The organism is Paenibacillus sp. CF095 (assembly GCF_900101225.1).
Classification (GTDB): domain Bacteria; phylum Bacillota; class Bacilli; order Paenibacillales; family Paenibacillaceae; genus Paenibacillus.
On record NZ_FMZN01000004.1, the window covers coordinates 1 to 115343 of the forward strand.

General features: G+C 47.1%; 97 protein-coding genes, 2 tRNA genes and 2 other annotated features. Of the genes, 14 read left to right on the plus strand and 85 right to left on the minus strand.

Annotated elements, in window-relative coordinates:
* Positions 1-601: 601 nt before the first annotated feature.
* The 46 genes from BLS69_RS24525 to BLS69_RS24750 all read right to left on the minus strand — a co-directional run bounded on the left by BLS69_RS24525 (position 602) and on the right by BLS69_RS24750 (position 52237).
* Positions 602-2230: a LysM peptidoglycan-binding domain-containing protein gene (locus tag BLS69_RS24525; RefSeq protein ID WP_091037533.1), complete on the minus strand. Its 1629-nt coding sequence runs from the start codon at positions 2228-2230 to the stop codon at positions 602-604.
* Between the two features lie 196 nt (positions 2231-2426).
* The gene (gene ilvE, locus BLS69_RS24530) at positions 2427-3311 is read right to left on the minus strand and encodes a branched-chain-amino-acid transaminase (protein WP_017692630.1); all 885 of its coding nucleotides are present in this window, start codon (positions 3309-3311) and stop codon (positions 2427-2429) included.
* 151 nt (positions 3312-3462) lie between these two features.
* Complete coding sequence (pheA, locus tag BLS69_RS24535; RefSeq protein ID WP_091037536.1) at positions 3463-4335, minus strand: prephenate dehydratase; 873 nt, start codon at positions 4333-4335, stop codon at positions 3463-3465.
* Complete coding sequence (gene thrB, locus BLS69_RS24540; RefSeq protein ID WP_091037538.1) at positions 4332-5300, minus strand: homoserine kinase; 969 nt, start codon at positions 5298-5300, stop codon at positions 4332-4334. The genes pheA and thrB overlap by 4 nt, the downstream gene beginning before the upstream one ends.
* Positions 5297-6367, minus strand: a complete 1071-nt coding sequence (thrC, locus tag BLS69_RS24545) for a threonine synthase (RefSeq protein WP_036605915.1) — start codon at positions 6365-6367, stop codon at positions 5297-5299. Before thrC ends, thrB begins: the two co-directional genes overlap by 4 nt.
* A 115-nt stretch (positions 6368-6482) precedes the next feature.
* Entirely contained in the window at positions 6483-7769 is a 1287-nt protein-coding gene (locus BLS69_RS24550; protein WP_017692626.1) for a homoserine dehydrogenase, read from the minus strand.
* A gap of 58 nt (positions 7770-7827) precedes the next feature.
* Positions 7828-8265, minus strand: a complete 438-nt coding sequence (locus BLS69_RS24555) for an ACT domain-containing protein (protein ID WP_017692625.1) — start codon at positions 8263-8265, stop codon at positions 7828-7830.
* Positions 8266-8493: 228 nt separating this feature from the next.
* Positions 8494-9804 carry a GTPase ObgE gene (gene obgE / locus BLS69_RS24560; protein WP_076216952.1) on the minus strand — a complete coding sequence of 437 codons (1311 nt, stop codon included), beginning with the start codon at positions 9802-9804 and terminating at the stop codon, positions 8494-8496.
* A 17-nt stretch (positions 9805-9821) separates the two neighbouring features.
* Complete coding sequence (locus BLS69_RS24565; RefSeq protein ID WP_235193928.1) at positions 9822-10619, minus strand: Spo0B domain-containing protein; 798 nt, start codon at positions 10617-10619, stop codon at positions 9822-9824.
* Positions 10620-10709: 90 nt separating this feature from the next.
* The gene (gene rpmA / locus BLS69_RS24570) at positions 10710-11021 is read right to left on the minus strand and encodes a 50S ribosomal protein L27 (RefSeq protein ID WP_017692622.1); all 312 of its coding nucleotides are present in this window, start codon (positions 11019-11021) and stop codon (positions 10710-10712) included.
* A 23-nt stretch (positions 11022-11044) separates the two neighbouring features.
* A complete protein-coding gene (locus BLS69_RS24575) occupies positions 11045-11374 on the minus strand; it encodes a ribosomal-processing cysteine protease Prp (RefSeq protein WP_091037540.1) in 330 nt (109 codons plus the stop codon).
* Between the two features lie 14 nt (positions 11375-11388).
* A complete protein-coding gene (gene rplU, locus BLS69_RS24580) occupies positions 11389-11700 on the minus strand; it encodes a 50S ribosomal protein L21 (protein WP_091037543.1) in 312 nt (103 codons plus the stop codon).
* Between the two features lie 14 nt (positions 11701-11714).
* Positions 11715-11799, minus strand: a sequence feature (ribosomal protein L21 leader region).
* A gap of 56 nt (positions 11800-11855) precedes the next feature.
* Positions 11856-13106: an Rne/Rng family ribonuclease gene (locus BLS69_RS24585; protein WP_091037546.1), complete on the minus strand. Its 1251-nt coding sequence runs from the start codon at positions 13104-13106 to the stop codon at positions 11856-11858.
* A 106-nt stretch (positions 13107-13212) separates the two neighbouring features.
* On the minus strand, positions 13213-14073 hold the full coding sequence (locus tag BLS69_RS24590) for a M50 family metallopeptidase (protein ID WP_091037547.1): 861 nt from the start codon (positions 14071-14073) through the stop codon (positions 13213-13215).
* On the minus strand, positions 14066-14914 hold the full coding sequence (locus tag BLS69_RS24595) for a M23 family metallopeptidase (RefSeq protein WP_091037550.1): 849 nt from the start codon (positions 14912-14914) through the stop codon (positions 14066-14068). Before BLS69_RS24595 ends, BLS69_RS24590 begins: the two co-directional genes overlap by 8 nt.
* Positions 14915-15062: 148 nt before the next feature.
* Positions 15063-15857 carry a septum site-determining protein MinD gene (minD, locus tag BLS69_RS24600; RefSeq protein ID WP_053783092.1) on the minus strand — a complete coding sequence of 265 codons (795 nt, stop codon included), beginning with the start codon at positions 15855-15857 and terminating at the stop codon, positions 15063-15065.
* Positions 15858-15860: 3 nt separating this feature from the next.
* Positions 15861-16523 (minus strand): septum site-determining protein MinC, encoded by a 663-nt coding sequence (gene minC, locus BLS69_RS24605; protein ID WP_017692615.1) that lies wholly within the window; start codon positions 16521-16523, stop codon positions 15861-15863.
* 74 nt (positions 16524-16597) lie between these two features.
* Positions 16598-17131 carry a rod shape-determining protein MreD gene (gene mreD / locus BLS69_RS24610; RefSeq protein ID WP_091037552.1) on the minus strand — a complete coding sequence of 178 codons (534 nt, stop codon included), beginning with the start codon at positions 17129-17131 and terminating at the stop codon, positions 16598-16600.
* The gene (gene mreC / locus BLS69_RS24615; RefSeq protein ID WP_091037555.1) at positions 17131-18003 is read right to left on the minus strand and encodes a rod shape-determining protein MreC; all 873 of its coding nucleotides are present in this window, start codon (positions 18001-18003) and stop codon (positions 17131-17133) included. The genes mreD and mreC overlap by 1 nt, the downstream gene beginning before the upstream one ends.
* A 185-nt stretch (positions 18004-18188) precedes the next feature.
* Positions 18189-19223 (minus strand): rod shape-determining protein, encoded by a 1035-nt coding sequence (locus tag BLS69_RS24620; protein ID WP_024633969.1) that lies wholly within the window; start codon positions 19221-19223, stop codon positions 18189-18191.
* Positions 19224-19406: 183 nt separating this feature from the next.
* Positions 19407-20096, minus strand: a complete 690-nt coding sequence (radC, locus tag BLS69_RS24625) for a RadC family protein (RefSeq protein ID WP_091037557.1) — start codon at positions 20094-20096, stop codon at positions 19407-19409.
* Positions 20097-20133: 37 nt separating this feature from the next.
* Positions 20134-20745, minus strand: a complete 612-nt coding sequence (locus tag BLS69_RS24630; protein ID WP_091037560.1) for a Maf family protein — start codon at positions 20743-20745, stop codon at positions 20134-20136.
* 95 nt (positions 20746-20840) lie between these two features.
* Positions 20841-21083: a DUF4321 domain-containing protein gene (locus BLS69_RS24635; protein ID WP_047841183.1), complete on the minus strand. Its 243-nt coding sequence runs from the start codon at positions 21081-21083 to the stop codon at positions 20841-20843.
* A gap of 145 nt (positions 21084-21228) precedes the next feature.
* Complete coding sequence (locus BLS69_RS24640) at positions 21229-22458, minus strand: SPOR domain-containing protein (RefSeq protein WP_176873006.1); 1230 nt, start codon at positions 22456-22458, stop codon at positions 21229-21231.
* 118 nt (positions 22459-22576) lie between these two features.
* Positions 22577-23896 (minus strand): UDP-N-acetylmuramate--L-alanine ligase, encoded by a 1320-nt coding sequence (murC, locus tag BLS69_RS24645; protein WP_062837803.1) that lies wholly within the window; start codon positions 23894-23896, stop codon positions 22577-22579.
* Positions 23897-23952: 56 nt separating this feature from the next.
* Positions 23953-25329 carry a bifunctional folylpolyglutamate synthase/dihydrofolate synthase gene (locus BLS69_RS24650; RefSeq protein WP_091037984.1) on the minus strand — a complete coding sequence of 459 codons (1377 nt, stop codon included), beginning with the start codon at positions 25327-25329 and terminating at the stop codon, positions 23953-23955.
* A 78-nt stretch (positions 25330-25407) separates the two neighbouring features.
* The gene (locus tag BLS69_RS24655; RefSeq protein ID WP_091037565.1) at positions 25408-28074 is read right to left on the minus strand and encodes a valine--tRNA ligase; all 2667 of its coding nucleotides are present in this window, start codon (positions 28072-28074) and stop codon (positions 25408-25410) included.
* Between the two features lie 61 nt (positions 28075-28135).
* Positions 28136-28417, minus strand: a binding site (T-box leader).
* A gap of 155 nt (positions 28418-28572) precedes the next feature.
* Entirely contained in the window at positions 28573-30159 is a 1587-nt protein-coding gene (locus BLS69_RS24660; protein ID WP_091037568.1) for a LysM peptidoglycan-binding domain-containing protein, read from the minus strand.
* 367 nt (positions 30160-30526) lie between these two features.
* Complete coding sequence (locus BLS69_RS24665) at positions 30527-31432, minus strand: RluA family pseudouridine synthase (protein ID WP_091037569.1); 906 nt, start codon at positions 31430-31432, stop codon at positions 30527-30529.
* Entirely contained in the window at positions 31429-32733 is a 1305-nt protein-coding gene (gene hemL, locus BLS69_RS24670) for a glutamate-1-semialdehyde 2,1-aminomutase (protein WP_076216944.1), read from the minus strand. The genes BLS69_RS24665 and hemL overlap by 4 nt, the downstream gene beginning before the upstream one ends.
* A 26-nt stretch (positions 32734-32759) precedes the next feature.
* Positions 32760-33761 (minus strand): porphobilinogen synthase, encoded by a 1002-nt coding sequence (hemB, locus tag BLS69_RS24675; RefSeq protein WP_091037572.1) that lies wholly within the window; start codon positions 33759-33761, stop codon positions 32760-32762.
* A gap of 102 nt (positions 33762-33863) precedes the next feature.
* Positions 33864-35426 (minus strand): uroporphyrinogen-III C-methyltransferase, encoded by a 1563-nt coding sequence (gene cobA, locus BLS69_RS24680; RefSeq protein WP_091037575.1) that lies wholly within the window; start codon positions 35424-35426, stop codon positions 33864-33866.
* A 4-nt stretch (positions 35427-35430) separates the two neighbouring features.
* On the minus strand, positions 35431-36387 hold the full coding sequence (gene hemC / locus BLS69_RS24685; RefSeq protein WP_091037577.1) for a hydroxymethylbilane synthase: 957 nt from the start codon (positions 36385-36387) through the stop codon (positions 35431-35433).
* Positions 36388-36389: 2 nt separating this feature from the next.
* The gene (locus BLS69_RS24690) at positions 36390-37040 is read right to left on the minus strand and encodes a precorrin-2 dehydrogenase/sirohydrochlorin ferrochelatase family protein (RefSeq protein WP_091037580.1); all 651 of its coding nucleotides are present in this window, start codon (positions 37038-37040) and stop codon (positions 36390-36392) included.
* Positions 37041-37045: 5 nt separating this feature from the next.
* Positions 37046-37873, minus strand: a complete 828-nt coding sequence (gene ccsA / locus BLS69_RS24695; protein WP_371129100.1) for a cytochrome c biogenesis protein CcsA — start codon at positions 37871-37873, stop codon at positions 37046-37048.
* A gap of 14 nt (positions 37874-37887) precedes the next feature.
* On the minus strand, positions 37888-39273 hold the full coding sequence (gene hemA / locus BLS69_RS24700) for a glutamyl-tRNA reductase (RefSeq protein WP_091037583.1): 1386 nt from the start codon (positions 39271-39273) through the stop codon (positions 37888-37890).
* A gap of 342 nt (positions 39274-39615) precedes the next feature.
* Complete coding sequence (gene speD, locus BLS69_RS24705) at positions 39616-40017, minus strand: adenosylmethionine decarboxylase (protein ID WP_036673526.1); 402 nt, start codon at positions 40015-40017, stop codon at positions 39616-39618.
* 334 nt (positions 40018-40351) lie between these two features.
* On the minus strand, positions 40352-40939 hold the full coding sequence (locus BLS69_RS24710; protein WP_036605891.1) for a hypothetical protein: 588 nt from the start codon (positions 40937-40939) through the stop codon (positions 40352-40354).
* A 267-nt stretch (positions 40940-41206) separates the two neighbouring features.
* Positions 41207-41863 carry a ribosome biogenesis GTP-binding protein YihA/YsxC gene (gene yihA / locus BLS69_RS24715; RefSeq protein WP_091037586.1) on the minus strand — a complete coding sequence of 219 codons (657 nt, stop codon included), beginning with the start codon at positions 41861-41863 and terminating at the stop codon, positions 41207-41209.
* A gap of 156 nt (positions 41864-42019) precedes the next feature.
* A complete protein-coding gene (gene lon, locus BLS69_RS24720) occupies positions 42020-44359 on the minus strand; it encodes an endopeptidase La (RefSeq protein ID WP_091037589.1) in 2340 nt (779 codons plus the stop codon).
* A gap of 86 nt (positions 44360-44445) precedes the next feature.
* On the minus strand, positions 44446-46200 hold the full coding sequence (gene lonB / locus BLS69_RS24725; RefSeq protein ID WP_091037592.1) for an ATP-dependent protease LonB: 1755 nt from the start codon (positions 46198-46200) through the stop codon (positions 44446-44448).
* Between the two features lie 167 nt (positions 46201-46367).
* The gene (gene ispG / locus BLS69_RS24730; protein WP_076216934.1) at positions 46368-47465 is read right to left on the minus strand and encodes a flavodoxin-dependent (E)-4-hydroxy-3-methylbut-2-enyl-diphosphate synthase; all 1098 of its coding nucleotides are present in this window, start codon (positions 47463-47465) and stop codon (positions 46368-46370) included.
* 121 nt (positions 47466-47586) lie between these two features.
* Positions 47587-48840 (minus strand): ATP-dependent protease ATP-binding subunit ClpX, encoded by a 1254-nt coding sequence (gene clpX, locus BLS69_RS24735; RefSeq protein WP_036605887.1) that lies wholly within the window; start codon positions 48838-48840, stop codon positions 47587-47589.
* Positions 48841-48852: 12 nt separating this feature from the next.
* Complete coding sequence (clpP, locus tag BLS69_RS24740; protein WP_036605886.1) at positions 48853-49443, minus strand: ATP-dependent Clp endopeptidase proteolytic subunit ClpP; 591 nt, start codon at positions 49441-49443, stop codon at positions 48853-48855.
* 379 nt (positions 49444-49822) lie between these two features.
* On the minus strand, positions 49823-51163 hold the full coding sequence (gene tig / locus BLS69_RS24745; protein ID WP_091037594.1) for a trigger factor: 1341 nt from the start codon (positions 51161-51163) through the stop codon (positions 49823-49825).
* A 138-nt stretch (positions 51164-51301) separates the two neighbouring features.
* Positions 51302-52237: a hypothetical protein gene (locus tag BLS69_RS24750; protein ID WP_091037987.1), complete on the minus strand. Its 936-nt coding sequence runs from the start codon at positions 52235-52237 to the stop codon at positions 51302-51304.
* A 233-nt stretch (positions 52238-52470) separates the two neighbouring features.
* On the opposite strand from BLS69_RS24750, the gene BLS69_RS24760 reads away from it, so the two are divergent.
* Positions 52471-52544: transfer RNA gene (locus BLS69_RS24760), tRNA-Arg, on the plus strand.
* Positions 52545-53573: 1029 nt separating this feature from the next.
* Positions 53574-54803 carry a CynX/NimT family MFS transporter gene (locus tag BLS69_RS24770; RefSeq protein ID WP_091037602.1) on the plus strand — a complete coding sequence of 410 codons (1230 nt, stop codon included), beginning with the start codon at positions 53574-53576 and terminating at the stop codon, positions 54801-54803.
* Positions 54804-54919: 116 nt separating this feature from the next.
* On the opposite strand, the gene BLS69_RS24775 is transcribed toward BLS69_RS24770, so the two are convergent.
* From BLS69_RS24775 to BLS69_RS24785, 3 genes are all read right to left on the minus strand, one after another.
* Positions 54920-58894: a S8 family serine peptidase gene (locus tag BLS69_RS24775; protein WP_305367892.1), complete on the minus strand. Its 3975-nt coding sequence runs from the start codon at positions 58892-58894 to the stop codon at positions 54920-54922.
* Positions 58895-59287: 393 nt separating this feature from the next.
* Positions 59288-60058, minus strand: coding sequence for a class I SAM-dependent methyltransferase (locus BLS69_RS24780; protein WP_091037989.1), 771 nt, complete (start codon positions 60056-60058; stop codon positions 59288-59290).
* Between the two features lie 291 nt (positions 60059-60349).
* Positions 60350-60423, minus strand: a tRNA-Arg gene (locus BLS69_RS24785).
* Between the two features lie 477 nt (positions 60424-60900).
* On the opposite strand from BLS69_RS24785, the gene BLS69_RS24790 reads away from it, so the two are divergent.
* Positions 60901-61194 (plus strand): magnetosome magnetite crystal formation protein family, encoded by a 294-nt coding sequence (locus BLS69_RS24790; RefSeq protein WP_017692583.1) that lies wholly within the window; start codon positions 60901-60903, stop codon positions 61192-61194.
* A gap of 165 nt (positions 61195-61359) precedes the next feature.
* On the opposite strand, the gene BLS69_RS24795 is transcribed toward BLS69_RS24790, so the two are convergent.
* Positions 61360-61716 (minus strand): hypothetical protein, encoded by a 357-nt coding sequence (locus BLS69_RS24795; RefSeq protein ID WP_091037607.1) that lies wholly within the window; start codon positions 61714-61716, stop codon positions 61360-61362.
* Positions 61717-61745: 29 nt separating this feature from the next.
* Positions 61746-62045: a hypothetical protein gene (locus tag BLS69_RS24800; protein ID WP_091037609.1), complete on the minus strand. Its 300-nt coding sequence runs from the start codon at positions 62043-62045 to the stop codon at positions 61746-61748.
* Between the two features lie 193 nt (positions 62046-62238).
* On the opposite strand from BLS69_RS24800, the gene asnB reads away from it, so the two are divergent.
* A complete protein-coding gene (gene asnB, locus BLS69_RS24805) occupies positions 62239-64083 on the plus strand; it encodes an asparagine synthase (glutamine-hydrolyzing) (RefSeq protein WP_091037612.1) in 1845 nt (614 codons plus the stop codon).
* Positions 64084-64225: 142 nt separating this feature from the next.
* On the opposite strand, the gene BLS69_RS24810 is transcribed toward asnB, so the two are convergent.
* The 9 genes from BLS69_RS24810 to BLS69_RS24850 form a co-directional block, all read right to left on the minus strand.
* A complete protein-coding gene (locus BLS69_RS24810) occupies positions 64226-65920 on the minus strand; it encodes a methyl-accepting chemotaxis protein (RefSeq protein ID WP_091037615.1) in 1695 nt (564 codons plus the stop codon).
* A 332-nt stretch (positions 65921-66252) separates the two neighbouring features.
* Positions 66253-67116 (minus strand): STM4011 family radical SAM protein, encoded by an 864-nt coding sequence (locus tag BLS69_RS24815; protein WP_091037619.1) that lies wholly within the window; start codon positions 67114-67116, stop codon positions 66253-66255.
* Positions 67113-68501 (minus strand): STM4012 family radical SAM protein, encoded by a 1389-nt coding sequence (locus BLS69_RS24820; RefSeq protein ID WP_091037621.1) that lies wholly within the window; start codon positions 68499-68501, stop codon positions 67113-67115. Before BLS69_RS24820 ends, BLS69_RS24815 begins: the two co-directional genes overlap by 4 nt.
* Before the next feature lie 47 nt (positions 68502-68548).
* Positions 68549-69334 (minus strand): STM4013/SEN3800 family hydrolase, encoded by a 786-nt coding sequence (locus BLS69_RS24825; RefSeq protein WP_091037623.1) that lies wholly within the window; start codon positions 69332-69334, stop codon positions 68549-68551.
* Complete coding sequence (locus tag BLS69_RS24830) at positions 69327-70574, minus strand: STM4014 family protein (protein ID WP_256332420.1); 1248 nt, start codon at positions 70572-70574, stop codon at positions 69327-69329. The genes BLS69_RS24825 and BLS69_RS24830 overlap by 8 nt, the downstream gene beginning before the upstream one ends.
* 21 nt (positions 70575-70595) lie before the next feature.
* A complete protein-coding gene (locus BLS69_RS24835; protein WP_091037625.1) occupies positions 70596-71438 on the minus strand; it encodes an STM4015 family protein in 843 nt (280 codons plus the stop codon).
* A gap of 321 nt (positions 71439-71759) precedes the next feature.
* Complete coding sequence (locus tag BLS69_RS24840) at positions 71760-72383, minus strand: XTP/dITP diphosphatase (RefSeq protein ID WP_091037628.1); 624 nt, start codon at positions 72381-72383, stop codon at positions 71760-71762.
* Position 72384: 1 nt separating this feature from the next.
* Positions 72385-73140, minus strand: coding sequence for a ribonuclease PH (gene rph / locus BLS69_RS24845; RefSeq protein WP_017692572.1), 756 nt, complete (start codon positions 73138-73140; stop codon positions 72385-72387).
* Between the two features lie 118 nt (positions 73141-73258).
* On the minus strand, positions 73259-74314 hold the full coding sequence (locus BLS69_RS24850) for a GerMN domain-containing protein (RefSeq protein WP_091037631.1): 1056 nt from the start codon (positions 74312-74314) through the stop codon (positions 73259-73261).
* Positions 74315-74502: 188 nt separating this feature from the next.
* Here BLS69_RS24850 and BLS69_RS24855 point away from each other — a divergent pair, with 188 nt between their 5' ends.
* Positions 74503-75069: a phosphatidylglycerophosphatase A family protein gene (locus BLS69_RS24855; RefSeq protein ID WP_091037633.1), complete on the plus strand. Its 567-nt coding sequence runs from the start codon at positions 74503-74505 to the stop codon at positions 75067-75069.
* A gap of 161 nt (positions 75070-75230) precedes the next feature.
* Here the strand turns inward: BLS69_RS24855 and BLS69_RS24860 are convergent, their stop codons facing one another.
* From BLS69_RS24860 to BLS69_RS24880, 5 genes are all read right to left on the minus strand, one after another.
* Entirely contained in the window at positions 75231-75884 is a 654-nt protein-coding gene (locus BLS69_RS24860) for a ferric reductase-like transmembrane domain-containing protein (protein WP_176873009.1), read from the minus strand.
* 31 nt (positions 75885-75915) lie between these two features.
* Positions 75916-76959, minus strand: coding sequence for an FAD:protein FMN transferase (locus BLS69_RS24865; RefSeq protein WP_091037639.1), 1044 nt, complete (start codon positions 76957-76959; stop codon positions 75916-75918).
* On the minus strand, positions 76956-77372 hold the full coding sequence (locus BLS69_RS24870) for a hypothetical protein (protein ID WP_091037641.1): 417 nt from the start codon (positions 77370-77372) through the stop codon (positions 76956-76958). Before BLS69_RS24870 ends, BLS69_RS24865 begins: the two co-directional genes overlap by 4 nt.
* 197 nt (positions 77373-77569) lie before the next feature.
* The gene (locus tag BLS69_RS24875) at positions 77570-78553 is read right to left on the minus strand and encodes an MBL fold metallo-hydrolase (RefSeq protein ID WP_091037643.1); all 984 of its coding nucleotides are present in this window, start codon (positions 78551-78553) and stop codon (positions 77570-77572) included.
* A 27-nt stretch (positions 78554-78580) separates the two neighbouring features.
* Positions 78581-79324, minus strand: a complete 744-nt coding sequence (locus BLS69_RS24880; protein WP_091037647.1) for a class I SAM-dependent methyltransferase — start codon at positions 79322-79324, stop codon at positions 78581-78583.
* 232 nt (positions 79325-79556) lie between these two features.
* On the opposite strand from BLS69_RS24880, the gene BLS69_RS24885 reads away from it, so the two are divergent.
* A complete protein-coding gene (locus tag BLS69_RS24885) occupies positions 79557-80432 on the plus strand; it encodes a DUF72 domain-containing protein (protein WP_091037649.1) in 876 nt (291 codons plus the stop codon).
* Between the two features lie 191 nt (positions 80433-80623).
* Here BLS69_RS24885 and BLS69_RS24890 read toward each other — a convergent pair whose 3' ends face one another.
* The 7 genes from BLS69_RS24890 to BLS69_RS24920 form a co-directional block, all read right to left on the minus strand.
* Positions 80624-82801 carry a glycoside hydrolase family 88/105 protein gene (locus tag BLS69_RS24890; RefSeq protein WP_256332421.1) on the minus strand — a complete coding sequence of 726 codons (2178 nt, stop codon included), beginning with the start codon at positions 82799-82801 and terminating at the stop codon, positions 80624-80626.
* Positions 82802-82858: 57 nt separating this feature from the next.
* Positions 82859-83680, minus strand: coding sequence for a polysaccharide deacetylase family protein (locus BLS69_RS24895; protein ID WP_091037653.1), 822 nt, complete (start codon positions 83678-83680; stop codon positions 82859-82861).
* Positions 83681-83697: 17 nt separating this feature from the next.
* Positions 83698-87051, minus strand: a complete 3354-nt coding sequence (locus BLS69_RS24900; protein ID WP_091037656.1) for a glycosyl hydrolase — start codon at positions 87049-87051, stop codon at positions 83698-83700.
* Positions 87052-87290: 239 nt separating this feature from the next.
* Positions 87291-88796, minus strand: a complete 1506-nt coding sequence (locus BLS69_RS24905) for an extracellular solute-binding protein (RefSeq protein ID WP_091037658.1) — start codon at positions 88794-88796, stop codon at positions 87291-87293.
* An 18-nt stretch (positions 88797-88814) separates the two neighbouring features.
* Positions 88815-89702 carry a carbohydrate ABC transporter permease gene (locus tag BLS69_RS24910; protein WP_091037661.1) on the minus strand — a complete coding sequence of 296 codons (888 nt, stop codon included), beginning with the start codon at positions 89700-89702 and terminating at the stop codon, positions 88815-88817.
* 12 nt (positions 89703-89714) lie between these two features.
* The gene (locus BLS69_RS24915; RefSeq protein WP_165980409.1) at positions 89715-90644 is read right to left on the minus strand and encodes an ABC transporter permease; all 930 of its coding nucleotides are present in this window, start codon (positions 90642-90644) and stop codon (positions 89715-89717) included.
* Between the two features lie 331 nt (positions 90645-90975).
* On the minus strand, positions 90976-93381 hold the full coding sequence (locus BLS69_RS24920) for an AraC family transcriptional regulator (protein ID WP_091037670.1): 2406 nt from the start codon (positions 93379-93381) through the stop codon (positions 90976-90978).
* A gap of 215 nt (positions 93382-93596) precedes the next feature.
* Between BLS69_RS24920 and BLS69_RS24925 the strand changes: the two genes are divergently transcribed.
* The 4 genes from BLS69_RS24925 to BLS69_RS24935 all read left to right on the plus strand — a co-directional run bounded on the left by BLS69_RS24925 (position 93597) and on the right by BLS69_RS24935 (position 98343).
* Positions 93597-94952 carry a dipeptidase gene (locus tag BLS69_RS24925; protein ID WP_091037676.1) on the plus strand — a complete coding sequence of 452 codons (1356 nt, stop codon included), beginning with the start codon at positions 93597-93599 and terminating at the stop codon, positions 94950-94952.
* 1014 nt (positions 94953-95966) lie between these two features.
* Complete coding sequence (locus BLS69_RS32770) at positions 95967-96326, plus strand: TetR family transcriptional regulator (protein ID WP_256332422.1); 360 nt, start codon at positions 95967-95969, stop codon at positions 96324-96326.
* A gap of 11 nt (positions 96327-96337) precedes the next feature.
* Entirely contained in the window at positions 96338-96601 is a 264-nt protein-coding gene (locus BLS69_RS32775; RefSeq protein ID WP_256332423.1) for a TetR-like C-terminal domain-containing protein, read from the plus strand.
* Between the two features lie 155 nt (positions 96602-96756).
* Positions 96757-98343 carry an oleate hydratase gene (locus BLS69_RS24935; RefSeq protein WP_091037679.1) on the plus strand — a complete coding sequence of 529 codons (1587 nt, stop codon included), beginning with the start codon at positions 96757-96759 and terminating at the stop codon, positions 98341-98343.
* A 504-nt stretch (positions 98344-98847) separates the two neighbouring features.
* Here BLS69_RS24935 and BLS69_RS24940 read toward each other — a convergent pair.
* The 4 genes from BLS69_RS24940 to BLS69_RS24955 all read right to left on the minus strand — a co-directional run bounded on the left by BLS69_RS24940 (position 98848) and on the right by BLS69_RS24955 (position 102202).
* Positions 98848-99219 (minus strand): hypothetical protein, encoded by a 372-nt coding sequence (locus BLS69_RS24940; protein ID WP_074096289.1) that lies wholly within the window; start codon positions 99217-99219, stop codon positions 98848-98850.
* A 164-nt stretch (positions 99220-99383) separates the two neighbouring features.
* Entirely contained in the window at positions 99384-100604 is a 1221-nt protein-coding gene (gene nagA, locus BLS69_RS24945; protein WP_091037681.1) for an N-acetylglucosamine-6-phosphate deacetylase, read from the minus strand.
* Complete coding sequence (gene nagB / locus BLS69_RS24950; protein ID WP_091037991.1) at positions 100601-101329, minus strand: glucosamine-6-phosphate deaminase; 729 nt, start codon at positions 101327-101329, stop codon at positions 100601-100603. Before nagB ends, nagA begins: the two co-directional genes overlap by 4 nt.
* A gap of 9 nt (positions 101330-101338) precedes the next feature.
* Positions 101339-102202, minus strand: coding sequence for a MurR/RpiR family transcriptional regulator (locus BLS69_RS24955; RefSeq protein ID WP_091037684.1), 864 nt, complete (start codon positions 102200-102202; stop codon positions 101339-101341).
* 209 nt (positions 102203-102411) lie between these two features.
* Between BLS69_RS24955 and BLS69_RS24960 the strand changes: the two genes are divergently transcribed.
* A complete protein-coding gene (locus tag BLS69_RS24960) occupies positions 102412-102759 on the plus strand; it encodes a hypothetical protein (RefSeq protein WP_091037688.1) in 348 nt (115 codons plus the stop codon).
* A gap of 160 nt (positions 102760-102919) precedes the next feature.
* On the opposite strand, the gene BLS69_RS24965 is transcribed toward BLS69_RS24960, so the two are convergent.
* From BLS69_RS24965 to BLS69_RS24995, 7 genes are all read right to left on the minus strand, one after another.
* Positions 102920-103459, minus strand: coding sequence for a DUF4303 domain-containing protein (locus BLS69_RS24965; protein ID WP_091037690.1), 540 nt, complete (start codon positions 103457-103459; stop codon positions 102920-102922).
* 469 nt (positions 103460-103928) lie between these two features.
* The gene (locus BLS69_RS24970; protein WP_017692532.1) at positions 103929-104153 is read right to left on the minus strand and encodes a helix-turn-helix domain-containing protein; all 225 of its coding nucleotides are present in this window, start codon (positions 104151-104153) and stop codon (positions 103929-103931) included.
* 240 nt (positions 104154-104393) lie between these two features.
* Positions 104394-105383: a YhcN/YlaJ family sporulation lipoprotein gene (locus BLS69_RS24975; protein ID WP_091037693.1), complete on the minus strand. Its 990-nt coding sequence runs from the start codon at positions 105381-105383 to the stop codon at positions 104394-104396.
* Between the two features lie 272 nt (positions 105384-105655).
* A complete protein-coding gene (locus BLS69_RS24980; protein ID WP_176873011.1) occupies positions 105656-106672 on the minus strand; it encodes a DUF4340 domain-containing protein in 1017 nt (338 codons plus the stop codon).
* A complete protein-coding gene (locus BLS69_RS24985; RefSeq protein WP_091037698.1) occupies positions 106669-108063 on the minus strand; it encodes a GldG family protein in 1395 nt (464 codons plus the stop codon). The genes BLS69_RS24980 and BLS69_RS24985 overlap by 4 nt, the downstream gene beginning before the upstream one ends.
* Before the next feature lie 4 nt (positions 108064-108067).
* A complete protein-coding gene (locus tag BLS69_RS24990) occupies positions 108068-108784 on the minus strand; it encodes an ABC transporter permease subunit (protein ID WP_017692528.1) in 717 nt (238 codons plus the stop codon).
* A complete protein-coding gene (locus tag BLS69_RS24995) occupies positions 108781-109914 on the minus strand; it encodes an ABC transporter ATP-binding protein (RefSeq protein ID WP_091037700.1) in 1134 nt (377 codons plus the stop codon). Before BLS69_RS24995 ends, BLS69_RS24990 begins: the two co-directional genes overlap by 4 nt.
* Before the next feature lie 474 nt (positions 109915-110388).
* Between BLS69_RS24995 and BLS69_RS25000 the strand changes: the two genes are divergently transcribed.
* Complete coding sequence (locus BLS69_RS25000; protein ID WP_256332424.1) at positions 110389-111462, plus strand: glycosyltransferase family 4 protein; 1074 nt, start codon at positions 110389-110391, stop codon at positions 111460-111462.
* Positions 111463-111527: 65 nt separating this feature from the next.
* On the opposite strand, the gene BLS69_RS25005 is transcribed toward BLS69_RS25000, so the two are convergent.
* Positions 111528-113057 (minus strand): DHA2 family efflux MFS transporter permease subunit, encoded by a 1530-nt coding sequence (locus BLS69_RS25005; protein ID WP_249912926.1) that lies wholly within the window; start codon positions 113055-113057, stop codon positions 111528-111530.
* Between the two features lie 218 nt (positions 113058-113275).
* Positions 113276-113635, minus strand: a complete 360-nt coding sequence (locus BLS69_RS25010; protein ID WP_091037706.1) for a hypothetical protein — start codon at positions 113633-113635, stop codon at positions 113276-113278.
* Between the two features lie 186 nt (positions 113636-113821).
* Here BLS69_RS25010 and BLS69_RS25015 point away from each other — a divergent pair, with 186 nt between their 5' ends.
* Together BLS69_RS25015 and BLS69_RS32310 are read left to right on the plus strand one after the other, a co-directional pair.
* Entirely contained in the window at positions 113822-115060 is a 1239-nt protein-coding gene (locus tag BLS69_RS25015; protein WP_091037709.1) for a glycosyltransferase family 4 protein, read from the plus strand.
* Positions 115057-115227 carry a hypothetical protein gene (locus tag BLS69_RS32310; RefSeq protein ID WP_176873013.1) on the plus strand — a complete coding sequence of 57 codons (171 nt, stop codon included), beginning with the start codon at positions 115057-115059 and terminating at the stop codon, positions 115225-115227. Before BLS69_RS25015 ends, BLS69_RS32310 begins: the two co-directional genes overlap by 4 nt.
* The last annotated feature ends 116 nt before the right edge of the window (positions 115228-115343 follow it).

A 115343-nucleotide genomic window follows, 5' to 3' on the forward strand; every position in this document is an offset into this window, starting at 1 on the left:
TGTATTAGGCATGCCGCCAGCGTTCGTCCTGAGCCAGGATCAAACTCTCCAATAAAGTATTGAAAAGAGCGATAAGCTCATTTTGAATCTGACGAGATTAAAAATCTCATTTGTGCTCCAGTGGATTCAAGCCAAGGCTTGTTCCAAACTTTCGCGTTCATTCTGCAAGCAGAATGTTTACTCACTCGTTGTTCAGTTTTCAAAGATCAAACTTATTTCGTTATTTCTTGTGTTTCCCGTGTCAGCCGTGTGTTTCAGCGGCGACTTAAATAATATATCATACGGCTGAATGTAATGCAACAGTTTTTTTCATTTCTTTTCTTTAGTAGTTTTGCATTAGCTAAAGCTATCATATCCGTACCCTATCTTTTCCTATCATATTAGGTCATGCTCATAGGGTACAAATATTTTAACACATTTATGAAAGGGTTTACAATAACTTCTTAATAAAATGCTTTTTATCATTTCCTAAGCAACTATATCTTCGTTATGTGCAACTCAATGTTCACTCAGGTAAGCGGGAAGCCAGTTCTCTATTACAGAGCTGGCTTCCCGCTGATATAACAGGTACCTCACTTATTCATTAATCGCAATCCCCAGGTTAGTTTTGTATCCATGGATTACGACGCTTTTTATCGGATTTCCGTTGGTTGGAAGTAGCTGCACCCTCTCTGGATGTTTTCCCGGACACGGATACCTTGGATTTATTCTTCAGAGGAGCCTTGCTTGTTCTGCGTTTTGCAGCTGCCGGCTTATTCCCTGCTTGTTTGGACTTCCCTTCCGAATCTGATCCAACCTCTTCAATTGCTACCTGACTTAAGTTAGCGTCTTCACGCCCCCCTTTTTTACCACCCTTGCCTTGCTCTTGAGGAGGATACATTTCACCAAATGCTCCAAGCGGGGACGGCGGAACCATGTTCTGAGTAGGATACGGATTCTGATAAGCATACTCAATAGGCTGGTTTGGCATCGTTGATGTGGACATTTCAGGCGGCATACCGTACGAAGGACCATACATATTCCAAGCCGGATCCTGATAACCATGAGAAGGATAAGTATACTGAGGCATATGTGTATGTGAGCCACATCCGCATGGAGGGTACGGAAGCATTGAGTATGGAGATATGAAAGGCGGCTGATGATTCATATGACTAGGTGCTGCATACGTTGGGAATGGACTATTCACTTCGCCAGCTGGCGCAATCGGAAATGAGTTGTTTTGTATTTCTGCGGACAGATTCGGCATAACGTTATTGTGGTTATAACCCTGCTCCGCGCCAGTCCACGGACTGTTAGGCAGGTCACTGCCACTATATGGACTAACTTCCGGAATCCCTGGAAACGACGCATTGTTACTCGCTCCTGCCGTGTACATGTCTTGCTGAGCACCATACACCTCTTGTACAGGAACCGGGATTTGAACATAAGGGTGCTCGGCTGGAGCATGATGCAACTTATTACCACAACCACAAGGCTTTTTCGTTTCCGGTGCAACCTCAGTTGGAGACTTAGTATTAGGCATTACAGGCAAAGGCATAATTTCAGGCGAAAGATTAGGCATTGTGTATTTCTTGGATTCTGCTACCGGTTTTACATGAACTTCGGGTTTAACCTCTTCTTTTTTGTGCGTTTCCTTTTCAGGTTTCACTTCAGGAAGCTCCGGTAACTGCGGCAGTACCTCCAGTTCAGGCTTCACATTCGGCTTCTCCGTATTGGCTGGTGGTGGAGCAGGAACCGGGACCGGAACAGGAACCTCTGCTACCGGAGCAGGAGGAGTTGGCATAACTGGCGCCGGTGGTTCCGGTTCTTTGACTCCCGTGTATTCCTTACCTTCAGGTGACAACTTTTCTTGAGCAGCAATGTTGCCAGCACCCGAATTAGATGTACTGTTTCCTTGTGCGTGCATAGATGGAATATAAACTGTCTCCCCCACCAGCAGAGCGTTCGGATTTTTCAACTGTGGATTGGCATTGATCATATCTTTTAAAGGAACTCCCCAGGCTTGTGCCAACTTCCATAACGAATCTCCTTGCTGCACCTTGTGACTGTGGAGCACACCCTCCGGCTTCGGTGTTACTGGCTCTGCAGGGATTTTGATCTTCATGCCAATATCCAGCTTGTCGGGATTTGTGATTTGCGGATTAGCCGCGATCAATTTGTCCAGCGCTACATTGTATTTTTGGGACAGCAGATATAATGTGTCGCCTTTTTTCACCATGTGTATTTTCACAGGGAACTAACCTCCTAGACGTCATACTTGGGCAGTACATTCGCCCATACCGTTACTACATCCTATGCAGAAACCGGGCTAATGACATCAACTAAACAAAAAAAATCCTCCTGTCGCTAAAATCCCCATACACCAGGTATGCTGAATTTTATCGGACAAGGAGGATTTCCTGTTCCCTATGCTATGCAATTCTAACTTAAGATTCCCACACTTTATAACCATCTTTGTCAACAATCTGACGGAATGCTTCCAGCAGTCTCAGCGTTACCGGACCTGCTACACCCGTACCAATTGTTCTTCCATCCACTTCATATGCAGCGATAACTTCTGCAGCTGTCCCGGTGAAAAAGACTTCGTCTGCGATATACACATCATGCAGGGTGAATGGCACTTCTTTTAATTCAAGCTCCAGTTCGCCACATAGATCGATAATGGCTTGACGTGTAATCCCTTCAAGTGCTCCGAGATAACAAGGCGGCGTATACACTACACCATTTTTGATGATGAAGATGTTATCACTTGAACCCTCAGTAACGTAACCTTGGGAATTCAACATAATAGCTTCTCCGGCACCTGAATAGTTAGACTGGATTTTAACCAGGATGTTATTCAGATAGTTCAATGATTTAATTTTTGGATTCAAGGCGTCCGGGATATTCCGGCGTTGGGATACAGACACTGCTTTCAATCCAGTAAGATACGCTTCCTCCGGATAGATCGCCAATTGCTCCACAATGATAATTACGGATGCCTTGGGGCAACGAAGCGGGTCCAACCCCAGATTACCAGGGCCACGCGATACAATAAGACGAATATAACCATTACGCATATCATTGCGGCGCACCGTTTCAGCCATCACTTCCAGCATCTCATCAATGGACAGCGGGATGTTCAAACTGATGGATTTGGCCGAATCATACAAACGATCCAAGTGGGCCTTACATCTGAAAATATTTCCGTTATAGATCCGAATACCTTCGAAAATCCCGTCTCCATACAAAAATCCATGATCATATACCGAAACGGTTGCGTTCTCCTTGGTCACATACTGACCATCCAAATAGATCCATTGTTCTGCCACCGATGACTGCACCTCCATAAAATATCCATTCACTGTACTCCGAAACGTTTATTAACCCGTCCATTGTACACCAAAATGACAAGCTCTTACTTGTTCACTCTACCCAGAATTATGACAACCTTCTAACAATCACAACCAGCATAAAGGTCGATTACCTCGAAGGATATGTATAACAAGGATAGCTACCAAGAACGCGCACCTGACAATTCAACGCCTCAATCTCCCCCATGGCTGCGGTGAGCAATACCGAATCCACCGTTTCCACAACGTCAATGTAGAAATAGTAACTGCCCAATTGTTTCTTCGTTGGACGAGATTCAAGGCGGGTCAAATTCAGCTTCCGCCAGGCAAATGCCGACAATACCTGATGCAACGCACCCGGTGCATCTTCTGGCAACGTCACCAGCAAGCTGGTTTTCACATGATCCGGTTCACGTGGAATGTTCACAGGTTCATGGCCGATGAGCACAAAACGGGTATAGTTGTTGTCATGATCTGTAACCCGTTCAGCCATAATGTCCAGACCATGCTTCTGAGCAGCAAGCTTGGTACCGATGGCTACCCAGCCCTTACCCGGATTTTTTTTCACAATTTCTACAGCTTCGGCTGTACTGTTCACACCTTCAAGGTTCGCCCCAGGCGAATGCAGCCGAATAAAATTCTGACACTGCGGAATAGCCACAGGATGAGACATGATCTTGGTAATTTTACTGAAATCATACTCGCCGCTCTCCGTCTTAAATTCCGAGCCATGTCCAATGACATTCTGGATGGATGGGTATACCCACTCCGCTTGCATTGGAATGTCGACTTCATTCACAAGCCAGTCCATATGCAGACTAACGGAACCCTCAATGGTATTTTCAATCGGAATAACACTGTATTGTGTAGTCCCGCTATCCGTTGCTCGAAAAACATCCGAAATCAGCTTGGAGTGATGCAAATCTAACGGTTCACTGTTAAAAAGGAAATCTATCGCTTCATGGGAAACTGAGCCTTCAGGTAACACTGCAATTCGTTTCATACATTAACTTCCCCTTTGATTCTGTCCAGAAAAGGACGTTCGTCTTGATCAGGCAATACGGTTACACCGTCCAAATCCGGATCGAGCCACAGTGCAGTAGCAGATATGCCTTCCCGCTTCATGGTCTCCAGCAAATATTGTTCCAATTCCGCTTTTCGGGTGTCATGACGATCCACCAAAGTCAATACGGTCGGTCCGGCTCCGCTCAGGGCAGCTCCCAACGCTCCATGATCGACAGCATGTTCCAATATCTCAGCCATGCCTGGAACCAATGATGCCCGGTACGGTTGGTGAATTCGATCTGACATCGCCTTCTGAATCATATCCAGTCGCCCACTCGCCAAAGCAGCAACGAGCAGTGAGGATCTGCTAATGTTATGCACCACATCAGACATGCCAAATTGCTCAGGAATCACATTCCTAGCTTTTGAAGTAGACAGCTGGAATTCAGGTACAATAACCAAAGCCTGCAAATCCTGGTGTGGTTCAATACGTATATGATCTACCTGTTGACCATTCCATGCAGCCGTAATAATACCGCCATACAGAGATGCTCCCACATTGTCAGGATGCTTCTCGAGGGATGTGGCCATATCCAGGAGTTTCGCATCGGATAAAGGAGCACCAATTAATGCATTCGCTGCCGCCAGTGCACCAACGATGGCTGATGCACTACTCCCAAGTCCCCGCGTAAGCGGAATATCGGAATACATGGAAATCTCCAATTCAGGTACGGATACCCCAGCTTCATCAAATACCATCTGTGCGACTTCATAGATCAAATTCGATTTATCCGTAGGCAGTCCTGTCAAATGATCGCCGTGAAGATGAAATGTCGTCTGCTCGGCAGGTTTCATTTCCAACCAGGCGTACAAAGACAATGCCATGCCCAGGGTGTCAAACCCCGGACCGAGATTGGCTGTGCTTGCAGGTATTTTTACGGTTACCTTTTCACGCAAACTCATACAGATTGCTGCTCCAACTGTGCAATGGCCGCCATTACTGCTTCTTCCGTATCTTCAACAACAAGTGGCTCAGTCGCTACTGTTTTGATCGCAATATTAGGATCTTTCAGGCCATTACCTGTCAGTACACAAACTACAGTCTCTCCGCCTTTAAAGTACCCTTCACTCTTCAGTTTGTATACACCGGCAAGGGAAGCCGCAGAAGCAGGTTCAGCAAAAATTCCTTCCCGAGAAGCAAGCGTACGATACGCTGTCAGGATTTGTTCATCCGTTACATAGTTGATTTGTCCACCAGATTCCTCAGCTGCAGCTACTGCCGTTTTCCAGCTCGCCGGATTACCGATTCGAATCGCTGTTGCTACTGTTTCAGGTTCAAGGATCGGCTCACCTTTTACAATGGCCATCGCACCTTCTGCTTCGAAACCAACCATACGTGGAAGCGTGTTGGATTTACCTGCCTCTTTATATTCTTTGAAACCTTTCCAATAAGCCGAGATATTCCCCGCATTGCCGACTGGAATTGCCAGAACGTCAGGCGCTTCGCCAAGTTGTTCAATTACTTCAAACGCTGCTGTCTTCTGTCCTTCAATCCGGAACGGATTCACAGAGTTTACAAGCGTGATCGGATGTTTGGCTGTGATCTCACGCACAATCTCCAGTGCACGGTCAAAGTTACCATTGATCGCAATCACCTTAGCTCCATAGATCATGGCTTGGGCCAGTTTACCCAGTGCAATGTTGTTATTCGGGATTAGTACGATACAATTGAGGCCACCACGTGCGGCGTAAGCTGCTGCAGCTGCTGATGTATTACCTGTGGATGCACACATGATCGTACGGCTACCCTCTTCCATAGCTTTGGCAACAGCCATAACCATACCGCGGTCTTTGAAAGATCCCGTAGGGTTCAAACCTTCGTATTTGAAGTAAACATTCAAGCCAAGTTCCTCAGACAGATTCTCTGCATGAATCAACGGTGTATTTCCTTCCTGAAGCGTAAGCAGGGGTGTATTTTCATTAACTGGAAGGTGTTCTCTGTACGTTTGCAAAAGTCCTTGATATCTCATTGTGGGTAAACTCCTTTATGTTTTAATAATCTGAAATGATGACCTGTTGAACCGGATATGATTAACTTGTACGTTATAACTGAAATAATTGAGATGCCGTATGGGATAGTGACATTTATCCTTCGACCCGGTAGACACTCTTAATGCGGCGAATGACGCTGAGTGATTCAAAATGTTTTAACACCTTATCCATGCTTGCCTTACTTGCATTATGTGTAACGATAATGATCTCGGCATCCGGGTTGTGCTCATTCGGCTGTTGAACAACCGACGCCAGACTGACATCATACTCTGCGAAAATTTGTGTGATTTGTGCCAATACACCGGCTTTATCGTCTACGTGTAGTAAAATAAAGTTTTTCGACACGATTTGCTCGTCGCTTTGCAGTCGCTTAATCTTATAAGGCACAATGGCTTTGAGACCGTTCACGCCAAGTTTAAGGTTTTTGGTAACCGCCACAATGTCAGCTACAACCGAAGTTGCCGTTGGGAGTTCTCCCGCACCTGCACCGTAGAACATCGTCTCCCCTACAGCTTCACCGTGTACATATACTGCGTTGAATACACCGTTGACTGAAGCAATCGGGTGATTTTGTCTAACCATTGTCGGCTGAACGCTGATCGTGATCTCATCGCCAATACGGTCCGCAATACCAAGTAACTTCATCTCATAGCCCAGTCTTTTGGCATACATAATGTCTTCACGAGTTACGGAGGATATTCCTTTAACGGTTACATCCTTCAACTCCACATTGGTGCGGAACCCGAGTGTACTCAAGATCGCCATTTTGCGAGCTGCGTCAAGTCCCTCCACATCGGAAGTTGGATCGGATTCGGCGTATCCCAGAGCCTGTGCTTCAGCCAGTACTTCTTCATAGGATGCACCTTCCTGACTCATTTTGGTCAGAATAAAGTTCGTTGTTCCGTTCACAATCCCCATAATGCGGGTAATCCGGTCAGAAGAGAACCCTTCAATAAGCGTACGAATGATCGGAATCCCTCCAGCAACACTTGCCTCATAGAATACGTCACATTGCTTCTCCTGGGCCTTCGCCAAAATCTCTGTACCATGCAGTGCCATGAGATCTTTGTTTGCTGTTACGATATGTTTCCCACGTTCCAACGCTTCAAGAATATACTCCTTCGTCTGATCAATGCCGCCCATGACTTCAACGATGACATCAATATCCGGATGACGAATGACTTCCCAAGGATCTTCCGTAAGCTTGGCACGGTCTACAGCAATAACACGTTCTTTCTCTGTATTTTTCACTGCGATCTTCTCGATGACAATCGGCGATCCAACCTGACTGCTCAGATCCTCCTGATTCCCTTCCACAATGCGAACGACTCCCGTTCCAACAGTTCCCAGACCCAACAATCCGACTTTTACTGGTTTCACTAACGATCTACCCCCTAATGTCTATTCTTGTCTGTCAGTCCTGTATGTTAAAGCCTAATTACCCTTGGCCTACAATACGTGTACGTCTTACGCCAGGCATATCTTGCATTCGATCCAGCATTTCACCAATTTCGCCATGAAGATGTGTCGTTTCCACCGAAATGACAACATTGGCTCTTCCTTGAAGCGGGATACTCTGATTAATCGTGAGTACATTAGCTCCATAACCAGCTACATGTCCAAGCACACGTGACAAGATACCCGACTGATGCTCCAGATCAATGGAGATCGTTACAATTCTCTCGCGCTCAAGCTGGTTGATCAGATGAATTCCATCCTTGTACTTGTAAAAGGCACTCCGGCTTAATCCGACCTGTTCAACCGCCTCATGCACTGTTTTAACATCACCAGAAGCCAGCAGTTCTTTCACCTGCATGGTCTTCACCACAGCCTCTGGTAAAATATCTTCCCGTACTAAGTAATAGCGTTCGTTCACAGAACGTCCTCTCCTCAAAGACTCATGTATTCATATAGTGGACATTATATAGGATCTATGACAAAAGGGCAATACATGACACGCCTATTTTTTGAAATACGTTCCTCACAGTATACAAGTTTATCCCTCTCTCATGTCAGGAAAAAACAAAAAAACGCAGAGTTGCGGGTCAACTTCCCACTTCTCTGCGTTCCTATATCGATCTGTCTCTCCACGGAAGACGGCTACTTAGTAGTAACTGCTGCCTTCCACAAATTCGAATTCAAAGTCTCCAATACGCACGATGGTGCCTTCTACAGCTCCGCGCTTACGCAACTCAGCGTCCACACCCATATAACGAAGTGTACGTGCGAGCTTCAGTATAGCTTCATGTGAGTTCAATTGCATCCGTTTCATCATGCGGTCAATCTTGGCACTTTCGACAACGAACATTTCATTCTCACGCACAATTTTGAAACCATCGTCTTCTTTTTTGTCCAGACTGTATACTTTACGCTCAGATACATCTGCTACCTCTTCAACCACTCGCTCGTCTGGAACCTGATCCAGCAGATCAGCTGCACGATACAGAAGTTCTTGAATCCCTTTCCGGGTCAAGGATGAAATTGGCATCACTTCAATATCAGGTTGAACTTCACGAACTTGCTGTAAAAATTGCTCCAGGTTCGCTTCAGAGTCTGGCATATCCATCTTATTAGCTGCTACAATTTGTGTTCTCTCGGCGAGAAGCGGATTGTACAACTTCAATTCGTCATTGATTTTCTGCCAGTCTTCAAAAGGATCGCGCCCTTCCGAACCCGACATATCTACGACATGAACAATAATACGAGTACGCTCGACATGACGCAAGAACTCATGTCCCAGTCCGACCCCTTCATGCGCACCTTCAATCAGTCCAGGCAAATCGGCCATGACGAAGCTTCGGCCTTCTCCTACACCGACTACACCCAGATTCGGTGTAATGGTTGTGAAATGGTATGCACCGATCTTTGGCTTGGCTGACGAAACGACAGAAAGCAATGTGGACTTTCCGACACTCGGGAAACCAACCAGACCAACATCTGCCATAACTTTCAGTTCGAGTACAATGTAACGCTCTTGTCCTTCTTCACCGTTCTCAGCAAGTTCAGGTGCAGGATTGTTCGGTGTAGCAAATCGGATGTTACCCCGTCCGCCCCGTCCACCACGTGCAATAACAACCTGTTGACCGTGACGTGTCATATCCGCCAGTACTTCTCCACTGTCTTCATCCAAGATGATAGTTCCTGGTGGAATGCGCACAATCATGTTCTCCGCGTTTGCACCATGCTGACTTTTATTACGTCCCTTCTCACCACGTGGGGCCTTGAAGTGACGCTGGTAACGGAAATCCATCAATGTACGCAAACCTTCATCCACGCGGAAAATGATGTCAGCTCCTCTGCCTCCATCGCCCCCGGCAGGTCCTCCGTTTGGTACATACTTCTCACGACGGAACGAAATAATTCCGTCCCCTCCGTCTCCGGCTTTTACATAAATCTTCGCTTTATCCACAAACATTGGTTAACCCCTTCTTCCTATATTCCACACGGCATTCTGAATTGTATAAACGTATCCTCAGACGGAAACTGCTCCGTTCTGACTTTTTTTCCTTTGAGTACGGCAGTAAGCTGCCGCAGTGTTTCCGGATCGGGTGTTTGATCCCCATCCAGTCGGACAACCACATCTCCATGATCCTGTCCGAAGTTCAAGGTCAGTTTGCGAACCTCTCCCCAAGAAGACCGGCCGCCGCCATATTGATAGGCCCTGATTGCATCAGCAATCGCCCCGGTAAGTGACTCGCCATCCTCGGGAGAGACCAGAGCACTAAGCTGCAACTCATCTTCTATTTCCACATGCAAGTCCAGCGCAATTCCACTGGCGCGAAAAGACTGAAGATAAAATACGAGGGAAGGAATACCTAATCTGGAGATTCGGCTTTCTTCTGTAACCCGCTCTTTTATTCTTTCCACACATTGCAAGGATTTATCAAGTTTGCCCAGCCGAAGATATCCATATAACACCTGAAGGTCGTTCATCCAGTCGTGTCGATGATGATTTAATGAAGCAATTGCTGTTTTTTCCATAGATTGTATGATGGCTCTGCGTTCCGCCTCCGCCTGTTTCTTCATCGCATTCACAGAAATGAGCAATACTGCGACGGACCACAATGCGCACACGACGCTTGAGATCATCGCCGGATACAACATAACGAAAACCAAAGGAATCAGAAGTGAACATGCCGCAATCCACGGCACTCTTTTCCAAGATTTCATGGCTTCTCCCCGTTCTACAAAACTCGGTTGGTCTACACCCACCGTAACCAAGTATAACATGTCTTTTCTGCCAGTTCATTATCGAATAACCGTTGAATACAAAAAACCTTCGGCAAAAATGCCGAAGGCTCCTTAGGCGGAATGCCGATATTACGCTTCTACTGCTGCTGCTACAGGAGCAACATTAACAGGATAGATGCTTACTTTTTTGCGATCGCGTCCCCAACGTTCGAATTTTACAACGCCGTCGATTTTCGCGAACAAAGTGTCATCTTTACCGATGCCAACGTTAGTTCCTGGGTGAATTTTCGTTCCGCGTTGGCGAACGAGAATGCTACCACCAGTTACAGTTTGACCATCAGCACGTTTAACACCCAGACGTTGAGCATTACTGTCACGTCCGTTCTTCGTGGAACCTACACCTTTTTTCGATGCGAATAACTGAAGATTTAATTTCAACATGATTGGTTGTCCTCCTTCTTTGCTTATTTGAGTTGCTGTATTTTAATATACTTCCCGTATGACTCTGCAATATTAGAGAGCATAACCACCATGGATTCGAGTAACAATTGTACCTGGGACCAAGTTTCTCCTCTATCTAACAAAGGTAAAGAACCACTTAAAAAGCCATTCTTCATCTTGGCATCCATTTCGACACCGGTCAATGTTTCAATCGAGTTCACCGTACCCACTGTGACAGCGGATACCCCGGCACATACGATGTCTTCTCCCCGCTTGGCAAAATTAGCATGCCCTTCGATGGAAAATCGTTCGATGTTCCCGTCCTCATCACGAAAGATTTGAACGATAATCACTTATCGCACCTTCTTTACGCTTTGATTTTTTCGATAGTTACTTTAGTGTACGGTTGACGGTGACCTTGCTTCACATGGTAGTTCTTTTTAGGTTTGTATTTGTATACGATAACCTTTTGTCCTTTGCCATGTTTCTCCACTTTAGCCGTTACAGTAGCTCCGGAAATCAATGGTGTACCTGCTGTCAAACCTTGATCGTTAGATACAGCCAGGACACGGTCGAACGTTACGCTTTCGCCATCGTTCGCAGTCAATTTCTCGATGAACAGAACATCGCCCTCTTGGACTTTGTACTGTTTGCCGCCTGTTTCAATAATTGCGTACATTTGCCTTGCACCTCCTCATGTCTCAGACTCGCCCGTTCTCAGGTGACAGTGTCCTTGCGGAACTGTTCTTATACCCGGCCAGTGCGGTTACAGCATGTGCAAGACCATTAGGCTAAACACATACTTGAAGATTATATCACGCAATATATCAAAAATCAATGCAAAGGTGAAATATATCTTTTTCCCGTACCATGGCAGGAAGAACACGGCTCCACATAGGGTAACGTACTTTCTTCCCGCACTTTCTTACGGGTAAGTTCCAGCAAGCCCAGCTTGGTCCAACCCATTACAAACGCTTTGGTCCGATCCTTCTTGAGCTCACCCTCCAAAGTTGCTGCGACTTCATGCCGATTCGAGGCTTCCTCCATATCAATGAAGTCGACAATAATCATGCCACCGATATCTCGCAGGCGCATCAGACGGGCAATCTCCACTGCTGCCTGTATGTTAGTCTCTGTCACGGTCTCTTCCAGACTGTCACCGCCAGCTCCCGTATATTTGCCTGTGTTCACATCCACTACAGTCAGAGCTTCAGTATGATCAATGACAATGTATCCGCCTCCGGGCAACCACACTTTCCGGGCAAAATCCTTATTCAACTGTTCCTGCACACCATAGGCAGCAAAGATGGATTCTGTTCCCCGATACACCTGTACTTTGGGTTGATGACCAGGACTAATCTCTTCCAGCAATGCTTTTACCTCACGGGCTTGTCCTTCACTATCAGTGATGACTTCGTCACTCCCTGGCGTATACACATCTCTGATGATTCGCTGTACCATGCTATGATCCCGATGCAAGAGGCTTGGTGAAGGCAAACTGTCCGCTTTTTCGCGAATTAGATACCACTGCGCGCGTAATGTTTCCAAGTCCGACTTAATGGCTTCATGCTGCTCTTCTCCAGATACGGTTCGAATAATAAGTCCTTCTTCATCCCGCCTCAGTTGCTCCCCAAGTGCCTTAAGACGGGAACGATCCCCTTCACGGGCAATTTTCTTGGATACCGCTACATAGTCAGCAACAGGCATGTAGACAAGCCAACGGCCCGGGAGTGAATAATGAGTCGTAACCCGGGCTCCCTTGCCTCCTACCGGTTCTTTCAGAACCTGAACAATGACTTCCTGACCCGGACGAAGCAACTCCGAGATGGAAGGCTTCACCTTGGGCTGTTTCTCCAGATGGGGATGCAACACATCGTCCACATAGAGAAACGCATTCTTTTTCTGACCAATATCCACAAAAGCAGCCTGCATACCCGGTAACACATTCACGACCCGTCCCTTGAAAAAGGAACCCAGCAGTCCACGCTCGCGTGTACGCTCTGCCGTAAATTCCACAGCTTTGCCTTCTTCCAGAAGCGCCATTTGCATGAGGTTATGTTCATTATGTACTATCATTTGTTTCATGGCTTCACCTCTAGAAGACAATTCAATTCATCCACATCCATTTCAATATCTTTTCAATTCTCATTGTACATGTATTAACCCATTTCAGAACAGGTCCACCAGAACTCTACAATTTATCACCATTTTGTTGAAAATAGGAACCGATAATCCGTTGCTCAGGCAAGACGGCCATAATTCGACCCTGTCTGTTCATCACGTATACCATATGGTATCTTTCTCTCTTTAATAGACGCAAAATAGTGTCCAAAGGTTTCGCCGGAAATGAGATTATTGGCTGCGCCAAACTGCCAGTAGCCGCGTGACGAGCGAATGCACCCTCTCGATTCATGAGAAAACGGATAAAGCGATAGGGCACATTTCGGTAATCCGTTACGTTGGAATAGAACAAAAAAAGTCCGATTAACAGAATGTTGAGCGGTAAGCCGTATTCTCCAGTAAACCATCGGCTGATAGCATATAAAATAACCCCTACGCTACACAGAATGCTAATTCTGTAAGTCCACATTAATGTTGTATAGTAGGGTGCCCACAGACTGACAAGTGCCTGAACAATTTTACCTCCGTCCAGAGGAAGTACAGGCAGCAGATTAAATAGGGCAATGAGCAGGTTCCCCTGAATGATATAGTTGAGAAAAACCGGGTCGCCCAGATTGCCATACTGCAACAGCATAACCACACCAACCATCAGCATGTTTTGTAATGGACCTGCCAGAGCAATCATGATTTCCCGGTAGGCCGTTATAGTACCTCCATCTTCGATAACCGCTACTCCTCCAAAAGGGAGCATCTGGATTGACAAGACACGATAGCCCAGAAGGGCAGCAGCCGCAGCATGTCCACATTCATGAATGAATACGATGGCAAACAACGTAATAAGCTCAATAAAATGTCCAGTCAGAAGGGAGGCCATCATGATAATTACAAAAAAAGGATGAAACGTAATGCGGACTCCCCACACCCTAATCAAGGGCAACGACTTCCGCCGGGTCTACGTACTCCTCCCCCTCTTTGACTGCAAAATAGAGCGTGGCCGGTTGTTCACCACCCGTAGCCTTGAGACTCCCCACTGGATTCCCCGCTTCCACCCAATCATTCACGTTCACTTCACTTTCGTTCAACCGACCGTATATTGCCGTGACATTGCCTGTATGTTGGATGACAACTGTGAATCCACTGGCTGCATCCCCGATAACCTCCATGACACGCCCTGCATCCGAACTTGCGACCTGTATAAGTTCTGCACCCGCGGCATCCGGAACGATCTCAATTCCCTTCATGCTTAGCGCAAATGGCTGCACGACTGTGCCTGAGATCGGTTTGCCCAGTAACTGCCTTACTTTCAATCCGTTCACGGCATCCGTCGTATGTCCGAGAACTGGAAGAAACGAAGGCGTTCCTCCAAAATGCCGTTCATACCAGACCGCTGCTGAGGCAAAATCCATATCCCGATGGAGTGCATCGGCAATTACTGTTTTGGGTGATGTCGTCCACGATGTATCCAACTGAAACAGACCCCATACTCCGCCAAATATCAAAGCGCTAATAACCGTCCGTTTGAGAAGTGACTTGAACAGGTTGAATCTCGAATGCCCCCCTGGAACGAAATGACCATTCTCTTTTTTCCACAACCATTCCGGATCTCTTTCCTGTATCCCCTCACTAGGCGTAAATAGTTTTGGGTGTATGTTCTCATTCTTGTCCAACAGTGAACTTAATTTCTGCTCCTGTAAGACCTCCACAGTGGCACCATCCATCAGTCGCCGGATGCGTTCTTCTCGTCTCTGCTTGATTCTGAGTTTCGTGTTCATGGAATGTCCTCCCGCCGAGGCTTGTTTACTACATCCTATGAAGAGGCGCTTGATAATATGAACAAGCCTGCCAGCAGGTAACAAAAAAAGCCGGGCTATGAGCCACGGCTGTCATGTAATTGCTTTATGAATAAGTTCGTTTAACGAGTTAACCCATTCCGAAGAACTTTTTGAAACGAGTGAAAGCTCCCTTTTTCTGCTCCAGCTGCATCAATGGAACCGTATCTCCCAGAATGCGTCGTGCGATATTCCGATACGCAATCGCCGCAAGTGAATCCGGATTCATGACCGTAGGTTCTCCTGAATTGGCAGCTTTGATGACCAGTTCATCATCAGGCACGATGCCAATCAGGTCAATATTAAGTACTTGTAAAATACCATCGATATCTAACATGTCACCCGATTTAACCATATTATTGCGAATTCGATTCACCACCAGCTTTGGTGATTGAATGTGTGAGCTCTCCAGCAGGCCAATGACACGATCCGCATCACGTACTGCAGCATTTTCCGGTGTAGTGACCACGATGGCCTGATCTGCTCCTGCTACCGCATTTTTGAAACCCTGCTCTATACCGGCTGGGCAATCAATAATGACGTATTCAAAATCTTTTTTCAATTCAAGGATAATATCCTTGACCTGCTCTGGCGACACTGAGTTTTTGTCTCTCGTCTGCGCCGCAGGCAACATATATAATTCTTCGAAACGCTTGTCTTTGACCAAAGCCTGATTCAGACGGCAGCGGCCGTCCGCAACGTCGCACAGATCGTAAATAATACGGTTTTCGAGTCCCATCACGACATCCAAATTACGAAGGCCGATATCGGTATCTACCAGACAAACCTTTTTGCCGAGCAGCGCCAGCGCTGTCCCGATGTTTGCCGAGGTGGTTGTTTTACCCACGCCGCCTTTACCCGAAGTGATCACGATCGCCTCTCCCATGAGCTACACTCCTTTAAACACATTAAAATCTCGGCGTAACCGAACGATATTGCTCATTTTGTCTATCTGCATCTGATTGTCCTGTAAGTAAGCAAATTCCATTCCGGTCTCTCGGCTCTCCCATTCATCGGGAGGACGACTGATGATATCCGCAATCCGTAGCTGCGTCGGTGCAAATACCGAAGCGGCAATGATCGCTTCCTCGTCCCCGCCAATTCCGGCATGAGCCATACCTCTGAGTGAACCCAACACATATATATCTCCGGTACACGTCACTGTGCCCCCCGGATTGATATCCCCAAGAAACAGGAGATTTCCTTCATGATGAAGCACCTGACCTGAACGCACCATACCACACATGGTTACAATCGGCGGCGGTCCTTTAACCTCCGGTTGGAGTGCAGGTGAGTCGATGGATCGGATAAGAAGATTCCCTTTTTGCTTCAATATATCGAGAATTGCTTCTTTCTGGTCCTCTGTCACTTCGCGGGCACCCAACTTGATATCCACATGAACAATCGGTCCGGTCAAAATATTTTGATGGCTGTGTTCCAGCTTATAGCGGAGCTCATAGAGCAATTCCTCGAATTCACATTGATCGTCCAACAGGAAAACCAGGCCGTCTCGGATGCCTTTAATCGTTACGTGATTCGATTTTACCGTCATAAGCCTGTCCCTCCCATCTCATTACATTTCGTGCCCGGGGCCCCAAGTTCCTGCTTTGCGCTCCATAAATGTATTTAGGAAGCTTCTTCTGTCTTGCTCCGTCTCTTGCCGATCCGCTCCAGTTGTTTCCGAAGCGGGACATATATGATCAAGGCAAACACAAAATGAATGAACAAATTAGGAATCATGTATTCAATCAACGCCCAGTCAAAGGTCACGTGGTTAAGTTGGAAGAGCTTGTACAGGAAGAATAGCATGGTGTCATTAAGCAGACTTCCCAAAATGACAACCGATACCATAACCGGCAGTGGTGCACGCGGTGCTTGAAAAATGAGTCCCATCATGTATGCCGATAATCCCATCGAGAATCCATAAGGTCCAATCATCTCGCCGTAGAATACGACGTCATGCAATAGTCCAAAAAATATACCGAGCACTAGTGCCGTGTGTCGATGATGATATACAGCAATAAACAAAATTACGATATAGACCAGATTGGCAGAAATACGCATGTGCCAGCCAGAAGGGATGAGCAGCGGCAAAATTGTGCCTTCCGCAATGAACAAAACGAATAGTAACAGGAACAAAACTTGCTTGCGCGTTACCATTATTCTTTTACCTCAGGTGGGATAATGACAATCAGCTCTTTCCAGTCAAGGAAGCTAGCATATGGTTCAATTGTAGCTGTTTTTGTTAAACCATACTCACTTTTCTCGACACTTTTAACTTTACCAATCCGCATGTACTTCGGAAAATTGTTAATAATTCCGGAGGAGATGATCTCATCATCCTCTTGGATATTAGAATCTTCTGAGATTTTGGTCATCTTGAGCATGCCCGTCTTCGGATCATAACTCTCAATCATACCAAATACTTTCTCCTTACCTACTGCCGTTGCTGCAATGGCATTGGATGTCGGATCGTTGGCGTCCATGGAAGTTAACAGATTAACCGTTGATGTATATGAGCTGACATGACTGATCACGCCGACCAGCCCTTCCTGGGAGGTAACGGCCATCCCCGGCTTAATTCCCGCATTTTCACCGATATCAATGTTAATGGTTCTACTATTGGGATCCGAATTGGCACTGATAACCTGAGCAATTCGTGAACCGTAATTATAACGATTTTTCTGTTCTTCGGTGAAATTGAGCGCTTTCTGAAGCTGCTCATTCACTTGCTCCATATCATTGTACTTCAGCCGATCACGGGTATAGTGACCCATTGCGATACGAAGCTCTTCATTCTCTTCATATACCGTACGCATGTTCGCTACATCTTTGAAAAAGCCCGCTACATAGGAAGCGGGCTTGTAAAATACGTATTGTACAAATCCAACTGAATCCTTCAGGAATTTCTCCGGCCAGGATAGAGTGGTTCGCGGACTGAGCGTAAAGCCCATTAACGCGATAAATGTAACAAGGCCCACCAGCAAAACAAAAAGTCTTTTGTTGCCTAGCAGTTTAAACAGTTCGAACACCCTCTAACATCCATATTCTCTTCCGAGCCATGCCCGGCGGGGAGACTGTCAGACCTGTAGTCCCTGCGAGAATATCAGCCGATCCTCCCCTGTTAAGCGGGTAATAGCTCATCCCCGGGGTTAACCGGGTCCTCTATAAAGATACCTTGCCACTTGGTCGCTATGCCAAGTTAGGCAAATACCAATTAACGTTTGGAACGAACTGCCGAACTGCTTCTGCTTTTGAACAAATGAATATTCTCTAGCGCTTTACCTGTTCCGATTGCTACACAATCCAGCGGGTTCTCAGCCACAATGACAGGCATTCCTGTCTCACCAGCCAGAAGCTTGTCCAGGTTGCGAAGCAATGCCCCACCACCTGTAAGAACGATACCCCGATCCATGATATCGGCTGCAAGTTCAGGCGGGCATTTTTCCAGTGTTACTTTTACCGCTTCAACAATTGCATTCACGGTATCAGCCAGCGCTTCACTGATCTCGTCCGAAGTAATCGTAATTGTCTTCGGCAGACCTGTAACGAGGTCACGTCCACGAATTTCCATCGTTTCTACTTGCTCCAATGGCATTGCTGATCCGATGTCCATCTTCAATTGCTCCGATGTACGCTCACCGATCATCAGATTGTATTGACGTTTAATGTACTGGATAACGGATTCGTCCATCTCGTCACCTGCTACACGAACCGAACGGCTCGTCACAATACCACCAAGAGAGATAACAGCCACTTCCGTTGTACCGCCACCAATATCTACAACCATACTACCTGTTGGTTCCCATACAGGAAGATCTGCACCAATTGCAGCTGCAAAAGGCTCTTCAATTGTATAGGCTTCACGTGCTCCAGCCTGTTTGGTTGCATCTTCAACCGCACGTTGTTCTACTGCCGTGATCCCGGATGGTACACATACCATCACGTTTGGATGACGTTGGAACATGGAGCGTTGTTTCTGCGCCTCACGGATGAAATATTTGATCATCGTTGCCGTTGTATCAAAATCGGCAATAACGCCATCTTTCATTGGACGAATGGCACGGATGTTACCTGGTGTACGACCAATCATTTTTTTGGCGGCTTCACCTACTGCCTCAATGCTTTTTGTATCTGTCCGTATAGCGACAACCGAAGGTTCGCGCACCACAATTCCTTTTCCTCGTACATAAACCAACGTATTTGCTGTCCCCAAGTCAATACCCAAATCTTTCGTAAAACCACCAAACATAACATAATCTCCTTTTCTGCCTCATATAGCCGCTCTATTCTGATCCAGAGCGTGATAATTTCATTCCCACGCAACACGTGGAGCTAATATTCGCATTTGTTTTTTTGCATTAGTAAAGTGAACCTATCTTTTACGGACAACGCCGTTAACATTCATAGGAAAACATCAACGCCAACCATTATATTATACTAAGCCCTTCTCCTTCAAACTTACGTACGTTCCATCTCCGATAATAATATGATCAAGCACGTCAATGCCAACAATAGCGCCTGCTTCAATCAGTCTCTTGGTTATTTGGATATCCTCCGGACTGGGCGTAGGATCACCACTCGGATGGTTGTGTGCGCACACAATCGATGCGCTGCTGCATTTGATGGCAGCCCGGAACACTTCACGCGGATGTACAATCGAAGCGTTAAGGCTGCCCATGGAGAGTGTTTCCTGGGCAATAATATGATTTTTGCTATTCAGAAAGAGACACACAAAATGTTCTTTTTGCAAATAACGCAATTGTTCGATCAGGATATCAGCTGCATCACGCGGTGTACGAATTGAAGTCGACTGTGTGAGTCTGCTCTTGGCAATCCGATGCCCCAGCTCAATGCCAGCTTTCAATTGCACAGCCTTGGCATTGCCGATCCCTTTCATCGCAGTCAATTCTTCCAGACTCAGATCCATTAACGAGCGAATTCCACCCGCCTCGGTCAGAATCCGCTGTGCCATATGCACCGCCGATTCCTGTCTTGTGCCTGTTCGAAGTAAAATTGCCAACAATTCAGCATGGCTTAAGGCGCCCGCCCCGTATTCCATCATGCGTTCTCTCGGGCGTTCTTCCTGGGGGATGTCGCGCATCATGTATTGAGGCGACTCCATATGTTCCCTCTTTTCATTTCACAACATTTTGCTTCATTCATGTTCGTGGCAACACATGTACGCCGAACCCGTCCAACATATCACTTAGCAAGGATAGCGGCAAGCCAACCACATTAAAATAACATCCTTCAATGCGGTCGATCAGTGAAGCACCAATGCCCTGAATGGCATATGATCCTGCTTTGTCTGAAGGCTCACCTGTCTGCACATAAGCACGAATGGTCGCATCCGACAGTTCTTTCATCGTTACATCGGTCTGGCGGTAATGAACTAACGACTGTCCATTGCCCGCATCAATACAAGCGACGCCCGTAAACACCCGATGTACACGGCCCTGCAGCCGGGATAACATACGTTCAGCATCCGCTTCGTCTACGGGTTTGCCTAAAATCTCACCATCCAGAACAACAACGGTGTCACTACCTACAATAATGGCTTCCTGCTCGCGGCCTTCAAGCCCGCGATACACGGCAAGCGCCTTGCGCAAAGCAAGCTCCTGTACCGTCTGTTCAGGTGTCCACTCTGGTGGTGTATCTTCATTGGCATGACTTGGTATTACATCAAACGCTAGGTGGAGTGATGCGATCAGTTCTTTGCGCCGAGGCGATGTGGAGGCCAGAATAATAGGGCGCTGTTGAGTGTTATCCAAAATGAACGGCTCCTTATGCCACGGCAACATCCTGTCCGGATCACGATAATAGATGTCACTGGTTTAATTTTTTTTCGTCATAACTCGTCATTCTCCTACAGTCTGCGATACAGCCACACAGCGGCAATCATACCGATCAGACTCAGAAGGCTCATTTGAAATTGAAGTGAAATATCATAACTGATAATATCCAGATCAGCCTGCGGCGACCAACGTATGGTCGTGGCTTTCGTAAGAAAGGCTACTGCCTTAACAGGCTGCAGTGCCTTGGCGATCCACGCTCCGGCCATCCAGCCGAGCAGCAGAAACAGCAATAACATGCCGAAGTTTTTTTTCATCGGTAATCTTCCCTCGCCATTTTTTGACACCCACATTATTATACGGGGTTTTGTACGTCAATACAAACACAAATCCGGCAAGGGGAACTATTTCCAGTTCCTTGCCGGATGGGTATTTCCAAGCGTTGTTATGGGAAAGAGCATGTTACTGCTTTATCGCTTCGAGCCATTTTTTCTGCTGCAGTACATATTCCATCAGATCGGACTGCACGGACCACATGTGCACATCATCCGGGTTTTTGTTGTACTCCGCGATAGCCGTAATTGCACTGTTCATTGATTTCTCCATTCCGCCAATAATAGGTTGTACATCTGCGGTCAGACCAGGTGTAAGACTATTCAATCCCGTCAGCCATGACTCGTGCTTATTTTGAATCGCGGTCATTGTTTCTGTAGAGACTGCTGCCGGAGCAGACTGACCCAGCTGCTGAATGGACAAGGTAGATAATTGTTCAACCAGTGCAGAACTGTTTGTGAAGAAAAGCTGCACATCCTCTTGCTTGCCACCGAATATAGCCGGATTGATCTCAGGGTTCACGATCTCCTTGACGTACAGTTCAACTCCCTGGGCTTTTAGCCTGGAGCTAAGTAGCTTGGCCTCTTCACGATCAGCTGAAATGCCTGCATATACTCGATTGCCATCTTCAGGATCAGAACCCGCGGCTATACCTGCCTGAGCCAGCTCAAGCTTGGCTTGCTCAGCTCGTTCAGGAGAACTGAATACGCCGTATTGAAGTGCATAATACGTGCTGCCAGTCGCCGCTGTCTGAACCTGCTGTTCTGTACCTGCAGCCCCCTCCTGACCCGTCACAGTGGAAACTGCCTGATTGACGGGCAGAAGATCGCCTGGCTTGACGGCTCCTTCTTTATTGAAAAATGAAAGAATAACCATGCCGAAAAGCGCTCCGGTAACAAGTGCCCCAGTGACAGAACCAATCATTTTCCATCCCCTTGGAGGGCGATTGCGTTTATAGGAATAGTTCTCCGAATCTGCAAGCCAGTCGTGGCCTTGATCATCATGTGTATTGGACAGATCACGACGCTCTTCCTCCGGATTATCGGTGTGATTAACATAACCGTAACCGGTACGGTTCCCAAAATAATGGGCCTCATCCAAGTTCAAGTTCGAATCATGGCTCACCCGCTCGTCAGGTTCAGGTACAGTAGAGCTTGTCAGCACCGTCTCTCCCCAGTCTCCGGGGATATCCTCAGGCGTCCATGATGGGGTTGTATCCATCTGCTTAGGCGTTAGCGGTTGATTATGCGGTAATTCTTCACTTAACGTCACCAATGGACTGGACGCGGATATCCTCTTGTTTTCAGGCTTGTCCGACTCATGATCCCCGAAGCGAAACGTCATTCTAGCATTGCTCACCCGTACCCTCTCCTTTGTCCCATTTATATCAGCTATATGCAGAGACTGGAGAAAACATTCCATATAACGCAAAAAAAACGCCTGCTTCGTATCGAAGACAGGCGATTTCTCATTTGATTTATTTCAAACCTTTGGCAAGTGTATCGCCGACTTTCCAAATATCACCTGCACCCATCGTAATCACAAGATCTCCTGGCTGCAAACGATGCTGCAGATCAGCTACAACTTCTTCTTTTGTAGGGAGGTAACGTGCAGAAGCATTACTGTTTTGAACGATCAGTTCAACCAGTCTGGCTGAGGTTACCCCTTCGATCTGTTTTTCGCCTGCAGGAGAATAGATATCCGTAATAAGCACCTCATCCGCTTCCGCGAAAGCACGACTGAACGCATCCAGCAGGAAGAACGTACGCGTATAACGCTGTGGCTGGAATACCGCAATAATACGTTTGCCCGTTGCTTTGGCGGCACTAATGGTAGCTTCAATCTCAGTCGGGTGATGAGCATAATCATCAATGATCAGCATATCGCGCGCCTCGCCCAATACCTGGAATCTGCGTTTGGCTCCGTGGAACTGAATGATAGCTGCCACAATCTTCTCAAATGGAATGCCTGCTTCCAGACAGGTAATCACAGTAGCCATCGCATTATAAACGTTATGCTTACCCGGCACTGATAATTCCACCGTGCCCATAGCAGCACCCTGATGATTCATCGTAAAGGAGATACGGCGATCGCCCAATACAATATCCGTTGCCGTATAATCCGCAGCACGATCAATACCATAAGTTGTAATCCGTGACTTGAGTTCTGGCAAAATCGCTTGAACATTCTCGTCGTCAGAACACACAATCGCTGTTCCTTCCGGACGAATCTGGCTCAGGAACTGCACATAAGCCTTTTTGAGCTCTTCAAAATCACTGTTATAATTCTCCAGATGATCTGCCTCAATATTCGTTACAATACCGAGCCATGGATGGTACTGCAAAAATGAACCATCGCTCTCGTCCGCCTCAGCGACTACCCAGTCGCCCTGGCCTGCCTTGGCGTTGGTGCCGACATTCATGATTTCTCCGCCAATGATATATGTCGGGTCCGTATCACATTTATCCATAACAAGTGCAATCATGGATGAGGTGGTTGTTTTACCGTGAGCTCCAGCCACAGCCACACCTTTACGTTCGTTCAACAAACGTGCAAGCATCTGGGAACGATGCAGAATCGGAATGTTCAGCTCTGCAGCTGCTACCCGTTCCACATTATCAGCAGGCGCTGCCGTAGAGTAGACAACAAGATCTGCTCCAGTGACGTGCTCTGCCGTATGTCCGATATATATTTTCGCTCCCTTGGCTGCCAACTTCTCGGTCAACTCCTGTGAAGCGACATCCGATCCGGTAACGGTGTATCCCATTTCCAACATAACTCTTGCGATGGCACTCATGCCATATCCGCCAATCCCTATAAAATGAACGTGTTCCGATGTATTTAACAAAACTTTCACCAACCTTTTTCAGAATCGGTTTGATGCAAAAGGGCTGCCCGCACATCCGCAATCAGGTACAGTGTGCCGGAGACCACCCCCAGATCTTCCGCTTCCGTCCGTGACTTCAATAGATCAAGTGCCTTTGCCCATTCGGGCTCGACGATGATTTCCAGTTCCTGCTTCGCAATGGCGGGACGTACCCGTTCGACAATCTGCAGCAATTCGGCTGCATCCATTTTGCGTCGGAAATCTGGCTCGGTCAGGATCAGCGTATCCACTAGTGGCAGTATATGCTGCAAATACGCTTCGTGATGCTTATTTGCCAACATACCCATCATCAAAATTAACTTGTTGTGCGGATAGACATCCATAATGCTCTTGGCCAGTGACTCTGCCCCTTCTGGATTATGTGCTCCATCAAGCACAATTCGAGGTTCATCGACGACTTTTTCGAATCTTCCTGCCCAGAAAGCATTCTCCAGTCCAAGTGCAATATCGTTGTCATCCAACATAAATGCCATGTATTGTCTAAGCAATTCAAGAACCATAAGTGCGGCCGCTGCATTGTCACATTGATGTGAGCCCTGCATGCGTATGCGAACGTCCAGATCACGAAACGGGCCTGTAAAATGAAAAGATTGTCCGTTCTCATTGCTGTCCAGTCTATGATAAGAGAATTGATCTCCAGCCAAATACACGCTTGATTGAAGCTGCTGTGCTTTCTCCTGAATCACCTTCACAGCTTCGGGTTGAGTCGCGCAAGTCACAACGGGTACTCCCGGCTTGATAATACCTGCCTTTTCTCCAGCAATCTGCTCAATCGTATCTCCAAGCACATCCGTATGATCCATACCAATGTTGGTGATGACGGACACAACAGGTGCGACAATATTCGTTACGTCCATCCTTCCCCCTAGCCCCGTCTCCCATACCACAACGTCAGGGTAACACTCCTCTGCATAGTACAGAAGCGCGAGAGCCGTGGACACCTCAAACATCGTGGGTGATCCAAGCGGAGTGGAGGCCATTTCCATGACCAGTGGTTGTAATCGATTCGAGAGCTTAAGCAGGATTTCTTCAGGAATATCCTCACCGTTGTATTGAAAACGGTTTGTAAACTTGGTGATATAAGGCGACGTAAAGGTACCCACATCATATCCAGCCTGAAGAAGCACTGACGTCAAAAAAGCGCAAGTCGAACCTTTGCCGTTCGTTCCCGCGACATGAATAAATTTGAGACGTTGGTGTGGATTGCCTAACATGGACATCAGACTCTCGATTCGTTCCAATCCAGGTCGGATGCCAAAAGGAATAAGGCCATTGATCCAGTCCACGGCCTCGTTATACGTAAGTAAAGGAGCTGCTGCATCTGTCCCGTCTAATTCCGTCATCTGATTCACCTTCGGTCCCGAGTTTGAGTGAAAAAAGCGGCCGGATGGCATAATCGCTCTCCATCCGACCCAAATATATTAACCTTTAAGTTCCTTGATTCGTGCAATCACTTTATCCCGTTTATCGGAATAATCTGCTTGCTTGGCGCGCTCTTCCTCAATAACTTTGGCAGGAGCTTTGGCAACAAAGCCTTCGTTCGCCAGCTTTTTCTCTACACGGAGAACTTCGCCCTCAAGGTTCTCCAACTCTTTCTCCAAACGAGCCACTTCCTGCTCGATATCAATGAGACCTGCGAGCGGCAAGTATAGTTCTGCCCCCGTAATGATCGCAGTCATTGCCTTATCCGGTGAGTTTAGATCCAGCCCACTATCGAACTCGGACGTATTACAGAAACGTTTGATGTAGTGACTGTTACGCGCAATGATGCTGGACGTCTCAGCACTATTTGCTTTGACCATCAACTCGATCTTTTTGCTCATCGGCACGTTCACTTCTGCACGAATGTTTCGAACTGCACGAATGGTATCCATGAGCAGGTTCATCTCGGCAACAGCCTCTGGGTTCTCAAGAGCAGGATCATATACCGGCCATGCTGCCAGCGTAATGGTCTCACCTTCATGTGGGAGATGCTGCCAGATCTCTTCGGAGATGTATGGCATAAACGGATGAATCAGGCGCATCGTCTGATCCAGAACATAAGCAAGCACGGATTGTGTTTTCTTCTTGGCAACCGGATCTTCCCCATAGAAGGACAGCTTAGCAAACTCAATGTACCAGTCACACAGGTCATCCCAGATAAAGTTATACAACACACGACCCGTTTCCCCAAATTCATACGCTTCGATTAGACGCGTAATATCGCGGGAAGTTTCGTTCAGACGGTGCAAAATCCAATAATCCGCTGTACCAAGCTCTCCGCTAATGTCACGTTCCTCATAAGTGAATCCTTCCAGATTCATCAATGCAAAGCGCGAAGCATTCCAGATCTTGTTGGCGAAATTCCGAGCCTGTTCCACCCGTTCCCAACGGAAACGGAGATCCTGACCTGGCGTGCTGCTGGTTGAGATCATGTAACGCATTGCATCTGCGCCGTATTTCTCAATCACATCCAGCGGATCTACACCGTTGCCCAGTGATTTGGACATTTTGCGTCCATCTGCATCACGAACAAGACCATGCATCAGCACATCCTTGAACGGAATCTCATCGGTGAATTCCAATGCAGTGAAAATCATACGTGCAACCCAGAAATATATGATGTCATACCCTGTCACAAGTACACTTGTCGGATAATAACGTTTCAGGTCTTCCGTATCTTCCGGCCAGCCTAGTGTGGAGAATGGCCATAAGCCGGAGCTAAACCAAGTATCGAGTACGTCTTCGTCCTGTCTGAGCTTGCGTCCAGCATACTCTGGCAGCGTTGTTGGATCTTCAGCAGATACAATGATTTCACCCGTTTCTTCATCATACCAAGCAGGAATACGATGTCCCCACCACAGTTGACGGGAAATACACCAGTCACGAACGTTTTCGATCCAGTTCAGATAGGTTTTCTCAAAACGATCTGGAACAAAATTAACTCCTTCACCACTCTGTTGTTTCTTAATCGCTCTCTCTGCAAGTGGCTTCATCTCAACGAACCACTGTGTAGACAGATACGGCTCAACAACAGCTCCGGTACGCTCACTGTGTCCAACCTGATGCGTGTGATCCTCGATATTGATCAATACGCCCTGCTCTTTCAAGTCAGCAACAATCTGCTTGCGGCAGTCACTGCGATCCAGTCCCTGATACTTGCCAGCCTCAGCATTCATTGTGCCGCTCTCATCCATTACCGTAATTTGAGGCAGATCATGACGAAGACCTACTTCAAAGTCATTTGGATCATGCGCAGGCGTGATTTTAACTGCACCACTTCCAAACTCTTTATCCACATAATCATCAGCGATAATTGGAATTTCTCGTCCAATGATAGGCAGTACAAGTACTTTACCAATCATATCTGCATAGCGCTCATCCTTCGGATGAACAGCAACCGCTGTATCACCCAGCATCGTTTCAGGACGTGTTGTTGCCACTGTAACGTAGCCACTTCCGTCTTTGAGCGGGTAACGCAGATGGTACAAGTGACCCTGAACCTCTTTATATTCAACTTCAATGTCGGACAGAGCTGTCCGGTTCACCGGGTCCCAGTTAATGATGCGTTTGCCTCGGTAAATAAGGCCTTTTTCATACAGTTGAACAAATACTTTGCGAACCGCTTGGGACAGACCTTCATCCAGCGTAAAACGTTCACGTGAGTAATCAAGCGACAATCCCATTTTGCCCCATTGTTGACGAATGGTAGTGGCATATTGATCTTTCCAGTCCCATACCTTTTCCAAAAACTTCTCGCGTCCCAGATCATAACGAGTCAGACCTTCTTCACGCAGCTTCTGCTCCACTTTGGTTTGGGTAGCAATACCTGCATGGTCGGAACCCGGAAGCCACAGTGCGTCGTAACCTTGCATCCGTTTGGTACGGATCAGAATATCCTGCAGTGTAAAATCGAGCGCATGCCCAATGTGCAGCATCCCGGTTACATTCGGGGGTGGAATTACAATCGTATACGGCTCGGCATCCTTACGTTGACCGGCTTTGAAATATCCGCGCTCCATCCAGGTGGAGTACCATTTGTCCTCTGCCGCCTTAGGATCATAAGTGGTCGGCATTTCTGTTGCAGCTGATTTTTTTTCCTCAGACATGTGTCATTCCTCCGTTACTTCATCATCTTCGCCAAAAAAAACAAAAAAAACCTTTCATCCATCAAAGGACGAAAGGTTAGCTTTCGCGGTACCACCTTTGTTTCACGCCTACAGCAAGATAGACTTCACCCTCTGTACATGACGTGACACTTCAAGCAGATAACGGCTGCTACCGGCCCATCCTACCTCAGAAATAAATGACGATAGATCTCATTCATCTCTTGTATTCAAACAGGCAACTCCCGGGCGACTTCGATCAGTTGGTTCCTGCGGAATCTCACAGCGCTGCAATTCCACTCTCTGAAAGGTCATACTGTCTACTACTCCCGTTCCACGTTGTTCTTCAAAAAACCTACACACATCATACCTTGCTCGTGCGCGATAGTCAACCTGACAACAGCGGATAAAGAGCGCTGGAATGCAGGTTTAGGGCGAATTATGCAAAAACCCGCAATCCTCAAGGGGATCACGGGTTGTAACGAAGGCTTTAACTACGGATTAAGGGATGTACAATATCTGACCTTCTTCCACAACTTGTTCAGATAATCGGTTATACAACTGAAGTTCCCTCGTGCTCAATTGATATCGATCTGCAATGGCATCCAGTGTGTCTTCTCGCTGAACGATGCACAGTTTCACCTTGCGGAATGGGGTCTGGTCGACAATCGTTCCCAGGAACAGGTTCTTCCATTCCACATCATCAGCTGGATATGTTTCTTCCTGTACCACACCCGCAGGAACCTCATCGCCTCGCTCCACTTCAGCATCGCGTGCCGCTCTGCCCGAGGATAACAAGGAAGAGATACCTACGCCCTCTTCTTGCCGTGGTGCGGATTCTTTTTTGCTGCCAAAAGCAACCTTCAGCTCCGGCTTGTCTTCCGTCTCAGCCACAGGTTCAGGAACAAATGCTTCGTTCTGTACGAACTCGTCTACCCCAGTCGCTTCAAAAGACGGTCGGTCTTCCTCAGCGTTGCCTGGTGGTTCAGACGAAGCAAATACACCTTGCCAGTTCTCCGCCTGTGATTCGCTCGGGACATCGGCAACTGCCTGATTCTCCTGCTGAGGTACAGATCTCGCTGATTCGAAGTGCCATACCTCTGGTGCGTCCGGTACATCCGGTGCTGCCAACTCATTAGATGATTGAGCAGTAGGCTCTGTGACTGCTTGATCTGCACTTCTCGAGTTCGCAGGCAATGCATCCACGGAAGGCTCGGACCAACCCGAAGACTCATCTTCCAGAGGCAGCAATGGTTCCGACTCAGGGTAAGAAGCTAACCGATCTGCGGTCTCAGCCATAAATGACGAGATCGGAGAAGGTTCGCTGTATTGCTCATGAGATGCCAATTCATCCCCATTCTCTGTCAGAGAGGCGGGATCTTCGTTTACATCAGGTTGTCTGTTTTCGTTAGCGTACTCCGCACTTTGCTCCTCAGATTGAATTGGCTCGGCCGATGACGAATCCGCATATTCTTGCTGCCATTCTTCGCTATTCCTTAATGTCTCTTCCCTTGTAGACAGGTCAGCGAATTCCGGGGCACCATATGCAAGTTCTGCTGCATTCGCAAGTCTCTCTTCCTCACTCCGCTGGAGCAGGTACTCTTGTGCAAATGTGTTGGGGTCGCTGCCTGTCTGTGCTGCTTCATCGGAACGGTTGGATTGCTGAGCATCAGGTGAATGAACAACTGTAAACTCATCTGCTGACCACACTTGTGGCTCTTCAACAGGAAACCCCTCGATGCCTCGCAGCGACAATACGCCTGTAATGTTCAGACTGCGATTGGATAACAGATCCACGTCAAAATTTTCGATCTCGATGGAAATATCCTCAATCGATCTGACCCGGTTCAGCGGCACTGTGATCTCCACGGGAATAAAATGTTTGAGCTCCTCTGAAGCCTCATTTTCTCCTCTGTACGCACCTGTAAGTAAAAGATGTCCTCTTAACGTGGCATGATCATCCTGCCCTATGACTTGAATGCGCGGGTAAAGTTCAATCTCCTCCAATTCCTCAATCGCAGGGACTCCCTCAGACAAATGAACGCGCTCATAAATATCGAACCGTAAACCATAAGGTTGATTCAACAAAGGTGGCGTCCTCCTTTCGGCATATGTTCACCATGATCCTTCTCATGGGACTGATCCATGGTCCAAATCCTTCGTTACCCCATCTATATGCCTTGAATGAGATAAGCATGCCACCTTTTGAAAAACCTTGTTATATATGTTCAACTCATGGTTATTTACACTGTCACTCCAATGACAGAACAACCCTCTGATCGCTGTTATCCCCAGATTTTTTTCATTCCTTTTTATAAAAGGGAAAATCCGGGGATAGCTTATGCTTCCGAAGCAGCTTTCTTTCAGAAAGCTTTTAGGCGAACGCTTTGCTTCTTCTGGTTGTTTCTGTCCTTTCCGTTTTCGTGTAAATAGTTAGTCGAACTTAAATCGTGTATTAGTAAGCCATCTCACGCTCTGCCAATTGTGTGAAATCGGATGGCCAAGGGTCGCTCACTTCAATCATCGCTCCGGTTAACGGATGACTAAACCTAAGCATCTCTCCGTGAAGTGCTTGTCGCCCAATGGCATCCGCTCTACCTCCATACAACGCATCACCAATGAGCGGGTGTCCCGCGTAGCTCAGGTGTACACGAATTTGGTGTGTACGTCCTGTATCCAGCTTTAATCGTACAAGGGTTGCTCGTTCCCACACTTCGACGATCTCCACATGAGTAACAGCTTCCTGTCCACCTTCCGAGACACGCCTGCGCTGTTTGTGATGTCTGTCCTTGCCAATCGGAGCATCAATTTTGTGGAGTTCAAGGGGGATTTGTCCACCTGCAATGGCTACATAATGACGGCCAATCTCTTTGCGACGCATCGCTTCATCCAGTTTGGCGAGGGCAAAAGCATTTTTGGCATATAGGACAGGTCCCGTTGTATCCTCATCCAGTCGATGAACATGGCGTACACTCGCCTGTATTCCGTTCATTTCATAATAGGAGGCAACCACATGATCCAGCGTGATGGCCTGATCAGCACGGCTTCCATCTGGATGCAGTTTCATGCCTGCCGGTTTGTGCATAACCAGACAGAAATCATCCTCAAACAATACATCCACATCAGCCCAGCGTGGCTCAACATCGATTGGCTGGGACGCAAAAAGGGCCAGCCGAAGCCGGTCCCCTGCAAGTTGTATTCCTTGGTTTGATTTCAGCTGACGAAGCAGTTTCTCCGGAAACTGAAGCTCAGACAATAGCCATTGCTCTGCAGCCATCGGTTTGTCCGAACTGCCTGTTACGGCTTTCCCTGGCATCAGCTCAAGCCATTCCCCGCGGCGTTTCCAACTTTTGATGGTCATAGCGATTGAAGAGCTTTACGATTCGCCTCAATCGTATCGTCAATATCCTGCTCCGTATGCACACCAGAGACAAACATGCCTTCGTATTGCGAAGGAGCAACACTCACACCTTGATCAATCATGGCCGCAAAATAACGACGGAATTGATCCAGATTGCTTTCTTTGGCAATATCATAATTAGTTACGGGAACGGCACTGAAGAATGGACAAACCATGGAACCCACACGGTTGATGGTTATCGCAACACCCGTCTCAGCTGCATTTTTCTCGAATCCGGCTTGCAGACGTGCAGACAATGTCTCCAGACGGTCATAGACCTCTGGTGTTAACAATTTGAGCGTCGTATATCCTGCGGCCATAGCCAGCGGGTTCCCACTAAGTGTACCCGCCTGATAGATCGGTCCTGTTGGAGCAATCTGTTCCATCAGATCGCGACGGCCACCATAAGCACCAACCGGGAGTCCGCCACCGATCACTTTACCCAGACAAGTCAGGTCAGGTGTAACCCCATACCGTCCCTGAGCACAGTTCAACCCTACGCGGAAACCGGTCATGACTTCGTCAAAAATAAGCAGGCTGCCATATTGGGTCGTCAAACTGCGCAGGCCTTCAAGGAAACCGGAAGCCGGAGGTACAACCCCCATGTTACCTGCCACAGGTTCCACAATAACAGCGGCCAGTTCTTCACCATAACGTTCAAAAGCAAGCTTAACGGACTCCAGATCGTTGTAAGGTACCGTAATTGTATTCACAGCTACACCTTCAGGTACACCTGGACTATCCGGCAGACCCAGTGTTGCAACACCTGAACCCGCCTTGATCAGCAAGCTGTCGGCATGTCCATGATATGATCCTTCAAACTTCAGAATTTTACTGCGTCCGGTTACTCCGCGTGCCAGTCGAATGGCACTCATCGTTGCTTCCGTACCGGAATTAACCATCCGCACGATATCGATAGAAGGTACACGCTCACAGACGAGTTTTGCCATCTCGGTCTCCAGCAAGGTAGGCGCACCAAAACTTGTTCCTTTGAGGGCTGTCTCACGCAAAGCTTCTACAACGTCAGGGTGTGCATGTCCCATAATGAGTGGGCCCCACGATCCCACATAGTCAATAAAAACATTGCCATCAATATCGTAGATTTTGGACCCTTCGCCGCGTTCTGCATAGATCGGAGTAAGTCCCACCGATTTGAATGCGCGTACAGGGCTGTTCACACCCCCGGGTATGTACTGCTTCGCTTCCTCAAACGCGCTGCGTGAGCGCTCATCATTTCGACGATTACCTTGTTGTGCAGTCATGAATATCCTCCTTAATGTAATTTATTTTATTTCTCAGCCAACCAGCGTGAAGCGTCTTTTCCGTAGTAGGTAATGATCATATCTGCACCTGCGCGTTTCATGCTGAGCAGGATTTCCATGGCGACTTTTTTCTCATCGATCCAGCCTTGAATCGCCGCCGCCTTCACCATGGCATACTCGCCACTTACATTATAGGCAACAAGCGGAAGATCAAATTGATCCTTGATGGTGCGCATAACATCCAGATAGGAAAGGGATGGTTTTACCATCAACATGTCCGCTCCTTCGAGCACATCCGTCTCTGCTTCACGCAAGGCTTCACGCGCGTTCGCCGGGTCCATCTGATACGACTTGCGGTCTCCGAATTGTGGCGTGGAATCTGCCGCCTCGCGGAATGGGCCATAGAATGCAGATGCATATTTAACAGAGTAAGACATAATCGGAATGTGACTGAATCCATTCTCATCCAGCCCGGCACGGATCGCTTGTACAAATCCATCCATCATGTTGGATGGTGCAATAATGTCCGCTCCTGCTTTGGCTTGTGACACTGCAGTTTGCACGAGCAGATCCAATGATTCGTCATTTAATACATCTCCGCAGATATGGCCGTCAATCTCCACGGTGTGTACCATACCGCAGTGACCGTGATCCGTGAATTCACACAGACAAGTATCCGCAACAACCAGCAGTTCTGGATACCAGGATTTGATCAATCTCGTCGCTTCCTGCACGATGCCATCTTCAGCGAAGCCAGATGAACCCACACTGTCCTTGGTCTCCGGAATACCGAACAATAACACGGCTGGAATTCCCAGCTCGGCAATTTCCGTTACTTCCTCCTGAAGACGATCCAGCGAAAAGCGGAATACGCCAGGCATGGATTTAATTTCAGATTTTACATTTTCTCCATACGTAACATAGATTGGTTGAATAAAATCATCCACGGTCAGATGGGTCTCTCTAACCATATTGCGAATACCTGCGGATTGACGTAAACGGCGATGCCGTACAATTGGAAAACTCATACGAGTAAAACCTCCCTGAAAGTTAAATAGAGCAAAAAGGGAAGCGCGCTGGTATCCTATCGAATTCAGCACGCTTCATATGTTGACATGATTACATGTGTATTAATTTCGAAGAGCGCCTTCTTTGGTGCCTGACCGTTTCCAGTCGCATAGCACTGTGATCAAGCTATCCATCGTGGCTTCCTCTGCCATCAGTGTAACCTTTAGTCCAGCGGCTTCTGCCGTCTTCGCTGTAACAGGTCCGATACACGCAACCTCCACATCTTTCAATAAAGGCAGTGGATCTTGCAACCCCATACGTTTCAACATACTCATGAAGTTGGTAACTGTGGACGAACTTGTAAAGGTCACCGCATGAATACCACCTTCTTCAAGCAGCTTGAGCAGTTCATCATCATTCTCACCCGCGAGGATCGTATCGTAGGTGATGGCTTCGGTGACCTGAAGTCCTCGTTCTCTCAACTGATCACGTAACCATGTACGTGCAAGATCACCGTGCGGAAGCAATACTCTCTGACCTTCCTTCAATTCGCTTTCAAAAGCCTCAAGCATACCTTCGGCCTGGAAAGGACCTTTGACAACCTCTGCAACGATGCCATGTTTGCGCAAAGCATCTGCCGTGGAAGGTCCTACGGCGGCAATTCTCGCTTGATGAATCGAGCGAATATCCTTGCCTTCCTGTTCCAGATGGCGGAAGAAAAACTCCACGCCGTTCACACTTGTGAAAAACACCCAGTCATAGGTATTTAAAGCACTGAAGGCGTCTTTGACACTTTGCTGCGCAGATTCACTGGACGGCATGACCGTCTCAATAACCGGAAACTCATACGGTTCCCCGCCGAGTTCCTCAATGCGATTCACCAGTTCACTCGCCTGACTGCGAGCACGGGTTACCAGAATTCGTTTGCCAAACAGCGGCAGCGCTTCTGCCCATTTCAATTGTTCCCTTTGATTGACGACATCCCCCACCACAATAACAGCTGGTGGTTGGAAATTGGCTGCGATCACTTTCGCTTCTATATCCTCAAGGGTACCTGTAAGGGTATCCTGTTCCGCTCGTGTTCCCCAACGAATCAGAGCGACCGGTGTTTGCGCTGGACGACCATGACGAATCAATTGTTCGCTGATATATCCAATTTTGGCAACCCCCATCATAAATACCAGTGTACCCGTTGCATTCGTCACTTTATCCCAATGGATACTGCGATCAAGCTTGTCCGGACTCTCGTGCCCCGTAATAATAGAGATGGAAGATGCATAGTCACGGTGAGTCACAGGAATTCCGGCATACGCAGGTACACTTATTGCAGCGGTTACCCCAGGCACAATCTCAAACGGAATTCCGTTTTTGTACAGCAAACCTGCCTCTTCGCCCACGCGTCCAAAAATCGTTGGATCCCCACCCTTAAGCCGAACCACAACCTTGCCTTCAAGAGCCAGATCAACCAACAGTTGATTGATCTCTTCCTGTTTCATCGTATGCCGATCCGGGCGCTTGCCCACGTAAATCTTGACTGCGCCGGGTTTCATTTGTTTCAACAATCTCGGACTTGCCAAACGATCATAGACTACAGCATCGGCTTTACCGATGGATTCCCACCCTTTTACCGTAATCAGCTTTGCATCCCCAGGACCTGCTCCTACCAAAAAGACCTTTCCCACCATGTCTTCATCCCCTAACTTCTGCCAGTATCTGCTCTGCTCCCCGTTCAATCAATCTCCAAGCCACTTCTTCACCCAGACGAACCGGGTCTTTGCCGATCAGAGCTTCCTTAAGAATCAGTCCACCATCCGGCGTGCCGACCATACCTGTTAATTGTAACGTGTTTTCACCATTCAGGGAATCCGCATCTTCCTGAGGCAGCCATACCGCATGAGCACCAATTGGAACCTGACAGCCCCCATTCAATACACTGAGAAAACGGCGTTCCGCCTGTACAGGAAATGCTGTCTCCGGATCGTTATACAGCTGCAGCAAGTGCAATAGTTCCTCATCGTCTTCACGACATTCGATACCAAGCGCGCCTTGACCCACTGCCGGAAGGCAAGCTGTTTCCGTCAGGTATTCTGTGATCCGGTCTTCCCATCCCATACGGTACAATCCTGCAGCTGCCAGAATAATCGCATCGAATCCTTCGGTCTCCAGCTTCCGCAGACGGGAATCAATATTGCCGCGAATCGATTCCAATTGCAAATCTGGACGATAGGCCTTTAATTGACTCGACCGGCGCAGACTGCTTGTTCCGACTCTAGCTCCTTCTGGCAGTTGATCCAGAGTAAGTCCACCATTGGAGATCAGCGCATCCCGTGGATCTGCACGACGGGGAATAGCACCATTGATTAATCCTTCGGGTAACTCGGAGGGCATATCTTTCATGCTATGCACAGCCATATCAATCGTACGATCAAGCATCGCCTGTTCAATCTCTTTGACAAACAAACCTTTGCCTCCGACTTTTGACAACGTTACATCCAGAATGAGATCTCCCTTGGTAACAATCTTATGTACTTCAAAGTCAAAAGCTAATCCTTCCCGCTCACAAATATCACGTAAATCCTGAATGACATGGCCTGTCTGGGTTAGCGCAAGCGCGCTCTGTCTACTTCCAACTTTAATTGTACGCATATCTACACTTCCTCCTGATTACGGGATATCCAGTCCCCGATTTCTTCTTCGGTCCACCACCGAAAATGGCCTGTACGAATATCTTCTAATATGTGCATTTCAGTTAATTGCCGAAGCAACGTACTTCTGAGACTTGAACATGATACGCGTGACTTCACCTCGGTCCTCATCTGGTGCAAAAACTCAAGGTACGTCTCATACTCATCACCGAACTGTCGTTCGAGTGTGGCACGTATCTCCGCAGCTGCTGCCGGTCCCGCTCCTGCTGTGGATATCGCTATGCTTAATCTCCCGCGCCTTACCACGCTTGGTGTGATAAAGCTGCTGTGCTTCGAAGACATTGCGTCATTCACCAATATGCCCGCAGCCTCAGCATCCCGAACCACAGTTGAATTGACCTCTGAATGGTCAGTCGCTGCATATACGAGAAAGGCCCCCCGCAAATCTCCATTGCGGTAGGACCGGTCTATCCATTGAATTCGGGATTCATGATGCAGTTGTTTTAATACGGGAGTAAGCTCCGGACTAATGACCGTAATCTGTGCCTCAGCATGCAGCAACCCCTTAATTTTACGTTCGGCAACACGTCCACCACCAACCACGCAGCACTTCTTGCCTGAAGTATTCACAAATATCGGCGTGTAACGGTCCATCCCCTTCACTCTCCCGTCCAACGATGAAACGCTGAATACGCATTGGATAAAAAACTTATAATGACAAATCCATACCCGATCAGTGTCCATCTTGCCATGATAATTGTAGAGAACTGTTTCCTTCTCTTGGATACGAAGTAACCCACATAGATGGCTATAGCAAGACCTGTCGAAATAACTTTGAGATCCAAGAGTAGAATCCAGCGTCTTTCCGCCACAATGGATAATACGGCAAGCATCACAGAAACACCAAGGAGCGGTGTTCCTATCAACGTAGCACCATCCATATACTTACCGATCACTTCCAGGCTTGGCAGCCGTCGCATCGTATCATTCCACTTTTTTTTCTTCAACTTACGGTGCAAGAACAGATATAACAAGGCAAATACCGTAGCAACGGTTAACGCCGCAAAACCAAGATTCGCCAAGGTAATATGCATAATGAGTAATCCATGTACCGTTTGCCAGTTATGCAGTGATATCTCTCCGGCCGTAAACCATAGTCGGTTTAATACCGTAACGGAAAAACCTACAACATTCAGCAACAATATCACAAATTCGGAACGCTGAATGCGAGTCATGACAAGAGACATCAGCACAATACTGAATGAAAATATAAACAAAAAATCAAAGGTGGTGTAGATGGGGAAATGGCCTTCAGTCCACATGCGCAATATGACATGCGTCACCTGCAGTCCCCAAACAACGACAAGAAACCCTGTGCCTGTCCGCTTCGCCCCCGCATTGCGTCGAATGCAGTCCGAGAAATAGAACAGTAGGCTCAGGGCATACATATAGATCAGAGCTTCATAGACTTGTTCAGCAAGGGTCAAGCTGCCCACCCGCCTTATACGCCTGCCGGAGCATAAGCCGGCACGGGGTCTTGCCGGTTTTCGTTAAGGTGAGCAGCTGGTTTCGCCAGAGCTGTAGCATCACTCTGACTCACTTTTTCAGCGGCCACCTCTACTGCATCTTCCAGAGCGAAGATCTGAGTAAACATGCGCAGAGCTTCATCACCTTGCTTCGTGCCTGCCATTTCCTTAATCCGATTAATCGGATCTGTCGTCATTTGGTTCACAATACTCTTGGTCAAACGACGAATGACTTTACGTTGATGTTCATCGAGCTCAGGAAGTTTATTAAACAGGCTATCCATCGTTTCTTCATGAATGGAGACACCTTTTTCCTGCAAAGCGCGAATAACTGGACGAACACCCAACGTTTTGAGCCAATGGTAATAATCCTCCATCTCAAGCTCGATCATTCTCTCAATCTTGGCAGCTTCCACCTTACGCATCTCCAGGTTGCTCTCCACGATTCCTTCCAGATCATCAATGTCATAGAGAAATACATTGGATAATTCACCAATCGCCGGATCAATATCGCGTGGAACCGCAATATCAATCAGGAACAATGGACGAGATTGACGACGCTTCATGCTCTCCCGTACCACTGCTGCATCCATGACATAACGTTCAGCTCCAGTGGAACTAATCACAATATCAACTTCATTAAGTCGATTTAATGCCTGTTCCATCGTACAAGGTGTACCCCGGAACTTGGCTGCCAATTCTTCTGCTCTTGCAAGCGTACGATTCGCCACGATGACCTCGGATGCCCCGTTGGCATAGAGATGTTTCACGGTTAGTTCACTCATCTTGCCGGCACCCAGAATGAGCACCTTCTTGTCTGTGAACATGCCAAAAATCCTCTTACCGAGTTCAACAGCAGCATAACTGACAGATACGGCGCTTTCCCCAATGGAAGTCTCCGAATGTGCCCGTTTGCCCAATGTAACTGCCTGCTTAAATAACTTATTAAACCATGTACCTGTTGATTTCTCTTCCTGCGCTTTAAGAAAAGCCTGTTTCACCTGTCCAAGAATCTGAGTCTCACCAATGACCATGGAATCTAGTCCGCAGATGACACGGAACAAATGGCGCATGGCTTGATCATCTTCATATATATATAAGTGTTGCGTAAATTCTTCCCGTGGTACATTAAACCATTGTTCCATGAATGTTCGAATAAAATAACCACACATGTGAAGACGGTCCACCACAACATACAACTCGGTACGGTTACATGTGGCTACGATTACACCTTCCAATACACTCTTGGTCAGCTTGAGCTGCTGCAGCGCTTCAGACAAGTCCTTTTCTGCAAATGTGAATCGTTCCCTAACCTCTACAGGCGCCGTGCGATAATTCAAACCAACGACAACGATGTGCATTGCAAGTTCACCTGCCTAATAAATTTCCAATCAAAGTGCTTACTGCATATGTCTATCCATTTATGATTGACATGGTTAATTATATCACACATCATAGCCGTGACCGGGTCATTTTTATGAAATGTTTATGAAATCCCCATGTTCATCATCATATGCACTGTCATTTATTGTAGTGTCTCACCAAAGTTCACCGTTATGCGTTAAAAAGTGTCGATTATGAATATTCATAACGATACGCATATTAAAACAAATAGCCATGGAATTATTCCATGACTATTAGAGTTTGGGAGGTTATGTGTCCATCCCGATATGTGAACATTGTGTATGCAATATACTTTTTATTTAAACCCGTTCAGTCTGGTTGTTCATGTCTGGTGTTTCAACTTGCAATTCGCCCAAACCACGTACCAACTTCTTTGCATACGTTTTTTCAGGCTTTAATACGGATACCAGGTAGTCAATAGCAAGCTGTGGATCTACAGTCTCCCCACAAGTGTAACAATCAATCGCTGCAAAACCTCTCTCAGGATACGTATGAATGGAGAGATGGCTCTCAGACAATAGTACAAGTACGGTCGCTCCCTGTGGATCAAACTGCTTGGACTGTACGGACATCACTGTCGCGCCACATGCCTCTGCTGCTTCAACCATTTGGGCTTCCAGATACTCTGCATTGTTCAGTAGATTAAAGTCGACACCCCAAGTATCAACAGCAACGTGTCTTCCGAAAGTTGAATATTCCATCCTTCGGTTCCCCCTTCCTAGGAATAAAATGTTTGAAAAATTTCATCCGCTAGGACCTACGTCATTCACTTCCCGAGGGAAAAATCTCTCGCAACATATAATGTCCTGAGTGAATCCTGGTTCCTATATTGTTTTCAACGAGATTAAAAATAACATTGAATCAGAGTGAAATCAACCCTTTTCCAGAAGATTGTAAAATAAATATTTTCTAATCGGAATATTCGATCTCACATTAAAAAATCCCCTGAAACCTCCACATTGGCGAGTGCCACTGCCCGGAAGATACAAGGGAATTCATTACATTCATATACGTTTATAAACATACAACTTTAAGTTAATAAGCTTCAAGCTCAAACAACCGTTTTTGATGACGAGCAAGGGTCTCATCAATCTGATGGAGCTGATCAGCAGTCGCATCTTTTCTAGTGTCCAGCAGTGAATCGATCTCGGCATACACACGGTTGATTTCGCGTTCTACATCTCTTGCCTGGAACAGATGTTGCAATTCAAGCAACGTATTTTTGTATTCATAGATCACTCGGGTGTTCTCCCCGGTTTTCTCCACAATTTTACGGACAGTGCCTTGAGCATAAACATACGTCATGGTGAACCCTTTATAGATCCGATGCACGACCCCGTCACCTTTGAAAGTCACAAAGAGCTTCCGGACAACGTTGGTCAAATGCAGATTCACCAGGCGGCAAGATAACTCACAGATATAAAACCCTTCTATGCGGTCAAAAGGGAAATGCACTTCTTCTCCACTTACATCCCCCAGCACAACCTCCTGACAACCATTGTCCAACACCTTAACCCGATGATGAAGCCTGCCGTCTTCTGTCATGCGCAAAAACTGATGCATCTGGGGTTCTGACAATTTCATAGTGGCCTTAACATACTCTGTGGCTAACCGCTGAGCCATACAAATCCCTCAATTCTTTCCCGATTGTTTTGTCTTCCTGCACATGTAGCAGTCATCTCAAAATTCTTCAGGCCGGCAAGGCCGGTATTTTTGGTACTGTTGGCAATATGCACCTATGCTCATTATACACTACCCTAACACTATTTTTCTCCAGACCCAGATGATGAATTCTCACGAAATTCCATAAAAAACCGGATTAATCTTGATCTCATCTAAGATTCACTTAGCATGCTCACTTTCCTGCACTAAAACGATATACTATCTCGGTTATCCGTTAATTTCGTTGGTTTCTTCCTCATCAGAAGCACCCTCTGCATCCGGCACTGGTGCATACTTATCTATCTGAGCATGGCGGGTTATGATGTCCCATAACTCTTCTTTCCCCAATCCCTCTTCGGATGAAAACGGCACAAACAAATCTCCTGAACGAAGGCCCAGTGATTCCTTAATGACTTTGATGTGTTTGGCTCTGCGTGTTTTTGGAATCTTGTCCATCTTGGTCGCTACGACAACCAGAGGCAATCCGTTATGACGAAGCCACTCATTCATCATCTTGTCATCCTTCGATGGCTCATGTCTCATATCCACCATCTGCATAACCAATTTCAATTCTTCGCGTCCTAGCAAGTATTTCTCCATCATTTTGCCCCAAGCAAAGCGTTGCTCTTTGGAAACTTTAGCGTAGCCATATCCCGGGAAATCGACGAAGTAGAGATCCTGATTAATTTTATAATAGTTGAGTTGCTGTGTCTTACCCGGTGTTGAGCTCGTCCGAGCCAAATTTTTACGATTGATCAAACGGTTGATCAGGGAAGATTTTCCCACATTGGAGCGTCCCGCCAAAGCAATCTCTGGCAGACCGTCCTCGGGGTATTGTTCAGGCCGAACGGCACTGATAATAAATTCAGATTGATTTACTTTCATATTGTATCTTTCCTCTCTTGAACGCCTGTGCTATGCATCACCTGTTGAAGGTATTATGCCATGGATTGTTCTATCATACCAAAAAAACCGTTCCAGCGGACGCCGAAGCCTCCGCAGAACGGTCTAATCTTCATACGAACCTTTCGGATACGTGGATTACAGGTGAATTCCTGTCTGCTCAACAAGTGCATGCTGCAATACCTGATCCATATGGGCTACAGGGACAAACTCCACATCTTCCTTGATGCTGTCTGGAATGTCACGCAGGTCCCGTTCGTTATCCTTAGGCAATAATATTTTTTTATAGCCGGCACGATGGGCTGCCAGTGATTTCTCTTTCAGACCACCAATCGGCAGCACACGTCCACGCAGTGTTATTTCACCAGTCATCGCGATATCCTTGGACACATGTTTGTTCGTCAAGGCAGAGATTAACGCTGTTGCCATCGTAATCCCGGCAGATGGACCATCCTTCGGAATCGCTCCTTCCGGAACGTGGATATGAATATCGTTTTTCTCATGGAAATCAGGCGAAATTCCAAGCTGTGTAGCTTTGGAACGGGTGTAACTGAATGCGGCTTGTGCCGATTCCTTCATGACATCCCCCAGTTTACCTGTGAGAGTCAATTTACCTGTTCCAGGCACAACAGTCACTTCAATGACAAGTGTATCTCCACCTACTTCAGTCCACGCCAGACCCGTTACGGTACCAATCTGATCTTCCAGTTCGGCCATACCATAACGGAACTTGCCAGGTCCAAGGTAGTCTTTGATCTCATCTGATGAGATGTTAATCTGACCTTCCACACCAGATACGATATTCTTGGCAGCTTTCCGGCACAACGAAGCCATCTGCTGTTCCAGATTACGCACACCTGACTCCCGTGTATATTCACGAATGACACGCAACAGCGCGTCATCCGGGATTTCCAATTGCTCTTCTTCCAGACCATGGTCCTGCTTCTGTTTGGGCAACAAATAGTTTTTCGCAATTTGCAGCTTCTCCAGCTCCGTGTAACCAGGGATGTTGAGCATTTCCATCCGATCCAGCAATGGACGCGGAATATTGTGCACCGTGTTGGCAGTTGTTATAAACATAACGTTGGATAAGTCAAACGGCAATTCTACAAAGTGATCACTAAACGTATTATTCTGTTCCGGATCAAGCACCTCAAGTAACGCTGCGGAAGGATCTCCGCGGAAATCTGAAGCCATCTTATCAATCTCGTCCAGCAGGAATACCGGATTCAGTGAACCTGCCGTTTTCATCCCCTGGATGATACGCCCAGGCATGGCGCCTACATAGGTGCGTCGGTGACCACGAATCTCGGCTTCATCACGCACGCCGCCAAGAGATATTCTTACAAACTCCCGACCCAGCGATCTGGCGATCGAACGGGCAAGTGATGTTTTACCGACCCCTGGAGGTCCAACCAGACAGAGAATTGGCCCTTTGAGCTTCTTGACGAGCTTCTGGACAGCCAGATATTCAAGCACACGCTCTTTGGGTTTTTCCAATCCGTAATGATCTGCATTGAGCACATCTTCGGCTTTTTGGATATCCAGGTCATCCGCTGTCATCTGACTCCAAGGAAGGCCAAGCAGCCAATCCACGTAGTTGCGAATGACTCCGCCCTCGGCTGAACTTGCAGGCATTTTCTCCAGTCGATCAATTTCTTTCTCGACCTTTTCTTTCACCTTGTCCGGCAAGCCGAGTTCTTCCATCTGAGTGCGAAGTTCCTCGACCTCACCCGCACGGCCTTCTTTTTCACCCAGTTCTTTCTGGATCGCTTTCATCTGCTCGCGCAAATAATATTCCTTCTGCGTTTTCTCCATCTGTTTCTTCACACGTTGGCTAATCTTGCGTTCAAGCTCCAGCACCTCGCGCTCATTGTTCAGGATATCCAGCAATTTCTCCAGACGTTCCCGAACGTCGATGGTCTCCAGAATTTCCTGTTTGTCCTTGATCTTCAAGGACAGGTGACTCGTGATGACATCGGCCAGACGCCCTGGTTCTTCGATGTCAGACACCGCTGCGAGTGTCTCTGGTGTCACTTTTTTGGACAGATTAATATAATTCTCGAACTGGTTCAGAACGGTACGCATCAAGGCATCCGTCTCCGGATGGGTATTCTCCTCTTCAGGCAGCTCTTTAGCCAGTACTTCATAATATTCCTCGTTGTCCGTATATTCAATAATTTCAGCCCGTTCCAAGCCTTCCACGAGTACACGAATCGTACCGTTCGGAAGCTTCAGCATCTGTCTGACCTTGGCCACGGTTCCGATTCTAAAAATGTCCTCTTGTGTTGGTTCTTCAATATTTACTTCGGCTTGGGAACATAGGAGAATCAGATGTTCTTCTACCATCGCTTTTTCTAAAGCCTTGACCGATTTCTCCCGGCCCACATCGAGATGCAGTACCATACTCGGGTAGACGAGAAGTCCTCTTAAAGGCAGTAAAGGAAAACGACGACCTTTCGCTTTGCTCGGTCCCATCGCTTTCGCACCTCCAATGGCTCTCAGGTTGTAGTCATTCATTATTCTATCAAATGTTCACATAAAAAACCAATGAAGGGAAGCGCTTAGCAGCTTCCCGAATCTGTAACCTGTCCTGGACGAGGCACGTCCGCACGCAAATAGGAAGCGGATGCTGGTGGAAAAATCTCCGGTGCAGGTGCAATTGTCTCCTCTGCAAGCTTCGTTTGTTCCATCTGTTGTGATTCCGGAACCCAGGCAAACACTTCACGGAATACGTCCTGTACCGTATCTACCGGGATAACGCGCAAGCCATCCAGATTCTCAAAAATGGACTGCCAGTTCTCCGCGGGAATAATAACGGTCTTCGCCCCTGCCTGAAAGGCAGCCTCCACCTTGGCCAGCACGCCACCAATAGGCTTAACCCGACCATGAATACTGATCTCGCCAGTCATCGCTGTCTCATGATCCACAGGGCGTCCCTGAATGGCTGATGTAATGGCAGTCGCCATCGCAATCCCGGCAGATGGACCATCAATAGGCGTCCCACCTGGGAAATTCACGTGTAAATCGTAATCATTCGGACGAATACCCATGGCTTTTAATACGGTTAACACATTTTCAACCGAGCCTTTGGCCATACTTTTTCGCCGGAGTGTACGCGAACCGCCTCCAATCTCTTCCTCATCCACAACGCCTGTAATGTTGATTCGGCCTTGATCTTTAAGAGCCGGAACAGCAGACACTTCGATCTCCAAAATGGTTCCCATATTCGGTCCGTATACCGCCAAGCCGTTAACAAACCCCACCTGCGGCTGTGTAGGGACCTTCCGATCAGGCCGTGGCTGAATCTGGCTGCTACCCGCCACCCACTCCACATCAGACGCCTGAAGCGTCTCACGCTTCTCTGTCAGCGCAAGTCCAGCAGCCAGCTGGATGATATTGACCGCTTCACGTCCATTGGTTGCATATCGCTTGACCACATCAACGGCATCCGGACATGGACTGAACCCTATTTTCTGAACAGCATCCTCTGCAATTCGCCCAATCTCCTCAGGCAACAAAGGACGGAAATAAACTTCCATGCAGCGTGAACGCAAAGCTGGTGGCAGTTCATGAGGCGAACGTGTCGTCGCTCCAACAAGGCGGAAATCGGCCGGCAGCCCATTTTGAAAAATATCGTGGATATAAGCAGGAGTATGCGTGTCTTCCGAGTTATAGTACGCACTCTCCAAAAACACCTTGCGATCCTCCAACACTTTCAACAGCTTATTCATCTGAATCGAATGTAATTCACCAATTTCATCAATAAAAAGCATTCCCCCATGCGCTTTCGTCACAGCGCCCGGTTTTGGTTGGGGAATACCAGCAACGCCCATAGCTCCTGCTCCCTGATATATCGGATCATGAACCGAACCAATTAAGGGGTCCGCAATACCACGTTCATCAAAACGGGCTGTTGTTGCATCCAGCTCCGTGAATTTGGCGTCTGGCTTGAAAGGAGAAGATGGATTCTTCTTAGCCTCTTCCAACACAACCCTTGCGGCAGCTGTCTTCCCGACTCCGGGAGGGCCATAAATGATAACATGTTGCGGATTCGCACTGCATAATGCAGCTTTAAGGGCACGTAGCCCGTCTTTTTGCCCAACAATATCGTTAATGGTAGCTGGACGCGTCTTCTCCGACAGCGGCTTGGTGAGTGAGATCGAACGCAGCTTGCGCAGCTTCTCCAGTTCCTTGCGAGATTCACGCTCAACGGCACTGCGGTTCGTTTTCTGGCCACGCAGCAGGTTCCAGAAATACAAACCAATCACCACTCCAAAAAATAACTGAATCAACATGATGACCATACCAAATTCCATGTCTTCACATCCTCCTATTTTGTCGCTATTCTCATATGAGATCATGCTAATACTTGGTAGTATAGCCTTTTCGACGCGACGTAAACGGGCGATGCGGAATTTGTATGCGAGAAAATAAAAAGCCCGCCATCGCTGGCGAGCTTTTGTTGTAACAAGATATGAATCAATCAGTGCGAACGACCAGGAATAACACCTGTCTCTTCGTAGGCTTCGACGATTTTGTCGATCTCTTTTTTTAATTCCTCAACCATGATTTCTTCAGGCACTTTACGGATCATCTTGCCGTGACGGAACAAGAGACCTTCACCACGAGCACCGGCAATCCCGATATCCGCTTCTTTGGCCTCACCTGGACCATTAACCGCACAACCCAACACCGATACTTTAATCGGCACCTTCAGTTTGGAGATATACTCTTCCACTTCGTTGGCAATGGAGAACAGGTCGATATCCAAACGTCCACACGTTGGGCAGGAGATCAATGTGGCTGCATTTGTAATGAGTCCAAATGTTTTGAGCAGATCACGAGCAACCTTGATTTCTTCTACCGGGTCCGCACTCAGTGAGATCCGCATCGTTGAACCAATACCCATCGACAACAAGGCTCCCATACCTGCGGAGCTTTTGATCGTACCGGAGAACAGTGTACCTGCTTCGGTAATCCCGAGATGCAACGGATACGGAATGATTTGAGCTGCTTTGGTATATGCCTCAATCGCCATCGGCACATCCGATGCTTTGAGAGACACGATGATATCATGGAAATCAAGCTCTTCCAAAATACCAATGTGATACAATGCACTTTCTACCATAGCATCTGCCGTAGGATACCCATACTTCTCAAGGAGATGGTTTTCCAAAGACCCCGCATTTACTCCAATCCGAATCGGAATGCCGCGGTCTTTACAAGCCTTAACCACTTCTTCCACTTTTGCACGTTTACCGATGTTACCTGGATTAATCCGAACTTTATCGATGCCGTTTTCAATCGCAAGTAAAGCCAACTTATAGTTGAAATGAATGTCCGCTACGAGCGGTATATGAATGCGTTTTTTAATTTCCTTGATGGCTGCGGCAGCTTCCTCATTATTCACCGTTACACGTACCACTTGACAACCCGCTTCTTCCAGTCGCAGAATCTCTGCAACCGTTGCTTCAACATCTGCCGTTTTGGTTGTACACATACTTTGAATAATGACTTCGTTACTGCCACCGATCGTTACGTTTCCCACTTTCACGGGACGTGTATCCTGTCTTAAATACATGAGTGATTTCTCTCCCCACAACGTCAAAGCTCCACCCTGACAGAGACATGAATTCGCCTTCTGCCAAAGTGGAGAACTGACAAGTCTATATTTCAGAGTTCAACGGGATTCAGGCCTTTTATTAGGCGCTCTCTTCCTGCTTATCGTCCTTTGATTGGCTTAGTTCAGGCACGACTCTTTTCTCAACAACTTCTTCGGTAATGACACAGTTCGTAACATCTTCACGTGAAGGCACTTCATACATGATTTCCAGCATGATACCTTCAATGATGGCACGCAATCCACGTGCACCTGTGTTACGTTTAATTGCTTCTTTTGCAATCGCGAGCAATGCAGCTGGTTCAAATACCAGATTCACATTATCCAGCTCAAGCAGTTTTTGGTACTGTTTGGTAAGTGCGTTTTTTGGTTCGGAAAGAATCCGTACCAGCGTATCTTCATCCAGCGGCTCCAAAGTGGAGATGACTGGCAGACGGCCTACAAATTCCGGAATCAGACCAAATTTCAGCAAATCTTCCGGCAATACCATACCCAGGTATTCACCTGGTTTCAGATCTTTTTGCTCAGAAACGGTATTAAAGCCAATGACTTTTTTACCGATCCGGCGTTTGATCATTTGCTCCAGACCATCAAAGGCACCGCCGCAAATGAACAGGATGTTCGTTGTATCGATCTGAATGAATTCTTGATGAGGGTGTTTACGACCACCTTGCGGTGGTACAGAAGCCACAGTTCCTTCAAGAATTTTCAAGAGAGCCTGTTGCACACCTTCGCCCGATACATCACGAGTAATGGATGGGTTTTCGGATTTACGCGCTACTTTATCAATCTCATCGATATAAATAATGCCACGCTCTGCTTTTTCCACATCATAATCAGCAGCTTGAATCAGTTTGAGCAGGATGTTCTCTACATCCTCACCTACATAACCCGCTTCTGTTAATGACGTAGCATCCGCAATAGCAAAAGGAACATTCAAAATTTTCGCCATCGTTTGCGCAAGCAACGTTTTACCAGAACCTGTTGGTCCTAACAGCAAAATGTTACTCTTTGACAATTCAACGTCTTCAATTTTGCTTTGTGTGTTGATCCGTTTGTAGTGATTATACACGGCAACAGACAATGATTTTTTCGCTTGTTCCTGCCCAATAACATATTGATCCAGAATATTACGAATTTCTTTTGGTTTCGGAATATCTTTCAGGTCTACTTCTTCATCATGACCAAGTTCTTCCTCAACGATTTCGGTGCAAAGTTCGATACATTCATCACAAATGTACACGCCTGGTCCAGCGACCAACTTGCGTACCTGCTCCTGAGATTTACCGCAAAAAGAGCATTTCAATTGCCCTTTCTCATCGTTAAATTTAAACATGAAACCACCCCTTTAGGAATTGATCGGTCTACTGAGCACCTGGTCAATAATGCCGTACGTCTTAGCTTCTTCAGCGCTCATGAAGAAGTCACGGTCGGTATCCCGCTCAATTTTCTCAAGAGGCTGACCCGTACGATCGACGTATATTTGATTCAGTTTCTGACGTGTTTTAATAATCCATTCTGCGTGTATCTTAATATCCGCAGCCTGTCCTTGAATGCCGCCAAGCGGCTGATGAATCATTACTTCGCTGTTTGTCAGCGCATATCTCTTGCCAGGTGCACCGGCTGTCAGCAATAACGAGCCCATGCTTGCTGCCATCCCTACGCAAATGGTAGATACATCCGGCTTGATAAATTGCATCGTATCGTATATACCCATCCCTGCGGTGACAGAACCACCAGGTGAGTTAATGTACAAGCTGATATCCTTCTCAGGATCGTCGGCTGCCAAAAACAAAAGCTGTGCTATGACAAGATTGGCTACATCGTCATCAATCGCACTGGTTAGAAAGATAATGCGATCTTTCAGCAAACGTGAATATATATCGTAAGACCGCTCGCCTCGATTGGTTTGTTCTATAACCATTGGCACCAGACTCATGAGACCAACCTCTTTTCTACATGTAATTAGACATAGGCCACCTGTAAAGCAAACCCAAATTCATTCTAACACTTTCCTGTGACAATGTCATTTTTCACAAGAGGGGTCAGACATCCGTTTGTTTACTTTTTTAGCCTGATCATATTTAACCATGTTTTCTATGTATGTGCAAATTGAAGCCATCCTATGCCGTCTTGCCGTTTTTTATTTGCATGAAGTACATAGGTATGTAAAAAGTGTACACGGATCAATAAAATTAGTGTTCATCCATATAATTACTTCATTTTCTATAAAATGGATGTCACAATTTAAAAATAAGGCACGCAATAATTCACGTGCCTTATCGTTTATTCAACTGACAAGTTGATAACAGCTTGTCTTATTTTTCGTCAGCTTCTGCAACAACTTCTTCAGCTGGAGCTTCAACTGGTTCAACAACTGTGCTGTTCTCAACAAGAACGTCAATCGTTTTACGCAGTTTTACTTCATCGCGAAGGCTGTCCAGGGAACCATTACCTTCGAGGATGCCACGGATCTCATCAGCAGGACGCTTGTAAGATTCAGCCATTTTCTCGAGTTCTTGATTCACTTCTTCGTCAGATACTTCAATGTTTTCCGCTTTACCTACAGCTTCAAGCACCAGGTTGTTGCGAACACGTTTGGAAGCATCTTCTTGCATTTGTCCTCTCAGGTCAGCCTGAGTCTGGCCAGAGAAGCTCAGGAACATTTCAAGGTTCATACCTTGGTTACGCAGACGGTTGTCGAAATCACGCATCATGTTTTGTACTTCGCTCTCAACCATTGCAGCAGGAATGTCCACTTCAGCGTTCTCAGCCACTTTTTCTACAACTGCATTTTCTTGTGCAGCTTTGGCTTCGTCAGCTTTACGGGATTCCAATTGTGTTTTCAGGTCAGCTTTGTACTCTTCAAGTGTGTCAAATTCGCTAACATCTTTAGCAAACTCATCATCCAATGCAGGAAGTTGTTTGCGTTTGATTTCGTGAATTTTCACTTTGAATACCGCTTGTTTGCCAGCAAGTTCTGCTGCATGGTAGCTCTCTGGGAAAGTCACTTCTACGTCTTTGAAGTCGCCTGTGGAAAGACCCACAACTTGCTCTTCAAATCCAGGGATGAATGTGTTGGAACCCAGTTCCAAGGAATAACGCTCAGCTTGTCCACCTTCGAAAGGTACACCATCAACGGAACCGTCGAAGTCGATTACTGCAACGTCGCCGTTAGCAGCGGAACCTTCGTCGATTACAACGAGTTCAGCGTGACGTTGTTGAAGACGCTCAAGTTCTTCAGCCACTTCTGCGTCAGTTACTTCACCTTTTGCTACAGCAACTTCGATTCCTTTGTACTCACCAAGAGTAACTTCAGGTTTCACAGTTACTTTTGCTTTAAACTTGAATGTTTGTCCTTTAGCGAATTGTTCAACATCTACGTCAGGACGATCAACCGGGAAAATATCCGTTTGGTCGATTGCTTCTGTATAAGCTTCAGGAAGCAAAATGTCGATTGCTTCTTGATAAAGGCTCTCTACACCAAAACGTGCTTCGAAGATGGAACGTGGTACTTTACCTTTACGGAATCCAGGTACGTTTGCTTGTTTAACCACTTTATTAAAAGCTTTGTCGAGTGCTGCAGTTACACGATCTGCATCCACTTCAACCTCAAGAACCCCAAGGTTCTTCTCTATCTTTTCCCAAGTTGCTTTCATTGTATACTTTCCCCTCCAAAATTCACATGTTCACGTAGGCAATCACGTACAAAATAACCATTTTAGTATAAACAAGATTAGATTCTTTTTCAAGGGGAATCCCTTGATACGGTTTAAGGAAAACGTTTCCGGCCTCGATTAACCGTCCAAACCGGCAGATACAAATTGTTTCATGGAACGATAAGCCTGCTCCAGTCGAAAGCGCATCGCGCCTGTCACAGCATACATTGAGCGGGTATTTTCCTCATCATGAGAACCACCCAGACTGTCTGCAACGGTCATATGTAGAGCTGCTGCCCATATATCTGTCATGGAATCATTTTCTTCCAGCATCGATACATAATCACGGGTTCCATACACCGCCATGACATATTGTATCCACAGTTCCTGGGCAAAATAAAAGAGCGTAGGTTCATGAACCTCCGTCTGATCTGCCACTCGTTCCAGAATCTGAACGATTTGGATTGGGAATTCCTCTGGTCTAAGAGGCACGGTGTCGATCTCGACTTCAACCTGCTCTTCGCCTCTCGTAAACAGGATCATACCTTGAACACCTCGGCGACGCAAGGTTTGCAGCACCCGGAATTGAAGCAGAGGGTGAAGCGACTTATCTTTTAACCAACTCGTAAGTGCCTCGTCAATCTTCGGCAGATCAAGATAGGCCAGCTGCTCCAAAGCCAGCATCGTCTGTTCAGACAGCGGCTCCTCCATTACTGTGCGAAGCATCTTATCTGCATAACCATCATCCTGTTCAAGCTTCATTCGGGCATGCTGCCGTGCCATGTCCTCCTCACTAATCTCTTCTTCCTCTTCTCGTTCTTCAAGAACGGGAGGCGAGGTTTCTTCATATTGAGGAAACGCAGCCTGAAGCCATTCAAGCAGGGCCCGCCATTCATCATAGTGGCGCTCTTCCTGTCCCTGACATTGCAGCAAAAAGTGAAGCAATTTCATCGCTTCACCATACCGTTCATTTTCAAGCATAACTGTCAATTGAATCTGGTAATAGTCCAGCGTCTTAGGAAACAGCACAATATTGTTGTTATGCTCGGTTTCCGGGGTCGTGGATTCCTTAATGGGAGCACCTCCTCTATATCCTGAATATCCAGTTGGAATCAACCTAAATAGATGTATATATTAAAACGATTGTTGATCTATTTTTGAGTTCTCCTGATATTCTAACATAACCTTAAATATAATGAAAAAAACGTTACTGCCGCCAAATATCATATACGAAAAACAGTTTAAAATAAAATGCTTGATATTCCTGTATGCATATGATAAAATCAATTTTGCTTGAAAAAATCCATGTCTCAGTAGCTCAGCTGGATAGAGCAACGCCCTTCTAAGGCGTCGGTCGGGGGTTCGAATCCCTCCTGGGACGTATTAAAAGAAACTTCCTTCGGGAAGCTTTTTTGCGTTCTGGGGATGAGAACCCCAACGGTTCGTCGGAGCATTCACTTCGTTAGCACTACTTCGCAGTCTCGACTGTAAGGAGAGTATCCCTCCTGGGACGTATAAAAAGAAAACTTCCTTCGGGAAGTTTTTTTGCGTTCTGGGGATGAGAACCCCAACGGTTCGTCGGAGCATTCGCTTCGTTAGCACTACTTCGCAGTCTCGACTGCAAGGAGAGTATCCCTCCTGGGACGTATAAAAAGAAAACTTCCTTCGGGAAGTTTTTTTGCGTTCTGGGGATGAGAACCCCAACGGTTCGTCGGAGCATTCGCTTCGTTAGCACTACTTCGCAGTCTCGACTGTAAGGAGAGTATCCCTCCTGGGACGTATAAAAAGAAAACTTCCTTCGGGAAGTTTTTTTGCGTTCTGGGGATGAGAACCCCAACGGTTCGTCGGAGCATTCGCTTCGTTAGCAACACTTCGCAGTCTCGACTGCAAGGAGAGTATCCCTCCTGGGACGTATTAAAAGAAGCTTCCTTCGGGAAGCTTTTTTTGCGTTCTGGGGATGAGAACCCCGACGGTTCGTCGGAGCATTCACTTCGTTATATGCTCTATGTCGCTGCATTGGAGCGTCCGCATTTGCTCACTCTATAAGCAACACGTTGAAGAATCGATGTTCTAACGAACGCGGGACACTTTATTTGCTCCAAATTCAGCATCACTGAATTCTAACGAATCTTAGAGAGCTTATCTCACCAATTCTGGGGATTAACTCACTTATTTACACTTCATAGCCAGATTAACGTCGCTGAGGTTCGTTAGAATCTGAAAATAGCGATTTTACCCATTATAAGACCTCGTGGATTCGTTAGAGTTCACCGGCTAGTCGAGGCACCCACGGTCCATTGGGTGTTTTTTCATTTCATTGCTCAATATTGACATAGAATGTTATGCTTACGGAGTGGATTATGTAACAATCCATACATATCAACTTCTTAGGAAACAGGAGATTTTATCAATGTCATCTTCAATACAGCAACACTCATCTATCCATGCCGAGGAAGAACATTCTTCGACATCCAAAAGAATCGGCCTGTTATTAGCAGGCATTATCGTCATCGCCGCTACGATGAGGTCACCGATTACGGCAACAGGTCCCGTTGTGGAGATGATCCGCTCAGATACAGGTATCGGCCATACGATGGCCGGGCTTCTAACCTCACTACCTTTGCTCGCCTTTGCAGCAGTTTCTCCTTTTGCACCACGTCTTGCCAAACGTTTAGGACTCGAATCTGCTCTGCTAATGGCTGTTATCATCGTAACCATTGGCGTGGCCTTACGCTTGTTGCCTTCCGTTCTCTTCTTATATACAGGAACCGCAATATTGGGATGCGGCATTGCATTAAGCAACGTGCTTTTGCCAAGTTTGATCAAACGTGATTTTCCATTGCGGGTAGGTATCGTCACCGGATTATACTCTGTATCCATGAACATATTTGGCGCCATCGCCTCAGGTATCAGTGTGCCCTTAGCAGGAGCCACATCTATGGGTTGGCGTGCTTCGTTAGGCGTGTGGGCCTTGTTGTCCATACTGGCGCTTCTCTTGTGGCTCCCCCAGATCGCTGCAGGACGCCAGCGGATGTTATATGTGACCTCCCAGAGCGAAGGAGCACCCGTGCGTCTAAGAACCTCTGCACTAGCTTGGTTCATTACTTTATTTATGGGTCTGCAATCTCTAATATTCTATACGACGATTACCTGGCTTCCCGAGATTCTGGCCGATCAAGGATTCAGCCCCACCTCGGCAGGGTGGATGCTCTCCCTGATGCAGATGGTTAGTGTACCAGCTACCTTTATCGTTCCGATCCTCGCCGGCCGAACGCGAGATCAGCGTGTTCTAACCGCGATAACATGCTCTTCTTTAATTGTCGGGTATGCTTTATTGTTAAGTGGCATCGCTTCGCTCGTTACCATCGGCGTCACGTTGGCAGGAATAGGTGCTGGAGCTTCGTTTGGACTGGTAACGATGTTCTTCGTCCTTCGTACAAAAGATGCCAGACAAGCTGCCAGCCTGTCCGGTATGGCCCAGTCCTTTGGATATATGCTCGCGGCAGTGGGACCTCTACTGTTCGGTATGCTTCATGACTGGACAAAAGGATGGACCCTTCCGTTGCTAATCCAGGTCATTCTGGCCATTGCTTTACTAATCGCAGGTATTCAAGCCAGTAAAAATCGAATGATCGGTTAGTCATACAGTTCATTTATATACAAACAAAACGGCCTCCATCCTGCAAATCAGGATGGAGGCCGTTTATGCATAGAACAATTCCTTCATTAATTCATTCAGCTTAAATGAAGATGAATTTACTTCACTTTTACCTTAATTGTGTCTGTGCTGGTAACTCCAGCTGCGTTAATTAATTCTGCCCGATACGTATACGTGCCCGAAGCTTTCCCTGACACTTTAGTCACAGCACTTTGCGCAAGCGGTGATACCGCACGGAGTTCTTGCGTGTCGATCAACGTATCATTTTCATAGAGACGATACTCTGTAGCGTTGGTTCCCCACCACAGATTCATGGTTACCTTATAATTGCCATCGCCATCCCAGTTATCGTGAGAAAGAACCGCTTTGCCTGGCGTTGCGTTGGTAACCCGAACAGTCAACGTCTGACTACGCGTTGTTCCCTTGTCGTTAGTCAGCTCAGCCACGTACGTATACGTGCCATTGGCTTTGCCCGTGATCTTCGTCTGAGCAAACTGTGCCCAAGGCGCGTTGTAAGTCAACTTTTGCGTATCAACCAAAACCCCATCCTCATATAACTTGTAGCTAGTTGCGTTCTCGCCCCACCACAGGTTCATTGTAACGATATACGCGCCCTCTGGTAAGCCGTTGCCTACCCAGTTATTGTGAGACAATACAGGTGTACCTGGGGCCTTAGTTGCCGGAGTTTCAGGTTCGGTCTCCACGGCTTCCAATTTCAGTGCCGTATTTGCTGTACCCGAAAGCCCCTGTTGGTCTTTTACTGTAAGGTCAACAGCATACTCTCCTGCTTCAATCCCCTCCAAAGGAAGGCTGAAGCTGCCATCAGCTTGTACTTCAAAGACTCCTTCTTTATAAACCGAACCATCCTCTTTTTTCACAACATACGTTGCTTCCAGGGAAGCTGCCGGATCAAACGTGATGTCCCATCCGCTGGCAAGCGCAGGAGCTACACGGAAGTACAAGTCCTCCACGCTACCATTAAGAACAGCAGACTCATCCTCTTTGAACTCCAACGCTTCTGGTGCAGTTACAGCCGGAGCTGTCTTTTTCACCAAAAATGGCGAAGTGTCTTCCTTATAGGTTTTGCCGTCCGTACCAATGGTAGTGATGTCTACCGTATATAAACCATCCGGAATCTCAGTCACTTCATCGGTTGTGTAATCTGCATATGAGCCGTCCCAAGCAAGGTTGTATCTTGCATTGGCATTGAAGTTAAAATAGTTACCAAAGATGGAGCCGATATAACCATCTTGATAATATCCGCCTTCCGGATTAAGACCATCATAGATCTCAATCAGGGCAAATGTCATCGGATTATAGAATTCCATCGCTACATTAAGGGTATCCAACGTACCATCAGCCTTCAATGGATAGTGGAATGGATTTTTTTCAGTGCCTTTTACAGTTTCAATATACTTAACTCCACTCAACGTAACGTTGAAATGAGCAACATATGGCACAGTAAAAGTAGTGGTTCCATTCGAGAATTCAATGTATCCTTGTGCTTCCGTAGTGGCAGTAACCCCTCTTGGGACAGTGATTGTCACTGCAAGTTCTTCCTCACCATTCAGTGTGAAGGAACTCTTGTCTACAGCAACGGACACACCTGCCACATTACGAGTTGGATTCACATTTACGGTGTAATCCCCACCACTACCATTCAGCGCTTCAACTTTAATCGTTTTGGTAGCCGTCTTTTCATCTGTGCTCAGGAAATTACCGTAGTTGATACTTCCGGTGATATTCTCCTTTTCAACAACAGAGCCACTTTCTGTGTATTGAGTTACATCAAGCACTTTGACAAAAGCAGCAGGATCGATGGTGTTTACAGCCTGAATGCGGCCAGCACCTTGATCAAATACATCAAACTTGGTTGTATCCAGCACCTTACTATTGTTCATGAGCGCAACTTTGATATCAAATGGCGTCCAGTCCGGATGTTTCTCAATCAACAGCGCAATCAGACCTGCTACATGAGGTGTAGCCATACTTGTACCTGATTTACGATCATAAGCTTGTGCGTAATCTGCATCTGGCTCATCCTTGCCGTAGGCGGGAATCGTAGACAAAATGCTTGTACCTGGTGCAACAATATCCGGTTTGATATCCAGCGTTACCTTAGCAGGTCCACGTGAACTGGATGAATTCATTTCATCGCCCGGAGTTTGAGAACGTTCAAAGTCACTAAAGCTCACTTCAACGGTTTGGCCTGCGTCCAGCTCAGCCTTGATCACATCTCCATCTTCCTTGGACATGCTCAGTGTTGGAATGAGTTCAAAGTTATCGCCCAGACTTACACCGATTGGACCCGGAATGTTGTTATATACAATAACAGCCAAGGCTCCGGCTGCTTTCGCATTGGCGATTTTCTCTACAAATGCGAGTTCACCACGCTGTATTAATGCCACTTTACCTGTAAAATCCTTGCCTTCAAAATCAGTTGGCTTACCCAGTGCTGCATATTCAAGCTCATATTTCCCTGTCAAAACAGTTTCAGGGTCTGCTGACAGGCTCCATCCCATCAGATCCAGACGGTAAACCGACTCTGTAATAGACAGCGGAGCTTCAGTCGGTGCAATTACAGACTCTTCTTCCACAGGGGCAGCTTCAGGAGAAGCTTCAATCGGTGCAGAAGGTGACGCAGATGGAGTATTTTCATCTGTTGTAGCTTCTTCTGTTGTAACTTCCTCTACATTCGGAATTTCAACTTCGTTAGAAACTGTGTCCTCCACAGCTGCTGCACTTTCCTCATCAGCAGTTGCGGGTACATCTTGCTCTGAACTTTCAGGTCCTTCTGTTCCAGGTGCCGTCCCCAGTTCAGGAGATAGTTCAACCTCTGGCACCGGTTGTTGTTCAGGTTGTGTTTCTTCTCCTTCTTCACCAATCCAGAAGTGAGTATCAGCTGTAATCAGCTGACTAGGTCCTGTAGAGTTACCTACCGTGATAGCCATTGCAGACGCACCCGGAGAACCGAGTGTATAACGGTTAGGTCCACTGTTACCACTTGCTACAACCGCTGTCACACCAGACAACATCGCATTGTTCAGGGCAACAGAAGTGATATAACTCGGGTCGTTGGCGGCGTTACCTAATGAGAGATTGATTACGTCCATGCCATCTTCAACAGAACGATCAATTCCGCCGAGTACCCATGAGGTTTGACCACTACCATACGGTCCAAGTACACGGTAAGCATAAATATCTGCTTCAGGAGCAACACCAACAATGCCGTAGTCCCCTGCTTCACGAGCAGCAATCGTACCTGCTACGTGCGTACCGTGGGAGGTGTAATACGCGCTTCCAGTAGCATTGAACTCAGGTTCACCCGAAGCTTTCCATTCCTGATATGTCGCTTCATACGGATCATTGTCGTTTCCAACAAAGTCCCATCCGCCTTTGTAAGCTTCCTGCAAATTAGGATGTTCATAGTCAATCCCTGTGTCGATGACACCCACTTTGATGCCATTTCCTTTGTAACCCAGATCCCATACTTCAGGTGCACCAATAAAAGGCGCTGTGTCTTTCATGTATGGGTTCACTTCATCTGTCTCAGGCGCTATTGTAACTTCAAGGTCAGGATATACGCTGACCACGCCAGGTATTTGAAGCAATTGTCCCACTTGGTTTCCTTTAAGCTCAATCGCTACACCATTCAGGGCATATGCATACTCTTCCAATACTTCATGTTTGATTTTCTTCTGAGTGAGGCTATGTACAAATGACTGTTGTTGTTGCTCAACTTGAGTCACAGCCTTTGTTTCCATAGAGGAGGTAAAAGATTTTCCGGAGAGGGTTGATTCACCTTGCGCTACTGCAACAGGTTTATTGGAAAGCTCAACGATCACTCGGGTGTTCTCTCCACCCAGGCCTTCCAAGCTTTTATCCAAAAATGGATCTGCGGCAAGTTTTGCTTCCCGTCCTGCAAGAATCTCTCTCCATTGTTTGGCTTCGGCCGTACTTGGTAAATTCTCAAGTTGAATACCTGAATCTGCGGGAGCGGCTCCAGCCGCGGGGAGAATAATGGAAAAGACCATCAGAACACTTAATAACGTGGATATTAATCGTTTACTCAAGGCTTTGCCCCTCCTTTTAAATGTGAATACCTCACCAAATGATGGGTTCCTGCTGTTTGTGCGTACTGCAATACACACTCCAATTTCACCACCTATCTGCAAGAAGATTGACCCTTGGTAAATTATTCTATCAAAATACCACATTTTCCTTCTAAATACTTACAAATATGATATAGAAATTACTTATATGGGTCTTGAGTACGATAAAAATATCCATTTGTAATTATTTGTCGTTTGAATATTTCATTTTTAAAATAATGCATCAAAAAAAGACCAAGAGCCTCTTTATCCGAAAGAGATTCCTGGTGTATAGGGGAAGCGTGGTTAGTATACAAAGGATCGCGATAATTCGTTTAACATCAATAAAAATTGCTACATATCGCAAAATTCTAGTTATTCTGGCTTCACGGCTTCAATACGCAGGCGCTTGTAATCGGCATAGAGAGCATCATCTTTCCAAAGGTGAGGCTTCACGATCTGACTGGTTTCCTTGCATATTTGTTGTATCTCTTCATGACTGAGACCCTCAAAATAGTCCCCTCCAAAATGAGTCAACCAGCCTACTATACCTTGCTCACCATCTTCCAATCTGGTAGGACGGTCATAGTGATAGGCATGACGCACCACAAATCCACGTTGCTCTAAAATATGGCTATATTCTCCGATCGAAGGAAAATACCAAGGATTGCGTTCCGATGCACGAATGCCCGTGTTTCGCTCCATAACCTGCTCTAATGCATTCACAATGGTCTGCACGTTCCCTTTACCACCAAATTCTGCTACAAAACGCCCTCCAGGCTTCAAAGAGTTCCATATACTATCCACCACTAATCGCGGACTTCGCATCCAGTGCAGGGCTGCATTGGAGAAGACGGCATCATACAGTCTATCCGTCTCAAACTGATGACCGTCTCCTTCCACGAACTCAAGTTCAGGGAATTTCTCCCTCGCACGGCGAATCATGTCCGGCGATGCATCCATACCAATAACTTCAGCTTCGGCCAGAGATATTTCATACGTCAAATCCCCCGTCCCACAACCCAGATCAAGAATGTATTCCCCTTTTTGGGGTTGAAGCCAAGAGATCAGATTTTTGCCATATCCGGACACAAAAGCCAGTTTGTTGTCATACTCATCTGGTTGCCATTGATTTAATGATTTCATGAATACCACCATCGCTTTCGTTATTGATATCCTCATTGTGGCATAGAATTGTTTATTCTTTAAATATATAAATTCTATATTGTTTATAGGTATAACCAATAAAAGACTTCCTCTGCACGCAAAAAACTTCCGGAAGGAAGTTTCTTTTTAATACGTCCCAGGAGGGATACTCTCCTTACAGTCGAGACTGCGATGTAGTGCTAACGAAGCAGATGCTCCAACGAACCATTGGGGTTCTCTTCCCTTGAACGAAAAAGAAGAAGCTTCCCGAAGGAAGCTTCTTCTTTTTTACGTCCCAGGAGGGATTCGAACCCCCGACCGACGCCTTAGAAGGGCGTTGCTCTATCCAGCTGAGCTACTGAGACAAATATGTATAATAAATTTTCGGCGCGGTTCTTATTATACTCTGATTTCTATATTTTTCAATAGTTTTATAAAAAAATTAATAATTATACATAAATACAGGTTCAGAAAGTCCGGTTTTCAGTACCGAGAAGATGGAATGAAGCTAGAAATGGAGTAGCGGAGCGTAGGCAAACTACGTGAGCAACTACAATGTTTCCGAAGGAAACATACTTCGTAAGCTTATGCTTATTCGGCTGAATTCCATATTCGATGTTGATGATGCCACTAGGCATCATTCGTAATCAAAGGCGATAAATGTACTTTACCGTGTTATTCTCATACTTCAGCCCTTTGAGAATATGATAGCTTGAACCAGGTTATATTGAGGAGATTGATACATTTAGAGTAAGATTAACATCAGACATTTTCAATGTCAGAATTGCTGGGTAATCTTTTGCATACATACATTCAATGATCCATTGAAGGAGAGAATCGTCATGAGACAACTTTTATCAGCGCTATCCTACTTTAGTATTTTCTTTGCCCCGTTCCTGTTTCCGATCATTATATGGATTGTTGCCAAGGATGATTACATTGAGGGACATGCAAAACGCGCCTTATTCTCACATGTATTCCCCTTTCTCGCTGCCATTCCGTTATTTTATTTCTTCGTAACTGCGCATAGTCTGGGTTCCGCCGTTGGGTTTGTCATTCTATTCTTTGTGATTTACGGATTAAGCTTTGTGTACAATGTGGTTAAAGGAATTCAAGTACTGCGCGAGTATGCTTGATCACACCTGATCTGACCATCGCATAACAAAACCCGCCGTTCAACAACGGCGGGTTTTTACAGTTACAGATACAGTCAGAGCAACCAGCAACAGGTCACACCTACATATAGCTCAACATCGAACTCTATCCCGCAAACACCACATCTGTTGCTGTGGCATTCCCTCTTAAGCCTGCCCAACCAGGTACCGCTGAAGTGTTGGACCCAGCAAACCAAAAGCAAACAGCTCACTCTGAAATCGAGCCTTATCTTCTTCGGCAGTAATGCCTTCGCTGTTCTCAAATGCGGTTTCTGTCGCCTCTTCAAATGCGGTATACATATTATTGTTATACCAGTCGATCGCCGAATCGGAGTGATTGCGTACAATTCGAACAACTTCCAGCGAATTTCCGGGCTGTGTTGAGGCCACGTATACAAGTAACGACGGATCTCCGGCATTTCCAGGCTGCACTTCAACCTCTGCACAAGACAATCCATCTACCTCGGTTAATCTGCGTATTTTGGCATCTTGAATGGCATACATTCGTCATCGCTCCTTTTCCTTTGTGCTTATCAAATACTTTGTTCAATCTGGTATCGTGTCTCTGGTGTACCCAATCGGTAAATCTCCCGATACACCTGTTGTAATACCGTTTCATACGCTCGGTTTACGGACTCCTCCGGTGTATCTGGCCATGGGAATACCATGCCAGGAAAGGCCTCTTCCTCCTTTTCCTGCATGAGGCTCAGCAGTCCCAATAATTGCTCCGCTTCCTGCGGCGTTGCCTGAATGATCCATTCATACGATGTTACCGACGGATCCGGAATAACGGAGCGGCCCATGACAGACACATAATACTTCATACTGTCCATTGCATGTTCTCTCCTTCACAGGCATGTTAAGGCCGTTGTCCCTAGAACTAGTTTCCGAAGAGGACAGACATTTTATGCCTGCTTTCGGCATATATTTGTTACGACCTCTGACGAAAAAGACAACATTTGCTGGTTGCCAGTAACTAAGCAGCCATACGGATGAATGACTCGACCAAGAAAGGATGAACAAACCATGTGCGGTATTACCGGCTTCATACAGTGGAATCGGGATTTGACCCAGGAATCAGAGCTGCTGGTCCGTATGACGGATAGCTTGTCGAACCGGGGGCCCGACGCTTCAGGTACATGGATCTCCAATCCTTGTGCCTTTGGACATCGGCGTCTTAGTGTAATGGACCCCGAGAACGGCGCACAGCCCATGCATGCGTTACAGGGAGATACCTCCTATACCGTCGTGTATAACGGAGAACTATACAATGCACCCGAGTTGAAAAAGGAATTACTCCAGCGAGGGCATCAGTTCCGCACACAATGTGATACGGAAGTGTTGCTCGCCTCTTATATTGAGTGGGGACCGGCATGTGTTGACCGGTTTAACGGTATTTTTGCTTTTGCCATATGGGATGGGGGACGCGAACAGGTTTTTATCGCACGAGATCGCCTTGGCGTGAAACCTCTGTTCTACAGTAATGCCAAAGACACACTCGTATTTGGCTCAGAGCCCAAAGCTCTGCTTATTCATCCAGATGTGGAAGCCGCTGTTGGCCCGGAAGGATTGGCCGAAGTGTTTATCGTAGGGCCTGCACGGACACCAGGACACGGCGTATACTCTTCACTAAGCGAACTCAAGCCTGCGCACGCGCTGATCTACAACCGAAACGGGATCCGAACCTATGCCTACTGGAAACTGGAAAGCCAGAATCACGAACATAACCTGGAAGAGACGGCAGCCGAGGTACGATCTCTCTTGCAAGATACACTGGAGCGCCAGTTGGCTTCGGATGTTCCGGTATGCTCTCTTTTATCAGGAGGACTGGACTCCAGTGCCTTGTCTGCATTAGCCGTGGATTATTACAACCGCACCGGGCAAGGCCAAGTCAGCACGTATTCTGTCGATTATGTGGATAACGCCAAGCATTTCCAGGCGCATTCCTTTCAGCCGGGTGCAGATGGTCCCTGGATTAAGCGAATGGTGGATGAACTCAAGACCGACCATCACTGGATTGAGATTGAGAACGGAGAACTGGTTCATGCACTGACACAGGCCATGCTAGTAAGGGATCTGCCAGGTATGGCAGATGTAGACTCCTCGCTCTATTTGTTCTGTAAAGAAATCAAAAAAGGAGCCACGGTTGCCATTTCAGGCGAAGCAGCGGATGAAGTGTTTGGCGGTTACCCCTGGTTCCATCGAGAAGATATGTTGAACTCCGGTACGTTTCCGTGGTCTGTAGCGCCTGATATGCGAGCCGCGTTGTTATCCCCGGACATTCGGGAATGGATTCGGCCACTCGATTATTTGGCAGACCGCTATTCGGATGCAGTGGCTGAAGTGCCTCTGTTGGATGGGGAAACAGGTAAAGCAGCACAAATGCGTGTGATGTCCTATCTGAACATCACACGTTTCATGCCTACACTTCTGGATCGCAAAGACCGGATGAGCATGGGGGCAGGATTGGAAGTACGGGTACCTTACTGTGACCATCGTCTGATCCAGTATGTGTTTAACATCCCGTGGGAAATGAAAATAACCGGCGGGCGGGAAAAAGGTATTCTGCGTAAAGCGCTCGAAGGTGTCCTGCCTGACGATGTGTTATATCGCAAAAAGAGTCCATACCCGAAAACACATAATCCGCAATATCTGGCCGCGGTCAAACAGCAGGTACTTGATATCCTGGATGATCCCACATCACCTATTTTGCCTTTGATCGACAAAACTCAGATCCGCAATCTTGCGTCTTCACCGGATGCAGCTTCCAACCTCCCCTGGTTCGGACAGTTAATGTCAGGGCCACAGTTATTTGCATATCTGACTCAGATCAATACCTGGTTGCGGACATATAAAGTCGCTATTCGTTAAAATGACCCACTGATCGCTACTTCATCAAAAAAGGGGTGCCAGGAGAACAGCATAACTGTTGTTCTCTTGGGCACCCACTTGTTTTACATACACGATATGATCGTTCATAAATATTGAACTTCACCCAGAAGTATACCCATGATTACACCTTAAATCGACTGACGGACTCCTGTAACTCTTCCGCCATAGAGGAAAGGTCATTAGCCGCCGAAGCGATTTCCTGCATGGCAGACAGTTGTTCCTCGGACGTTGCGCTGACTTCCTCTGTTCCGGCAGCTGCATTCTCTGTTACTTCCATGATAGTCTTCATGGACACATTGATCTGCTCCACACCCGCCGCCATTTGTTCAATGGATGCAGATACCTCCTGAGTCTGACCTGCGACATTGCTGACAGCTTCACGAATCTCCTCAAAGGTACCTCCCGCTTTACGGACAAGTTCTATACCTTCCTGAACCTCAGCGTTTACTTCTCCCATGGATTGTGATGCATTATTCATCCCTTTGCGTATAGCAGCTACGAGTACACTAATCTGTTCCGCTGATTTCGCAGATTGATCAGACAGCTTGCGCACCTCGGTAGCAACCACCTCGAATCCACGCCCATGCTCCCCTGCTCTTGCCGCTTCAATAGCCGCATTAAGAGACAGCAGATTGGTTTGTGCCGATATTTCGGAGATACTTTCAACCATGGATCCAATCTCATCGGAATGATTACCCAGTTCTTCAATAACCGTAGCAAGTACACGTACAGTCTGATGAATCGAGTTCATCTGCTCAACAGCCGATTGAACTGCATCATTACCAGTTATGGTTTTTGCTGACGCATTGGTTGCTTCATCCGACATATTTTGTGTATTCTCTGTCATCTGCTGGAAGCCTGTGGACAATTCACTAATCGTATGAAATCCGTCTCCAACCATACTCACTTGCGTATCCATACCCGTAGCAATCTCTTCCATCGTCGTAGCTACCTGTTCGGTCGCTGTCGCCGTTTGCTCTGTACTTGCTGTTAATTCCTCAGATGAAGCAGCTACCCGATCCGCATTATGACCCACCTGATGGATTAAATGACGCAAGTTGTCCATCATTTTGTTGAAGGATTCCGCCAGTTCTCCGATCTCATCCCGATTACGAACAACAATCGCCTCACCCGTCAGGTCCCCATCAGCAATTCGGCTTGCAGCCCTTGCAACATGTGCAACCGGTTTGGATATGATTCTCCCCATGATCAAAGCAATTACCACGCCTAAAACGATCGAGACAATACCAATAATTATGATTAAACGAAGCACTGTTTGAATGAGTTGATTGGCATTAACAATGCCGGTGTCCAACGAGTTTTGTTGATGTTGTTCCATGGCCGTTACCGTTTCTTCAAATCCGGATATAATCGTTGGACCTGTCTCTAACAGCATCCTTGTGATTTCGCCAGTTTCCCCTTGTCTCTTCAACTCGATGACACTCTGTCCAAAGGCATAATATTCCTCCGCACTGCGGTCTGAACGATCCAGATAATCAATCATCGTTGGGGTTTGTATCCCTGATCTTAATTCTTCGCTTGTTTTACGGTAATCTTCATAAAAAGACTTGAATTGTTGCTCGCTTTGATCATTCTCTTCCGTCACAAAATTCCGTAAAGCAACCTGCTGGGATTTCACATCAATGATCATATTTTTGATAATGAGCAGTTTCGCGGTTCGCTCCCGGATTAAATCTGTAAACGTTTTCTCAACCGAGACAAACTGAGTATATGAGATGATTACAACGGCCACCAATAACAGCAGCACAGAACCAAAACCTAAAAGCAATTTCCTACTAATGGATACTCTTTTCATTTCATTTCCCCCATACGTTTCAATGTATTTCAATCATGAATTATGTAGTCAGTCTAAATGCTAAAATTCTCCCTCCTTTTTATTCAATTAAAAATGGATAAATATGATAATAATTGAAACAGGTTAGCATATTGCGCAATCAAATATAGGTCTATAGTATCTACCCATACTATAATTTAGGTTTTTATACACAACCAACCGACAATATACTACATCTCTTTTATCCTAAATTACACATTTTGAATCGTTAGACTAAAATAAAAAAAAGACTTTACCCAGCAGTACCTACTGGTGTAAAGTCTTTATCGTTTTCAGCGCATTTCAATTCAAAATTACCGATTGATCAATACCGGATTTCGTTCAAGCAGCCCGCTACCAAAGGTTTCTCTGAATGGGGAATCCTCCATATGGATATAACCGATGTAACAGCCACATTTTTTCATGCGACAAGGCCGATCAGCGGCCAAAGCCTGCAAACCATCGCGATATAGATGTCCGATGATCCGGCGATCCTTGTAACACCTCTTCACATGCCCTGACCCTTGTACATAAAACACTTCCGAACCGGCAGCACATCGTTTGCCCAAGCTCTCATAATCCTGCAGATTACCTTCAAAAAGCGGATCAAGCCCACGTAAAAACTGAATCTCTTCCGGCGTGTAATACTTGGGTCGATCTTTGAAGGCATTTACCCACATATACACATCATCCGGCAAAGCCTGTCTCATGGACTCAATTGCGGGGAAAGCACTACGGAGTCCGACAGTACCGACACTAAAAGCAAGTCCCATCTGACGCAAGGTCAGACATTGTTTTACAAAAGAAGCCTCTTTTGTCTCACGAGGATGATACGTCGCCCAAAAGGCTGCTTTATTCGCATCCAGCTCCCTCGCCCAATCCAGTTTGACGGACAGGTTGGTTTGAATTGCAACTTTATCCACATGTGGCATATGTGACAGCTCAACCATCGCTTCCCGGTACCAACGACGCACCAAAGCTTCACCGTAGGGATTGAAGAAAATCGAAAATTGATGCCCGGCACTCTCCTGCTCCCTCACCCAATTCACAAATTGACGCAATTGTTGTTCATCCACTTCCAACGTCTCTTTGGAATCCACCGTTTTGCTAAAAGGGCAGTATGGACAATCGTAATTACAGGAAGACAACTTCCCCCGATAATACAAAGTCGCTCTCATGAGAAAACAAACCCTTCCATCTGTTCACGAATTTCGGCAGATATAAGCCAATCTCCAATCGCATCGGAGTAACCCAGTCCTTCTTCTGTCAGACGCAGTACCTGCTTGCCCTCATCGCTCTCTAACTCCGCCATGCCCTCTGTCAACAGTTCAGCCAACCAGACATAGTCGGACATCACATCGGTACCGAAGCGCTGTTGGTAGTCAGACAACGTCAATCCCTCGCGATGCAGCAAGGCTTTCAGGATAAAGCGACGTCTCTGTTCCTCACGGCTTAACACGATGCCATAATCTGCCACATCGTAGCGCTCAGTTGCCACATAATCGGCAATGATGCTTTGTGTGGCCTTGTAACTCACGCCATACTTGGAAGCATAATGTACCTCACTCGTATAAGAGCGTGCGCCACATCCCAGACCAACCATGCCCTCCTCCTGACAGCTATAAGGCAGAAGCACTTTGGAGGACGAATGTTCCTTGGCAAATCTGCGCATCGAATATTGCACATAACCTTTACTTTTTAAAGTCTCACGTGCAGCTTTATACAGTTCCATCCGGATGTCAGGTCCCTGACGGCGGATATCATCGGGCTTCACGATTGTATTTTCCCGTGTATACAAGGGATAGATAAAGATTTCGCCTGGTTCGTAGGCCAGAACTCTTTCCAATGAATAGATCCACGATTCCACCGTTTGCCCTGGCAAACCATAGATCAGATCCAGATTTAACAATGGGAAATCATACCGAGTAAGCTTCTCAAGCGCTCGTTCGACCTCCTGCGGTTTTTGTGGACGATAGATGGCAGATGCTTCAGCTTCAATAAAACTCTGGATGCCCATACTAACACGATCCACACTTCGTTCCTTCATAATGGATAACTTGGCTTCCGTAACGGTATCTGGCGACGTTTCCACCGAAATCGATGCTTGCGCAGGGTCCAGCCCCATCACATGTTCAGCAATATCAAACAGACGATTCAACTGAACCTCATTTAATAATGTAGGCGTTCCTCCACCAATCGCAAACCTCGAATACGGCCTTCGAGATGTAATGGGTGCCCACTGCTTCGCCTGACGTTCCAGCGCATCTACATAGCGTTCATGCGTATCATCCCGTCGATCCGGCAGTGTGAACAGATTACAGAATCCGCAACGAGCAGCGCAAAAGGGAATATGCATATATAAAAAATACGTATCGGTATTTTCTCGTTCCCACAGTGGCCCTAACGGCAGTGGTGGGTCAAGCTCCCGATAGGCGGTCTTGTGCGGGTACGAGTATAAGTAAGAACGATAAGGGAATGCCAGTACTTCTTTGAGGCCTTTAGCTATATTGGATCCGGACTGCGTGGAATGGCCTGTTGTTGTATGTTGTAAATGTTTCTCCATCAGTTTCCTCCTGTCTCCGGTTGTTGTCCTCATAAGATCAATACACACTATACTAAAAATTCACGGTAAGGCACCGTCCAGACGACATCATGCGCAAGCCGGTGTCCTTGATACCCGTCTTCACCGTAAGCTGTACCATGATCGGAAAAAGCTAGGCAATACGCAGGCCGGGCGCGTTTCCTCATCGCCTCGAACAATGGACCAAGAGCCTCATCTACATATCGAAGTGCAGCTCGCTGAGTCTCCACCGAGTCCTCCTTGGCTCCTTCTACAAAGTAACGATTGGGACCATGAATGGCAGACACGTTCAAAAACATAAATATCTTTTCATCCGACGATGTCTGTTCAAGCAGTTTTAATGCATGCTGTACCTGATGCTCTGTTGATTTCGGGTTGGTTACCCCAAAGTTCATTCGCCAGTAGCTCTGTTGGAAATAACCGGGCAATACTTTCGCAAGCGGGTTTTTTTTCGTAAAAAAGATGACGCCGCCAATACAGATGGTGCGGTAACCTTCAGCTGCGAACCCGGATACGATATCCGGTGTATCAAACAACCAGGTGTGCGGATGTGTCTTGAGCCCAGTATTCCGGGAATGAAATAGCCTTACATGAGATGCCTTATCTGTATTGGCAGGAGTCGGCATAAAACCACCAAAAAAAGCATGGTGCGCTGCATATGTAAAACTGCCCGGGGTATGACGTTTCTCCCACGGACCCGAACCACACAGATTAGGACAATTTTTCTCTTCCAGCTTGGCTACGTCATATCGTAACGTATCCAGCGTAATCATTAACAGATCATGGGAGCCCACAATGGTGTTCATATCAGGCATATTGAATAGGCTCCTTTCGTAAAAGCTCCATTTCCCACTCATAGGTTCCGAGGCCATGATGCTCGACCCTGTATAACAGATCTCCAAACGGATTCACATCCAGCACATAGGCACGCGGATTCGAACCACTCGTAAGCATCACATCAATCCCGGCTGACCACGAGTTGGGGAATGCAGACATAGCTGCTTGCGCTGCCGACCGAACCAGCGACATCCGCTGTTCATCCAGCCCTGCTTCAGCAGGCAGCATACGTTCATTGCGCAGATGCAGATTGGTAATTGGCGTACGGCTCAGCCGCATAATCGCATGACCTGCCTGTCCACCCGCAACCAGTTGGCGAATATCGTAGGCCCGTTGATCAAGCGTGGCTTTGGGCATCCACCGTTCAATCTGTGCACCTTCTGCACATAACCAGTTCATCAGCGTAGCAATCTCTTCACTGCGGGTATACTTGCGTAGACGTCCTTCATTGAAGAAAATTGTCTTGCCCTGTCTCTGTTCGATCCCCATCGTTGTTACAGCGATCTCATCACCCGTTCGGGGATTGACTTGATAGGCAACAACTCCTGAAGCCCCGGAGCCGCACGCAAGCTTCACAAATACACGGTTCATCTCGGCAGCCTTCATTGAGGCACACAAGTCCGTATAATTGCGGATTAGCTGCGAAAATGGAAGCGCCGGAGGTACATCAACTCCATGTGAAGATAGATGCTGCTGACATACTCTCTTGTCAAACATCAATTGGATATCGGCGGGATCATTCAAGAATCGAACTTCAGGCCATATTTCCCGAGACTCACGGCCGATTCGATCCAAACATGCTTTCCAGCCACGAAACCACTGGGCGGGAGCGTATATTCTTCCCCACTCCTGTTCCAGCTCAAGTGCCTGTTCTGCGGAAAATGTTTCTGCACCTATTCCATCTATTAAGGGTGAGGTATCGTCCATCGCTCCAAGGAACAACAATTCACGCTCTACTTCCCAATCCTCACCAGGAGCATCAATGCGAATCAGGGGTACAGGCAGATTGAAATCAACTGTATCAGCGATCGTTCGTCCCTGTCTCCAGTTCTGGAGCAATTGGGCATAAGACAGTACAACGGCAGGTTTCAAACCTAATCTATGCCTGGCCTCTTGCATCCCTTGCGTTCTTCGGTTATTGGGGTTTCCAATCAGCAATAAGGGCTGATCTTGCGTTGGATCAGGTATACCTATGGGTTGATACATGGTTTCTTTCATTTCCGTAACACCTGACATCATCTATTCCGTTAACGACGGGTAACGCCAGTCATCCTCATCACTCTGTTGCTGGTCGCTAACATCTACAGATATACCCGATTGGTTCCAGCGAAGGATCATTTCATTGGTCATGTAATGGTAACTTAGATCGAGATGTTTCAGTTTCTTGATCTTGTCACTGGCAAGCAAGGCCTCAGCCCCTTCATCGGACAACGTTCCTTGCGATAGATCCAGTATTTCAAGTTGATCCAGAATAGGTGCTTGAGCTGCTGCTTTGGCAATCTCATCCTGAATTTCACTGTCTTTCAGCCCCAAGTAAACCAGCTTTGGAAATAATCCTTTTTCTAGCAAAGGGAGTACATCTTCAAGTGATCCATCAAAACCATAATTATCCACACCCAAGTACAGTTCCAGTTTACGCAATTCAGGCAATTCAGCGTGAGTGATTGAAGATAACACTTCTTTCGGGAGACCGCCACAAATAATAATCAGTTCTTCAAGCTTGGCATGCTGGAGTGGTTCCAGACTAAGATCACTACTACCCATTACAGAGAATGATTTCAATTCTGGAAAAGCACCCAGCAGTGGTGTGAGATTCGTCTGGATAATCCATGATACTTCACATTCTTCGAATCCCATTTCTCCAATAAACAGTTTCTTCAATGACGGAAAGCTTGGAGCCGACTCGACGAGCGCACCCACGAACTCATCAGGCGAATTTTCATAAGCCTGTCCCCAATCTCCAATGACCAGACTTTCCAATGAGCTGGCCTCCGGTTTAGCCGCTAGTTCCTTGATTAATTTTTCCATACGAATGCCGTCCTCATAATCATCGTAGGATACAACAAGCTTCACTTCTTGCATGAGCAAATCCCTCCGTTTAAGGTTCATATATGATTCGTTAATTTGAATGTTAACCCATACCACAGAAGGCTTGCAACTTCTTCCAACTCCAGTCCCAATGAGATTCCCAATCGTGCAATGTAAACCAACTTTTATGTAGGTATAAGAACATACGTTCTATGTAACAGTCACAGAAATAACCCATAGCATTAGGTATATGGATGGACCTTACCAACCACGCCCACCCCCTCCATCCCCCATTACATCAAAAAAGCGTTAATGGCGGGTGAACCATTCCATTGGAATGCTTCTGTCCTTCCATTAACGCTTTAATGTTATTTCTTATCCTTCAAGTCTGGATACAAGTGCTCTCAGCGCATGACCACGGTGGCTAATCGCCTGTTTTTGCTCAAGCGTCAGCTCTGCCATCGTCATCTCGTATTCAGGTACATAAAAGAGTGGGTCATATCCAAAACCGCCAGCACCTGCAGCTTGGGCCGTGATCCAACCTTCCGCAGTGCCTTCCGATTCATACTTATCACCTGTTGTCGGATCGTACAGTACCAATGCACAGACAAAACGAGCCGGACTTAGTAGCGGCTGCTCGGTGTCCTCACCGGATTTCAACGATTCCAGCGTCTCCAGCAACTTCGCATTATTCTGTGCATCCGTTGCTTCTTCGCCTGCATATCTCGCTGAATATACTCCCGGCTCCCCGTCCAACAGATCTACGCAAAGTCCTGAATCGTCTGCCAGAACAGGCAATCCAAGCGCATCACCAACCGCCTTGGCTTTCTTCCAGGCATTCTCCGCAAACGTTACGCCATCTTCCACCACATCCGGCAGCTCCGGGTAGTCAAACATGCTCTTAACCTCTTTGCCAAGCGGTGCGAAAGCATGAGCGAATTCACGGACTTTACCCGCATTGCGGGTTGCAACAATGAGGATTGGGCTGTCCAAACTCATCTTAAGCTTCCCCTAATCCACGCGCGCCGATCTTAAGCGCAATCGGTCCAAGTACTTCTTTTTGACGCTCGATCATCTCCAGAATTCCCTGCTCACCCAGTTCCAGCATTGCGTTCAGCTCACGGCGATCAAATGGCGCTTCCTCACCTGTTCCCTGAAGCTCGACGTATTTACCGCCGCCTGTCATCACCAGGTTCATATCCACCTTGGCTTTGGAATCTTCATCATAGTTCAGATCCAGTACAGGCTGTTCACCTACTACGCCCACACTTACCGCAGCAATGAAATCCGTAATCGGGAACACTTGCAGTTTGTGCTGTTGGGAAATCTTGTTCACGGCAAGCGCCAGCGCTACAAACGCACCGGTAATGGACGTTGTGCGTGTGCCTCCGTCGGCTTGAATAACATCACAGTCCAGCGTAATCGTACGCTCACCAAGAGCCTGCAAATTGACCACCGAGCGAAGTGCCCGACCAATCAGACGCTGGATTTCCATGGTGCGTCCAGTTAATTTGCCGCGATTGGCTTCACGTTGGTTCCGAGTATGTGTTGCACGTGGCAGCATGGAATATTCAGCCGTTACCCAGCCTTTCCCTTGCCCTTTCATAAAGGGAGGAACACGTTCCTCCACTGTAGCTGTACAGATCACCTTTGTATCTCCAACTTCAATCAGTACAGAGCCCTCGGCGTATTTATTTGTGTTCACTGTTAAATTCAGCGGGCGCAGCTGTTCGCTGGTTCGTCCGTTTGATCTCATTTTTTCTGCCTCCTACGACTTAAGCATCCTGTAATGTTGAGCTTGTTCACACTTTTACTAATCCCTTATATTTTACCAAAGAGTTCGGTTAAAAGCATCCTTATGCATTCTGCGTTCGTTAAATCGGAATTTCGTTAATATATTCAGGCTTGGAAACCGGCGCACTGTAATCCCTGTTGTCGTCACCCATGACCGTTTTTTGGCCGTTCCACTCGATCTGTACTTTGGCATCCTTGCTGGCTGTGTTCTCCGCAGTGGTTAATACGACAGACTGTAAAAGCTCGCTTGGCACGATATCCCCTTCGGCAAACATATCATCTTTCAAGGCAACCGTTACCGTGCCATCCTCTGCCGTTTTGACCGATTGCAGCTCCGTTCCGCCTGTCATGACCTCTTCCAGTTCTCCACCTTTGTCAGGTCCCTTGATCAGCTCATTCAATGCTGCCTGCACCCGATCTTCACCAGGTGTAACCAGACGTGTAACCGGAACATAATATTGGATGCCTGCTGGTGAAGCAGCGGAGAAATAGACCGTTACCGGACTACTGTTGGTCACAAACGTATCACCCAAATCCAGATTGATTCCCACAGCCCGATTCAGCGGTTCAGGCAACGGCGTGCTGTTCACCGGCATTTGTGTTAACTTTTTGCCATCCACCCAGATCTGCACATTCTCCACATCAGGCGTTCCCGTCAATGTCCACGTGACAGCTTCTAGCATTTTCCGTTCTTCCTTCGCATCATACTTGGCAAAATTACCCGAGAACTCCACGACCGCCAGCTTGTCATCCGCGTGAATCGTTACATTCTGCACAACCGTTCCCTGTGGGAGAACGCCCTGGAATCCTTCCGGCAACATACCCGCATAGGCCCCGCCTGTGACAAGTGTATCCAGAGCTGTCTTTGGACTGCTGGCGTCTGTTCCAGAAGGAAGTGTCAGGGATACCGGAGCGAGCAGCCCCTGCTGGTCTTGCAGATATACCGTCGTTAATGGGAGCGTTGCGAGTGCCCCATTTCCTTCGGCTGCCTGAATCATGGCTGCTTCCTGAATGGGCGGTGGTGGATCAACAGCTTCGGAAGACTGTGCTCCAAACATGCCGCAGCCTGACAATACCATAGGAATACTCAGCAGCGCTGCTGCCGATACCGTACGCAAAGATTGGATCTTTCTCATGATCACGTTCCCCCTCATCATTTTTACAGTTTGTACTACCATGTATACGAGCCTTTGTCCAAAAAATAACTAAAAGATAATCGCTTTGCTGAAAACTTATATATTATCTTAAAGAAACGTAAAACAGGTTAATAACGTATTAGGAAGCAAGAGTAGGGACATTGCTAACTTCAGAGGAGGAATCGCCCATGGAACATCCTGAGCAAGAAAAAATCCCTTACAGCCTGAATAGCCGCAAAGTGGCGGAGGCAACAAGGGAATGGCTGCATAAGCGGGGCGTCACGATCCCTGAGATCGCAGAGCTGGTCATGTTATTGCAGAAAAAATATTATCCAGGTCTTACGATGGAAGAATGTATCGAAAATGTGGAGATGGTTCTCCGTAAACGTGAGGTACAGAACGCTGTTCTGACCGGGATTCAGCTTGATATTCTGGCAGAACAGGGGCAGCTCATATCTCCTTTGCAGGAGATGATTGAGAACGATGAAGGACTGTACGGCGTGGATGAGATTTTGGCATTCTCCATCGTCAATGTATATGGCAGCATTGGATTTACGAATTATGGTTATGTGGACAAGCTAAAACCAGGGGTGCTTGAACGACTGAATGACAAGAGCCTGGGTCCTGTTCACACGTTCTTCGATGATATTGTCGGTGCGATTGCATCGGCAGCGAGCAGTCGGATCGCCCATCGCAAACAATCCGAGCTTGAAGAAGCACTGGGAGAAAAACCTGTCAGTGATGACGCTGTATAATGCGTAACTCGTTTCATATCTGAAGCCATGTGGAACATTGGACATGTGTGTGGATGCTTCGTGAAATAACTGTTTGAGGAAATAACTATTCATGAAAAAAGCGGCCTGATGGCCGCTTCTTTTGCATGTGTAACGATACATATTGGATAATCCACATGTTATTATTTCAGATGTTTAGGTCGTACCGTTCTCACCAAACCAATACCTTCAACCCAATTCTGCTCGGAATGTGAACCAGATGTTGCCCGTTTCGGTCCAATCGTGATTTCCGGGCCTTTGCGTTCTCGCAACATGCCACGCAACACCGTGATACCGAGAATGCTGAGTCCGGTAAATACATACATCATCCGCATGATGATATTGCCAGAATCCGTTCCGGTAACCATGCCGTGAACCAGCAGACCAATGAACACCGGATAGGACAACAGGTGGAACATGAACCACCATTTACGGCCCAGCTTGTTCCGCAGATCACTGGATAACAGGACAATCACTAATCCGTAGAAGGCTAACGTTCCCAGACCACTGCCGATCGGATGCACGGAAGCTGTAAAAGGAATCAGAAGTTCTCCCCAGGTAAACGGGCTATAGTGATCAATATATAACGTTAATGCGTGCACGAGTCCAAGTCCGAAGGCGAGCCAGGTCGTTCGAATATGCCATTTGAACATGGTTGCTTTTGGTTTGCCTTTGGCCATAGGCATCCCTTGCGCAATGCCCAGAAACACACCTGTAAAGAGCAGCACATAAGCAGCAATTCCACTAATTCGAATGATATTCCACGTTGGCAGGTAATCTACAATCCATTGTGCCATAACCGGCTCCCCCATATCTGTTAGACTTGTCCTAGATCAGACTGAAGCGATGATCCGGATCAAAACCGGGCCAGTGCTCAGCAAGCGTATCCGTATTCCCTCTAAAATAAGTAATCCCATCCCGTGTCATCCACAGGACGTCATGCCGATCGTAATGTCGATTTAACCAGCCCACTGCCTCGGCACTACCCAAAATGCAGACCGTCTTGGCAATGATCTCGCATTGTGACGCATGCTGTCCCAGGACGGTACACTGTAACACATCCGTATCCGCCGGTTCCATCGTCCGGGGGTCAATGAGGTGGTGTGCAAAGCTTCCATCCGTATTCTGCCATTGTCTGCGGGAAATACCCGAAGTGGCAACAGCTCCTCGCTGTAAACGGATCACTCCCGACACAGCACCCTGATTCTGCAAAGGATCTGCTACTTGCAAGGTCCACTGGGAATGGTCTGGTGAACCCCATACTTGAATATCTCCACCCGCGTTAATCAAACCTGCCGGAATATGCAACGTTCGCTGTAACCAGTCTGCGATACGCTCCACTGCCCAGCCCTTAACAATGCCTCCCAGGTCCAACTCAGCTCCGGGGTCCAGATGAACCATCCGGCTACCTTCCCGCTGAATCCAGCTCGGACGACTGTGGTCATATCGATCTTCTGTCATCCCTGAACATTCAGGCGTTTTAGTTCGCAATATGCGTTCAAGCAACGGACGTTGCGGTTGTCGTTGTTGCACTTTCTCGAAACTTATATCATATCCCGAAGCCTGAAGAGCCTGCGAGATACCTGGTTGAAAAATCCCTTCAGTCAGTCCAATATATCCATAGGCCAGACTCAAAACTTCATCCATCGCAGCGGAGATGGGGATCCATCCGGTCGAACCATTCAGACGATTTAGTTCACTGTCTGCCACAAATCGGCTGAAGCGCTGCTCCTGCGTCTCAAACCAATTCTTCACCAAGGTTGCTGCATGTTCAGCTTCTTCCCGCCCAGCGGACAGTTGCACTTCAACATCCGTGTTCATCGCACGGAATTGAAATCGGAGCGGACGAGCAACTTGCTCCGTGCGGCTCATGATGAACCTGTGCGTGACTGATAGTTGCCACTGCTGTATCCGGAGTCTGTACCCTGGTTATTTTGTCCGACACGCTGAGAATCTGAATAATTCCCCTTGTTACTCGTGCTCTGATCTGGCAGAGCTGCTTTTGTGCTATCAGATGTTCCATTATATTGACTATCATTAATGTCATTGTCCTGCGTGTTCCAGTTGTTGCTGTCCGTTGTACTGTTGATCCATTCATCCATCACATCATCATGCGTATCCACTTGGCTTGAAGCAGTAACACTTGTATCTGTGCCATTTGCTGCTGCATAGGCCACATCAAAGGCATCCGAAGTTCTTACATATTGAAAGAGTGCAGCCACAGTCAACGTTGCTGCCGCTGAAGCTTGCCATTTTCTCCATTGATTCCGTTTTCTTCTGGTCATCGCTCTTCCCTACTTTCTTTAGGGTATGTCTCAAGACACGCCCTAGCGAAGTTCATAGATGTATCATAGGCGCGCTGGCTTAAAAATAGATGAATGAACCGTTAAGAGAGGCTAAAAAGGCCCAGAACAGGTGAATTTCCTGTCCAGAGCCTTTATATAGATCGTATTATCTTTTCATATCCATATCATCATTTCGTTTAGATTTGAAAATAGAACGTGCCATCCGGTTGCTGCTCTTGCTTCACTACTTCGCGTCGAAGTAACTCCTGCAAATGGGCCAACGTCTCACTCATGGCAAACCGCAGTTGATGGGTACCCAGCCGATTGCCAAACATGTGCACACAGATGTCATAAGCATTCGCCGGTGACTCCTGAATTCGCTCCGTCATCTTCTGAAGACGTTCCTCGTGATGAGCCAGCAATTGTACTGTCCGTTCGTTGAACTGGGCAAAAGGATTCCGATGTCCGGGATACGCCTGCTTGACGTTCAGCTCACCAAGACGTTGCAATCCTTCCATATAAGACAATAATGGCTGAGGGTCACTGCCGGGTTGCAGACTGATGTTCGGTGAAATCTGTGGCAAAACTGCATCTCCGCACAGAATCTCCATGGACTCCGGCGCATAAAAGGATAAATGGCCTGGGGCATGTCCACCCGTCTCCACAGCAATCCAACGTCTCCCGCCCATATCGAGCCACTCGCCATCTTCAACGGGTGTGACATTCGGAAGTGGCGTGATCTGCGAAGTAAATGCCTTCATATGTTCATGTATCTGCTCAGTCTTGTCTTCCGGCATACCATGACGACCATAATAATCAGGTAATATTGTATTGATACGTGAATCAGGTCCCCACATATAGTCGGCCTCTTGGCGGGAGCGTGTGGACATTCGAACGGGTGCCCCCGTCATCTGTTGCATCCAACCCGACAACCCAAGATGATCGGGGTGATGGTGGGTGAGTACAATTTGACGAATATCACTAAAGGTCAGGCCAAGATCTGCCAGCGCTTCACTCCACTCCTGTTCTGTTTCCGAATTACGCGGTCCCGGATCTATAATGGTTATCTTCCCACCCGATTCTGATAACACATAACTGTTCACCCATCGCAAGGGAAACGACATGCTGATCTTGACCCGGTGTATGCCCTCTGTCATGGACATCTCTTCTGTGCGCTTCATGTTATCCCCCTTCCAGACTGTCTCTGTTCACTCCACAGGACGACGACCCACAAAAATCATGCGTGGAGAAGTCTGCTCGTCATATTTCTCTTCGTCATAACCGCCATGTACCTGATCTACCCGGAGTCCGGCGGCACTTAACATCTGACTCAGTTGATCCCGTGTGTACAACTTCACACGCTCCTGATATACCCGCGGTTCATGTCCGGATGTGGTATCCGTAATGCGAATTTCCTTTTGCACAAACCCTTCCTCAATCTTGCGATACTCCTCAATCCGCTGCCCCTCATCCTCTCGGACGGAGTGCGGTACCAGATGACGAGTCACATAAGCCGTATTCATAAAATCAATTATAAAGCTGCCACCCGGGCGAAGCATCCGATGAATGGCACGTAATACTTTCAGTTGTTCTCCGTCCTCTAGGAAATAACCAAACGATGTGAACAGATTGACTACGGCATCAAAGCCGCCTTTCAGCGGGAGTTCACGCATGTCTGCGTGACACCAAGATACTCGGTGTTCAGTGTCCATTAGGCGTGCTTCGCGCAAAAGCACATCGGACAGATCAACTCCGGTCACTCGTAAACCTGCGTCAGCAAGTGCCATGGAGTGCCGTCCCATACCGCAGCATAGATCCAGTACTTCAGCATTGGGCTCAAGCTTCAACCAATTGATCATTTTATGTACTTCCTGATAGGCACCCTGCACATCCCGGTGCTTGTATACGAGAAGATAATCTTCTCCAAAACTCTTTTCATACCATTCCGTCATCCATTCTCGCCCTCCACTTGGTCACTGGCTCTCTATCTATAGTCACTGTTGTACAAGCCTGATCATTTCCCCTAGCTTTAATGTATTGTAACGTCTTTATTCTGCAAACTCAAAAAATTCCAGTAAGTTTCCAACATTGAAGAGCCAAAATGCACACGATATAATGTTAGACATACGCCAGTAAATCGGTTAATTATAAGAAGTTGTTCAAAAAGCAACAGGAGGTGTTCTTATGATTCGCATCGGACTTACCGGATGGGGGGATCAGGAAGATCTCTATCCAAACCGTACCAAAGCCAAAGACAAGCTCAGTCTATACGGACAATACTTCTCCACCGTGGAGGTGGATAGTTCCTTCTACGCGGTTCAGCCGCGGGATCGAATGGCACGATGGGCTGCAGAGACGCCCCAATCCTTTGCTTTTATCATCAAAGCCTATCAGGGAATGACCGGACATCTACGGGGCAAGCCCTACTTCACCAGCACGTCAGAGATGTATAAGGCTTTTCGAGAATCACTAGAGCCCGTCATTGAAGCTGGCAAGATGCAGGCAGCCTTGTTTCAATATCCACCTTGGTTTGAGTGCAATAAAGACAACGTGAAAGAGCTTCGTGAAGTGAAACTGAGAATGGAGGGTATTCCGTGTGCCCTCGAATTCCGTCATCGTAGCTGGTATGAAGGTGACATGCGAGAGCGCACACTTGCGTTCCTGAAAGAACAAGGCTGGATTCACAGCGTCTGTGACGAACCTCAGGCGGGTCCAGGTTCCATTCCCATCGTTCCACAGGCGACGGATTCGGAGATGACACTGGTTCGCATGCACGGACGCAACGTGTCCGGCTGGCATCAGAATGGTGCGCCCAATTGGCGCGAGACCCGTTACCTGTACCGTTACAACAAGGAAGAATTGTTGGAATGGAAAGGATATCTGGAGCAATTGCAGGAGCAGAGCAAGGATGTCTATGTTATTTTCAACAACAACTCCGGTGGTGATGCAGCGACGAATGCCCAGATGATGATGGACCTGCTGGACCTGCCAGTGAAGCCTTTTCCTGACCGTTCTGAACCAGAGAAGGAAGAAGGACCGGAGCAGCTGGAGCTATTTTAATGCGTGCTAAAAACGGAGTTATTCATATTATTGGGTGAAGGTAAGTGTATTTATATATTGCTATTATGCAGATCAGATTCGGGATTGGAATAAAACTAAAAGCGGCAAGCCTGAGGGCATTGCCGCTTTCTTTAGCTGGTAATCTACCAATAGAAGGCTATCCACATACATTCGTTTCGTTGCGTCAAACATCAGCGCTGCGCGGCTGTAACCGAAGAATCGATATGCGCCTCACGGAGCTGCTGATTCATTTTATGCGCTTCAATGCCAGCCAAGAGCACAATGCCGATCCCATGGGTATCATTCAGATTCCAACCCAGATCATCGCGATAATACAAGGCGGTAAACGAGTACCCGGAACCCCGGCATACCCCGTATACATTACCTCTATAGTCAATCGACAAACGTGTCATGCCTTCCCATCCTTTGCGCACTGCCTCCAGATAAGGCTCTGGCTGTTCCAGCCAGCCCTCCCGAATACCACGGGCATAAGCGTAGATAAACATGGATGTGCAGGAGGTTTCCTCATACGAATCCGGGCGGTTCAGCACCTGATGCCATAGTCCATTTCCCCCTTGCAGCGCCAGATAACCTTGACTTAAATCACGGTAGAAACGTAGCAGTTCCGGTCGTTTAACATGATCATGTGGCAGGATGGATAACAATTCGGTTAATGAGAAAAGCACCCAGCCGTTCCCTCGTCCCCATGGAATACCTGTCGCCCGACCACGCACAAAATCATACACATGGGACATGATCTGTTGATCGGGAAGGTAGAGGTATTTACGGAACATCAGGAACTGATTGACCGCATCATCCCAATACGTCGCCTCACCTGTCAACTGACCATAACGCATCAGAAAAGGTGTACTCATGTACAAGTCATCACACCACATCGTCTCCTGACGCATCTCCCCACTGCCTCGTACCCGGTAAAAGGCGCCATCCTCCAGACGTTCCTGCTCATCCGTAATGTAGCCCGCAATTCGATCCGCGGTATCTCTTCCCCCACGAATATCACCGAATTCCATCGCAGCAAGCAACGTAGATCCAAACGAACCGCAATCATCCAGACTGTCTATCGCAGACAGCTGATTATTGATTCCTGCCGCACCGTACCCCTCCCGATCCCACAGACCATAGCGGTCAAATGAAGTACTCAGTTCAATATGTTGCCGTACATACTGAATGTAATCATCCCGTCCCAATTCCTGTCCCGTCTGGAGAAGTCCAAGCAGGGTAACGCCAAGCGGATAATTCCACTTTCCGTAATGTGTATTTTCCAGGTAAGGACGAACATGCGTGTCGGGAAGATCTACCCGCCAATACACACCTTGTGCGCCATTATCAAATACGGTATCTGTTCGCACGATGTCGGCGTGGGATGGTTCAGCACCGGGAGCAAATACACCTGTGTACAGCCAAGGGTCAGAGCATCCCGCAACCGGATGAGGCGGTTTCAGTCTCCAGCCTGTGGAACCCGAACGCTCGGCATCTTCCAACGTGAATCCCCATGAGCCGCCGACTGCCTGAATTTCACCTTTCGCGACCAGATCGGATGAACCGTAACGGCGCGGGAGTTCAACGTGAAAGTTACCGCTATCTCCAGCAGAGTATACTTCCGTACCATCCACATACAGAGTCAAAGCTCCATCATGACGGCCTTTTAAAATAACTGGCGTTGATCCTGGCAAGGTTACATCCATTCTGGACCACGCATAGGCAACAGCCGGTTGTTCCGTACCAAAGATTCGAGCAAATGAACCTGCGCTCTGCTCCTCGTCTGTCCAGTCCCTGCGCGGATACCAGGCAAGACCTGTTTCTTCTTCCGTCATACCGTCACGAGGAAGAGATAATACAGGTTCATCAATGGGTTCCGAATATAACCAGCCTTCCTGACCCTGACGATCTGCCCCAGGAGTGAGGAAGTGGAGCGGGAAATTTTTGAATGAGGCTGTTCCGTAGATACCGCCGAATCCCACTTCTGTTTTGACAAAACACAGCAACACATCATTCCAGCCATAGTTCACGGAAATTGGAATCTGGGTTCTTCGCTCGGGAAATAACTCCTGCAACAACTCGGACTTGAACACCTCTTCACCGTTCACGTAAATCGTCACCGGACTATAACAGTTCAAACCCGTATTTAACGTTGCATTCTGCTCGCTCCATAACTTGCCCCATACATACACGTACTGCCCTGCACGAGCCTCTACGCATTTCTCATTCAAATTCAGGTCGTAGCGATAGTCCCCTAGCCTGCGAAAACCTCCCTGATGATAGGCTCTGAACAAAAATGAATGTTTTGGATGATCGCCAATATAACGCTGAGCCACCGTTGTTAATATATCCGGAATTGAATCGTACACCTTGCCTGCAATCGCCTCGTTCTCATGAAAATAACGAATGACCGTCAGCTCCCTTCCTTATACCTTGATTCGTTCGCTTAGCCGCAATGTCTCTCCGCCCTGCACTTCAACAACCTGCTGGTCAGCCGTGAACCAAACCGGGATGGCAGACGGATTATGGATGATGGAGCGATCGGCCGAACACTCCAATCGTTGCACCGCTTTCCAATAGGCAATCACTTCGATGTTCGTGGCATACCAAATATCGTCCCTGCCGCCAATCTGCTCACCAAACTGTTCGATGATCTCCCAGTTGTCGTTGTCGTTGAACTCATAACTGTGACCCCAGACATAGAGTAATAGTGGCGTACCTGTTTTGGAATGTTGGATAAAACGTTCGGCATGCCCCGCCAGATCATGGTTATGATGACAGGTCGGATGCCATTCAAGCGGCCGGTCTGGCAACGTGTATCTGCCATGAGATTCAACGGTACGGGCATAATCGATGCCAAGCCACTCCAGCTTGGTACTTAACGCACGGTCGTACCCTCCGTTGGGATAAGCCATGCCTCGTACCGGATAACCGACGAGCTGCTCCAATGCTTTTCGGTCTTCGATAATCTCTTCCGTCAACAATTCATTCGGAACATAAGGCAACGTAGGGTGAGTAACCGTGTGAACGGCTACTTCATGCCCCTCATATAATTCAGCGACTTCCTCCGGATCAATACGGCCTGGATTGCCTAGCGTACCGGAGTTCAGATTAAATGTTCCCCGCAGTCCATACCGATTACAGATTTCCACCAGTCTGCGATCATGCACCACTCCATCGTCATAACTGAGCGTTAACGCTTTCATCACACCACCTGGATAACGGTCAAACTGAATACGATGTCCCATGCCCTACTTCCACTCCTTTATCCGAATTCTGCAAAAGGTACATGACCGGCATCCTGTAATCGATGATGTTCCGAATCAAAATACGTACCTTCCAGCAGGCCAATCAATGTGTTGGTAATCCGAACTTCAATGTCGTTATCTCCCGGACGCAACCAGGAGACCTCTCCCTTCCAGCGATACGGAGACCAGCATCGTACACCCAGGCTATGCCCGTTTACCCGCACTTCCACCACATCCTGTACCCGCCAATCGCTGAATTCCAGTTCAAACGTGGTCATATCTTCCCCTGGCTCATCCAACCAGAACGTGCGTTTATAACTCATTTCCCCGGAAAAATGGGGATACAGTGGCTGCGGTTCGGGTCCGATACGAAGGGCCGTATCCGACTCCCGTACAAGCGAAGCCATGCCTTCATGATGGAACTCCACGCCGAATCTTCCCTGTAGATACAAGGGATCAACGATACCATCCTCATCTTTCGTTACCTGCACACTCACCGTCATTTCGTTGAGACCGCTGTGCAGCAGCTCCGTAATATCACAAGCGATGTTATTGTGGTCGGTTATTTCGATTGGATCGAACTGTTCTTTTCCAAGTGGTTGCCCATTAATTTCCATGGACCAAGTGCCCGAGATCGCCGCTCTGTCCATGAATAAAAGGCATGCAGGCAATGCCGTTCTCAGCTCAAATGTGGTCGTATAACGGCACTCGATCGGGTAAGCAACGGATGCCTTTTTCGGTGTGCCAAATACCTGATTAAACTGGATTGGCAGATGCTGCTGTTCCGATAATTCTGCCGCCTGATCAATAAACGGTTTCACAGCTACATGCTGGCTTTCCAGAATTACACCGTGATCATTGGAGGCGAGAAGATGGAATTGTCCCATTCGCAGGATGTTAGACTGCACCGTTTCCATTCGCCATGGCCCTTCTGAAGGAACTCTGATCTTACGGGCCTGATTCGCTCCTGCCGATACATCCGTTACAAACGCCGAACCCGTTTTGTCTGCTACATCCACCTTCATTGTTAATGCCTCTTCCTTCGCAGGTTGTAAAGTAAGGCGTAGAGCATGCGCTTCGTAAGGCGCGAGCGTTAGCGCAATGCACCATTCCCCGCCACTGCTCGTATACGGCAATGCCTGAAGCTGCCCTGTCTCCAGATCGAGTCGTTCTGCCACCAGACAAGCGTTCTCTGCCAGCTCCTCTCCATCCCACAGCTGTCTGGCGACCACCTTCAATTGCCCCTTCAGATTCTGCCCCTCCTGATTGGTCAAGAAAACCATGTGCTCCCCAGCCGACAATTGACGGGTGTGCATCAGCAGAGATGCACTTTCCTCCTCCATTATCCAACAGATGGGTTCGGGCAATACCTGATCGAGCAGGAGAGAGATTAGCTCCAGCGAAAAGTCATCTCCCTGCCCCGTTCCTGCGGGTAGAAAAAAGGCATTCCCCTCACCCTGATGCCACATGGTTTCACGGTTATCATGATCTGTTGTCACGTTACGGCCCCAGTACACTTCTTGAGGCTGCTCGCCCGCACCAAAGAACTGGGCAGCTTCCTCTCCCTCCGGACTTCCCGGCTGAATCGCAATATGCGGAGGCATCCCAACAGAAATAACAGTTCCTCCCTGCTGAACGAATCTCTTCACCTGTTCCCAGGCCGCGGCCTCCAGATTCAGCATCGGTGGGAGAATTAATACGTCATAACGGGCAACGCCGATCCGAATGGTGCCATCCGTTAAGTCAGCTTCAGCCAACAATTCGGGGTCAAGGTGATCATAATCTCGTCTGTTTTCGAGTAAATGGGTAGTAATCCGCATCCAGTCCTTCGTCAGACGCTCCAGTTGCGCCCGTTCTAATTCGTCTTCGCCGCTATACTCAAATCCATGCAGCGGATTACCCATCAGACTCCAGAATGTCGTCGTTGGGTCAAGTACGGCGATACGAATGTCTGCTGTTCCGGTGCTCATGAGATAACTCAACCGTCCGGTGTAATCCCCCAACTGCCGGAAATGCTTCCAGTAGGGATTCTGCAAAAATTGAGACGGTGGTGCGTCATGCTTCGCAAGCCCACCAATCGTATAGAAAAAGGCGTGAAAGTTATAAAAATTGGTGCCCATGGCAGCCATGCGATCAATCATCCACTTGGCATCCTGTAGCGTCATCGACCAGCCCACACTGTGAAAACATTCAATCAGATTGCGACTTCGGCCCAATTGTCGGGCAAGCGAACTGACCATCTTGGGATTGTCACGCATCTTTTGGCCATATCGTTCCAGAATCCACGATAAGGACCGTCCGATTTTCTCATGTGCCGAATCACCGCCTGGCATATGGCTGAACAACTGGGTGGTCATCCGTACGCCAGGTACCTCAGCGGCGTACTGGATTCCTGCTTCCTCACACCAGTCATGCACCTGTTTGTGATAGGACTCCCTGAGAAGCAGGTGGAGTGACTGGTAATAGTCATACCGAATTCGATGCGCGTCCGGAACATCACCATATAACAGCGCCGGTAGCGAATCGATCAGACTATAACCACAACGCTCACTGAAATAACGGGGAAGTTGTGGAGACCAGGGGAGACGGCCCAGCGGTGCGATTTCATCCGAGAACATACCTTTGATTACGCTTTCAAATTGATCTCCAACCGCTGACTTATAACGCTCATGTGTCAGTTCAATAAAACGACTCATCGCTTCCTTGTGGCAAGGATCAACAAAGTTGCCGTAATATTTGAAATCATCGATCTCTTTTTCCTGAAATATAATCAACTCCCAGTCACCTGGGGGAACATCCCACAACAAGCGGAACGCTGTTCGGTAGGTGAAGAACCGCTTGCGGTTATACGATGTGAGTCCGGTCTCCTGAAAGACCTGATCGGTCTGGATATTGCCGATTTTGCTGCGCAGATCGATGGACCCATGCCACAGACGCTTGCCCTGTTCATCCTTGGGAATCGCCTTGGCAACCAAGACTCGTCCCCACGGCAACTCCAGATCCACAGCTTCTCCGCCCTGAACCACCAGATGATGATGCACGAGCTGTCGCTGCTTCGCTTCAGGGAAATCAAGGGTCACTTCTCCGCCAGCCATCCCGCTTGGATATGGATATTCGTCATATAACCATACCTGCATGCCATGGTCGGCAGCTGCCTGCACTGCAACCCGCACCTTATCAAACCATGCTTCAGAGAGATAGGGAATCTGTAGTCCCTGACGCGGACAGATGAAGAATCCGCCTACACCTTGCGCGGCCATCTCAGCCACCTGCCGCTTAATCTGCTCTTCTTCCATATCCCCGTTCCAGAACCAAAAGGGATGGACCCTGTACTGCGCCTCGGGATTTTCAAAAGCATCCCCGTTCCACATGTTGCCTTCCTCCCTGCATGTTCAAGAGTGTATGGTAACCAGCTTTACCAATACCGTTCATTTCAGTTCAACTAGGTTTTTTTCGTTTTGATTATACATCAAAAACCATATTCAGGAAGTCATAATTTCCAGAAAGTTGGATGAAATTTTGTTCGCGAATCAAGCCATTACAACGATAAGAAAAGCCCGGCTGTTTCCGCTACACTGAAAGCACAGCTACCGGGCTCTGGCTTATACGACTACTTCAGTGCTGCGTACAGTTCATTAACTTCTTTCACATAATCGTCTCCGCCGTTGTTCTTCCACAGAGCAACAGCATCTTCGAACCCTTTCTCATCAATCTGACCTACGATATATTTGATCCGCGCATCGTTAATGATATTGTCCAGCTGCGGTCCTTTCTGAGCGTAAACATCAGAGATCAGCGGTTCACCAGGATTGGCAATGACAATCTCTTCGTTGGCTTTCTGCACCTGTGCAACCTTTTCACGGACAGGTGTCTGTTGTACACGAAGCGTTCTGTCTTCAGGTACAAACATCAAAATCTGATTTAAACCCTGCAGGTCGCGCAGTGCCAGCTTGTCAGTGCTCGGTATGATGTAGTCTTCTTTTTTCTCGTACTGCTTGCCTTCCAGTCCGTTGTACAACAATGCCTGCAACTCCGGTTCATTCAGCTGATCCAGAAAACTCAGTACCTTCTTCAGGTCTTCTTCCGTTTTGACACTGCTTTTGGAGATCGCAATCAGGCCGGAGTAACCGGACGTTGGCATATCACGTAATCCCTTTGGACCTTCCATCGCTTGCAGCACATCCACACGTCCTGTCGCATTAGGGTCTTTATCGAGTATTTTCTGATCCATGCGCTGGGCATTATCTGCTACATCCACCATGACACCGGCTTGCCCATTCACAAATGGATCAGGCAGTTTCGTTGCATCCATCACGGCAAAGTCCTTGTTGACCAGACCCTCACTATAAATTTGCCGGAAAAATTTCAGGGCTTCCATGTATTCTGGTGTCTCATGCGCCGGGATCAGACCTCCACTGCCATCATCTCCCCATTTGTTGGGCGCACCAAACCATACCTGCATGTTATCCCACGGGCCCGTGAATTTGCTGGCAACCAGACCGTACGTATCATCTTTGCCGTTACCGTCCGGATCATCCTTCGTGAACGCTTTCAACACATTGTAAAATTCATCAATCGTCTTCGGCTCTTCCAGCCCCAGATTCTCCAGCCAATCTTTGCGGATTGTAACCCCATTACGTCCCAGGGCCCGTGCCCGGTAGATCCCATAGGTTTTGCCATCGATTGACGCATTGTTGGTGATGATTTCATTCATTTGACTCAGATTCGGATAGTCTTTCAGATAAGGACCCAGCTCCCAGAAAGCCCCGGTTCGGGCCGCATTAATGAAACTTGGGGACTTCCCTAACACCACCATAATCTGAGGAAGCTTTCCCGAGGCCAATGTGATGTTGAATTTGTCTTCGTACGAGCTGCTTGGCACCCACTGCAGGTTCACATCCACCTTGGTCAATTCCTCAAGTTTCTGGATGACCGGGCTGTTCTCCGGCGGATTCTCCGCTTCAAAGTTCGGCAGCATAATGGTAATTTCGTCTGTGCCACCACCAGCGGTTCCTGAACCTGCTTTGTCCGTGGAGCATGCTCCCAGAATTGTACTTAGTACCAGTGACGCAGAGAGTAACAGTGCACCTTTTTTGAATCCCGTTTTTTGTCCCATACGTTCTCCCCCTTGGCTTTAGCCTTTGATTGAACCTAACATGACACCTTTGGCAAAATGCTTCTGCAAAAACGGATACACCAGCAAAATCGGAATTGTACCTACAACGATTACCGCCATTTTGATCGACTGCTCTGGTGGCTGTACAAAATTGGGGTCCATGTTCGCCATATCTCCGACACTGGCCTGCGAGAGCAATACGATCTGTCTCAACATGACTTGTAGCGGCCATTTGTCACTATCGGAAATGTACAGCAGTGCTGAGAAAAAATTGTTCCAATGTCCTACGGCGTAGAATAAGGCAAACGTGGCGATGACCGGTTTGGATAAAGGCAGAACAATTCGCCACAGCACCCCAAGATCCGAACAGCCGTCGATGTGGGCCGCTTCCTCCAGCCCAGGCGGCATTTGCTGAAAAAAGTTTTTGACAACAATTAAGTTAAAAGCGCTGATCGCGCCAGGAAGCATAAGGGCCCAGTAGGAATCAAGCAGTCCCAGTCCACGAATGACGAGATACGTTGGGATCATACCACCGCCGAATAACATCGAGAAGATCACCATATTCATCATGACATTACGGCCCCAGAAGTCACTTCTGGATAGTGGATAGGCCATCGTTAATGTGAAGAACAGATTGACCAGTGTACCTGCCACCGTGATGAAAATGGAAACACCAATACTGCGAAAGATCGTGGACGAGGAAAAGATATACTCATACGCGCTGAAGGAAAACACCTTCGGAATGAGGAAGAAACTGCGTTCGGTGATCTCGGCTTCTGTTGCGAAAGAATTCCCTATAATATACAGGAAAGGAAGGACGGTTAATATGCCCAGAATCCCCAGCATGACGTAATTGAAGATATCAAAAACCTTGCCGGCAGGGCTGTTGTATAGACGGCTGTTCATGGGCGCTCCTCCTTAATAAATTCCGGGGTGACCGAATTTTTTCGCAAGTTTATTACTGCCGAGCACCAGGATAATCCCCACCACAGACTTGAATAGTCCAACAGCGGTACTGTAACTGAATGCACCTTGCGTGATCCCCACCGTGTACACATACGTATCAAAGACGTCAGCGACATCCCGGTTGAGAGAGTTGGTCATCAGATAGATCTGCTCAAATCCGGTATCGAGGAAGTTCCCCAGTCTGAGAATGAGCAAAATGACTATGGTCGTACGAATGGCTGGAAGTGTGATATGCCACATCCGCCGTAACCGTCCTGCACCATCCACAATGGAGGCTTCATATTGTTCCGTATCTACACCTGCGAGGGCAGCAAGGAAAATGATCGTGCCCCATCCCATCTCCTTCCACATCATCTGCACAATAATGAGCGGACGGAACGAACCTGGACTGGAGAGTACATCAATGGGCTTGCCTGTAATCCAGGCGATCAGGTCGTATAACACCCCGCCTTGGGGGGTCAGGAACACATACGTGATACTGGCGATAATCACCATGGATACAAAATGGGGTACATAAACCAGCGTTTGAATCGTTCTTTTGAAGAAAGCGACTCGAATTTCATTTAATAACAATGCGATAATGATCGGTGCCGGGAAAAAGAAGATAAGATCATACAGGGCAAGGACCAATGTATTGCGTAATAGTCGGAAGAAGTCCGGGTTGGAGAAAAAGTTCGTAAAGTTCTCTAACCCCACCCAGTTACTCTCCCGGATGCCCAGGAAAGGCTGGTAGTCCTGAAAGGCAATGATGATCCCCCACATGGGCAAGTATTTAAAGATGACAAAGTACAAAAAGCCGGGAAGCACAAGCACATATAACCATTTGTTTCGTTTAATCTGTCTTTTCCAATTGGACTCCTGTTTTAATGGCATTGTTGCCATATCCGCTTGAGCAGTTGCAGTACCGTTGGTATTCCAGTCCGTCTTCCCGTTCATCATGTCTCCCCTCCCTCAAATATGTAAGCGTTATCAATTGGCCTGTTATTCAGACTATACAGCCGATCTTTTTCCAGCAACCTTCATTTTTTGCATTGCTACGGCATGATGGTCGGAAAGCCCGCTATAACGCCATTTCCACAAGAAACTGAACATAACGTAGCAGGTAGAATTGCACATTTTTGCGGGTTTATCCTTCTTTGTATCACGGTAAAAAAAAGAAAACCGACATCCACTAAAGCTGGATGCCAGTCTGAAATGACAAAGATATAAAAGGTTATTGTCCAAACCATTGATCGCGATACTGACTCGGGGTAACTCCCTCCTGTTTCTTGAAGATCCGATTAAAATAACTGTGCTGATATCCCACAGCCGCCGCAACATCATTGATTTTCATCGTTGTCTCACGTAACAATTGCTTCGCCGCATCCATTCTCACACGTGTCAGATAATCAATAAAATTAATGCCTGAAACCTGTTTGAAAGCCTTACTCAGTGCATAGGGTGTCATCTGCTCCTCGTCAGCACAGTTTTCCAGCGAAATGTCGCTACGGTAATGTGTATCGATATACAACATCGTTCGTTCCACCACCAGTTTCAGCGGTTCCTGCGATCGTACCTCAACCTCTTGTATATACGGTATGAATACCTCATTCATCATCCACTGCCTCATCTGTACAGGTTCACGAATACCGGATAGTTGCTCATACATGTTGTAACCACCAAACAGCTTATAAGGTGTGACACCCGTTTGCAACATCATGTGCTGAATACTGCCGAGCAATTGAAGCATCATCTGTTGCACCTGAAATTCGGTACTGCCCGTCCGCGTAATCTCACTCATGAATTGTTCCAGCACACGTTCTGCTTCGGCTTGTTTGCCCAGCCTGACCGCCTGTAACAACTCCCGTTCCAGCCCAAGTGGATAGGAAGCTGCTTCATTTCTGCGGAAACACGCCTCATCCTCCAGATCGAGAATCTGACTTCCTTCCTCCACACTGCGATAAGCCACGGCCTGTTCCATCTCAACGAATCGTCCGGGCAGTTCCTGAAGTGAAGCTGCTGGGCGACTGATCATCAAAGTCACCTTCAGTTTGAGTGTTCTTCCAATGACCTCCACAAGCTCCTGCCCCCATAACATCGCTTGTGATTTCACAGGTTCGTCCTGGGGAGCAATCACAAGCATGGCGGAAGACAGGTCATGAAAATTCATGACACTGATCTGTCTAAAATAATTCTTTGCCACTTCCTGAGTGATATTCACGGCTGCAAAGGTGACTAATCCCGTATCCTGGCTCCCAAATCTGCCTTGCAGTTGCTCGTACCCCGTAAAATACATCTGCACCAGCAAATACTGCTGGCCCTCCAGCTCAAATCCAAGATGACGCATGCGCTGCTGGAGATCCTGCTCGTTATAGGCATATAGATGCCCCTGTACAAGTTGTAGGACAAAGCTGTCGCGCAGATGGGGAAGCTGCTCCTGCAACTGGCGATGTGCCGTAACACTGCGGGAGGTCAGTTCGTTCCACTGTTGCTCCAGCAGCTCAAACTCATCCAGCTTGGCATCCGTTGGTGTTGTTTCGTTTCTGCCAGGCGTAAGCAGATGCAGCATCCGCGCTACAGGCGAATATATGCGGCGTGAAGCAAACCAGGATAACAATAATCCCAGGATGAGACTGCCTATACTGGCAATGACGATGATTTTGGACACCAGTTTAACTGGCGAAGTGACTGATGTCAAAGGTGCTGCGGAGACGTAAGTCCAGTCTGAATCGATCCGACTCAATGAACCGTATGAGACAGAATAGGTCTGATCCTCATATCGGAACAGGAATGAGCGGTTGCCCGCATGCAGGGCTACTTCTTCTTTTAGCTGCTGCTCAAAAGCAGAAGTCTCTCCCGCCGTTCCCGGATTCCCGGTAACCAGTGTGTTTCCTTCCTGATCCATGAGGAACGTCAACCCTTCGTCGTAAGGAGTAAGCGTTTTCAATAAACTGGCAACCTTCTCGTTATCCAGCGTGATGATCAGTGCACCAAACGGATTAATGCTCTCGCCTGGTATCTTATGTACTAGAACAAGTGCATTGCCTGCATCCGTATGCAGTGGACTATCGTTAGTCGAAGGTTCGGTATCTCTGTTGATGCTGGAAACCCAGTCTGTCCAGTACACGTGGTTACCCATGGAAGGGTATCGATCATAGGCTTGTACTTTGGCTTCATCGTTCAACTCGGTATAATCCCGATTAAACAAGATTGGCTTCGGTTCCTGCAAATACAGCTGTGCTGACTTGATCAGTGGATGGGAACCTTGTAATACGTATAAGGTAGTCACAATCTCCTGCGTTTCATTAAAATAATACACAAAATCCAGTGTTCGCAAAGCATTGCCAAACCTCGGTTCAAAAGCCCAATGAGATAAGTTCATCTCCAGATAAGCCAGCTGGTCATCCACATTGCGTGCCCGGTTCTCGATCTGGTTCTGATGCATCTGATTGAACTCGGTCTCCATTCGGCCAACCACCTGTTGATACATGACGATACCTGTGATTAGCCCGGGAATGCTGGCAATGAGTAAAATCAGCATCAGGCTGTTTCGATAAAATCGTCCTTTATGCCTTCCAGCCTTCAGATCGGATAATCGCTTGAATCTGCCAAATATTCGATCGCTCCTAGTCGGTTCCATCGCTGCTCACCTGCCTGCTTGCATCGGGTCTGACTGTCATGGAAACTTCCTCAACTCCCCTGAGAATATATGGATGAAATCCTTTTCTTGTATTATACGCACAATCCTCAGGTGAATGAAACGATCTGTAACCGATCATTTTTTTAACCAATGTTTTATTAACATGACAAAATGGATTACAATGAGATAAAGCAAACATGAAGGAGGCCTTTTTAATGAAAGAACAGACTTATTTTGAACAAAATAGAGAAAAACACCTGGCAGAACTGAATGAATGGTTGTCCATTCCAAGTATTTCCGCCATTTCCGAGCATAAAGAGGATGTTAATCGTGCAGCACAATGGGCAGCAGATGCACTCACACGTGCAGGTATGGAAAACGTAGAGGTCATTCAAACAGCTGGACATCCGATTGTCTATGCAGATCACCTGCATGCACCCGGCAAACCAACGGCTCTGATCTACGGTCACTATGATGTACAACCTGTAGACCCCCTTAATCTGTGGGAGACGCCTCCTTTCGAACCTACCGTTCGTGATGGCAAGCTGTATGCCCGTGGTGCGACGGATGACAAAGGACAGATTTTCCTACATATCAAGGCAGTAGAAGCCATTCTCGCCGAAAACAAAGAACTTCCGGTTAACATCAAGTTCTGCATCGAAGGCGAAGAGGAAATCTCCAGCCCGAACTTGCCCATCTATCTTAATGATAATACAGACAAGCTGCGTGCAGACATGGTACTGATCTCGGATACGTCCCTGCTTGAAAAAGGTAAACCGGCGATCTCCACTGGCCTGCGCGGCCTCTGCTCGCTTCACGTAGATCTGAACACAGCCAATACCGACTTGCACTCCGGTTCATTTGGTGGTGGTGTACCTAACGCACTGCACGCACTCGTATCTCTGCTCGCTTCGCTGCATGATGAGCAAGGTCGTGTAAGTGTAGACGGTTTCTACGACGGCGTTCTGCCACTGTCTCCTGAGATGAGAGAAGAATTTGTAAAACAAGGCTTCAATGAAGAACAGCTTCGTCAAGACCTTGGGCTGGAGCAATTGTACGGCGAAGAAGGTTACTCGTTCGTGGAACGTGTTGGCGCTCGTCCAACATTGGAATTAAACGGCGTATGGGGCGGTTTCCAAGGCGAAGGTAGCAAAACGGTTATTCCAAAGGAAGCTCATGCCAAAATTACATGCCGCCTTGTGGCGGATCAAGATCCACAACATGTATTGGATCGTATCGAAGCACATCTGCGCGCTCACGTTCAACCGGGTGCAACGCTGCATGTGAAACAGATTGAAAAAGCTTTTGCTTTCAACACTGATCCTTCCAATCCAATTCTGCAAAAAGCGGCAGATGCGTATGAGCACGTGTATGGCGTTCGTGCCCTCTTTACCAAAGATGGCGGCTCCATTCCGATTGTTGAGAAGCTCTCACGTGTACTCGAAATCCCTGCTGTTATGATGGGCTTTGGTTTGCCGGATGAGAATCTGCATGCACCGAATGAGCACTTCAACCTGGAGAACTTTGATAAAGGGTTGTTGACGATTGTGCAGTTTCTGAAGAGTTTGTAATCATCGTGTTTAAAAGCAGTTCATGAGAGCGTGCTGAGTGGACGTTCCGGGGCCGAATCGTTCTTTTGATCGCTGTTATCCCCGGATTTCCTTGATTCCCTTTCTAAAGGGAGAAATCCGGGGATAAAGGCGAACGCTCCGCTTCTTCAGAATCGATTTCGTCCCCTTCACTACGTTGCAGCTTCTCGCAGACTGATTTTAAGATTGAGCCTAACTATTGATTGGTTAGTGTAATGGGGAGAACAAAGGACGGCCTTCGGGTCGTCTTTTTTATTTATTTGATTTATTTGTTTCTTTTTATTGTTTTTTTGTTTCTTTGGTGAAGTTGTTTTTTTGTTTCTTTTTTCTTTTTCTTTTTCTTTGGTGAAATTGTGGTTTTTTTTCGTGGCTGCTTTTTATGAATGGAGACGATGGAGACTTACTTTTAAATGGGTTAGTGTATTAGAGATAAAAACATGGTGACCTTTAGGCCGTTCTTTGAATTTTGTATCGATCATTGCGTACAGTTTGCTTTATTATGGCTTCTTTAAAGGTATGGGTTTAACTTTGAAGGTTAGTGTGATAGATCACAAAACGATGGGCTACTGAACAGTTTTTCGATTTTTTCTCGATCATTTCGTTATCGTTCTTCCTATGACTGATTTTATAGACGGGGTCTCGGTTTTAATGGTTTAGTGTTATAGAGATAATATACGCGACCTTATCGGCCTTTTTTTTAGATTGATTACGTCTCCTTCACTAGGTTTCAGGCTTTTACCATGGTTGCTCTTTATTGTGACTGGTTTTAGACGACGGCTAACTTTTAAGGGATTGTGATAGAGACAACACTAGTGGCCTTTAGGAGTTTATTTGAAGCGATTGATATTCAATATTTAGGATGCACCCTTATGGAATATGGTGCGGATCGGGTAACGAAGATGTTGATAGCTACAGGGGTTTTGTGGATTGGAGGATCTTTCGGATTCCTGCGTTTTGACTTGCTTATACTCGTGACTTCGCTGCGGGGCTTTTGCCATGAGTGTTTACCTGCTGGTGCATACCAGCAAGCTAATCCAAAATGATGAGGTGAATGTTGTGTCTGCTTCTCACCTAACCAAACATGCGCTGGCTCACTCGCTTAAATCACTGATGGAGCACACCCCGCTGAACAAGATTACGGTCAAACATCTGGTTGACCATTGCGGCGTGAACCGGCAAACCTTTTATTATCATTTTCAGGATATTTACGCGCTGCTTGGGTGGATATATCAGACTGAAGCGGTAGAGAGCCTTACGGAGTACCGAAGCTACAGCACATGGACGGACGGATTCCATAAAATCTTTTGTTACATCGAGAACAATAAAACGTTCTGCATCAATACATCGACTCGCTAGGGCGCACCCACTTGGACACATACCTCTATGAAGTAACCCATGATCTGATCATGGGTGTTATTGATGAGCTGGCCTGTGGGATACAGGTCCGCAGTGAGGACAAAGAGTTCGTCGCCAACTTCTATACCTTGGCTTTCACGGGGCTGATCATCCAATGGATGAGGGGCAACATGCAAGAACCGCCAAAACAGATTATTGAGAAGCTCAGTGAGCTAATCGAAGGCAATGTCCTGAGAGCACTGCACAGGTATGAGAATAAGCTGCCATCCACTTAAGGATGCGCGGCTTTTTTCACATGTGATCTATGCCTAGGTTTTAGACACTTTACTACAAGTGACCAAAAATTGGACACTCCCTTTCTTTTGATCATACCTTACGGGACCTGCAAGGTTTACATTAGGGATGTGATTACAGAACCTTTTGGAGGCGAATGATCGTGAAGAAAGAATATGGTAATAAACAGGTCTATTTTGTAGGCGGTGGCATTGCATCATTGGCGGGTGCAGCTTATCTGGTCAGAGATTGTGGCTTTCCTGGAGAACATATTCACATTATCGAAGAAATGCCCATTCTCGGCGGTAGCAATGACGGAGCTGGTAATCCCGATCAAGGATATATCATCCGCGGCGGGCGAATGCTCAATGACGAGGCCTATGAGAATCTGTGGGAGCTGCTGGCTTCCATCCCTTCCATCGACCGTCCGGGCATATCTGTCCGACAGGAAATTACCGAATTTGACGATGCCAATCCCACACATTCCAATGCACGGCTCATCAACCGTGACGGGAAGGTCGAAGATGTGCTCTCGATGGGCTTTGATATGGCCGACCGTTTGGCGATGGGCAAACTGATTATTACTCCTGAAGACACGCTGGGTAAACTGCGCATCAACGACTGGTTTGGCCCTCATTTTTTCAAAACGAACTTCTGGTATATGTGGGCGACCACCTTCGCCTTCCAACCTTGGCATAGCGCCGTGGAATTCAAAAGATACATGCTTCGCTTTTTTCACGAATTCCCAAGAATTCAGACGCTGGAAGGTGTCACCCGCACACCGTTCAACCAATATGACTCGATAATCCTGCCATTGCATAACTACCTGGAGCCGTTTGGCGTAGATTTCACGCTGAAATGTACGGTTACCGATCTGGATTTCAAAGACGGTGACGGCATTACAGTAAGTCGGATGCATGTTCGACGCAACGTTGCCGAGGAGATTATCGACATCAATGAAGGCGATCTGGTCATTGTCACAAACGGTTCGATGACCGAAGGGGCCGACATCGGCTCCATGACTTCCGCCCCGAAACTGAATGGCAAGGGCAGCTCATGGAAGCTGTGGGAGAACATTGCCGCCAAGAAACCGATGCTGGGCAACCCTTCTTCTTTTAATGATCATGTGGATGAGTCCAAATGGGAGTCGTTTACGGTCACCTTCCAGGATTCGGTCTTCTTTGATCTGATGGAGAAATTCACACGCAACCGGGCAGGTACCGGCGCGCTGGTTACTTTCAAGGATTCCAGCTGGTTCATGTCTGTCGTTCTAGCCTTCCAACCGCATTTCCGTGGTCAGCCGGAGCATGTCAACGTATTCTGGGGATACGGATTATATCCGGATAACGTGGGCGATTACGTGAAGAAAAGAATGTGCGACTGTACCGGGGAAGAAATTATGCAGGAGTTGATTGGCCATCTTCATTTCCAGGAACATCATGAGGCCATCATGGCTACCGCCAACTGCATTCCTTGTATGATGCCTTACATCACAGCCCAATTCATGCCAAGACTGAATAGCGACAGACCTAAGGTTGTGCCTGAAGGCTCCACCAACCTGGCCTTTATCAGCCAATTCTGCGAGATTCCCGATGACGTGGTATTCACGGAAGAATATTCGGTCCGGGCAGCACGGATCGCCGTCTACACCCTGCTTGGAGAGAAACGTCCGATTGAGCCGATCAATAAATATCAGTATGATGTCCGGACGCTGTTCAGCAGTTTTGTGACTTCGTTTAGATAATTGCTTATATAGAGAATGTGTGTTGTTGAATTGTATAAAGCAAATAAAGAGAGTTCCGTCAGCTATGACAGGACTCTCTCTTTATGTTTACTCGTTTACTATCTAAACCCAACACATAGCTTTCATGGAAATTGCCAACTGTCGTCTAAAGAACCTCACAAGCCTTATTACTTGAAATTTCGCAGGTTTGAAAATCTAACGAATCGTAGACAACTTATTTGGAGTGTAAGCATGATTTTGTAACGTAATATCGCTCATTTACATTAAATAGCGTGTCTAAGATTCGTTACATTTTGTATGACAGCCAAATCATTGAAATAAGGCTTCGCAGGTTCGTTAGAACTGAGCGACCCTTCGGAGATTACTACTTATGAGATGCACTCGTTGTCATGTCTTGGTGTTTATTTTCATTTTTCGTTGTTACTCATCGCTTATGAGAGCCACATATTATACTCTACTCTTCCTACTCACGCCGCTTATTACAGCCTACATATCACACTTCGCTTATGTGCGGAATGTTGTGAACTTCAACATGTGCACAAGCTTGGATAAATGTGCGATTTCCTGCTGGACTCCAGAGGTGTCCGTACCTGCCATTGCTTGATTCGCTCGCAGCGTTCTACGTGTGTTCAGCATACCTTCGATCAATTTCATGACCGTGTTACGTCCACGATGATCGACAATCATATACTTTTTGCGTGCATCCAGCTCTACCCATACGATATTGCTGAATGATGTGAACAGATGTCTGCGGTACAGCTCCATATCGGTCTCATTGTAATGCTCGCCATAAAAGGCATAATATCCGTGTATGTGCAACTTCTCCGCCAACACTGTGATGAACGGATCATGTTCGAGCATAGCGTTACGTTCCATGTTTCACGCCTCCGTTATGCGTGATCCGCAGATCCCGTCTTTTTGAGATCTATTTTAACATATTGTGCAAGGTGTTGCCTCTCCACAGATAAAAGCCAAGTTTTAACTCCTAAGACTGATGCATCACAAATGAGAGTTATTAGCACGATACTAATTTTCTAAATCTAATATGACTCGCCAATCCGTCTGCCCTTAACCCACACACTCTCAATATCCAGCACCGCATTCAGCAAAACGATATCTGCCTGTTTTCCTTGAGCCAGGGAACCTGTCCGATGATCAATGCCCAGCAGGCGTGCCGGTGTCAGGCTTGCTGCACGTGATGCAGCGTTCAGACTCAGACCCACTTCCTGTACCAGGTAACGGAAACCACGAATCATTGTCAGCGTGCTTCCCGCCAGTGCGCCGCCGTCCTTCAGTCTGGCCTCGCCATGCTTCACGATTACGGGCAGGTCACCGATCTTGTATTCCCCGTCATCCAATCCCGCCGCAGACATGGCATCTGTGATCAACACGAGTTGATCATCATGTTGCTTCAGCTGAGCGAGGATTGAGATCGCCGCAGGGTGAACATGAATGCCGTCGGCAATCACCTCGGCACTGATACGTGGATCACTCAGCACGGCTCCGGCAGCCCCGGGTAACCGATGATGCAACGGTGTCATGGCATTGAATGTATGTACCGCATGATGCAGTCCGGCTTCCACTGCCCGCTCCACCTCTTCATAGGTCGCATCTGTATGGCCAAGTGCCGCTGTAATCCGTTGTTCTCGCAGCCATGAAATGACTTCCAGCCCGCCTTCACGTTCCGGTGCCAACGTAACTTGACGGATCAGGCCAGGATATTGCTTCTCCCATGCTTCGAGCCAAGATACATCAGGCAGTATGATATGTTCCGGATTTTGCGCACCAGGCCATTTCGGACTAAAAAACGGACCTTCCAAGTGTACACCTTCAAGCTGAGCATAAGGCATTTCACCGGAACGGTACCGATTGACCTCAGCAAGTACGTTATCCAGTCGCTCTTTTGGAGCTGTCATGGAAGTCGCAAGCATCGCTGTTGTTCCCTGCGTACTATGGAAAGAAGTGATCTTGTCCAACACCTCAGGGCTTGCGTCCATAAAGTCTTCTCCGTTCCCACCATGCACATGGATATCAATGAATCCAGGCACAATGAGACCACGTTCCGGTACTGACAGCGGCAAAGCCTCGCTCCGAATCTGTTCAGGAAGACCTTCCGGTATCCCAGCATAGATGATTTTCCCATCCCTCCAAGCTAATACACCGTCTTCCAATATCTCATCTGCAAGGAGCAGCTTGCCCCGAAGAAGAGAAATATTTTCATCACGCTGACTCCTAGGTTCATGGCTATTCACCTCGGTCATCTCACCAGCCTCCCAGCTGCACGGTCCAGCAATACCACCACATTTGGATGACATTGCAAAAGCGATGCAGGACAGGCCGTTGTGATTGGGCCCATGAATGCTTCGCGAATAATCTCGGCTTTTTCCTCGCCACGGGCAATGAGCAGAATTTGTTTGGCTTTCAAAATGGTACCAACACCCATCGTAATCGCCTGAGCCGGAACTTCATCAATGCTGTCAAAGAAGCGTGCGTTTGCCTTTCGCGTCTCGTCTTTCAGATCCACAACATGTGTTCGTCCTGTAAGTTCAGTTCCCGGTTCATTGAAGCCAATATGACCATTATGTCCAATGCCAAGCAGTTGCAGATCTACAGGTCCACGATCGTCCAGCCGTTGTTCATAGGAATTACATTCCTGTTCCAGATCGGCAGCCTGACCATCAGGCACTTGCGTTCTAGCAATATCTATATCGATATGTTTGAATAATTGTTCGTTCATGAAACTGCGGTAACTCTCGCGATGTTCTGTTGGAAGTCCAACATACTCATCGAGATTAAAAGAAGAAGCCTGTGAGAAGCTGACAAGCCCCTTCTGGTACAACGTGATAAGCTGTTTATATATGCCCACAGGAGAACTTCCTGTCGCGAGCCCCAGTACAGCCCGTGGTTTGGTTTGCAACAAGCTGGCAATGAGGCCAGCACCCGTGGCGTTCAAGTCTTCTTCATTTTCAAAAATTCGTATATTCATCTTCATCTGTCAGGCACCTCCGTTGTGTTGGACTCGATAAGATTGCACATTATGATAGGATTGTTCCAGTCTGGGGATAAAACGGTCGAAGTCGGCACTTACCATGCCTGTGAACAAAATATCGACCACATGCAGCAGTGCAATACGTGAAGCCATATCTCCACGCCTCATTCCTTCTTCCAGAGAAGAGGTGAACAATGAGATATCCGATACCGTTGCGAGTGTGTTACTTCCATAGGAAGTCAGTGAAATCGTAGAAGCTCCGGCCTCTTTGGCACAATGCAGGGCATCGATGGTCTCCGGTGTTTCGCCTGAATAGGATACGGCCATCGCCACATCTCCCTCGGCGAGCGAAGATGCGGATGTAATCTGCATATGTGAGTCGGAAAAAGCCGTACAGCTCTTGCCGATCCGCACCAGTTTCTGATAGAAATCCTGTGTAACAATCGATGAGGTAGCCACACCGTACAGATCGATGCGGCGAGCCTGGCACAATAATTGAACGGCTTGCTCCAATCTGCCCAAATCCAGCAAACGGGTGGTATCTGCAATCGACGCGAGGTGATTGGCTTCGATAGCTTCAACAATTTTGGATAGGGAATTGCCCGCTACAATATCCTGATACGCCGTTTCATCAGATGCGTGGGACAATTCTGCGGCGAGTTTCATTTTGAAATCGGGGAAGCCTTTAAAATGAAACGACTTGCAAAAGCGGGTCACCGTCGCCGCACTTGTGCCACTCTGCTCTGCCAGATGACTAATCGTCCACCCGGGAATGTCCGATGGAGATTGCATAATGACTTCGGCAATACGTCGCTCCTGAGACGGAAGGTTATTCAGTTCTTGCTGCAACGCACGTAATATGGCTGCCATGAGGACCTCGCTTTATGAAAATTATTTTTATTTATTTTTAATAAATTAAGAAAATCATTTTTATAACTTAATTTTAATCAAGACGATCCTGCAAATCAAGAGGAATTTAACATGACTTTTGCAATGATCTGAGCGTGTATAGCCCCTCACCTGCTTGATACGCATAGTTGATGTCCTTTATATTAAGAATCGAGAGGGGTGCAATTCTAATGAATCGAAGACAACGGGAAAAGCTCATTCCTTCCATCTGGATTATGGCTTCCAAACAAACAGAAGGACACGCCTATTATGCCCTCTATGCTATCGACTGGAAACGCGGAGGTCGGTTGAGTTGGGAAGGTTGGAATCAGCTCGAAGACTTGCTACAATTTCATATTCCGATCAAACGAAAAGCCGGAGGAAGGAAATCCGCTTCCCAACCTGCCGCAAAAATTGCGAAAAGAGCGCTCCATCTTCATCTGAACGAAGCACAATTTGAGGAATTGGAGCAGCTCTTTTATCAGCCATTTTCGAAGAAAAAATGGAGGATGTTCCTTCAAATGAATAGGAATCAATAAGTGTATGGATTCGTTTGTTTCATTTTTTCACGCAAAAACAAAAAAGCCTCTTCCTTCTTTAGTTTAGTTAAAGAATAGGAAAGACTTTCGCGGTACTAAGATTCAATTCGTTTTAATGCAATTTCCATTCAACTAAACGCTCAACTCAAGTTAACTCGGTCTAATTCATGTCATCATATCGTTTTAAGAATTTGCTGGCTAAGCTGGGGACAGTCATTTGATGAACCGATTGATTTTCAATCTCCTCCGCTAGATCGTCATCTGTTAGAGAAACAAAGAACGTAATGTCTGCTTTTGCTTGTCCATATCGGGCAAAAACGTCATCTGCTGTCTCATTCACAACTTTGGCGATGATTCGAATGATCTCATCCTTATACTCCTGGACCTCCTCTGTCGCATACAACAATCGGCTGATGTGGTTAAAGTGCGTATCCTCGCCATATTGATATTCGGAGCAGCCCCATCTGTAATAGATCTCGTCCTGCTCGCTGTCGCACAAACCCTGTTCTTTCATATTGGTAATATGTTTGCTCAATGACTCCTCTGTATTTACCGCCATGAACAGCGTTACCCAATCACTGTCCGTTCCAAATGCACAAGCATATACTTTCTCATCCTGAACCTTAGCCAGCGTTTGTTCCAGATCGGGCAGAAAACCCGCACGAAAATGATCTTCAAATTCATTTAAGAAACGGTCCATTTAGCTCATCCTTCCATTGCTAATATAAGTTGAAATACGGAATAGTTACACTTGCCACTCCGCTGACAGAATAACCTTCCGATCACTGTTATCCCCAGATTTTTTGAATCATTTTTTATAAGGGTGAACATCTGGGGATAAAGGCGAACGCTCTGCTTCTTCAGGTCATTTCTGTCCTCTATGTTCTAATGTAACTGTGTAGTCTAACTGATGGAAATGTGATTTAAGAACCCAATCATCCGTTCAAACCATTGTTTCAATTCTACTGCCTTATCTTCGTATATGTAATCATTATGGTCTACTAAAATATCGAAAACAAGCGATGCTACGTTTCGGATCTTCCCTCAAATTATTTTTAACCTCCCTCATTTCATGGTCCATAGCAGCAAAAAAGCCTTGCCCCATTCTTCATGACAAAGAATAGAGAAAGGCTTTCATGCTGCTACTTAATCCTAACTGTAATTCGCAACTAAATCTTCAGTTCTCCAAGCTTAATCAGCTCGACAACTGCCTGCGAACGACCCTTAACATTGAGTTTCTGCATCACATTCGAAATATGGTTACGCACCGTTTTCTCGCTGATGAATAACTGCCCTGCGATGTCACGCGTTGTTTTGTCTTGAACCAGTAATTCGAATACTTCGCGTTCACGGTGGGTTAACAAAAATTTGCTTTTATGATCGATACCCTTCAATGTTCACCCCTCCTTGCTCGGGTTGTGTTGGTGTAACAAGGTTAAGGGGATACAGTCAACTCATCTTATGTCAGGTCAAGGGCGTTGGTTCAGTTTTATAAGAAAAATGGGCAGGAATTATGTGATTCATTGTCCGAATAGAACGCGTTCAGTGATATATGTATTGGGTTATGTAAAACAAACATGCCCCTGCAGCTGATGTTACCATCTGCGCAAAGGCACACTTGTTCAGTCAAAAAACTACCGATTCATTCGATTCATGACCCCACCATTGTGATTACGGTTCATCAGACCATCGTCAAGGATGCCATCACGGTGATTGGTATCCGTACCGTTGGTTGGGAAAATACGCTCTACCATCGATTGGAATGTATCGATCATGCCACTGACTGGCTTACCATTACGAATATCTGTGGCGTAGTTCTCCACTTGCTCCACAAAATCCGGATTGGCTGATACATATACATTCTCGATGTTCGGTGCAAACTGCTTGATTTTTGCTGAAATCTTACCTTTAATCTCAGCTGATGTGTTATCATCCGTGCTATCTACACGTTGTCCTTCACTTTTCATACCATAATGCCCATCGTCCGTCCCACGTGCTTTGCCACTATTTGTCAGACCACGCATCATACCAATTGTACCTGTGCCCATGGTTCCATAGATGCTGCGGTCATTCCCCATATGGCTGCGATCCGTTGCTGAATTCGTGTTCAGTCCTGGAGCAATTCCGCTAGTGCTGTACGGAGACATTGTGCCCGTACCGCCATTCACACGCATACCACCCATATCGTGATTCATGTTTCCCCCACGCATGGTATCACTGGCATGATTACGCATCGTTCCATTCAGCATGCTCGTACGACCATTGGACTTGCTTTCCAACTTGCCTGCGTGACCATCTGCCAAACGAACGGCCACATAAGCATTACGATCCGTTAACATGACACGGGCAGATTTAACTTCCTTCATCTCCGTGATGCGTTTTGCCAGCTCTTCACTGGATTTCAGGTCAGTGACATTATGCATGCGATAACTTTTCGCACGGATGCCATCCATGCCATTTGTTTCCACACCATAACGGTTAATGCCGTTGGCTTGCTGACGAACACTTTGTGTATGCATATTGTTGGTATCCCGATTCGTGCCACAACCTGTCAAACCGGCCATTACAAAGATCGCAGTAGATAATGATAACGTAATAGCTGTTGCCTTTTTGACTGCTGGCATGTACTCATCCTCCAATGTTTGTTGGTTTTGGTCACAAAGATAGGATGTGCTTCTGTACGTACCGATATGCTGAAAGGATATGGTACCTTACCCTATAGATTCGGGTCTTCTGGTTCTGGTCTTTGTTTATAGTTTTTGATCTGTGGACCGTGAATTTCTTGCTATATAAAATAAAAAAACAGTGCTGCTTGTTCGCAGCACTGCCTCGAAATAATATTTGCATCATAATATTTGCATCTCAACACAATAATATCACTTATCTTCCGCCCCACTCATTTCCCGTCTGTTGATGAGGATGTCGTTGCTTCATTTGCCGAACTTGATGACTCTTCCGAAGAAGTTGTGGATGCTTTAATTGTATCCGGGAATTTCTCGGCTTCCGTTAGACTCGTCGCCTCCATGGCATATGCCCATTGACCATCCGGCGTAATGACCCAGATCTGATCCGATTCGGATGGCACCGTAATTCCTCGATACACATCTCGAACTTGTTGCCCATTGACCGTCTGTTCAACAGACAGGGTGAATCGTGGAACCGAATTCTTCAGCTCGGACGCTTTGCGCACATCATCTGCTGTCGACAAGTTTTTGATTTTGCCGATAAGAGATACGGCATCGGTGGATTCAATCGTTTTTCCATTCAGTGTCCAAGTCTGCTCTGCCGCATCGTTCTTCGATGCCGATGTTAACATCCAGGTAGCTGCTTCACCTTCCCACTCCAGAGACCCAACATTTGTCTCATCCATGTTAAAAGGTGTAGTGTCCAACAAATCACGACGAGACAAAGCCATGCTGGTAATCGCCTCTGTCTGCACGGCAACCACAGGACCCGAATCAACACGCACATAACGTGCATCATCTGCTGGAAGCTGGCCACCAATAGCCAGTTTGATCTCCCGATTATCTTTGAGTTTGATATCCATACGTGTAGCATCTGTTCCTAATCCGTACTTATCCAGATCCGTTGGCGCTTCTTCCACCACCAGTTCCTGATTCGCACTACTCAGAGCATCCAGCCAGCCGCTTACACTGTAACCGTTCAGAGGATAGGCTTTTGGCTCAACCATCTGCCATACGCCATTTTCAAGCGACAAAGTCGAAGATCCTGCTGCACCAGATGTCTCCTCCGTAGTGTCATGTATTGTGATGGATTGGATATCCCCGGATTGAATACCGAGCAATTTGGCTTGTACCGCTTCTTCTTCTCGAAAATAATTTTGACTGGCCGCGTACACCCAGCCCACAATCAGTACGATGACTACCAGAATCGTTGGGACCCATTTTCTCATACCCGTCTGCGCCTCCACCATAAGAGTACACCGATGATAACAAAGATGAGCGGGAACGCTACAATAGCCACGAAGAAAATCGTTCTGGCCTGTTCGCCATTCAGGTATGCCATCTCATACCCGGCTTGTACCCTTGGGCGAATCGTCAATCCATTTTCTTTCTCACTCAGATAGTTTACCGTATTCAAAATAAAGTCCCGATTGCCGCCATTTGCAATTTCCGAATCCTGCATGAAAATGGACGAGCCCAGAATAACCGCCTTCGGTTTACCATCCGTTGTATCGGCTGCATACCCCAGTTCCACTGGTCCCTGAATGTCCTCTTCGGCATCATTGCTTGTTTCATTTTGCAATAAGCCGCCGATATTTGTCTCCCCATAACTGTCATTCGAAGAATGAATTAACGGTGAAAGGGTATATTTATCCTGTTCTTTGCTGGTCAACGCAATCGACAGCGACAACATCGGATACAATTGGCTTGCAGCAAGTTTGTCCGTAATTGCATGTGTACCATACTCCGGCACCACCCAGAGTGGCCCCATCGTACTGGCTTGCTGATTATCCACCATGACCGCATGCTCATCAACGACGCCATAGTCAGCCATCAGAGCATCGATGTTTTTCCAACTGGATTTCATATCTTCCACAAATCCGAGGGATAATAACAGCTTACCTCCATTACTCAGATAGGTGCGAATGGCTTTCATTTCCGTATCACTGAGATCGCGTTGTGGACCAATAATGGCAAGCACATCTGCATCTTCCGGAACTTTCCCGGCCTGATTCAGCTGCAACTCTTCCGTCTGCACATTATTTTGTTCCAAGGAGGATTTCAGCGTAGTCATTTGAGCGAGACTCAGCTCTTCATGTCCGGTCAAAAAGACCATTTTGTGCATTTCGGTGGATGACATATTCATGAGCGCCTGCGTAAGTTTTTCCTCACCTGTGAACTGATATGATCCATCACTGCCGTCACCTGTCGCGGTGAACAAACTGGCGATATCAATCACTTTGTGTTGATCTCCCTGCTCCAGCACAATGGAGCTGCCTGTTATGCCGTATTTGGATGCAAGCGCAGGTTCCTGCGTCAGATTATATTGTTTTATTTTCAACTTGCTGTTACGTTTCGTGTATTCCTCGACCATATCCGTGACCTCACGGTTCAGGACGGTGTTGTTGGCATTTTCGACCGTTAACACCAGAATGTTGACGTCATCCTTCACATTTTTGATCGCAGTAAGGGACTGGTCAGATAACGTGTATTGTTTGTTCGAGGTCAGATCGAGCTGGAAGCCGCCAAGGGAATTCAGGAACAGTGTTAGCAAAATAAAGATGCCAATCACCGCTACGGACAGCACGGTACTGTTGGTATGACTTAACCATTTTTTCATCTTCTCACCTCCACCGCTTCCGTTCCACAATTTGAATGCTTAACAGCAGAAACACACCCGAAAGGGTGACATAATACAAGATATCCGGTCCACTAAGTACGCCTTTCATGAAGCTGTCGAACCGGTTAGTCAGTGCAAACGGGTCCAGCCACTGTTGCAAAGCAGAACCTGTATTACCTGCGAATGAATCAAGCATCCACAAAACGAGCAAAATAATAAAACCCGCCACCGCAGACACCATCTGATGTTGAGATAACGTGGAAGCGAACAGTCCAATCGCCATCATGCTTCCGCCCAGGAAAAATAACCCCAGCGCAGACATCCATACCGTCGTCATATCCAATGTCCCATAAAATGACATGATGAAAGGGTACACCAGACTGCACAGGATGAGCACAACCAGAATGGCCAGAGAAGCAAGATATTTACCAAAAATAATTTCTGTTACTCGTGCCGGAGAAGTCAGCAACAATTCATCCGTTCCCTGTCTGAATTCCTCTGCAACGAGTCGCATCGTTAACAAGGGCACAACAAACAGCAGCATGGACAACGTATCGCCCAACACGAGACGATAATCGACAATGCTCGGCTGGTAATATACAAAGCTTGAATAGAACAGCAGACTGGTCATCAGTACATATACGGCAAAAGCAAAATAGGACGTGGGTGACAGAAAATAAGCTTGCAGCTCTTTATTGCATACCGCCATCATTCGTCTCATTTGGAGTCCTCCCCTTTGCGAGAATGGGGCGAAGCATCTGCTGCTGTACTAACTGTTGTTCCCGATATACTCGACGAGTCGATGTCCGAAGTTACATCCTGATCCATCTCTGCCCCAGCAACCTTATCCACATCTGCCGAATTTGCGTCTGTGTCTGTGGCCTCGGTTGTGGTCAGCTTCAGGAAGATTTGCTCCAGACTTAGGTTCTCCTTCTTCATCTCCAGTATCGGTAATCCTGCACCTGACAAAAGGTAGAACAGCTCCTCCCGGAAATCTTCCGAGTTTTCTCCAGTAAGCAGCATTTTAACCGTATTCGCTGAATCTGAATTAAGTGAAGTATCTTTGGCGGTATTCGCATCCGATGTTTGAATGACTTCACTCTGCACCTTCTCCCATGGGGTCAGCACATTATGTAATTGCTCCGTAGTGGCCTTCACTTCAATCGACACCTTGAACTGATCCCCCATTGCTGATCCGAAATGCTGAGGTGAACCATCCAGCACGAGTTGTCCCTGATTGATGATCAACATTCGATTACAGAGCGTGCTCACTTCAGGCAAAATATGCGTACTGAGCAGCACTGTATGGTTCTCCCCCAGTTCTCGAATCAGATCTCTGATCTCGATAATCTGGTTTGGATCAAGGCCCGATGTTGGCTCATCCAGAACCAGCAGATCCGGCTTGTGAATAATGGCTCCTGCCAGCCCAAGGCGTTGTTTGTATCCTTTGGATAACCCACGTACCATTTGCCTTTCCCGACCCTGAAGCCCCAGTCTGCTAACCATCTCACTGACCCGCAGCTTAACCTCACGTGCCGGGACATCTCGTAAATTGGCTACGAATTTAAGATAGGACTGCACCGTCATATCGGGATACAGTGGCGGAGTTTCAGGCAGATACCCAATCTTGGAACGAACACGCTGACCCTGCTCATGCACCGATACCCCATCCACCATGATGGAACCCGCGGTTGGATGCACATAACCCGTAATCATACGCATCGTTGTTGTTTTTCCGGCACCATTGGGCCCGAGAAAGCCAACAATCTCACCACGTTCCATGGTGAAATCCAGTTGATGTACGCCGCGTTGCCCTTCGTAAACTTTGCTGACCTGTTTCACTTCGAGCACATCATTCATCCTTTCCCGTTAAAATACCCGTGCACCATCGTTCGTTATATAAATTCAACTGAAAATATTTACACTTGCACTCCGATGGCAGAATAACCTTCCGATCACTGTTATCCCCATATTTTTTTGATTCCTTCATCAGAAGGAAAAATCCGGGGATAGCGTATGCTTCCGATGTAGCTTTCTTTTCAGAAAGCTTTTAGGCGAACGCTTCGCTTCTTCAAGTTATTTCTGCCTCTCCGTTTATCGTGTAAATGTTATGTTGAACTTATGTAATAGATGATAGACACGGGAAGTTCCTTGTATCTTACGTGAGCTATCCTAGCCTCAGCTTAATGACACTTAAAAGACAGCTTAAAAATTTTTGTCAAAAATGTGAACAATCCGGTTAACACCCACACCCTGCACTTAGAGCCAACGTAACATAGAGTACAGGAGAATGTGCTCCTGACCAAAAGTCAGAGGGTGAATCGTGTGAAAGTATTATTCACGTTTTATATTCCAAGCGGTGGCGTGGATACGTTAAATCGACTGCGCACCGCTGTTCTGAAACGTCATGGCATTGAATCGCACCTATTGTATCTCAACACAGGCTCGGGATTGCAGAACAACAGTGATACGCCCATTTTCACCGCGTCCAGTGACGAGGATATCCATCATATCATTCATACTCATCATTATGATGCCATCATTGCCACTTCAGACATCGCTATGCCCGGACGCTTGAGAGGACTAGGTTATACGGGACGTATTATTTTTGAAGCGCAGGGACTCGGAACACGCGATCAGGCTCTGGAAACGATACAGATGGGTGTCCCTTACCTCCAAGCTCATTGTGATGCTGCCGTTATACCTCCCACAGACCATCTGCTGGATATGTTCATTCATATCTGTCCTTGGCTTCATCGGTTTGTTATTCCTAATATGCTGGATACCGACACCTTCGCACCAATCTTGGTGGATACGCCACCCTATCCGGTGCTGGCTTGGGTAGGACGACTTGAACACAACAAAAACTGGCGTGAATATTTAATCATATCGAGTGAAATCGTCAAAAAAAATCCGGAAGCCAGACTATGGTTGTTCCACGATCCAACTTTGGCTAATCCAGAAGATGAAGTCATGTTCCGGCACATGCTGGCAGAATACGGGCTTGAGGATCGGATTGGCATTTTTATCAATGTTCCTCATTCTCAGATGCCTGCATATTATTCCATGATTGCCGCTTCAGGGGGCATCATGTTATCCACTTCCCTGCTTGAAGGATTCGGTTATGCCGTCGCTGAAGCCATCAGTTGTGGCTGCCCGGTGCTCAGCACGGATTCGGATGGTGTGCGTTCATTTATCACACATAATAAGACTGGTAAGTTTTATCCAATTGGAAATGTAGAGGCCGCTGTAGCCGAAGCAAGGGACCTGATGAATAACAAGAAACTGCGTGAGTATATTCGCATTCAGGGCAGACAGCATATGAGCTTGTCTTTTTCACCAGATCGATATGCCATTTCTTTCCGTGAAATGATGACAGCACTGCGAATTTTCCATTGAGCATAACAAAAAAGGCAGTTCAGCAAAATTTCTCTGAACTGCCTTAGTATGGTTTTTATAGAGTCTTAGTGTCCCATCATCATCGCGGGATCAGGCTTGTCGCCATTTTGAAGTTCTTCTTCCTGCATCGGTTTAGGTTTGCGCAGAATCAGACTGAGCAAACATCCGAACAATGCAATACAAGCGGCCAGGAAAAACGTATCATTGAAACCAGCCACCAAACCATGAACGATAGCGGTCGGCTCCGTACTCGTTGTATTGTCTGCGATTCTTGAAGTAAGGAAGCCTGTAAGCCCTGCAACCGCAAAGGACACGACCACTTGCTGTGCAGCGGCCGTGAGCGGTGTCACCCGTCCAACCAACTTGCGCGGTGCAGCATTTAATACATGCGTATTGAGTGGCATCATGGACAAGCCCATACCCAGACCCATCATGACCAGAGCCGTTATTATCAGGCCAAGACCTGTCTCCGCAGTGATGGAGGACAGAATAAACAATGCTCCCGAGATAATACCCAGACCCACAAAGGCCAGAGGTCTAGCACCTATTTTATCAAACAATCGACCACCAAGCGGCATACCCACTCCGGAAGCCAATGCCTGTGGCAGCAGAATCAATCCAGTTTCCAGTGCAGTGTACCCTTTGATCTGTTGCAAGTAGAGCGGGATCAGGATCATCGCACCGAACAGTGCCACTTGTGACACCCATGCGAGAATAATTCCCCGTGAGAAATCAGATGATTTGAATACCCGGAGTTCAAGCAATGGATTTTGATGACGAAGCTCCACAATAATGAACAAAATGAGCGCTACACCACCCACAATGACACCCGTCAAAGTTGTTGCAGACGTCCAGCTCGTTCCACCCTCACTCACACCGTAGGCCAGCATCGAGAACGCAATTGGCGCCAGAATCATGCCGAGCAGATCCAGTGCAGGTGTGCGTCCACGATCTGTATCAGGCAAAAACTTGATACATAGAATGAAAGCTGCAATACCAATGGGCAAGTTAATCAGGAAGATCCAGTGCCAGCTCAGTGATTCAATAAACCACCCGGACAACACCGGACCCAATGCAGGGGCAAGCAGCATCGGAATTCCCAGCATCCCCATGATGGAACCTCTTCGCTCAGGAGGAGCCAGACGAAAGACCATTGCCATACCAATAGGGGCAACCATGCCTCCACCAAGGCCCTGAATGACACGGTAAATGATTAATTGCTCAGGTGATTGGGCAATCGAGCATAACACAGAACCCAAGGTGAACATGGCAATCGTGAACAGAAATACTCTTTTGGCACCAAAGCGGTCCGTTAACCAGCCTGCCAGTGGAATAACTGCAGACAAAGCCAGAGTGTAACCCGTAACCGTCCATTGGATGGTTTTCAGGTCGGTCTCGAAATATTGAACGAGATTCGGAATGGCCACGTTCACCACCGTGCTGTCCAGTATAACCATGATCATACCGACGATAATAGCCAGGAGTGGCAGTATAATCGTTTTGATTGAAAACTCTGCGGGCTCCTGGGATACTGCTGTTTGTTCTTTCACGTTCTCCACACTCTTTTCCAGCCAGGAGATCGCAGGCTTATCCATGCGTCTCACTCAGCCTATATTGACGACTAATTTCAAACTATCGTTTTAAATCGTCGTTTTAAACTTTCGTTTAATACTGATCTAATTCTAATGAAAATACCTTTGCTGTCAAGCTATTTTTTCAGGCATTTCTATTATGGATCCACCACAAAAAAATGGAACAGGCACCTTCCCTGCTCCACACGTTGGTTAATCATGACTATGCAATGATGTCCATATCAATCTGCAAGCTTCATCATCTGATATTCTGACAGTATGCCCAATGTCTGACCGTGAATACTTCTGCAATATATTCGAATAACCAGATGCTTCGGTGAAGAGCTGTTGCTGATGATCCTCAGTTCATGAGGCTCGGATGACACATCCAGATTATGAATGACCTGATTACCGCCCGCTCCCCCCGAATATGCCGTTAGGTGAAACAGGTGTCGGTACAGTTCTCCGTGAATACTGGCTCCACCAACAAATACATCCGTCCCTTCCTCGCCGCCCACATAGGCCAACTCCACATCCATGTACTTGACGGGAACAAATGTCTGTAACAGATTCTCATGAATCTCAAGTAAATATACCGCCACTGTAGATCCCTCCTTCGGAGCACATGAACCTTCCTGTACATAGGATATGCTTCCTCTCGTCCATTGCCATTTGCATTCACCCATTTTCGACCAATTACACGGAAATGCCCGACCTTCCGGTCCTCTTTTTTCATAGAATAAAAGGATAGAAGCTCGGCCGGTGCAGGTCGTGACAAGGAGGTAGCTATGAAAGTTCTGCTCGTTACGTATTGGGAGCTTACACATATGGGAGGCATATGGACATATGTTAAACAACTGGCCGACAGGCTGATGGCGCTTGGTGTAGAGGTTGATATCATGGGCACAAATGGTGCCAATAACGAAGTATATGTTCGTAATCTGAATCGCGCTTTCTCCAAGGATAAGGTGTGGCCCATGCTGCAAGCCAAACTCAATCCGACTGATCTGCCACAATTCACTGCCGATCCTCTTCTCGCTTATTATGAACTGAATAGATATGCCTTCGAGATGGCGGCCGCTTATCTGGGAGTGGACCACTATGACGTTATTCATGCGCAAGATCCGGTAGCTGCCGTAGCCATAAAACGCATTTTGAACCGCAATATCCCACTGGTTACAAGCTATCATGGCGCTCTTGCACGCGAAGCCTTTTACGATGCTCAAAATTCCAACCCACAGCTTACTCTCCCTTCATATTTGCAATCCAAGCGTGGACGTTATTTTCTCTCATTGGAAGAGAGAAGTGCAGCACAGTCCGAGCTCATTCTCGTGTCAAGCCACTGGATCAAGAGTACGCTTACAGAACTTGCCGTTCCTGAATCAAAGTTCAGACAGATTCCCTATGCTGTAGATCTCCCAGCCTACCGTGCCTCAGCAGCTGTGAAGTTCCGCCAGCGACCACCTGCGGGCAAGAAAGTCATTGCCTTTACCGGACGACTTGAATACATCAAGGGTGTTCATGTGTTAATCAAGGCCTTAGCCAGTCTGAAAAATATACGTTCTGATTGGGTCTGCTGGATCGCAGGAGAAGGCAATCTAACCGATGAATTGCGAGCACAGGCCGCGTCAACAGGTATTGGAGCGGATGTTGTGTTCTGGGGCAAGTTGGACAATATTCCTTCCTTCCTGCGCCATGCAGATATCTATGTCCAGCCCAGCCTGCAGGACACCCAGCCGTTCTCCGTTACCGAAGCGCAACTGGCGGGTGTACCTGTTATCGTCAGTGGCACAGCCGGCATGCCCGAGATGGTTGAACCTGGACGTACGGGATGGGTTGTTCCTCCGCAGGATGTCGACTCGCTCCGTGAACTGTTGGATGCACTACTTGAGGATAATGTTACCCGGAGAACAGTGGGTGCGGCGGCGAAAGCCTGGGCTGAACAACACCGTTCACTGGAAGTGATGGGATTGCGTACATTTCAAGTCTACCAAGAAGCCATCTACAGAGGAGGACATACGATATGACGTTACTTGTACCGAGTGATCTGTACAACCGCTGGTTTTCGACTCCAGTTTCCACACCTCACATCGACGTGGATTACACTGTAATGAATGAATTGATGAAAAAGCTGCCTAAAGGATATGTATTTCCCGATCCTGCATCCATGGCGATCATGAATTCAAAAGATTGAGTTGTCCAATGATATGCCGTCTTTATATAATATGCCGAAATATCAAACAAGGGGTGTCCCATCTGTCATATGAATGACTGAGGACACCCCTTGCTCGCTTCATATGTGTTCTAATG

Coding starts and splice junctions, on each gene's coding strand:
- pheA (WP_091037536.1), bottom strand. CDS start 4,335: ATGAAACGAATTGCAGTGTTACCTGAAGGCTCAGTTTCCCATGAAGCG.
- thrB (WP_091037538.1), bottom strand. CDS start 5,300: ATGAGTTTGCGTGAAAAGGTAACCGTAAAAATACCTGCAAGCACAGCC.
- thrC (WP_036605915.1), bottom strand. CDS start 6,367: ATGAGATATCAAGGACTTTTGCAAACGTACAGAGAACACCTTCCAGTT.
- obgE (WP_076216952.1), bottom strand. CDS start 9,804: ATGTTTGTGGATAAAGCGAAGATTTATGTAAAAGCCGGAGACGGAGGG.
- BLS69_RS24565 (WP_235193928.1), bottom strand. CDS start 10,619: ATGTTATACTTGGTTACGGTGGGTGTAGACCAACCGAGTTTTGTAGAA.
- rpmA (WP_017692622.1), bottom strand. CDS start 11,021: ATGTTGAAATTAAATCTTCAGTTATTCGCATCGAAAAAAGGTGTAGGT.
- rplU (WP_091037543.1), bottom strand. CDS start 11,700: ATGTACGCAATTATTGAAACAGGCGGCAAACAGTACAAAGTCCAAGAG.
- BLS69_RS24585 (WP_091037546.1), bottom strand. CDS start 13,106: ATGAAACAAATGATAGTACATAATGAACATAACCTCATGCAAATGGCG.
- BLS69_RS24595 (WP_091037550.1), bottom strand. CDS start 14,914: ATGAACACGAAACTCAGAATCAAGCAGAGACGAGAAGAACGCATCCGG.
- minD (WP_053783092.1), bottom strand. CDS start 15,857: ATGGGAGAGGCGATCGTGATCACTTCGGGTAAAGGCGGCGTGGGTAAA.
- minC (WP_017692615.1), bottom strand. CDS start 16,523: ATGACGGTAAAATCGAATCACGTAACGATTAAAGGCATCCGAGACGGC.
- mreD (WP_091037552.1), bottom strand. CDS start 17,131: ATGGTAACGCGCAAGCAAGTTTTGTTCCTGTTACTATTCGTTTTGTTC.
- BLS69_RS24620 (WP_024633969.1), bottom strand. CDS start 19,223: ATGTTTGGTGGTTTTACGAAAGATTTGGGTATTGACTTGGGGACAGCA.
- radC (WP_091037557.1), bottom strand. CDS start 20,096: ATGGAGTCGCCTCAATACATGATGCGCGACATCCCCCAGGAAGAACGC.
- BLS69_RS24635 (WP_047841183.1), bottom strand. CDS start 21,083: ATGAAAAAAAACTTCGGCATGTTATTGCTGTTTCTGCTGCTCGGCTGG.
- murC (WP_062837803.1), bottom strand. CDS start 23,896: ATGAGTGCCATCGCAAGAGTTATGTTGGAAATGGGATACACCGTTACC.
- BLS69_RS24650 (WP_091037984.1), bottom strand. CDS start 25,329: ATGACGGAATTAGACGGGACAGATGCAGCAGCTCCTTTACTTACGTAT.
- BLS69_RS24655 (WP_091037565.1), bottom strand. CDS start 28,074: ATGTCTGAGGAAAAAAAATCAGCTGCAACAGAAATGCCGACCACTTAT.
- BLS69_RS24665 (WP_091037569.1), bottom strand. CDS start 31,432: ATGACCATCAAAAGTTGGAAACGCCGCGGGGAATGGCTTGAGCTGATG.
- hemL (WP_076216944.1), bottom strand. CDS start 32,733: ATGACTGCACAACAAGGTAATCGTCGAAATGATGAGCGCTCACGCAGC.
- hemB (WP_091037572.1), bottom strand. CDS start 33,761: ATGAGTTTTCCAATTGTACGGCATCGCCGTTTACGTCAATCCGCAGGT.
- cobA (WP_091037575.1), bottom strand. CDS start 35,426: ATGGTGGGAAAGGTCTTTTTGGTAGGAGCAGGTCCTGGGGATGCAAAG.
- hemC (WP_091037577.1), bottom strand. CDS start 36,387: ATGCGTACAATTAAAGTTGGAAGTAGACAGAGCGCGCTTGCGCTAACC.
- BLS69_RS24690 (WP_091037580.1), bottom strand. CDS start 37,040: ATGGACCGTTACACGCCGATATTTGTGAATACTTCAGGCAAGAAGTGC.
- hemA (WP_091037583.1), bottom strand. CDS start 39,273: ATGCACATCGTTGTCGTTGGTTTGAATTATCGCACGGCGCCTGTAGAG.
- speD (WP_036673526.1), bottom strand. CDS start 40,017: ATGGAATATTCAACTTTCGGAAGACACGTTGCTGTTGATACTTGGGGT.
- BLS69_RS24710 (WP_036605891.1), bottom strand. CDS start 40,939: ATGGCTCAGCGGTTAGCCACAGAGTATGTTAAGGCCACTATGAAATTG.
- yihA (WP_091037586.1), bottom strand. CDS start 41,863: ATGAAAGTAAATCAATCTGAATTTATTATCAGTGCCGTTCGGCCTGAA.
- lon (WP_091037589.1), bottom strand. CDS start 44,359: ATGGGACCGAGCAAAGCGAAAGGTCGTCGTTTTCCTTTACTGCCTTTA.
- lonB (WP_091037592.1), bottom strand. CDS start 46,200: ATGGAATTTGGTATGGTCATCATGTTGATTCAGTTATTTTTTGGAGTG.
- ispG (WP_076216934.1), bottom strand. CDS start 47,465: ATGTATTTAAGACAGGATACACGTCCCGTGAAAGTGGGAAACGTAACG.
- clpX (WP_036605887.1), bottom strand. CDS start 48,840: ATGTTTAAATTTAACGATGAGAAAGGGCAATTGAAATGCTCTTTTTGC.
- clpP (WP_036605886.1), bottom strand. CDS start 49,443: ATGAGTCTGGTGCCAATGGTTATAGAACAAACCAATCGAGGCGAGCGG.
- tig (WP_091037594.1), bottom strand. CDS start 51,163: ATGAAAGCAACTTGGGAAAAGATAGAGAAGAACCTTGGGGTTCTTGAG.
- BLS69_RS24770 (WP_091037602.1), top strand. CDS start 53,574: ATGTCATCTTCAATACAGCAACACTCATCTATCCATGCCGAGGAAGAA.
- BLS69_RS24780 (WP_091037989.1), bottom strand. CDS start 60,058: ATGAAATCATTAAATCAATGGCAACCAGATGAGTATGACAACAAACTG.
- BLS69_RS24790 (WP_017692583.1), top strand. CDS start 60,901: ATGAGACAACTTTTATCAGCGCTATCCTACTTTAGTATTTTCTTTGCC.
- BLS69_RS24795 (WP_091037607.1), bottom strand. CDS start 61,716: ATGTATGCCATTCAAGATGCCAAAATACGCAGATTAACCGAGGTAGAT.
- BLS69_RS24800 (WP_091037609.1), bottom strand. CDS start 62,045: ATGGACAGTATGAAGTATTATGTGTCTGTCATGGGCCGCTCCGTTATT.
- asnB (WP_091037612.1), top strand. CDS start 62,239: ATGTGCGGTATTACCGGCTTCATACAGTGGAATCGGGATTTGACCCAG.
- BLS69_RS24810 (WP_091037615.1), bottom strand. CDS start 65,920: ATGAAAAGAGTATCCATTAGTAGGAAATTGCTTTTAGGTTTTGGTTCT.
- BLS69_RS24815 (WP_091037619.1), bottom strand. CDS start 67,116: ATGAGAGCGACTTTGTATTATCGGGGGAAGTTGTCTTCCTGTAATTAC.
- BLS69_RS24820 (WP_091037621.1), bottom strand. CDS start 68,501: ATGGAGAAACATTTACAACATACAACAACAGGCCATTCCACGCAGTCC.
- BLS69_RS24825 (WP_091037623.1), bottom strand. CDS start 69,334: ATGCCTGATATGAACACCATTGTGGGCTCCCATGATCTGTTAATGATT.
- BLS69_RS24830 (WP_256332420.1), bottom strand. CDS start 70,574: ATGAAAGAAACCATGTATCAACCCATAGGTATACCTGATCCAACGCAA.
- BLS69_RS24835 (WP_091037625.1), bottom strand. CDS start 71,438: ATGCAAGAAGTGAAGCTTGTTGTATCCTACGATGATTATGAGGACGGC.
- BLS69_RS24840 (WP_091037628.1), bottom strand. CDS start 72,383: ATGAGTTTGGACAGCCCAATCCTCATTGTTGCAACCCGCAATGCGGGT.
- rph (WP_017692572.1), bottom strand. CDS start 73,140: ATGAGATCAAACGGACGAACCAGCGAACAGCTGCGCCCGCTGAATTTA.
- BLS69_RS24850 (WP_091037631.1), bottom strand. CDS start 74,314: ATGAGAAAGATCCAATCTTTGCGTACGGTATCGGCAGCAGCGCTGCTG.
- BLS69_RS24855 (WP_091037633.1), top strand. CDS start 74,503: ATGGAACATCCTGAGCAAGAAAAAATCCCTTACAGCCTGAATAGCCGC.
- BLS69_RS24860 (WP_176873009.1), bottom strand. CDS start 75,884: ATGGCACAATGGATTGTAGATTACCTGCCAACGTGGAATATCATTCGA.
- BLS69_RS24865 (WP_091037639.1), bottom strand. CDS start 76,959: ATGAGCCGCACGGAGCAAGTTGCTCGTCCGCTCCGATTTCAATTCCGT.
- BLS69_RS24870 (WP_091037641.1), bottom strand. CDS start 77,372: ATGACCAGAAGAAAACGGAATCAATGGAGAAAATGGCAAGCTTCAGCG.
- BLS69_RS24875 (WP_091037643.1), bottom strand. CDS start 78,553: ATGAAGCGCACAGAAGAGATGTCCATGACAGAGGGCATACACCGGGTC.
- BLS69_RS24880 (WP_091037647.1), bottom strand. CDS start 79,324: ATGACGGAATGGTATGAAAAGAGTTTTGGAGAAGATTATCTTCTCGTA.
- BLS69_RS24885 (WP_091037649.1), top strand. CDS start 79,557: ATGATTCGCATCGGACTTACCGGATGGGGGGATCAGGAAGATCTCTAT.
- BLS69_RS24895 (WP_091037653.1), bottom strand. CDS start 83,680: ATGGGACATCGTATTCAGTTTGACCGTTATCCAGGTGGTGTGATGAAA.
- BLS69_RS24900 (WP_091037656.1), bottom strand. CDS start 87,051: ATGTGGAACGGGGATGCTTTTGAAAATCCCGAGGCGCAGTACAGGGTC.
- BLS69_RS24905 (WP_091037658.1), bottom strand. CDS start 88,796: ATGGGACAAAAAACGGGATTCAAAAAAGGTGCACTGTTACTCTCTGCG.
- BLS69_RS24910 (WP_091037661.1), bottom strand. CDS start 89,702: ATGAACAGCCGTCTATACAACAGCCCTGCCGGCAAGGTTTTTGATATC.
- BLS69_RS24915 (WP_165980409.1), bottom strand. CDS start 90,644: ATGGCAACAATGCCATTAAAACAGGAGTCCAATTGGAAAAGACAGATT.
- BLS69_RS24920 (WP_091037670.1), bottom strand. CDS start 93,381: ATGGAACCGACTAGGAGCGATCGAATATTTGGCAGATTCAAGCGATTA.
- BLS69_RS24925 (WP_091037676.1), top strand. CDS start 93,597: ATGAAAGAACAGACTTATTTTGAACAAAATAGAGAAAAACACCTGGCA.
- BLS69_RS32770 (WP_256332422.1), top strand. CDS start 95,967: ATGAGTGTTTACCTGCTGGTGCATACCAGCAAGCTAATCCAAAATGAT.
- BLS69_RS24935 (WP_091037679.1), top strand. CDS start 96,757: ATGATCGTGAAGAAAGAATATGGTAATAAACAGGTCTATTTTGTAGGC.
- BLS69_RS24940 (WP_074096289.1), bottom strand. CDS start 99,219: ATGGAACGTAACGCTATGCTCGAACATGATCCGTTCATCACAGTGTTG.
- nagA (WP_091037681.1), bottom strand. CDS start 100,604: ATGACCGAGGTGAATAGCCATGAACCTAGGAGTCAGCGTGATGAAAAT.
- nagB (WP_091037991.1), bottom strand. CDS start 101,329: ATGAATATACGAATTTTTGAAAATGAAGAAGACTTGAACGCCACGGGT.
- BLS69_RS24955 (WP_091037684.1), bottom strand. CDS start 102,202: ATGGCAGCCATATTACGTGCGTTGCAGCAAGAACTGAATAACCTTCCG.
- BLS69_RS24960 (WP_091037688.1), top strand. CDS start 102,412: ATGAATCGAAGACAACGGGAAAAGCTCATTCCTTCCATCTGGATTATG.
- BLS69_RS24965 (WP_091037690.1), bottom strand. CDS start 103,459: ATGGACCGTTTCTTAAATGAATTTGAAGATCATTTTCGTGCGGGTTTT.
- BLS69_RS24975 (WP_091037693.1), bottom strand. CDS start 105,383: ATGCCAGCAGTCAAAAAGGCAACAGCTATTACGTTATCATTATCTACT.
- BLS69_RS24980 (WP_176873011.1), bottom strand. CDS start 106,672: ATGAGAAAATGGGTCCCAACGATTCTGGTAGTCATCGTACTGATTGTG.
- BLS69_RS24985 (WP_091037698.1), bottom strand. CDS start 108,063: ATGAAAAAATGGTTAAGTCATACCAACAGTACCGTGCTGTCCGTAGCG.
- BLS69_RS24990 (WP_017692528.1), bottom strand. CDS start 108,784: ATGAGACGAATGATGGCGGTATGCAATAAAGAGCTGCAAGCTTATTTT.
- BLS69_RS25005 (WP_249912926.1), bottom strand. CDS start 113,057: ATGGATAAGCCTGCGATCTCCTGGCTGGAAAAGAGTGTGGAGAACGTG.
- BLS69_RS25015 (WP_091037709.1), top strand. CDS start 113,822: ATGAAAGTTCTGCTCGTTACGTATTGGGAGCTTACACATATGGGAGGC.
- BLS69_RS32310 (WP_176873013.1), top strand. CDS start 115,057: ATGACGTTACTTGTACCGAGTGATCTGTACAACCGCTGGTTTTCGACT.